Below are 115343 nucleotides of genomic sequence, written 5' to 3' on the forward strand. Positions count from 1 at the left end.
CCTGGTGGTCCTGAACGACGTGAACTCGGGCAACGTATGGCTGGTGAACCAGAACATGCAGCTGGTGAACAACTGGGACGACGTCATTCCACCCAAGAACGAATCCGACGAGCAGGACCAGGAATCGGCGGACAACAACACCATCAACGTCCTGCCGGACCGCACCAAACCCAACCGTCCCCCGGAAACCAAGCCCGACGCCGTCGGCGTGCGCCCCGGACGAACCACCATCCTCAGCGTCCTGGACAATGATTCCGACCCCGACGGCGACGTCCTCACCGCCGCCTTGGCGGATACCGGTCCCCAAACCGGAACGCTGGAAAACATCTACGGCGGCACCGCCTTCCAAATCTCCGTCCCGGCCGACGCCAAACCGGGGACCGAGACGTTCAGCTACAACGCCTCGGACGGGCGCGGCCTCTCCGCCGCCGGCCAGGTGACCCTCAGCGTGGCGGCTCCGGAGGAGAACAAACCGCCGCAGTTCAAGCGCGGCGACACCACCACCATGCTGGTGGAACAGGGCAAGACCGTCAGCCAGAACATCCTCACCGACTGGATCGACCCTGACGGCGATGACCTGGTCCTCCTCGACGCCAAGGCTGACAACGACCAGGACCAGGTGAAGGTCCGCCGCGACGGCCTGCTGACCTTCCAGGACTCCGGTGCAACGGCCGGCAAAAAGAACGTGGAAGTCACCATCTGGGACGGCCGCGCCACCGTCACCGGAAAAGTCGTGGTCAACGTCCAGCCGCCCGGAGCGTTGGCGCCGGTAGTCAACGCCGACCACGTCACCGCCGTGGTGGGCCAGGACCTGGTCATCTCGCCGTTGAAAAACGACGTGGACCCCAATGGAGGAGCCCTCCGCCTGGCCCAGGTGGAAGCCAACGGCCCCGCTGAACTGGGCCCTGTGACCGACGGCGGCACCTTTACGTTCCGCAGCACCACCCCCGGCCCCGTCTACCTGACGTACATTGCCAGCAACGGTCCGCAAAGCAGCCAGGGCCTGATCCGCGTTGACGTGGAATCCGGCGACGATACCGGCAACCCGGTTGCCGTCCACGACGTAGCACTGATGCCCACGGGCGGCAGCGTGCTGCTGGATCCGCTGGCCAACGACTCCGATCCTTCCGGCGGTGTGCTGGTCCTGCAGTCCGTGAAGCTGCCGGAAAATTCGACGGCGTCCGTCAGCGTGATCAACCACAGCGTCCTGCGCATCACCGACATCCTGGGAACCAGGGACCCGATTCTCTTCGAATACACGATGTCCAACGGGAAGAAGTCGGCCACCGGCAGCGTCTCCGTGGTGCCGGTCCCGGCGCCCGCCGTGGTGGAAGCACCCCAGCCGAAGCCGGACGAGGTGAACGTCCGCGTCAACGACGTCGTCACCATTCCGGTGCTGGACAACGACACCCACCCGCAGGGCCAGGAACTCACGGTCGATCCGGTCTTGCCCCAGGGCGTGGATCCTTTGGCCGGGAAAAGCTTCGTCTCGGAGAACACCCTTCGGTTCATCGCCGGCAGCCAGCCCAAGACAGTCCGTGCCATCTACAACGCCGTGGACCCGCAGGGCCAGAAGAGCGCCGCGGCGGTGACCATCCATATCCTGCCACTGGAAGGCGCCGAGAACTCGCGCCCGCAGCCGCGCAACCTCACTGCCCGGGTGGTGGCCGCCGGCACTGTCCGGATTCCCGTTCCGCTGGACGGCATTGACCCCGACGGCGACTCGGTGCAGCTGACCGGTATCGACAGCACTCCCGCCATGGGCACGGCGACCGTTGGCAGCAACTTCATCGACTTCACCGCTGCCGGTGACGGCGCCGGCACGGACACGTTCCGCTACAAAGTGGTGGACCGGCAGGGGGCCGTCAATACCGGAACAGTCACTGTCGGCATCGCGCCCCGCGGCGACATCAACCAGAAACCAACGCCTGTGGACGACGAAGTTCGGGTACGCCCGGGGCGCCAGATCGCCGTCGATGCCACCGGGAACGACACCGATCCCGACGGAGACCTGATCCGCATCCTCACGGACGGCATCGAAGCTGACGCTGCCCTCCAGGCAACCGTCAGCAGGACGAGCGGCCGGATTATCCTGCTGGCGCCGGGTGAAGCCGGAACCGTCAATGTGCGCTACACCGTCGCCGACGACAGGGACGCTTCCGCGCAGGCCGCCATTCGCGTCGTGGTGGACAACGAGGTACCCCTCAAGGCCCCCATCGCCCGCGATGACAGGGTGACGTCAGCCCAGACCATGGGGAAGACCGCCGTCGACGTCCCCGTCCTGAAAAACGACGAGGACCCCGACGGCGTGGGCGAGAACCTCAAGATCAGCACCGGGGCCACCACCGCCCGGCCCGGCGCTGAAGGCACCATGATCGTGGACCTCACCGAGCAGCCACAGCTCATTCCGTACACCGTGGAGGACGTGGACGGCCAGCAGTCGACGGCGGTCATCTGGGTACCGGGCCTCGGCCAGCAGCTTCCCACCCTGGCCAAGGACGAGGTCATCGAGGTTGTCGCCGGCCAGTCCGTGGACGTTGACCTCGGCGAATGGGTCAAGGTCCGGGAAGGCCGCTCCCCGCGCTTGACCCAGGCTGACCGGATTAAACTCATTGGTGCCGACGGCGGGGACCCGGTGACCGGTGACGGCACTGGCCTGAAGTACACGGCCGGCACGGACTACGTGGGCCCGGGTTCACTCACATTTGAGGTGACGGACGGAACCGGGCCCGATGATCCTGCCGGGCTGAAGTCCACGCTCAGCATCCGCACCAAGGTGCTGCCGGATCCCAACAAAAACAACCCGCCGGAGCTGCTGGGGGCCAGCGTGGATATCCCCAAGGGCGACTCCGCCAGCACGGACCTCGGGAAGCTGACCTCGGACCCGGACGGCGACGACGTCGAGAGGATGAAGTACGAACTGGTGGGCGGTTCGCCCGCCGGATTCAACGCCAGCGTCGACGGCAAAACCCTGAAGGTCTCGGCTGCCGATTCCAGCGGCACCGGAACCACCGCTGCCGTCCAGGTCAAGGCCAGGGACCCGCGCGGCCTCGAAGCCACCGCAACGTACCAGTTGGCGGTGACCGCTTCGAACCGGCCGAAGCCGGTGGCCAACGACGACCTGGAACCCAATGCGGCTGCGGGCAAGCCCGTGACGGTCAATGTCCTGGCCAACGACGCAAACCCGTTCCCGGAAACCGCGCTGAAGATCATCGCGGCCGGTGCCGAAACGGGCAGCGGCAACGTTGAGGTGAACGGTGATTCCGTGACAGTGACCCCCGCGCCCGGCTTCACGGGAACGATGGTGGTGTCCTACACGGTGTCCGACAAGACGGAGGACCCGTCCCGGCAGGCTACCGCCCGCGTCCGGCTCACGGTCAAGGACAAGCCGGAGGCCCCCGCCACCCCCCAGGCGCAGAGTGTGGGGGACAAGACGGCACTTCTCACCTGGTCCGCCCCGGCGGACCGTGGTTCGCCCATCACCAAGTACACCGTCTACGGCGAGGGCGGGTTCCAGCAGGACTGCCCGGCCAATACCTGCACCCTCAACGGCCTGGTGAACAACACCAAGTACCACTTCCAGGTGACGGCCACCAATGAGTTCGGCGAATCGGACCGTTCACCCGCCTCAGCAGAGGTGCGTCCGGACGTGAAGCCCGATACCCCGCTGGCCCCGTCGCTGAAGTTCGGGGACAAGGAACTGTCCGTCAACTGGACCGCACCGGCCAGCAAGGGATCACCCGTCAAGTCCTACGACCTGGAGATCTCTCCGCCGCCGGCCGGCCAAAACGCACAGATCCAGAACCTGACCGCTGTCAGCTACGTCTGGAAGGGCCTGCAGAACGGCGTCTCCTACAAAGTCCGGGTCCTGGCACGCAACGATGCCAAGGAGCCGTCCGAGTGGAGCCCGTACTCGGCTGCCGAAGTGCCGGCAGGCGTGCCGGCAACGCCTGCAGCCCCCGCGGCTTCCCAAGCGGGTTCCCTTGGTGCGCAAAGCCAGCTGAAGGTCACGTGGACGGCACCAAGCAACAACGGCGACGCCGTCTCGGCCTACACCCTCACCACCCTCCGCGGCGGCGCGGTGGTGTCCAGCCAGCAGGTGGCCGGCACCTCGCAGAACGTCACGGTGGACAACTCCGAGGCCAATTACACCTTCACGGTTTCCGCCACCAACAAGGCCGGAACCAGCGGGACCAGCGCGCAGTCAGCGGCCATCCGGGCCGTAGGCAAGCCCGGAACCGTGGCCGCTCCCACGGCATCACTGGTGGAAACAAGCGGCAATGGCGGCAAGATCGATGTGCGCTTCTCCCAGCTAACGGATGCGCAGCGGAACGGCTCCACCGCCGGGGAAGTCACCTACCGCTACAGCCTGACCTCAGGGGGTGGAACCGGCAGCATTCCTGCCGGTGGAGGTGTGGTGCCCGCCCAAAATGGAACGAATACAGCGGTTGTGGTCTGGGCGGTTTCTTCCCGCAGTTCTGCTGCAGGTGACGCAAGCGCTCCGTCCAACTCCGTCACTCCATATGGCCTCGCCTTCGCTCCCAATGTCACCGGCAGCAACAGCAGCGGCGTTGGAGACAAAACGGTCTCCTGGACCTGGAACCAGCCGGACGGAAACGGCCGCGCCGTAACGGGTTACCAGTACAGCCTGGACAACGGACCGTGGCAGGACACCCAGCAGCGTTCCTTCTCCAAGAGTGTCGGCTTCAGTGAGACCCACAAGCTTGAGGTTCGCGCCATCAGCGGCGGCCAGGCCGGTCGCATTGGCAGCGATACCTCCCGCAGCGGGGCAGAACCACCGCCCCCGGTCCCCACGTCCTGGACCATCACCGCCACACCGGTGCGCAGCTGCACCGAGCCGGGGTATGGCGTCGACAGCTTCCGGGCGGGAAACCCGTCGTCCTGCGTCGGCGGCGGCAAGTGGCTGCCGGAGAACACGCCATCGCAATCGGACTTCTACGTGGTCTGGTACAAGACGTCCGAGAACCCCTCGGGCATCTGGTACCACCTGACCACCGGCCCTGCCGCCGGTAACTATGTCCGGCACGACACCACCAACCGGGACGGCCAGGGTCCGCCCGCGGGCATGCCGCAACGCTAGGCCTACCGACCCCACTTCGAGCACCACCAAGACTGAAAAGGACTTACTCCATGACCATGACCACCGAGCAGGCCGAATGGTTTGCAGGAACCTTCGAGAAGCTTGTTGCCAACGTCGGCCAGGCCGTGCTGGGCAAGGAACACGTCATCCGGCTGACCTTCACCGCCATGCTTGCCGAGGGGCACGTCCTGTTCGAAGACGCCCCCGGCACCGGCAAGACCTCCCTGGCCCGGGCTCTGGCCGCCACGGTGCAGGGCTCCAACAACCGCATCCAGTTCACCCCGGACCTGCTGCCCTCGGATGTCACCGGCGTGACCATCTATGACCAGAAGACGCAGAAGTTCGAGTTCCACAAGGGCCCGATCTTCAACAACATTGTCCTGGCCGACGAAATCAACCGCGCGTCGCCCAAAACCCAGTCGGCACTGCTGGAGGTCATGGAGGAATCCCGGGTCACCGTTGACGGCGTCACCTACTCCGCCGGACGCCCGTTCATGGTGATGGCGACGCAGAACCCCATCGAACAGGCGGGCACCTACCGTTTGCCGGAAGCGCAGCTGGACCGCTTCCTGATCAAGACCTCCATCGGCTACCCGGACCACGCCTCCACCGTCCGGCTCCTGGGCGGATCCAACCTGAAGGACCGGTCCAAGGAGCTTTCGGCCGTCATCACCACCCAGGCAATCGCGGACATGGCGGACCTGGCCGCAACGGCGCACGTGGACACAGCGGTCCTCGAGTACATCTCCCGGCTCTGCGAAGAGACCCGCAGCGCGCCCGAAACCCGGCTTGGAGTCTCCGTGCGGGGCGCACTGGCCATGGTCCGGGCCGCGAAGGTGTGGGCAGCAGCCCAGGGACGCAACTTCGTCCTTCCCGACGACATCAAGGAACTTGCACCGGTGGTGTGGACCCACCGCTTTGTGATAGACCCCGAAGCCGAGTTCTCCGGAGCCACTGCAGAAGCCGTTTTGACCCGCATCCTGGCGGACGTCGCTGCTCCCCAGCAGCGGGCCAGCGCCTGACGCCGCACCCCACCGGCACAACCCAACCCAGCGCAACAACGAAGGCACACATATGTCCAGCGGCACCCCGTTGACCCGGATCGCGGAGCATCTCAAGCAACCCTTCCGCAGGAACGGCCGCCCCACGGCCCTGCACCCCTCGTCCGTCTGGGGCGAGGCCGGCACAACTGCAGGACTCGCCCTGGCACCGGCATGGCGTGCTGCCCGCGCGGCCTGGCTGAAGTACGCGTGGCCGGTACTTTCAGTGGTCAGTGTTCTGGGCTGGTCAGTCCTTGCCACCGCCGTCCTGCTCTGGACAGCCGGACAGGCTTACGGGTGGCAGGAAGCAAAAGCAGCAGCGGTTGCAGCCTTTGTGATGTTTGTGATCGCTGTGGGATTCATCCTCGGCCGTTCCACCTACGCCGTGGTCCTGGACCTCGCCCGGACCCGCGTTGCCGTGGGCGACAGCGCCGTGGGCAGCATCGCTGTTACCAACACCTCGAACCGCCCTCTGCTGCCGGCAGCGGTGGAGCTGCCGGTGGGCGGCGTCACTGCCGTCTTCCACCTGCCCCGCATGAAGCCGCAGCAGGTCCATGAGGACCTCTTCACCATCCCCACCGCACGCCGCGCCGTGATCGTTGTCGGGCCCGTGCGCTCGGTGCGGGCCGACCCGTTGCACCTCCTGCGCCGGCAGGTCCTGTGGACTGAACCGGAGGACCTCTTTGTCCACCCCCGGACCGTTGCCCTTGCCGGCTCCGCCGCCGGTTTCATCCGGGACCTGGAAGGCATGCCCACCACTGAACTATCCAGCGCCGATGTGTCCTTCCATGCGCTGCGGGACTATGTTCCCGGCGATGACAGGAGGCACATCCACTGGAAAACAACAGCACGGACCAACAAGCTGATGGTCCGCCAGTTCGAAGAGACCCGCCGCGCGCACCTTGCCGTCTCGCTATCCATTAACACTGACGAATATGCGTCGGAGGCGGAGTTCGAGATGGCCGTCTCCGCGGCTGCCTCCATTGGACGCCAGGCAATCCGCGAGCAGCGTGAACTGGACGTCCTCACCCAGAGAGGCCCGCTGCGTTGCGAAACCGGCCGGACCATGCTCGATGACATGACCAGGATCGTTGGAGCACCCATGCGCCGCACGGCCGTCGACCTAGCCAGGACGTTGGCTGACACCGTTCCCAACGCCTCGGTGGTCTTCTTTGTTGTTGGCAGCAACGTCACCGCCACCCAGCTCCGGTCCGCCGCCGCGTCCGTTCCGCCCGGGGTCCGCAGCCTCGCCGTCCGTGTCGAGGCCGGCGCGGCATCCAGCAGGGCCAACATCGCCGACCTGACAGTGCTCACCCTGGGCGACCTCGACGATCTCGGCATCGTCCTGCGGAAGGCGGCAGCATGACCTCGGCACCAGGCTTGCGCCCACGCACGCCGTCCGCGCGGCAGCCATCGCGCAACGCGCCGGAATCGGCTTTTGCAGACGGCCAGCCACTCTGGCATTTCCTGCTCGACGCCGGCGCCCTGACCGTGCTCCTGGGGCTGGGCCTGCTTGGGTTCGGGCTCAGCTTCGGCGGTGATCCCTACTACCTCCTGTCCGGATTCGGCGGCATCATCCTGGGCCTGGCCATCGGCGTCCTCAATGCCCACCTGCGCCTTGGGCTGCTTATCACCACCGCCCTTGTCCTCGGCGCCTACCTCGTCTTCGGGACGTTGCTGGCGGTGCCGGACTCGGCCATCGCCGGCTTTGTCCCCACCCTGGACTCGCTCCGAACCCTTCTTTTGGGCATCGTGTTCGCCTGGAAGGACATGCTGACTGTCGGCGTTCCGGTGGGGACAGCGGGTGGTGTCCTCATTGTCCCGTTCCTGGGTTCCCTGGTCGCCGGGCTCGTGGCGGCGGTCCTGACCTGGCGGGCCAGGAGCCCCTACCTCCCGCTGATCCCGGTACTGGTCCTCTTCGTGACGGGTATCGCCTTCAGCACGAACGCAGCCTTCCTCACCCTCGAACGCGGCATCGGCCTGACTGTCCTCGGAATCGCCTGGGCAACGTTCCGCCGGGATGCCCTGCGGAGAAACACGTCCGGGAAAGTCGCGGTCAACAACCCCCAGGCGGATTCCGCCACGCTCCGGCGGGCAAAAATCCGCAGGCTGGGAATGGCAGCCGGCGTCATCGCCGTCAGCGTGGCCGTCACCGCCCTTGCCGCCCCGCTTGTGACTGCCGGGGGAGACCGGAAAGTCCTCCGGAACGTGGTGGTCCCGCCCTTCGATCCCAAGGACTACATCACCCCCTTGGCGAGTTTCCGGACGTTCGTCAAGGACAAGAAGGATGACACCCTCTTTGTGGTCAAGGGGCTTCCGCGCGACGCCCGGGTAAGGCTGGGGGCCCTGGACGCCTTCAACGGCACCAACTACACCATGGACCCCAACGGCTCCGGCAACTTCAGCAAGGTGGGGGATACCCAGTCCATCAACACCCTCGCTGACACCTCCGCTGCGGTTCCCACCAACGAGTACTCCATTGGCATCACCATCGAGGACTACCAGGGCTTCTTCGTTCCCGGCGGCCGGAAGACCACAGGCCTCAGCTTTGACCGGAGCGGTTCCGCGGCAGCCCAGGGCCTGTACTTCAACTCCGGTACCGATACTGCCGTCACTACCAACGGCTTGTCCCGGGGCGATTCGTACAGCGTCCAAGTGTCCGATCCGGTCAAGCTCGAACACGGGCAGCTGACGCAGTACGACTTCGCGCCGGTGTCCCTTCCCGAGGCCGTTGAGGTTCCGCCGGTGGTGGGATCGCAGGCCAACGACCTGTCAGCAGATGCCCCCACCGCCATTGACCGCGTCCGCCAGATCGAAGCCCACTTCCAGAAGACGGGCGCCTTCAGCAACGGACTGGTCAGTGAAGGCCAGCTGCCCAGCGTCTCAGGCCACGGTTCGGCCCGGATCAGGAACCTGCTGACGGCAAAGCAGATGCTCGGCGACGATGAACAGTACTCCGTGGCGATGTCCCTGATGCTGCGCCACCTGGGCATTCCGTCCCGCGTGGTGATGGGCTTCTATCCGGATCCCACCAGCCCCGAAAACGGGGCGGGCGAGGTGAAGATCACCGGCAAGAACGTGCACGCCTGGGTGGAGGTTGCATTTGACCGGGTGGGCTGGGTCAGCTTCGACCCCACTCCGCCCATGGACAACGTCCCCATTCCGCCGGACCCGGAAAACAAGTCCAAGCCCAAGCCGCAGGTCCTGCAGCCGCCGCCACCGCCGCAGGAACCCGCTGACCTGCCGCCGGACTCCTCGCCCGATGCCTTGGACGCGGACCAAAAAAAGAACAACCCCTGGCTGTTCTGGGGAGCCCTGCTGGGCGCGCTGGGCATTGCCCTGATCCCGCTGTCGATCCTCGCCCTGCCGCTGTTGCTGATTGCCCTGATGAAATCACGACGACGGAAGGCCCGTTTCAGGGACGGCGACCCCGCGCAGCGGGTTGGCGGAGGCTGGAATGAGGTGGTGAGCCTTGCCACCGACATGGGAGCCGCCGTCGATACCCGTGCAACGCGCCGCGAAAGCGCCGAAGTGCTCGCCGAGGCATTCCCGTCCAGTGGCGGTACCACCACCATGCTCGCGCGGCGCGCCGACGCATCGATCTTTGGCGCCGGCCAGCCCAGCGAGGACGAGGTCCGCGAATACTGGACAATTGTTGACGGTTCGCTGCAAGAAATGGCGTCCGCCGTGGGGTTCTGGCGCCGGCAGCAGGCGAAGTTCTCTCCCCGCTCACTGCTCGCCGACGCCCGGTATGTCCTTAACCTCCGCGGGACCAGGCTGGCACTGCCGGTCCTGCCGTTGCTTAGGGGAACTGGCCGCCGTCGTCCTTTCGGCAGTGCCACAGGCGAAGTGCCAGCGCCGGAGGCCCCGACGCAAGAATCTAAAATGCAGGGACGCAGGACCCAGTGACGGACGTCACAGTGCGCTGCCCGCACTGCCGGCAACTGGTCCGCGCCGGAGCCGCTTTTTGCACTGCCTGCGGGGCGCCGCTGCCCAACCGGGCAGCGCGCAGCCTCGGCAGGGCTGAGCCGCTGCCGGACCCGCAAGCACCGCCTGCCGCCGCGCGCCCGTCCGGGATTCCCGGTACTATCCCGGTAGTGGAAATGCCCCGGGCGCTTCAGGCTGTGGGCATCGTGAATGCGGGCACGGGCCAGGGGAGCGCCGGCGGGTCCATCGTGCAGGTGGGATCCGGTCCAGGGGGAGGAACGGGAATGGCAGTCAATCTTCAGCTTGTTCCGGCGACGCCGGGCAAGCGGCTTGGCGCTGCCGTCATCGACTGGCTGCCGCCCCTGGCAGTGCTGGTAGTGACGTTTGCCCTTGGCTTCGCCGGAATAACGCGTACCCGAAGCGGCGGGTTCATCATCTACGACACCGCGTCCCTGGTGCTGTTCGGCAGCATTGGCCTGGGACTCACCCTTGTCTACCTGGTGGCTGTGATGGGCACGGAAGCCCGGACGGGCAAAACCCCCGGGAACCTGCTCATGGGGATCCGCAGCGCCGACAATGACGGCTACGCCCCAGGTGCCGGTGCCGTTTTCCTGCGTGGCTTGATAACGGGTGCAGGCATCATCCTGGCGCTGCTCGTCGCGGTCCTCGTGGTGGTCTTCACATGGTTCGAGGCGGCCCTGCTGATCCTCGCCCCGCTGGTGCTGGCGGGTGCGGTCTGGGCGGTGCTGGTGGTGGTTTCGAACACCTGGGACAAAAACGGCACATTGCGTGGGTGGCACGATGCCGCAGCCAAAACGCTGGCCTTTGACGTCAAGGCCGGGCGAAACCCGGTCACCACCGGCGGAATCCAGGGTCCCTACAGCTTTGCGCCCATGAATCTTCCGCCTGTGCAGCAGGTGTTATCGCCGGTGGCCGGTGCCAACGGGCCGAAGGTGATTGATGCCCAGCCGGCCCACACCCGTGTTCAGCACGTGCCGGTGTCCAGCCCTGCAGGAACTCCCCAGGCACCGCAGCCCCACGTCCCGCAGTTCCAGGTCCCGCAGTTCCAGGCCCCGCAGCAGCCCACTGGACTTCATGATTCCGCACCGCTGGCCCGGCACCACCATCCGGACGAGGACGTTGACCGCACCCAGGTCCGCCCGGGAGCGGCCGCCCCTGCGCCCGTAGCAGTTCTCCGTATCCGGCTGGACGACGGCCGCGACTTCCAGCTGGACCGCAGCGTGCTGGTCGGCCGGAACCCCGTGGGCCAGTCGGGCGAACAGCAGGCCCAGCTGCTCGCCGTCGACGACCCTGGCCGCTCCATTTCAAAGACCCACCTCCATCTGCTGACGGACGGAGCCGGTATCTGGGTGACGGACCGGAATTCGACCAACGGCAGCGCCGTGACCACCCCCGACGGACACCGCACGCCACTCCAGCCGGGAGTCCCCGCATTTGTGACCCCGGGATCCAGTGTCCATTTTGGGGACCGCACTTTTTACCTAGGACAGGCATGAACCAACAACCCGCAAGCGTTCCCTCCAGCGTCGAACCGGGGGCAGGGCCAAGCCTGAGCGTCGGTTACGGGACGGACCGGGGACTCCGCCGCGAGCTGAACGAGGATTCCTACATCGCCTCTGACCCTGTATTCGCCGTGGCGGACGGGATGGGCGGCCACGAAGCCGGCGAGATAGCCAGCGGAATGTGTGTCCGCGCCCTCGCCGCAATTCCCCAGCTCGCCACGGGCGAGCGGAGCGTCACGGCAGCCGTCCTTCAGGAGTACCTGGTCCGGGCGGACAGCTCCATCCGCGAGGCCACCGGTGCCCGGGCCGGCACCACCCTGGCCGGTGCAGTCATTGTGGAGCAGATGGGGATGCCCTACTGGCTGGTCATGAACATCGGGGACTCCCGGACCTACCGCCTGAGCCAAGGAAAGTTCGAACAGATCAGCGTGGACCACTCGGAGGTCCAGGAGCTTGTGGACGCCGGGGAGATTACTGCGGAGCAGGCTACCGTCCATCCGCGGCGGCATGTGGTGACGCGGGCGCTGGGTACCGGTGACGAGACGGAAGCGGACTACTGGCTTCTGCCGGTGGAGGAGGGGGACCGCATCCTCATCTGCTCCGACGGGCTGACCGGCGAGCTGACGGACGAGCATATCTTCCGGATCCTCAGCACCGTGGGCCATCCTCAGGACGCCGTGGATGAACTGATCCAGGCCTCCCTCCGCAGCGGCGGCAGGGACAACGTGACGGCGATCGTGGTGGACGCCCGGAACGTGCTGAACGACGCCGGTGTAGCCGCTACAGCCCCGCGCCCGGACGCAGCCGAGGACGAAGTGACGCTGCCCCGGTCGCAGCCGGCCCAGCAGGCGGCCCAATCACCAGCAGCCGCGCCACCACCAGTCCCGCCATCAGCGCAGCCCGCGCCGGATTCCGCCCCTGCCAGCGAAAGCGGGGACCCGGGCGATGGCAGCCACTAGTTACCTTCCCGGGACCTGGCTCGGTATTGTCCGCTCCCGCACCGCCGTCCTCCTGGGACCGGACACCCCGCCCGCCCTGGTTGCTGCACTCTGGGACCTGCTGGCAACCCGACCGGAGGTGCACGAGGTACTGCATGCAGTGACGAACAGCCGCGGGGGATCCCTGGCGAACATCCCTTCGTTCGGCCTTCTCGACTTCACCGGCCCCCTTCGCGTGTTCCTGCGCGGGGACCTGGACGTGACAGTGCACTCTCCCGACGGCGTGGTGGAGCTTAGCGGCCGGGACGTCACCACTTGGACCGAACGGCGCCTCGCGTTGCCCGGACTGTGCCATCTGACGATTCCGGCTGCCGGAGGCACCGCGCATGACGGCCTCCCGGAGCTGCCGCTGACCGAAGGGGTGGTACTGCTGCAGTCCCTGCTGCTTCCGGAAGAGCCCGGAACTCAAGGTGCCGCTGCCACCACCGGCGCCGTAGCGCTTGAAGCCGTAGCCGTTAAAGCCTCGGGCGACGATGTCTCGGTCCAGCCTGAGCAGGAACTCCAGCCTCAGCAGGAAGTCCAGCCTCAGCTGGAAGCCAGGATTCAACAGGAGCCCCAGCCGGCACCTGAACCTGCGGAACAAGGGGAAGCCGCAAATCTTCCAGAGCTAACCGTCGCACCCGAGCACGGCGCCTCGGCTGAGACGGTCTACGCGGTGATTGATGAGGATTTCGAGGAACCCGGGGCAGCCGATGGCGTGACGGCTTCCGCCGGCGCAGCATCCGACGGCGCCACAGGGTCGGACGGCACCGCATCCCACGGCGCCACAGGTTCGGAAGCCAAGGCAGTGCAGGAGGGCAGCTCTTCCGACGGTGTCACAGGGTCGGCCGGCACGGCCCCGGCCAGCGACGTGACCAGCTCCTACGACCACCTGTGGGAGCGGACCGTCATACGCCATATCGAAGATGCCGCGGTGCGCGAAGATCCTGACGCTGACTCTGGCGAGGAAGCCGTGGAGGAGGCGGCGCCACCGGCAGACGCCACTGACTCCGCGCCTTCCGGGCAGGGAAGCAACCCGCCGGAGGAGGGAGTGGACCAGGTGGCGGCGGCAGCCGGGGCCCCTGCCGCATCCGTTCCTGCCGCCGGCGAACACGGCAAACCTTCCCCGCCATCCCCTGCCGGTGGCCTTATCGATTCCGTGCCGTGGCGGACAGGCGGACCGGACAGCCAACCGGCACCGGCAGCAGCCCTGCCACCCCTTCCCGTATCGGCAGCGCCGTCACCTGTACCGGCAGTCCTGTCACCAGCACCGGCAGCGCCGTCACCAGAACCAGCAGCCCTGTCAGCAGCACCGGCAGCGCTGTCGCCGACGCTGGCTGCAGTCCCCGCGGTTGGTGAGAGAGGGTCCGCGAAACCAGCGCCGCAGGCCGTGATCGGCGACGACACAGATCACGACGGGCAGACGGTCATAAAAAGCCAACTGCCGGGAATGTCCTCCCGTCCTGCAGCGGCAGTGATTGATGCTTCCTCAGGGCCCCTGGTCCTCGCCCGGGTCTGCCCGCAGAACCACGCGAATCCACCCACCAGCGCCCACTGCGCCACCTGCGGCGCTGCACTGCTACCGGACGCCGTTCAGGTTGCGCGCCCCCGCCTGGGACGGATGCGCATCTCCACCGGAGAACTGGTGGACCTTGACCAGTCGCTGGTGATCGGCCGGCAGCCATCGGTTTCCCGCGTCCAGGGTGGGGTGATGCCCCGGCTGGTCCAGGTTGCCAGCCCCGGCGGAGACATTTCCCGCTCACACGTCGAAGTCCGGCTTGAAGGCTGGCACGTGATGCTCTGCGACCTGAAGGCCACCAATGGAACCGTCCTGGTCCGGGAAGGCCAGGCCCCGCGCCGCCTGGCCCAGAACGAGATGGCCATCCTGCTTGACGGCGATATCGCAGAACTGGGAGAGAACATCTCGCTGCGCTTTGAGGAGATTCCTTGAGTTCCAAACGGCCGCCTGCGCCGCCCCCCCACATTCCGGGATTCACGTATATCAGCCTGCTCGGGTCCGGCGGGTTCTCCGACGTCTACCTCTATGAGCAGGACAGGCCCCGGCGCAAGGTGGCCGTCAAAGTGCTGCTCTCGGACTTGAAAACCGAGGGCGCCCGCCGCCGCTTCGAGTCCGAAGCCAACCTGATGGCCCAGCTGTCCTCCCACCCCTACATCGTCACCATCTTTGAAGCTGAGGTGACCGACTCCGGGCATTCCTACCTGGCCATGGAGTACTGTTCCCGGCCCAGCCTGGACGTGCGGTACCGGCGGCAGCGGTTCAGTGTGGACGAAGTGCTGGCGGTCGGCATCCAGGTGGCGTCCGCCGTCGAAACAGCCCACCGCGCGGGTATCGCCCACCGCGACATCAAGCCCGCCAATATCCTGGTGACTGACTACAACCGTCCGGCCCTGACCGACTTTGGGATCTCCGGAACCCTCGCCGGCGACAGCGACGACGAGTCCGGGATGTCCATTCCCTGGTCCCCGCCGGAACAGTTCTCCGGCGGCAATGTGGACGGCGTCATGGTGGACGTGTGGGCCCTCGGCGCAACGCTGTACACCCTGCTGGCCGGCCGGTCGCCTTTTGTGATGCCGGGCGCGGACAACTCCCAGCGCGAGCTGATCAACCGGATCAGCAACATTCCGGTGCCGCAGCTGGGGCGGGCCGACGTCCCCGAATCGCTGGAACTGGCCCTGTCCACGGCCATGGCCAAGTCCCCTCAGTCCCGCTACTCGTCCGCGCACGCCTTCGCCTTGGCCCTGCAGCGCATCCAGGCTGAGCTCAACCTCTCGGTAACGCCCTTCGAAGTCCTCGAGGAGCCGCACCAGGAGGACAGCCACCCGGACGACGGCTTCGAGGAAACCCGCGTCCGGAGCATCGCGGCCATCGATCCTGAGGGGACGGGCAGTGCCCCCACCTTCCCGGCACGCACGTGGCCGGAAGCCCCGGCAGCGGAAGCCCCGCCGCCGCGGTTTACCCCGCCCGCCGCCCTGGCGCCCGTGGCTCCGTTTGTTCCCTCACCCCGGCCGCAGGAGGGGGCACAGTCCACAGTCCTGCGCGGTGCTTCCGGCAGCACCACGGCAGCCGCCCACGGGAAGGCTCCCGACGCCGGCCCCCTGGGCGGTGCTGACGTTGCAGACACCACCGTCCACCGCCCGGCACGCAGCGGGCAACCGGCAGAGGCTCCGGCTCCCGGCGCGGACCACGGAAAGCGCAACCTGTGGCTGGCCGCGGCCGGCGGAACCCTCTTGGCCCTCGCTGCGGTGGTGGGCATCGTGATGGCCAACGCCGCACCGGAGGAACCCAAGGCAGTTCAAAGCCAGGAAGCCAGCAGGCCGCCCGCCGATGCCCTGGACAACGGCACCGTACCGGACGTGGAAGGCCTCACCGGAACCGTGGGCGGCGACGGTGACGCCTCCTTCACCTGGGTTAACCCGCAGCCCAAAGAGGGCGACACCTACAAATGGCGGGTCTACACCATCGGCGGCGGCGGGGAATACCAGTCCGTCGCGCAGCCTTCCGTGCGGGTGAAAACCAATCCGTCGGGGGAGACCTGCGTCCAGGTGATGATCGTCCGCTCGGATGGGGCCTTCTCCCCGCTGGAAGCGGGCTCCATCGCCTGCACCGGCAGATGAGCCGCCGCCCTTCCGGGCAAACAGCAGAAGCGGGAACCAGCACAAACAGCAGCAGCACAATCAGCAGCAGCACAATCAGCAGCATGACGACGATACGCAAAGTTCTTGCCGACGAGGAGGCACGGAAAATGGGGGATCTGGCAATAGATTTCTGTGGTGAGTGGTACGAGCCATCGGACGAGGACGTCTTCAACATTGGCCGTGAAGGCGACCTTGAGGTGGACGACAACCCGTACCTGCACCGGCAGTTCCTGCAGGTGGCCCGCTACGACGGAATCTGGTGGCTCAGCAACGTGGGCAGCATGCTCTCGGCAACTGTGGCGGACGGTTCGGGCGGCATGCAGGCCTGGCTCTCGCCCGGTGCCCGGATCCCGCTGGTCTTCAGTCACACCAACATCATCTTCACGGCAGGGCCCACCACCTACGAATTCGCCGTGCACCTGAAAACGCCGTCCTTCCGCCAGGAGGCGCGGGACGAGGACAGCAACGGCGATACCACCATCGGTCCGGTGGTGTTCACCGACTCGCAAAAGGCGCTCATCGTAGCGCTCGCCGAACCCATGCTCCGTCGCGAAGGGACCGGGTTCAGCGCCATTCCATCCTCGGCCGCGGCCGCCAAGACGCTCGGCTGGGCGCTGACGCGCTTTAACCGCAAGCTCGACAATGTGTGCGACAAGCTGGACCGGGTGGGCGTCGCAGGCCTGCGGGGAGGCGGCGGGAAACTTGCCACCAACCGACGCGCCCGGCTCGTGGAACACGCCGTCACCTCGCACCTCGTCACGGCCGATGACCTGTACCTCCTCGAGAAGATGAGGGGCGTGGACGAAGGATGAGGATCCGGCTGACACTCCGCCGGGATCCGGCCGAGGCCAAGGACCTCGCCATCACCGTCGACGGCCTCGCGACTGTGGCCGATGTGGCAACAGTGCTTTGGGTGGCGGACCCTGCCCGCAAGGGAACACCGCCCCCGGAGAACCTCTCGCTGCGCATCGAAGCAGCGTTTGTGGGCGGCGGCATGCGCGGCAACATCCTCACCCGCGAGGAGAACCTCCTTGAATCCGGGCTGCGGCCCGGCTCCGTGGTGTCACTGGCGCAGGTCAGCGAGCGCTTCGGCGCTCCGGGGGCGAACCGCGGCCCGGCGGCCGCCACCCTTCGCGTCCTCTCAGGCCCCGACGTCGGCAGCGAATTTCCGCTGCCTTCCGGTACCAGCTACATCGGCCGGGACCGGGACGTGGACATCCGGCTGACGGATCCACTGACGTCCAAACGCCACGCCCGCATCACGGTAGGGGAGACCGTGGAAATCGTGGACACCAACTCGGCGAACGGGCTCCTGATGGATGGCCTTGCGGTGACGCGTGCCACGCTCAACTCCTCGGATACCGTGACCCTGGGCGACACCACCATCACTGTGGTTCCGCTGGGCCATAACCGGGCAGCAGCGCCGACGTCGCCCCTGGTGGACTTCAACCGGTCACCGCGCGTCGTTCCCCGGTTTGAGGAACCCAAACGCGTGCTGCCGGCCGGTCCGAAGCGTCCGGAAGACAACCCGTTCCCGTACATCATGATGATCGCTCCGCTGCTGATGGGCGCCGTGATCTTCGCCGTTACCAGCAACCCGCTCTCGGTGCTGTTCATGATGATGATGCCGCTGTTTGTCCTGGGCCACTATGTGGACCAGAAGATGCGGACCCGGCGCCAGCAGAAGGAACAGCTCAAGCACTTCCGCGCTTCCATGGCCGCATTCCGGGAGGACATCACCGAACTCCAGCACGTGGAACGCGCCGTCCGGCTGCAGGAAGCACCTTCCGTCAGCGACACCGTTGACGCCATTTACAAACTGGGTCCGCTGCTCTGGACCCACCGGCCCGAGCACCAGGGGTTCCTGGGCCTGCGTTTTGGCCTGGGTACTGCCCCCTCGCGCATCCACATGGAGGAACCGCCGAACAATGACACCGAGGCGGAGTACGCCCGCGAAATCCAGGACTGCCTCAGACAGTTCCGGGACATCGAGGGCGTTCCGGTGGTGTCCCAGTTCAGGACGGCCGGCTCGCTGGGCATCGCCGGTGCCCGCGGGCTGGTGGACGACGTGGCACGCGGCATGGTGCTCCAGCTTGCCGGCTTGCACTCGCCGGCCGAAGTGGTGCTCACGGCCATCACGTCCGCCCAGTCCCGGGAACGCTGGAACTGGCTGCAGTGGCTCCCGCACGTAGGTTCCGGGCACAGCCCCCTGTCCGGTGACCACCTTGCTGCCGGTTCTGCCGGCGGCGCATCCCTGGTGGCCCGGCTCGAGGACCTGGTGGAGGCCAGGGAGGCTGCCGCGAAACGGGCCGGTCCGGACCTTCGCCCGGGGCTGGACCCGGCCAAGCACGAGGTGGAGGAGCCAGTGGTTCCTGCGGTGCTCGTCATTGTGGAGGACGACGCCCCCGTGGACCGGGGGCGGCTCACCCGGCTTGCCGAACGCGGACCCGACGCCGGCGTCCACGTGCTCTGGGTTGCCACCAGCATCCAGGCACTGCCTGCTGCCTGCCGCGACTTCATGGCGGTGGACGGCGAGCACGGCACCACCACCGGGCAGGTGCGCCTTGGCCGTCACACCTATCCCGTCAGCTGCGAAAGCGTGGATGCGGAGCTTGCCGCCCAGCTGGCCCGGATGCTGACTCCGGTGGTGGACGTGGGCAAGCCCGTCACCGACGACTCCGACCTCCCGCGCGCCGTCTCCTATGCCACGCTGATCGGCAAGGACTTCCTGGACAACCCCCAGGCCATTGCCGAGCGCTGGACGGAAAACAACTCAGTGCACGCCAGCGCCGTGGCCAACCGCAAGGACAACGGCACGCTGCGGGCCCTGGTGGGCTCCAAGGGTATTGAGCCGCTCTACCTGGACCTGAAGAACGAAGGCCCGCACGCCCTGGTGGGCGGAACCACCGGCGCCGGCAAGTCCGAGTTCCTGCAGTCGTGGGTGATGGGCATGGCGGCCGCCTACAGCCCGGACAGGGTCAGTTTCCTGTTCGTTGACTATAAAGGCGGAGCGGCGTTCGCGGACTGCATCAACCTGCCCCACACCGTGGGGCTGGTAACGGACCTTTCGCCGCACCTGGTCCGCCGCGCCCTCACCTCGCTCCGCGCCGAACTCCATCACCGCGAGCAGCTGCTGAACCGCAAGAAGGCCAAGGACCTGCTGGCACTGCAGCGCGAGGCCGATCCGGAAGCCCCGCCGTACCTGATCATCATCGTGGACGAATTCGCGGCGCTCGCCAATGAGGTTCCGGAGTTCGTGGATGGCGTCGTGGATGTTGCAGCACGCGGGCGATCCCTGGGCCTGCACCTCATCCTGGCCACCCAGCGGCCGGCCGGTGTAATCAAGGACAGCCTGCGGGCCAACACCAACCTCCGGGTGGCGCTGCGGATGGCGGACGAGGACGACGCCACGGACATCCTCGGCGTCCCCGATGCGGCCTACTTCGACCCCTCCATTCCGGGCCGTGGCGCAGCGAAGACCGGACCCGGCCGGATCCAGGGCTTCCAGACCGGCTACGCCGGCGGCTGGACCACGGACAGGCCCCAGCGGCCCCAGATCGACGTCGTCGAAATGGCCTTCGGCTCCGGATCCAGCTGGGAGGCGCCCGCCCCCGAAAAGCCGGAAGTTGAGGCGCCGGCCGGCCCCAACGACATCGCCAGGATGACCGCCACCATCGTTCGTGCCGCCGATTCACTCGCCATCCGCCCGCCGCGCAAACCCTGGCTGGACGAGCTGGCCAAGACCTACGACTTCTCCAGGCTGCCCAACCCCCGCACGGACGAACAACTGCTTCTTGGGGTGGCAGATGACCCCGTCCGCCAGGACCAGCCCACCGTCTTCTACGAACCGGACAAAGACGGCAATATGGCCATCTACGGTACGGGCGGATCAGGCAAATCGGCAGCCCTCCGGGGTATTGCCATTGCCGCCGCGGTAACCCCCCGGGGCGGACCTGTCCACGTCTACGGGATCGACTGCGGATCCTCGGGGCTGCGGATGCTTGAGGAGCTGCCCCACGTTGGAGAGATCATCAGTGGCGACGACGTCGAACGCGTCGGGCGCCTGCTGCGCCTGCTGCAGGACATCGCCGAGCAGCGCTCGGCGGCCTTCGCAGAGGTGCGTGCGTCCACCATCGTGGAGTACCGGAAGCTTGCCAACAGGCCCGGGGAGAAGCGGATCTTTGTCCTGGTGGACGGGATGTCCGCCTTCCGGGACCTGTACGAACACAGCCGGCTGTCCGCACTGTGGGACATCTTCCTCCAGCTGGCCACGGACGGCCGGGCCCTGGGCATCCACCTGGTGGTCACGGGGGACAGGCCCAATGCGGTCCCTGCCTCCCTGCTGGCTTCCATCCAGCGCCGCCTGGTGCTGCGCCTGTCCTCGGAGGACGACTACATTTCCTTGGACGTCCCCCGGGATGTGCTTGGGGCCGGATCGCCGCCCGGCCGGGGCTTGCTGGACGGCCTGGAAGTCCAGCTCGCCGTCCTGGGCGGGAACTCCAACCTTGCCCTGCAGGCGCGGGAGGTGCACAAGCTCAGTGAAGCGATGCTGCGGCAGGGCCTGGATGCCGCTCCCGGCGTTGAGCGGTTGCCGGACCAGGTGGACCTGGACGTCCTTCCTGCAGGCGGTCCCGACGTGCCCGTCATTGGTGTGGACGACGAAACGCTCCAGCCGGCCGGGATCATGGCAAGGGGCCCGCTGCTCCTCGCCGGCCCACCCGGTGCAGGCCGGACCGTCGCACTCGTGACCCTCGCCTACGCCCTCCGCCGGTCCAACCCCGGGACGGAGCTTATCTACATCGGGGCCCGGCGGTCCGCCGTCGCCTCCTTGCCCATCTGGAACCGCTCGGTAGTGGGTGCCGACGACGTGGCTGAGGTGGTGGAAGACCTGGTGGAGCATTCCTCCGGGAACCCGGGCGCGCTGGGAATCTTCATCGAGGGGCTGACGGAGTTCACGGACACCCTGGCCGAATCCGGGGTGGGCCAATTGGTCACCGCATCCATCAAGGCCGACCAGTGGGTCGTCGGGGAATCCGAAACCTCCACCTGGTCCTCGGCCTGGTCTTTGGCGCAGCCCTTCAAATCGGGCCGCCGGGGACTGCTGCTGAACCCTGGCGATATCGAGGGCGACAGCCTTTTGAACACGTCCTTGGGCAGGGTCAGCCCGGATTTCATCCCCGGCCGGGGGTACGTGGTGGGCCGCGGAAAGGCGCGCAAAATCCAGGTGGCATTGCCGCCCGAAGACAGGGACTGACGCGCAGGCAACTGCAGGGCCGCGGGGCCGGAGGATTTGCGGCCCTGCAGCGCGGTGTAGAAGACTACCGGGAACACCAGAAAGCCGCGGTGGGGGGACTGCGCGCATCGAAAGGTAGCAATGACCCCGTCCGCACAGGTCCTCCGCATTGCCTCGGCGTCGGCATCAGCAACGGTTCTGGCGATCTCGGTGGGCCTCTTTCCAGGGGGCCCGGCAGCAGCTGATTCTCCGGATCCAACGCCTGCCGCCACACCATCTTCCACGCAGGCTCCCGCCGACTGCCAGCTGATTCTCTGCCTGCCTGTCCTCGGGGAAGATTCGACGCCCACGCAGACTGAGCGGCCGCGGAAGGCAAAGGAGCCGGCACCCCCGCCAGCTCAGCCCGCAGCCCCCGCACCGGCGGAGCAGCCTGCCGCGCCTGCTGCGCCTCCCGCAGTGGTTCCCGCTCCAGCCGCCCCTTCAGCTGCTCCGGCGCCGGAAGAGGCTGACCCGGCCCAGGCTGCCCCCGAAGACTCCACACCGAGCGCCGGCCCCTCGCCGTCGACCGGCCCCACCAGCGCCTCGAACTGGAACACCCCGGTCACGAAATCGGCCAAGGCGACGCAGGTGGCTGCCGTTTCCCCTGCGGACGGCCGGGGCCCGGGTGGTCCGGAACTCTTGCCAATCACGGCCGGCGTCTTGCTGGTGGGCGTGGCCAGCGCCGCCTTCACGTGGTGGGGCAGGCAGCGCGTCGGAGCGCACTGACCTGTCCAGGCATCGACGGCGTCCCCAATGCCAGGCAGCCCTGCTGCCAGCGTCAAGCTGCCGGGGTAGGGCAAGATAGGTCTGTGAGCACAGGACCAGGCCCCTTAAAACAGACCGCCACCCGGACCGCCGCCCCCGGCGAACCGGAAGCCATCCCCAGTGAGTCGGTCCGCGAGGAATACGAAAACCTCGTCGACCTCGTCCGGAAGTACCGGTTCGCGTATTACCAGGAGGACACACCCCTGGTCTCCGACGCCGAGTTCGACGAACTCTTCCGGCGGCTGGAGGAGATTGAGGCCCTACATCCGGAGCTGGTGTCCAACGACTCACCCACACAGGAAGTGGGAGGGGAAGTCTCCGCGGCCTTCGCCGCCGTGGAGCACCTGCAGCGGATGTACAGCCTCGAGGATGTCTTCTCCCTCGAGGAACTCGAGGCCTGGCTCACCAAAGCATCGGCCGGCATCGCCAAACTCGGCGACGGCTCGCAGCAGCCGGCGTGGCTGACCGAACTGAAGATCGACGGCCTCGCAGTCAACCTGCTGTACCGCGATGGCAAACTGGTGCGCGCCGCTACCCGTGGTGACGGCACCACCGGTGAGGACATCACCCACAACGTGCTTACCATCCAGGAGATCCCGCAGGAGTTGAGCGGGCAGGGGTTTCCTGCGGAGATGGAAATCAGGGGCGAGGTGTTTATCCCGTCGCAGGCGTTCGTTGAGTTCAATGAAGCCCTGATCGAAGCCGGCAAAGCGCCCCTGGCCAACCCCCGCAACGCCGCGGCCGGTTCACTCCGCCAGAAGGACCCGGCCGAGACGGCCAAGCGGCCCCTGAAGATGTTCGTTCACGGCATCGGTGCCCGTGAAGGACTCCAGGCGCGCAGCCAGTCCGAAACCTACGACTTACTGAGGGACTGGGGCCTGCCGGTCAGCCCCTATTCCGAAGTGCTGGGGAGCCTGGACGAGGTCCTTGGCTTCATCAAACGGTACGGGGACAAGCGCCACAAACTGCTGCACGAGATTGACGGCATCGTGGTCAAGGTTGATGATTTCGCCACCCAGCGTGCCCTCGGCAACACCACCCGCGTGCCCCGGTGGGCCGTCGCCTACAAATACCCGCCCGAGGAAGTCCACACCAAGCTCCTGGACATCCAGGTCAACGTGGGCCGCACCGGACGCGTCACGCCCTTCGGCATGATGGAGCCCGTCAAAGTCGCCGGCTCCACGGTGGAGATGGCCACCCTGCACAACCAGGACGTGGTTAAGGCCAAGGGCGTGAAAATCGGCGACGTCGTCGTACTGCGCAAGGCGGGCGATGTCATCCCGGAAATCGTGGGCCCGGTCCTGGCCCTGCGCGATCAGCAGGATCCTCCGGTCCGCGACTTCGTGATGCCCACCGAATGCCCTTCCTGCGGCACGCCCCTGGCCCCGGCCAAGGAGGGCGATGTGGACATCCGCTGCCCCAACTCAAAGTCCTGCCCTTCCCAACTGCGCGAGCGGGTGTTCCACCTCGCCGGCCGCGGTGCTTTCGACATTGAAGCCCTCGGCTGGGAAGCGGCCATCGCCCTGACCCAACCGGCGGAACCTGACGTGCCGCCGCTGACCACCGAGGCGGCACTGTTCGACCTCACCCCGGAGCTGCTGGCCGAGGTGAGGATCCAGCGTGAAAAGCGTTCCAAGGGTGTGGCCACCGGGGAATACGAGCTGGTGCCGTACTTCTACAGCAAGGGCACTGCGAAATCGCCGTCCAAGCCCACCGCCACCACGGAGAAGCTTTTCCGCGAACTCGAGAAGGCTAAAACCCAGCCCTTGTGGCGGGTGCTGGTGGCGCTGTCCATCCGCCACGTTGGGCCGCGTGCCTCCCGTGCGCTGGCCACGGCCTTCGGCACCATGGACGCGATCCGGAAGGCATCGGAGGAGGAATTGGCCCACGTGGACGGCGTGGGACCCACCATCGCCGCCGCGCTGAAGGAATGGTTCGCCGAGGACTGGCACCTGGAAATTATCGACCGGTGGGCCGCAGCCGGCGTCAGGATGGAAGACGAGCGGGACGAATCCGTGCCCCGCACGCTGGACGGACTAACAGTGGTGGTCACCGGCTCGCTGCCGAACTTCAGCCGGGACGAGGCGAAGGAAGCCATCCTCATCAGGGGCGGCAAGGCCTCAGGTTCCGTCTCCAGGAACACCAGCTACGTGGTGGCTGGCGAGAACGCCGGCACCAAACTGGACAAGGCAGAGCAGCTTGGCGTTCCAGTCCTGGACGAGGACGGCTTCCGGCTACTCCTGGCCGGCGGTCCGGCAGCACTGGGAGACACGGCAGCACTGGGAGACACGGCAGACGGAGCCGCGGCGGAGGCAACCCCGTGAGCGGCGGTAATCCTGGAAGCGGCGTTCAGGGAGCCGGTGCCCAGGTATCGCCCGCCGGGTTGCTGGAGGTAGCCAAACGGGCTGCCGCCGCCGGCGCCGGAGTCCTGGCCAGCCGCAGCGCCGAGGCACTTCAGGCCAGCAACAAGGGCGACGCCGGCGATTGGGTCACCGCTTTCGACGTCGCCGCAGAGCACGCGGTCCGGGACGTCATTTCCGCGTCCCGTCCCAACGACAGCATCACCGGTGAAGAGCACGGAACCACCAGGCCGGCGGCGGCCACGGGCTACCGCTGGTCCATCGACCCGCTGGACGGCACCACCAACTTCATCCGCAATATCGTCTACTACGGCACCTCGGTGGCAGTGGCCGATGCCGACGGCGTCTGGCTGGCCGGCGTCGTGAATGCCCCTGCGTTGGGGCGCGTGTACTACGCTGCCCGCGGCGAGGGTGCGTGGCTGGAGGAATACGGCGCCCTGACCCGGCTCCAGGGGCCGGTCCCCGGGCGCAAGGGCCAGATCCTCGCAACCGGGTTCAACTACGACCCGCAGGTCCGCTCGGAGCAGGCCGCCCAGTTCGCCGAACTGCTGGAGGGTTTTGCGGACGTCCGCAGGCTGGGGTCAGCCGCTTTGGACCTGTGCCTGGTGGCGGACGGCACCCACGACGCGTTCGGCGAGCGGGGGCTGAACGAGCACGATTTTGCAGCCGGGGCCCTGATCGCCGAGGAAGCCGGCTGCTGGGTCCGCCGCCCCCGGCTGACCAGTCCGCTCGACGGCGGGCCCAGCGACCAGGAACGCCTGGACGCCTGGACCTGCGCGGCGAGCCTGGAGTTGTCCGGCAAGTTCCCCCTCTGACAGCGGCATCTGCCGGTCCTGGCCCGCTTGCCGGGCCCGGCGTGATAGTTCAGTCACGGAAACCCCCGTTTTGCGCACTGCTACTGGCTGGTAGCACTACCATTGACGGGTGCATTCGCAGATAACTGTCCGTCCCGCCGTCGAAACCGATTTCGACGCCGTTGCCCGCATCACCAGGGATTCCTACCTGGCCGCCGGGTACTTTGACGACGCCGACCACCCCTACATGCGCAAAGTCCAGGACGTTGCACTGCGGGCAGGCCAGGCAACCGTGTGGGTGGCCGAACGGGCAGGGCAGGTGGTCGGGTCCGTCACGCTTGCTCGCGCCGGCGAGCCCTACGCGGACATCGCCCTGCACGATGAGCTGGAGTTCCGCATGCTGGTGGTGGACCCGGCCGTGCAGCGCAGCGGTGCCGGCAAGGCCATGATGGCGGCCATTCTTGAACACGCCAGGGAACTGGACGGGGTCAAGGGCGTGTCCCTGACTACCGGGAGCACCTGGGAAAGCGCCCGCGGCCTGTACAACAAAACCGGGTTCGCCAGGGTCCCGGAACGGGACTGGTTCGTGCCCGGCACTGACATAAAACTGCTGGTTTACCGGCTGGACCTGTAGCCGCCCTAAAGTGGTGCCGACTCACTCCAGCTTCGAAAGGCCCACCATGCGCAAAACCTTCGGCACCGGCTCCGTTTGGGAACAAACCCTCGGCTACTCCCGGGCGGTCCAGGTGGACAACACCCTCTACATTTCCGCCACCGCCGCAAGCGGCGAGGATGGCATCGTGGGCAATGACTTCTACACGCAGACCCAGTTCATCCTGCAGAAGCTCGGCAAGGTCCTCGCGGACGCCGGCTTCGGTTTCGAGGACGTGGTGCAGTCCAAGCTGTACCTGACGGACATCAGCCAGTGGGAAGAAGCGGGGCGGGCCCACGGCGAGGTGTTCGGCGACATCCGGCCCACCCTGTCCCTGGTCCATGTCCTTCCGTTCCTGGATCCGGAGATGCTGGTGGAAATCGAGCTCGTGGCGCAGAAGAGCGCCAGCTAGCTCTGTACCCTTCGGGTTACGGGACCACCGGCAGGCCGTAGCGGTGCTCCGGCCTGCCGGTGGTCCCGTAGCGAAGCTGGATATCCACTGCGCCGTCGTCGGCCAGCGAGGACAGGTACCGCTGCGCCGTGGCCCGGGAAACACCCACCCGGCCGGCCACTTCCGCCGCCGAATACTGCTCACCCGGCACCAGCGATTCAAGCACCGCTGCTTCCGTCGCCGAACGGGGCTTTGACGACGGCGTGACGTCGCCGGGGATCAGGGCGCGCTTGGCCCGCTCCACCGCATCCTGGTCCAGGGCGCCGGGCTGGCCCAGCAGGCGCCGGTAGCGTGCATAGGAGCGCAGCTGCTGAGAGAGTGACTCGGACGTGAACGGCTTCAGCAGGTAGCCCAGTGCGCCGCGGCGGAACGCCACCCGGATGGAGGCAGCGTCTGAGGCCGCGCTGAGGATCACGGTGTCCACATCCAGTTGCTGCAGCAGGTCCAAGCCGGAGGCGTCCGGGAGATAGACGTCCAGCAGCACCAGGTCCGGCCGTAGGCTGTGGATGGCCTGGAGCGCGAGCGACGCCGTTCCCACCGGTGCCAGCGCGAGGAAGCCCGCCACCGAATCCACATAGGCGGCGTGCAGCTTCGCGACGTGGAAGTCGTCATCCACGATCAGCACCCGAAAGTCCTCAGCCATCGTGGTCCTTTCCGGGCGCGTCCTTCAGCCCTGCGTCCGTCTGTTCTGCATTTCTGATTCCGGCTGTTGTGCCGGGGAGCGTGGCCATAAAGACGGCTCCAGGCCCGCCGCGGGTGCCCGGATCCAGCAGTTTAACGTCGCCGCCGCGTCGCCGGGCCAGCTGCCGCGCCAGCGCCAGCCCGAAGCCCTGGCCGCCGCCTGCACGGACGGGACCGGAAGCGGTGGTGAACCCCTCGGCGAAAACGGCTTCCGCATCCGTACCCTCGGCCAGCCCATCGCCAGAGTCCGCGACCACCACGTGGAGGGTGCCGCCGTCGTCGCCCGGGTCATCCATGACTTCCAGTTCAACCCAGCGCTCCGGAGCTGAGCCCGCAACGGCGGCGTTGACTGCGTTATCGATCAGGTTGCCCAGTACGGTGGTAACGTCCTGGGCGTCGGTGACCTGGCCGCGTACCAGGGTTTCCGGTCCGATGCGCAAGGCCACGCCCCGCTCGTCGGCCTCCACCCCCTTCGCGCCCACGAAGGCCTGGAGGTAAGGGTCCTGAAGCAGCTCGGCCTGGTCTACCGGGAACTTCAGCGGTCCCGTCGCCGCCAGCCGCGCAAGGTACTCGCGTGCCTGCTGGTGCTCTCCGATGCTCATGAACCCGGCGATGGTGTGCAGCTGGTTGGCGAACTCATGGCGCTGTGCCCGCAGCGCGGTGGACATGGTGCCCACGGCGTCCAGCTGCCGGGTGAGCTGCTGCAGTTCCGTCCGGTCGCGGAGCATCACCACCCAGCCCAGGTCCTCACGCCGGTGGAGTGCCTTGCGGGCGTTGGCCACCAATACCCGACCGCCGGCCACCAGTTCCAGGGCGGTATCTGCGGCGGGGCCGGGCCGGGTCAGGGACTTCAGCTGGTCCGGTACCGGCGCCTCCTCCCAGGCGGTTCCCGTCAGGTCCGGCAAATCCAGCAGCCGCTGCGCTGCGGCGTTGAACACACTGATCCGGCCGGCGGCCGAAACGCCGATCACGCCGTCGTCCACGCCTTGGAGAACTGCCACCTGGTCGTGGACCAGGCTGCTGATCTCCTCCGGTTCCAGGCCCAGGGTGAGGCGCTGGAGGCGGCGGCGCAGCAGGAAGGATCCCAGGACGCCGGCGATGAGGGCACCTGTGGCGGTGAGGGCAACCGGGCCGATGTCGCGCGCCACGCTCTGGCCTACTGTCTCCATGGAGTAGCCCACACTGACCTCGCCCACCACAGTGGTACTTCCCGGAGCGTAGACGGGCACCTTGGCCCCGGCCGACGGGCCGAGCGTCCCGGTGTTCCTGGTGGTGACCTCGCGGCCGGACAGGGCCTCGGACGGATCCGTACTCACCCGTTCGCCGAGCCGCTGCGGGTCCGGATGCGCCAGCCGAAGGCCCGTTTCGTCGGTGATGACCACAAACAGGGCGCCGGTCCGGGTCCGTGCTGCTTCGGCCGACGCCATCAGCGGCCCGGCGGCCAGTTCGGCAGCCGGGGGAGTGCCGGCCTGTTCACTGATGGCCAGCACGTCTGCCCGCACCGTGGGGTCCGAGGCCACCGTCCGCGCGAGCGTCAGCGCCTGGTTCTCCGCCTCGCTGCCCACCCTGTCATAGGTCAACCAGGCGTGGACGCCGGCGCTGAGCAGAACCACCAGGAGGACCACCGCAAGTTGGAGCAGGAGCGTCTGGGTGGAGAACCGCAGCGGCGCGCGGGGGCTGGAACGCTGCATGATCCTCCTTGATGCGGGTGGCCCGCCGGGGCCTGCGGGTGCTGTGAGCAGAATGAGCAAAATGCTCGCAATAAGCAGTATGCCAATCAATTGAGCCAAAGGCACGGCCGTGACGGCGGCCACTCTACAGTCTGTAGCACGCGTCACAACGCTGTGCCGCTGTTCACAAAGAAGGAGCCGGCCGTGCTGGTATTACTTGGATTCGCAATGATCGCGGTATTCATGGTGCTGATCATGACGAAGAAGTTGACGCCAGTGCTGGCGTTGATCATCGTCCCTACAGTTTTTGGTCTTTTCGCCGGTGCCGGCCTTGGCATTGGCGACATGGTGATGGACTCGATGAAGGCCATGACATCAACAGCAGCCCTGCTGATGTTCGCCATCATCTACTTCGGGCTGATGATCGACGTGGGGCTTTTTGACCCTCTGGTCCGGTTTATCCTCCGCAAGCTGGGCAACGACCCCGCCAAGGTAGTGCTGGGTACCGCCATCCTCGCGGCCGCCGTGTCCCTCGACGGCGACGGCTCCACAACGTTCATCCTCACCACCGCGGCCATGCTGCCCATCTACCTCCGGTTGAAGATGAGCCCCGTGGTCCTTACCTGCGTGGCCGGCCTGGCCAACGGCACCATGAACATCGTGCCGTGGGGCGGCCCCACCGCCCGCGCCGCCAGCGCCCTGAAAATCGACGTCAATGATGTCTTTGTTCCGATGCTTCCCTCCCTCCTCGCCGGCATCGCCGTCGTCCTGGCCTTCGCCTGGCTGCTTGGCCTGCAGGAGCGCAACCGCCTCCGCGCCACGGCCCCGGACATCTGGGAAGCGCCGTCTACGGCAGAGCCTTTTACCGCTGAAGGGTTCGACGGCGGCGCTTCCGCCGGCGGTGCGCGCAATGGTTTCCGCCGCGGTACCTCACCGGTTCCCGCAACCGGGGGTCCCGCCGTCGATGGTTCCTCCGTTGCCCTGCTTGAACGCACCGAGGACCTGGTGGACGACAGCGACACCGCCATGGCGGACACCGCCCTTGACCCGAACCGCAAGACCCTGCGCCCCAAGCTGCAGTGGTTCAACCTCGGCCTGACCATCGCCGTCATGGGCATGCTCATCGCCGACCTCGTGCCCCTGCCGTATGTCTTTATGGTGGGTTCGGCCATCGCCCTGCTGGTGAACTTCCCCAACGTCAAGGACCAGGCCACCCAGATCGTGGCCCACGCACCGTCGATCGTGGCCGTGGTCAGCATGGTCATGGCCGCGGCAGTCCTGACCGGCGTGCTCACCGGCACCGGCATGGTGGAAGCCATGTCCGCGTGGCTGGTGCAGATCATCCCCACGTCCATGGGACCGTTCCTGGCGGTCATCACCGGCGTCCTCAGCATCCCCATGACGTTCTTTATGAGCAATGATGCCTTCTACTTCGGCGTTCTCCCCGTCCTGAGCGAGACCGCCGGCCACTACGGCATCAGCGCCGCCGAGATGGCCCGCGCCTCCATCACCGGCCAGCCGTTCCACATGCAGAGCCCACTGGTTCCCGCAATCCTGCTCCTGGTGTCGCTTGCCAAGGTTGACCTCGGCGATCACCACAAGAAGGTGCTGTGGCGCAGCGCCGTGGTGTCCCTGGTCATGCTGGGAATTGGCATGCTGACCGGAGCCATCGGAATCGGTTAGTCTGTAGCTGCCGTGCTGCTGCCCCTCGTGGGCGCTGGCCGGTATGAAGGTGCCCGTCTGACGCCCGCTGGGGGCCGTCAGACGGGCATCATCGTTTCCCCACTAGAATGGATCGGAAATCAATTCAAACTTTGCAGGGGAGATCCATGGCTGCGATCAACCGTGACGACGTTGCGCATCTCGCGCGGCTCGCTCACATTGAGATGAGTGCCCAAGAGCTGGACAGGATGGCCGGAGAACTCGCGGTCATCGTTGATTCGGTCAAGTCCGTGAGCCAGGCTGCCGGTGACGACGTCCCGGCGACGTCCCACCCCATCCCGCTGAACAACGTGTTCCGCGAGGACGTTGTGGGCCACACCTTCACCGCGGAACAGGCGCTCTCCGGCGCACCGGACTCCGACGAAAACCGTTTCAAGGTCCCGGCAATCCTGGATGAGGCATAAGCATGACTGACAACAACGAACTCATCCGCCTCTCCGCCGCCCGGCTGGCAGAAAAGCTGGCCGCCGGAGAGGTCACCTCCGTCGAGGTCACCCAGGCGTACCTGGACCGGATCGCTGCTGTTGACGGCGGGGAACGCGGCGTGAACGCCTTCCTGCACGTCAACGCCGAGGAAGCGCTCGCCGTCGCGGCCGAGGTGGACGCCATCCGTGCTGCGGGCGGTGCGGAGGCTGAATCCCTCCATGTCCTCGCCGGCGTCCCCATCGCCGTCAAGGACCTCATCGTCACGGTGGGCCAGCCCACCACGGCAGGCTCCAAAATCCTCGAGGGCTGGCACAGCCCCTACGACGCCACTGTGGTGGAACGCCTCCGCGCCGCGAAGATGCCCATCCTGGGCAAGACCAACCTGGACGAGTTCGCCATGGGCTCCTCCACTGAACATTCCGCCTACGGGCCCACCCGCAATCCCTGGGACCTGGACCGGATCCCGGGCGGCTCCGGCGGTGGCTCCGCTGCCGCCGTCGCGGCTTTCGAAGCACCTCTCGCCCTTGGTACCGACACCGGCGGGTCCATCCGCCAGCCCGGGGCAGTCACCGGCACCGTGGGCGTGAAGCCGACCTACGGCAGCGTTTCCCGCTACGGCGCCATCGCCATGGCGTCCTCGCTGGACCAGATCGGCCCGGTTTCGCGGACGGTCCTGGACTCGGCCCTCCTGCACGAGGTCATCGGCGGGCACGATCCCCGCGACTCCACCTCCCTTCCGGACCCGCTGGCAGACCTCGTGGCCGCGGCCAAAACCGGCAGCGTCGAGGGCATGCGGATCGGCATCATCAAGGAACTCCACGGCGAGGGCTACCAGGCCGGCGTCGAAAACCGCTTCAATGACTCCCTGGAGCTCCTCAAGGAGGCCGGCGCGGAAATCGTTGAGGTCTCCTGCCCCAACTTCCAGTACGCCCTGGGCGCCTACTACCTGATCATGCCCTCCGAGGCGTCCTCCAACCTCGCCAAGTTCGACGGCGTCCGGTACGGCCTGCGCGTCCTGCCCGAGGACGGCCCCATGACCATCGAACGTGTCATGGGCGCCACCCGCGCGGCCGGCTTCGGCGACGAAGTCAAGCGCCGCATCATCCTGGGAACCTACGCGCTGTCCGCCGGCTACTACGACGCCTACTACGGTTCCGCGCAGAAGGTCCGCACCCTGGTGCAGCGCGACTTCGGTGCCGCCTTCACCGTGGCCGATGTGCTGATTTCACCCACCGCCCCCACCACGGCCTTCCGCCTTGGCGAGAAGCTGGACGACCCCCTGGCCATGTACCTCAACGACGTCGCCACCATCCCGGCCAACCTGGCCGGAGTCCCGGGCCTGTCCCTGCCCGGCGGCCTGGCGGACGAGGACGGGCTGCCCGTCGGCATCCAGCTGCTCGCCCCCGCACGGGAGGACGCACGCCTGTACCGGGTGGGCGCCGTCCTGGAGTCGCTGCTTGAGGCCAAGTGGGGCGGTCCGCTGCTGGCCCAGGCCCCGAAACTGGGCGAGCTCGTTGAAGCCAAGGAGGCAAAATAATGAACACTGACGCAATCCTGAGCTTCGAAGAGGCCATGGAGAAGTACGATCCCGTCCTGGGGTTCGAGGTCCACGTGGAGCTCAACACCAAGACCAAGATGTTCTCCTCCGCCCCCAACGTCTTCGGCGATGAGCCCAACACCAACGTCAATGAAGTTGACTTGGGCATGCCCGGCGTCCTGCCGGTGGTCAACAAGGCTGCGATCGAGTCCTCCATCAAGATTGGCCTTGCCCTCAACTGCAAGATCGCCGAGTCCTGCCGCTTCGCCCGGAAGAACTACTTCTACCCGGACACCCCCAAGAACTTCCAGACCTCGCAGTACGACGAACCCATTGCCTACGACGGCTACCTGGACATCGAACTCTCCGACGGCACCGTGTTCCGCGTGGAGATCGAGCGCGCCCACATGGAAGAGGACGCCGGCAAGCTGACCCACATGGGCGGCGCGACGGGCCGTATCCAGGGCGCCGACTTCTCGCTGGTGGATTACAACCGTGCCGGCGTGCCGCTGGTGGAAATCGTCACCAAGCCCATTGAGGGCGCCGGTTCGCGTGCTCCGGAACTCGCCAAGGCCTACGTGGCCGCGGTGCGCGAGATCGTGAAGAACCTGGGTGTGTCCGACGCGAAGATGGAACGCGGCAACGTCCGCTGCGACGCCAACGTCTCGCTGCGTCCCCACGGCCGTGAGCGTTTCGGCATCCGTTCCGAAACCAAGAACGTGAACTCGCTGCGCGCGGTGGAGCACGCCGTCCGTTACGAGATCCAGCGGCATGCCGCCGTGCTGGATGCCGGCGAGCCCGTTGTCCAGGAGACCCGCCACTGGCACGAGGACACCCGCACCACCACCTCCGGCCGGGCCAAGTCCGACGCCGACGACTACCGCTACTTCCCGGAACCTGACCTGGTTCCCGTGGTTCCGTCGCGGGAGTGGGTCGAGGAACTCCGGGCCACGCTGCCCGAGCCGCCAGCTGCCCGCCGCAAGCGCCTGCAGGCCGACTGGGGCTACTCAGACCTCGAATTCCGGGACGTCGTGAACGCCGGAGTGATGGACGAGATCGAGGAAACCATCGCCGCCGGTGCGTCCGCTTCGGTTGCCCGCAAGTGGTGGATGGGTGAGATCGTCGGCCGCGCCAAGAATGCCGACGTCGACCCGGGCCAGCTTGGTGTCCGGCCCGCCACCATCGTGGAACTGGCACGCATGGTGGAAGAAGGCAAGATCAACAACAAGATGGCTTCGGAGGTGCTGGACGGCGTCCTGGCCGGAGAGGGCAGCCCGGCGGAGATCGTGGAGAAGCGCGGCCTGGCCGTGGTTTCGGACGACGGTCCGTTGCTCGAAGCCATCGACGCCGCCCTGGCCGCGCAGCCGGATGTTGCGGACAAGATCCGTGGTGGCAAGGTCCAGGCCATCGGGGCCATCGTGGGCGGCGTGATGAAAGCAACCCGTGGCCAGGCTGACGCGGCCCGCGTCCGCGAGCTGATCCTGGACAAGCTGGGCGTCACCGTCTAGCCCCTCCTCCCCGTCTAGCCCCTCTTCCCTGGCCGGGCCGCAGTTAGCGCCGTGAATCCCGAATTCGCGCGTTAGCTGCGGCCCGGTTGTGGCTTAAGTAGTACTCACTTTCCACATGCCGCGGAGTACTCGTGTGCGGCGGTGCACGCCGGCCCTACACTGAAGCTCCAGGGCGCCGCTTTACGGGAAAACAGGCCCTGCCGTCGCTGTGGGAGGTATGGGTATGTCCGTCCGGGAACCGTTGAAATTCCGCAAGGCCGCGCTTGCAGGTGCGGTGGCACTCGCGCTGACGGGCACCGGCGTCGCCTTTGCCTGGGCCGCCGACCCGTCCCCGCCGTCGTCCTCGGCCCCTGGGAATTCGGATAAGGCCCAAGGGCACAACAAGCCGGAGAAGGCCCAGGGGTCCGACAAGCCGGACAAGGCCCAGCGCCCGCAGCACCTGCACGGGGAAAGCGTGGTTAAGAAGGCCGACGGAACGTTCGCGACAGAACTGGGCCAGCGCGGCACGGTGGAGGCCGTGAGCGGTACCTCCATCACCGTCAAGAGCGAGGACGGCTACTCGCAGGCCTACACCGTCAACGCCGAAACGAAAATTACGCAGGTGCCGCCGGCGGACAGCACCCCGGAAACTGCCGACGGCGGCAAGCGGCCCAAGCCGGCAGCGGGGTCTATCGAGGACATCGCCACCGGTGACATTGTCCGGATCTCTGGTGTGAAAAATGGGGACCAGGTCACGGCGGAGCGGATCTTTGAGGGCGGTGACCGCCCCGGACTGGGCCGTGGCAACGGCCACGGCAAGGGCCACTCAAAGTAGGTAGCGTCAAGTGTCGTTTTGGACGCTCAAAACGGCACTTAGTGCTACCCAGTCGGGTCAGCCCTGCTTCACCAGCCCCGCCATGATGCCCTGCAGTGCTTCGGCGACTGTCGTGACGGAACGGCGCTTCAGGTTCTCGGGCCGCGCCAACAAGTCAATCCGGCGGCGTGTGCTGATCCCCTCAAGGGGCCGCAGCACAATGTCAGGGTTGAGAACCGGTCCTGCGGTGTACCTGGGGAGCAGCCCCACTACTCCGCCCGCGGCCACCAGCGCCGCCACCGTGGAGTAGTCATTGATCCGGTGCACGATGTTCAGTTCGCGGCTGGAAACAGCGGCGACGGCGGACAACACATCCGCGGGGGAGTAACCGGTGTGGCTGGTCACCCACGCCTCGCCGCCGACGTCGTCCGCCGTCACGGCCGCTTTCCGGGCGAGGGGGTGGCCCGCAGGCAAGGCCACATCCAGCGGTTCGTGGGCCAGTGGAATTACCGTCACCCGCTCCGTGGGCCACCGCGGACTGTGGTCCATCCGGTGGGCAAGGACCAGGTCGTAGCGTGCCGTCAGGGCGGGGAAGTCCTGCTGGGCCACGTCCTCATCCGAGAGCTCGATCCGCGGCTGGTCCGGGGCGTCCAGGATTTTGGCCAGCGGTGCGAAAACCGCCTGGCCCGCGCTGTGGAACCCGCAAAGGGTTACCCGGCCCGCCGCGGAGCCGTGGTAATTGCCGATGGCATCACGGGCGTCCGCCATCGCGCTGACCACGGCGGCCCCGGCGTCGGCCAGGACCTGCCCCGCCTCTGTAAGCACGAGGTTGCGGCCCTCCTTGCGGGTGAGTGGAACATCGACTTTCCGCTGCAGCAGGGCCAGCTGCTGGGAGACGGCGGAGGGGGTAACCATCAGGGTATCCGCCACCGCCTTGACGCTTCCCAGGGCGCCCAGTTCGCGCAGGATTTCAAGCTGGTGTATCTCCACGGAACCAGTCTATCCGTTAGCTCTTCCTACATCGTCGATTGAGAACTTCGCTGTTGTGCTAAAGCTTTTTCCTCGCTGTAATGAGGAGGGCAAGACCTGCCAACGACGCACAAAGAGTGAGGAAGCCGATGAAGGCTTTGTACAAGGCCGGCCCACAGGCCGGCTTCGAGCTGGTGGACCGCCCGGACCCGGTAGCAGGGCCCGCGGACGTGAAAATCCGGGTTATGACCACCGGCATCTGCGGCACCGACCTCCACATCCAGTCCTGGGATTCCTGGGCGCAGGGGATCATCGAAGCTCCCCTCATCCCCGGCCATGAGTTCTACGGTGAAGTAGTCGAAGTCGGCGAGGACGTCCGTGACGTCAAAGTGGGCGACCGTGTCTCCGGCGAAGGCCACGTGGTCTGCGGAATTTGTCGTAACTGCCGCGCGGGCCGGCGCCAGATGTGCATCCACACCGTCAGTGTGGGCGTGCAGCGCGACGGCGCGTTCGCGGAGTACGTGGTGATCCCGGAAACCAACGTCTGGGTCCATCACGATCCTTCTGTTACTCCTGAGCTCGGCGCCATCTTCGATCCCTTCGGCAATGCCGTGCACACGGCCCTCAGTTTCCCGTTGGTGGGGGAGGACGTGCTCATTACCGGTGCTGGCCCCATCGGGCTGATGGCCATCGCCGTCGCCCGCCACGCCGGGGCCCGCAAGATCGCCATCACGGACGTCTCGCGGCCAAGGCTGGACCTGGCCCGGCAGCTTGGCGCAGACCTTGCCATTGATGTCTCCACCACCCGCGTGCGGGAAGCCCAGCGGGAGCTGGGGATGCGTGAAGGTTTCGACATCGGGATGGAAATGTCCGGCCACCCCACAGCCCTGCCGGAGATGATCGACAACATGAATCACGGCGGCCGGATCGCCATGCTGGGGCTGCCCAGCCAGGACATCACTATTGACTGGGGCAAAGTAGTGACCCACATGCTCACGCTCAAGGGCATCTACGGCCGGGAAATGTACGAGACCTGGTACGCGATGAGCGCCATGCTGTCGTCCAACCCCGTGCTGCACGCGGGCATCTCCGCCGTCGTCACCGATACGCTCCCTGCCGCCCAGTGGGAAAAAGGCTTCGACCTGGCCCGCAGCGGCGCAGGCGGAAAAGTTGTCCTCGACTGGACCCAACTCTAAGGAACACCATGTACACCTCGATCAAGGAACAGCTGGGCACCGAGCTGGAGGACATCCGTACTGCGGGGCTCTTCAAAACCGAGCGCAGCATCAACTCGCCCCAGTCCAGCCACATCACCGCCGGCCTCATCGGCCAGCAGGGTGCCACAGTGCTGAACTTCTGCGCCAACAACTACCTGGGCCTGGCGGACCATCCTGAAATCATCAGCGCAGCGAAGGGGGCCATGGACGAACGCGGCTTCGGCATGGCCAGCGTACGGTTCATCTGCGGCACCCAGGACCTGCACCTCGAGCTCGAAGCCCGCGTCTCACGGTTCCTCGGAACCGAGGACACCATCCTGTTCTCCAGCTGCTTCGACGCCAACGGCGGCGTCTTTGAATCCCTTTTCGGCCCGGAAGACGCCGTCATCTCCGACGCCCTGAACCACGCCTCCATCATTGACGGCATCCGCCTGTGCAAGGCACAGCGTTACCGGTACGCCAACCAGGATATGGCTGACCTCGAGGCCAAGCTCGTTGAAGCGAAGGGTGCCCGCCGCAAGATCATCGTCACTGACGGGGTCTTCTCCATGGACGGGTACCTGGCGCCGCTGGAGGCCATCTGCGACCTCGCCGAGAAGCATGACGCACTGGTCATGGTGGACGACTCCCACGCCGTCGGCTTCATGGGCGCAACCGGCGCAGGCACACCCGAGCATGCAGGCGTGTCGCAGCGGGTGGATATCTATACCGGGACCTTCGGCAAAGCACTGGGCGGGGCATCAGGGGGATATGTATCCGGCCGCGCAGAGGTGGTGGCCATGCTGCGGCAGAAGGCCCGTCCCTACCTCTTTTCCAACTCCCTGGCCCCGGCTATCGTCGCCGCCACCATCAAGGCACTGGACCTGGTGGAGAACTCGGCGGAGCTGCGGCGCACGCTTTTTGACAACGCCGCACTGTTCCGCCGCCGCATGACAGAGGAGGGGTTCGACCTCCTCCCCGGCGAGCATGCCATCGTCCCGGTGATGTTCGGCGACGCCGTCCTGGCCGCGAAGGTGGCTGACCGGATGCTGCAGCACGGCGTCTTCGTCACCGCTTTCAGCTTTCCCGTGGTTCCGCGCGGGGCGGCCAGGATCCGCGTGCAGCTTTCGGCTGCGCATTCGGCAGACGACGTCGAAGCCTGCGTGCGTGCCTTCGTGGCCAGCCGTGCCGAGGTGGCAGCGTGACGGAAGTCACCGCCCGCCCCTAACTCTGCAAGGATGGTGCCATGGCAGCACACTATGACGTCCTGATCGTCGGCGGCGGAATCGCCGGGCTTACCCTGGCCTCGGCGCTGGCGGGCACCTGCAGCGTGGCGTTGGTGGAGGCTGAGCAGGAGCTGGCGTACCACACCTCCTCCCGCTCAGCCCGCCAGCTCATCCCCAGCTACGGCCCGCCCGTGGTCCAGGAACTGACGGTCCGCACCCTGGAACTGATCGCAGCCCGTGATGCCGCGCTGCCCGAACCAGTGCTAACGCCCCGCAGCTTTATGCTGATCGGGACCGAGGAGGCGGTGGCAGCGGAAGCCAGCGGCCACATGCGTTCCATCACCCCTGCCGAGGCGCTGGAACTCTGCCCGGCACTGGTCCCGGAGTCGTTCACCGCCGCAGGGCTGGACACCGGATCCTTTGGCTGTAACGCACCCCTGCTGCTCGCGGACCACCGCCAGCGGGCGCTTGCAGCCGGGGTGGACATCATCACGGGCGCGCGGGTCCACTCTGCGCAGCGCCTTGGCTCCGGCTGGCAGGTGGGGGCAGGGATGGAGGCATTCGAAGCCAGCGTCCTGGTCAACGCGGCCGGCGCCTGGGCGGACGAGTTGGCTGTGATCAGCGGAGTGGAGAAGCTCGGGCTGCAGCCGTACCGGCGCACCGCGGCCATTGCCGCCGTCGAACGTCCCCTGCCGGCGCAAAGCCCCATGGTGGCCGCTGCTGACAACACGTTCTACTTCCGGCGCGAGGGTGACGACGTGCTGATCTCCCCGTCCGAATCGGTGCCGAGCGGTCCAGAGGATGCCAAGCCACGCCCGGGAGACGTGGAGCGCCTGGTGGCCCGGCTCAACCAGTGGACCACGCTGGGCATTACGGAAGTCCGCCGGGCATGGACCGGTTTGCGGACGGAAGCGGCCGACGGTGTCCCCGTGGCCGGCTTCGACGCCGAAGCCCCCGGCTTCTACTGGCTCGCCGGCCAGGGTGGCTACGGCTTCCAGACGTCGTCTGCCATGGCGGAGCTCGCCGCTGGGCAGATCCTCGGCGGTCTCGGATCCGCCGGCAGCGTTGCCCAGGCAGCTGACGATGGTCCGGCATCCCGGACAGCTGCGGCGCTTGCGGCCACCCGCTGGTCAGTCCGGCGTTGAAGAATGGTCGTATGAGTACGCTGATCACCAATATCGCCGAACTGATGACGCAGGACCTGGAGCGCCGGGTCCTGCGGGACGCCGCAGTGGTGGTGGAGGGCGAGCGGATTTCGTGGATCGGCGCCGCTGCGGATGCTCCCGCTGCCGATGACGCCGTGGACGCGGGCGGCCGAACCATGCTTCCGGGCTGGGTCGACTCCCATACCCACCTGCTGTTCGCCGGTGACCGGACGGCGGAGTTCGAGGCGCGGATGGCGGGGGAGTCGTACTCTGCCGGGGGCATCGCCGTCACCATGAACGCCACCCGTGCCACCTCCGATTTTGACCTCACCCGCCTCGCGCTGTCCCGCATTGACGAAGCCGTTTCGCAGGGAACCACTTACATCGAGACGAAGACGGGCTACGGCCTGGACGTTGAACATGAGACCCGTAGCGCGCGCATCGCCTCCACCGTGGCCGACCAGGTGACGTACCTCGGAGCGCACCTGGTCCCTGCCGGACAGGACGCGGACGAGTACACCGACCTCGTATGCGGCCCAATGCTCGCCGCCGTCCGGCCCTATGTGCAGTGGGCCGACGTATTTTGCGAGGAGGGGGCCTTCACCGCTGAACAATCGCGGCGGGTCCTGCTGGCCTGCCGCGACGCAGGCCTGGGCCTCCGCGTCCACGGAAACCAGCTGGGTGAAGGCCCGGGCGTGCAGCTCGCCGTCGAACTTGGAGCCGCGAGCGTGGACCACGTGAATTACCTCGCGGATAAGGATGTCGACGCCCTGGCCGGAACCTGGAGCGGGTGGGATGCCGCTTCCGGCACCGGTGTGACGGGCACCGTGGCAACCTGCCTGCCCGCCTGCGATCTTTCAACACGCCAGCCCCTTGCCCCCGCACGGGCGTTGCTTGACGCCGGCGTCCAGGTGGCGCTGGCCTCCAACTGCAACCCGGGCACGTCCTACACCAGCTCGATGGCGTATTGCGTCACCACCGCTGTGCTGCAGATGGGCCTCAGTGTCCATGAAGCTGTTCGGGCGGCGACGTACGGCGGCGCCCTTGCACTGCACAAGGCCAAGGGAAACGACGCCGACGGCGAACGCGCGGTGGGTTCAATTGCCGTCGGGCACCGGGCGGACCTTCACCTGCTCAATGCGCCGTCGGCTACCCACCTTGCTTACCGTCCGGGCATGCCCCTGACATACGCTGTTTGGCGGGCCGGTAGGAGGGCCAGGTAATCCAGCGGCAAACTGACGTTAGTTGATCATTAGGGTTCTGTTATGATCAGAAAGCGTCATCTTAGCCGATGGCGGGAGTAGCTGGAGGCCCTTGCATGACCCGCACTGACCGATTGACAGCCATACTCGATCTCCTGGCCAGGACCGGCCAGGTGGAGGTCGAAGAGATCGTCAGCACCCTCAACGTGTCCCCGGCGACCGCCCGGCGCGACCTGGACAGCCTGGCAAAGCGCCGGCTGCTCACCAGGACCCGGGGTGGTGCCACGACGGGTGCGTTAGCCTATGACCTGCCGGGCCGGTACAACCGCGACGACCACGCCGAGGCCAAGGAGCAGATTGCCCAGGCGGCCTCTGCGCTCATTGCTCCCGGCGCCGTGATCGGGCTTTGTGGTGGGACCACCAGCACCGCGCTGGCACAGATCCTGGCCACCCGCGAGGACCTCAACGCACCTTCCAACCAGCCCACCCTCACCGTGGTTACCAACGCCATCAACATCGCCGGCCAGTTGGCGGTGCGGCCCAACATCAAAGTCATGGTCACCGGCGGGATCCTCAATCCGCGGTCCTACGAACTGGTGGGGCCGTACACGGACATCATTATGCAGAAAGTGGTGCTGGACATCGCCTTCATCGGCGTCAACGGCATCGATCCCGAAGTTGGGCCAACCAATACGGGGGAGGGGGAGGCATCGGTGAACGCATTGCTCGCCAGCCGCGCGCGTGTCTCCTACGTGCTGGCTGACTCGTCCAAAGTTGGGGTGCGCGCCTTTGCCACAATGGACGGCTACAACTTCACCCGCTTGATCACGGATGCGGGAATCTCGGAGCCCGATAAGGCGGCGTTTGAGGCCAACGGCACGGAAGTGATCGTCGCCGCCGGCTGACGCGGGTTGCAGCCGGGATTGAAGCCATCCGGCGCGGAAGGCGCCCCTGCCGGCCGGACACCGCTGGGCAATCAGGCCGGATCCAGAAACTGCAGGCAAGATGGGTACATGCTGGTTCCCTCCCGCCGTCGCCTGCGGATAGAAGTCTGGATTGTCTTGGGCCTGTCCTTGGGCCAGTCCGCCGTGTACTCAGTGGTGCAGCTCCTGGACAAGATGACCCGCGCGCCGCTGGCGGAAGGCACCTCCACACTCAACCGGTCGCAGAGTACCCGCGAGTACTTCGACCTGACGTACCAACTGCTGGACATCATCTTTGCGCTGGTGCCGGTGCTGCTGGTGATTTACTTCCTCACTGACCAACGGCAGGCTTCCTCGGGCGACGGCAGCAACGCGGGTTCGGCTTTCCGCAAGCTCGGATTCAACTTCGAGCGGCCCGGGCGGGACATTCTTCAGGGATTGGGGCTGGCCGCGCTGATCGGCATTCCCTCGCTTGGCCTCTATGCCGCGGGCAGGGCTCTCGGAATCACGACGGCCATCATCCCGAGTGCACTGGACGCGTACTGGTGGACGGTCCCGGTACTGATCCTGTCCGCAATGCGCCATGCTGTGGTGGAGGAAGTCATCGTGGTGGGCTACCTGTTGAACCGCTTCGGGAAGTTCGGCTGGAGCATTCCGCTGTCCATCATGGTGAGTTCGCTGCTGCGCGGCACGTATCACCTGTACCAAGGGTTCGGTCCATTCATCGGCAACGTGGTGATGGGCATCGTTTTCGCGTGGCTGTACACCCGCACGCGGCGTGTGATGCCCCTGGTCATTGCCCATGCACTGCTGGACATTGTGGCGTTCGTTGGCTTCAGCCTGTTCGGCAAGGCAGTGGGGCTGGGGTAGGGCGGCCCAGCTGACGAGGCCGGCCTGATGCGGCCAGGCTGACGAGGCCAGCCTGATGTGGCCGGGCTGACGAGGCCGGCCTGATGCGGCCCGGCTGCTACAGGCGAGTGAAAGCAGTGCCACGGCCACAGCCAAGCTGACGCAGGAAGGGTTGGGTCGGCGGAAGTTCATCCCGTGTCAGAGCTCTTATCCGCCCGGCACCCTCTGCCCGGCATGTGCGATCTGCACGTCATCGGACAGCGGCCCTTGGAAGGAACCGTCTGGCGCAGGCTTTAAGCCTGAAGGGTTGTCGGGCGGTGGCCACAGCTCTGACGGGTCATCGGATGGGGGCCATAGTTCCAGGAGGTCATCAAAGGCGCGGATGCTCTCTGGCACGGCAGAATCTGGCCAGTGGGGTGGTTCCCAGTCGTGGTGTTCGGCTTTGTAGTGGCGGCCGGTGGGTGAGGTCCAGCCGGGTGGTTGGTTTGTGGTGGCTTGGGTGGGTGTCCAGCCGGGTGGTTGGTTTGTGGTGGCTTGGGTGGGTGTCCAGCCGGGTGGTTGGTTTGTGGTGGCTTGGGTGGGTGTCCAGCCGGTGGCATGTTTGAGGCGGTGATGTTTGGGGCAGAGTTGTGCCAGGTTGCTGATGCCCGTATGGCCGCCGTGTTGCCAGGCCTGAAGATGGTCTGCCTCGTTGTCCAGGGATGGGTTGTTGCAGCCGGGGAAAGTGCATTTGCCGTCCCTGAGCTGCAGTGCCTTTTTCATGGCTTTGGTAAGGCGGTAGCTGGTGCGGCCGATTTCCAGCGGCGCGCCGTCCCGCGGATCCACCAGCACCCGGTAGAACGAACCCGCACCATTTGCGGCCAGCTGCCGCGCCATCGACGGCGGGATGGGTCCGAACCCGTCGAGCTTCGAGGGTTCGTCGGTGAGGCCCAGCAGGGAGAACACGGGCACGGTGACCAGCACCTGCGCGCGGATCGACGATGACGGGCCGGCATTTGTTCCTGCCTCCGTGTCGGGACCGCCGTTGGTTGTTCCGCCGAGGAGCAGGTTGCCGTAGAGGTCCGCGCGCAGCTGGGTGAGGGTCCGGGCCTCTTCCGGGCCCTGTAGTCCCCTTGCGTCGGCAGTGAGCTTGTTCCAGCCCGCCAGCGCCTGGTCTGCGGGCAGGTAGGCGGAGAGCCAGGCCATTCCGTCCTGATCCGGCCGGTATTCCACCCGCCGGTCCGCCACGCCCTTGGCGTGGCGTTGTTCGATGGACTCGGCGTGGTGGCGTTCCCGCCAGGTCCGGGCCTTAATTTTGAACCGGTACGCCGGCATTTCCCCAATCGTGGCCGCGGCGGCCGGTCTCGGTGTGTCGGGGTCCAGGAAGTGGTCCTCCAAGGCGGCAGCCCCGGCCGGGTCAAGGCTGGCCGTTTCATCCACCATGACCAGTGCGTGCTGCCAGGAGATCGTCCCGCGTTGCAGGGCAGCCAGCGTCCGGGGCAAGGAAGTGGTCAGGGCGTAGGAAGCGGCCAGGAACGCACCGGCTGCTCGGGGACCAAGGACCAGGAGGGCGCCGATTTCCGCGGCCACAGCCATTTCCAGCGCCTGTTCCGGTGCGTCCCGCGGCGCGATGAACTGCGCGGTGTCTGCATAATTCGCGGCGGCCCGCGCCTTCAAACCCGCGAACCCAGCCTCCGCCACCCGCGCCCCGGCGAGGATGTCCAGGCAACCATGGGCAAGACCGGCCAACGGGTCAGCCTTCGAGAATGGCTCGAAACCCATCCCCTCCGCTTCGGCATTGAGCACAGCAAGAGCGGCATTGATGTGCTCAAACGCCTTCGCCACCGCCGCTTTCCCCATAGACCAATCATGACAAGCGGGTACGACATTCCGGAGAGCGCTGATGGAAATGGATTCGGCCGCCATCGGCAGGTGACGCCGTTGTCACAAGCTGATGGCGGCCGAAGCTTCGAAGGGCGCTTAGCCCCAAGCCGAGGCCCGGGCAGTCCTGCCCGGGACTATGAAGCAGGATTAGATGGTGACAGCTCCACTGGAGGTCTCGAACGTCACCGAAAGGATCCCGGGGGTCCCGTGCGGTGCCACCCACTCCACGGCAACATCTTCGAGCGGTTTCTCCACCGGCTCGCCCAGCCACTCGGTAACCCTTGCTGCCGAGCCTGCAATGGTCAGGCAGCTCATCTTAACGTTGCTCTCATAGGCGTTGGACGGGTGCAGCGACGGGTCGCCCTCCCACTTGAGCATGTACGGAACCTGCGGGTCGGCAATTAAGCCGAGGATACCGATCTGCTTCCAGACCAGTTCGCGGCCGTCAGGAAACTTGCGGTTTCCGTTGACCGCGGAGCGACCGAGCCGTTCTTCAAAGGGGACGAGGTCGTCAACCTCCACGCACCAGCCCATCCAACCGCCCCCGGCCGCAGACCGTGCACGCACTGCCTGCCCGAAAGGAGCCTTGTCGGAAGCGGGGTGGTCCAGGACCTCGACGACTTCGAGGTACTTGTGTCCCGCGAGCGGGATGATCATATTCCGGGTTCCGAACCGCGGGTGTACTCCGCCTTTCACTGCCTCAACGCCGAGGGCAGAGGAAATACGTTCGGTGGTGGCAGCCAGGCCATCGTGTTCACAGGCGTAAGAGACGTGATCCATGCGCATGGCAACATCTTGGCACTTTGTGATCGGGCTCTCAGCTAAGGTAAGCCTTACTGGGCTCTGTGGTGTCAGCCGTGCTCAAATTCGCACCCACAACAAGCCGACACTCAGAACCTTTCGGTCCGTATGCTCCCGTTAGACCAGTAGATGGTGCCGTTTTCGAAGCGCTGGGCGCGAGTGGACGTATTCAAGGAGTACTCGTCGGTGACCGGGCGTCCAATGAAGGAGTAGCCTCCCCTCCGCTCATATTCCCAGCGGATGGCTCCCTGCAACAGCCTGGTTCCATATTGAGGTGTGAAGTAAAAGGTTCCACCCTGGAAAGTCTGGACCGCACCGCCCTCAAGCCAGCGGTTCTCATCGGACACAGGGTAACCGGCGACTCCGGTCTGGCCGCCCTTATTCCACCAGGCCTCCCGGATTCCGGCGCCGATGTAGTGGAGGCCAATTTGCGGTGTGTAGTACATCGTTCCATTCGTGAAGTGCTGGGCTATTGCTCCGCCGCCCAGAGGCTCCTCGTCCCGGATGGGGTAGCCCGCGTCATGGCCGTTGTACCACTTCTGCACAATGGCACCCCATAGCGGGTGTGCCCCACCTGCCGGCGACCAGAAAATAATCCCATGTTGGAACTGTTGCTGCGCCCCGCCTTGGACCGTTTGTTCCTGACTGGTGGCCGCGCCCAGCTGCGACGCCGGTCCACCCATTGAGTTGTATTTGGCCCCGATCGCGCCCCCCACCGAAAAGTTGTTGGCTGAAGCTGATGCGGTGTGCAGCAGACGGTTCGGCGTTCCACTTCCAGTTCCTGCAATGATTCCTCCGATCGCGGACGAGACGAGCCGATCGGTCACTTGCGTGGGTGTTAAAAGAGGATTGCCGGATAAGAGGAGGGCGGCAGCACCAGCCACGTGCGGAGTAGCCATGGACGTTCCACCGAGTGACGCCGTGGCCGTCGTGGAAGTGTGCCAGGCGGAGCGGATGCCTACACCCGGCGCGTAGAGGTCCACGCATTTGCCGAAATTTGAGAAGGAGGCCTGCCTGTCGAAGGAATCACTTGCCGCTACTGTGACGGCGGAGGGCGTACGGGCTGGAGAAGCCGTGCAAGCGTCAACGGCGTTGTTCCCGGCTGAAACAATGGCCGGAAGGCCGTTGGTGATGATGGCCTGGACTGCTGCATCGAGCACGCTGCTGGTGGGTCCGCCGATACTCAGGTTGACTACGGCCGGGGTGCCAGGTCGGTGCTGACCGGCAACCCAGTCGAGCCCTGCGATGATGTCCGAGTAGACGCCGGAGCCATCACATTCGAGTGCCCGCACCGGAATAAGGGTGGCGGATTTGGCCACGCCATGGACGGCGCCGCCGATGATTCCTGCCACGTGCGTGCCGTGGCCGTTGCAGTCGCTTGATCCCAGGCCGTCAGCCTTTGCTGTCCATCCAGCGCTGACCCGGCCGCCGAAATCGGTATGAGAAGCGAGGATCCCGGTGTCCACAACGTATACGTTGACACCCTGGCCGGAGGCGGCAGGTGTGTACGAGCCGGAGAGCGGCAGTGCCTGTTGATCGATCCGGTCGAGGCCCCACGGCGCGTTGCGCTGCACCTCGGATACTGTGACAGCGTGGTCCGGCTCCACCGTTGCGGCCCGGCCCGAGCGGAGCAGGGCGGCAGCCTGCCCCGGGCTGGCTTCGATAGCAGCGCCCTTCACTGCCTTGGTAAAAGTTCTGTTGACGCCAATTCCCTGGGCGCGGAGGGCCGTCACCTCCGCCGCGACGTCCTTGCCCGGAGCGAATTGGACAAGGTAGCGGCCACTTTCACCCGCAGCAGCGGAAGGAGCGGCGTGCGCTGCGGACGCCAGCCAGGGACCGGCTGCCACCGCGCCTGAGCAGAGGGCGACGGCGGAGAGCAGGACGGTGCGACGTGCCAGGCGAGAGAATTGGGGCAACTGAATGTGGTCCTTTGGTGTGGAAGAAGAAAGGCGAGGTGACGTGTTCCCGGCTCAAATCTAACGGGGGATTGGCGGCAAACGGTCAACCTTCGCTCAATCCTGCGCATCTTCTGCGGAACCTTGGGAAATCAACATGTGGCGCCTCCTGGCTCCACCCCGTCAGGAAGTGTCGTCCAGCAACAGGGCGGGAAGTCACACCCGGTCACACTCGTGGCGGCGGGCACGTGGAGTTCCTAGACTGGGCCCAGGTTATGAGCGCCAGCGCCAAGCCCCGGCTCGCTGGCCGGCAACCCTCCATCCGCGGTGGGGTGCCCCGGGTGAGGACCTGGCTGTCCGGCAATGGCCGGATGGCAAGCGCGGCCCGCGGTGCTTCGAGCATGCCGGGCCCATGTCAAAGGAGCCTTAAATGTCCAACGGATGGTCTTTCGAAACCCGCCAGATCCACGCAGGACAAGAGCCGGACGCTGCCACGGGTGCCCGTGCCCTCCCCATTTACCAAACCACGTCCTTTGTTTTCCCCAGCGCTGAAAGCGCCGCGAACCGTTTCGCGCTTGCCGAGCTGGCGCCCATCTATACCAGGATCGGCAATCCCACGCAGGAAGCCGTGGAACAGCGGATCGCCAGCCTTGAAGGCGGCCTGGGAGCCCTGCTGCTCAGTTCCGGCCAGGCCGCTGAAACTTTTGCGGTGCTGAATATTGCCGAGTCGGGGGACCACATCGTGGCCAGTCCGAGCCTTTACGGCGGCACCTACAACCTCTTCGCCCACACCCTTAAGAAGTTTGGCATCTCCGTCACGTTTGTGGCGGACCCGGACAACCTGGACCAGTGGCGCGCTGCAGTGCAGCCCAACACCAAGCTGTTCTTCGGCGAGGTTGTCTCCAATCCGCGGCAGGACGTCCTGGACATCGAGGGGGTGTCCCAGGTTGCGCACGAGGCCGGAGTGCCCCTGATTGTGGACAACACCCTGTCCACCCCATACCTGATCCGCCCGCTGGAATGGGGTGCGGACGTTGTGGTGCACTCAGCCACCAAATACCTGGGTGGCCATGGTTCCGCCATCGCCGGCGTCATCGTGGACTCCGGAAAATTCGACTTCGGCAAGGACCCTGCGAAATTCCCCGGCTTCAACACCCCGGACCCCACCTACAACGGGTTGGTGTATGCCCGCGACCTCGGCGCCGACGGTGCCCTGGGTGCCAACCTGTCCTACATTTTGAAAGCCCGGGTGCAGCTGCTGCGCGACCTTGGCTCGGCAGTGTCGCCCTTCAACGCCTTCCTGATCGCCCAGGGACTGGAGACGCTGAGCCTGAGGGTGGAACGTCACGTCGCCAATGCCTTGGACGTTGCCCAATGGCTGGAATCGCGTGACGACGTCGAATCCGTCGCCTACGCCGGGCTGCCGTCCAGCCCCTGGTACGAGCGCGGACGCAAGTACGGACCCAAGGGTACCGGCGCGATCGTGTCGTTCAACCTCGCTGGCGGCGCGGAGGCGGGCAAGCGCTTTGTGGACGCCTTGGAGCTGCACTCCCATGTGGCAAACATCGGTGACGTCCGTTCCCTGGTGATCCATCCGGCGTCGACCACCCACAGCCAGCTCTCGCCGGAGCAGCAGGTGGTTGCCGGCGTGAATCCCGGCCTGGTGCGGCTGTCAGTGGGGATCGAGCACATCGATGACATCCTGGCGGACCTCCAGGCTGGCTTCCGGGCGGCCAAGGAGGCCACTGGCGCCTAGCCGTACCCAGGGCACCAGCGCGGCGGCGGGCCGGGGAAGTCACAACCAGTCACACTCTTGGCGGCAGGCAGGGCCTGTTTCGTACACTCGAACCAGGTCATGAGTGCCAGTGACAGCCCCGGCTTGCTGGCCGGCAACCCTCCTTCCGCGGTGGGGTGCCCCGGGTGAAGACCTGGCCTGCCGGTCATTCGACGGCGGGCAAGCGCGTAGAAGAGGTCTTGCCATGACGGTTACCGTCACCCGTACCACCGTCCCCGAACACGGGATTGTCCGCTATGCCTCCATCGGGGGACTGAAGCTGGAAGCCGGCGGATACCTGCCGGACGTCACCCTGGCCTACGAAACCTGGGGCACACTCAATGAGGACGGCAGCAACGCCGTCCTCATTGAACACGCTCTGACCGGCAGCACCCACGTAACCCGCGGCGACACAGAAGAACCCGGCTGGTGGGAACAACTCGCCGGGCCGGGCGCGCCGGTGGACACCAACCGTTTTTTCGTGGTGTCCATCAACATAGTGGGCGGCTGCTATGGGTCCACGGGGCCGTCGTCGCTTGCTCCGGACGGAACGCCCTGGGGCTCGCGTTTTCCGCTGGTGACCCTGCGGGACAGCACTGTGGCGGAGGCCCGGCTGGCCGACCAGTTGGGGATCGAGAGCTGGTTTGCCGTGCTGGGCGGCTCAATGGGCGGGGCGCGGGCGCTGGAATGGGCTGTCACGTATCCGGAGCGGGTGCGGCGCTGTGCTGTGATTGCCGTGGGCGCCGCGAGTACCGCCGAGCAGATCGCCTTTGCCCAGGCGCAGACCCTCGCCATCCGGCAGGACGCCAACTTCAACGGCGGTGACTACTACAACGGACCCGCTCCCGAGGAAGGCCTGGCCCTGGCCCGGCGCATCGCCCACATCACCTACCGCTCCCCGGTGGAGCTGGACGGACGGTTCGGACGCGCGCCGCAGGCGCCCGAATCGCCGCTTCAGGGCGAGCAGCTGGCAGCCCGCGGGCGCTACCAGGTGGAGAGCTACCTGGATCATCAGGGCACCAAACTGGTCCAGCGCTTCGACGCCAACAGCTACATCGCGATCACAGAGGCGCTGATGAGCCACGACATCTGCCGGGGACGGGGGTCGCTCGCCCAGACCCTGTCCAGTGTCAGTGCGCGCTTTTTTGTCGCCGCCGTGGACTCGGACCGGCTCTACTTTCCGTCCCAGTCACGGGAGCTGGCGCGGGCGCTTCCCGGAAAGGTGGACGTCCACCTCATCGAGGCGCCTATCGGGCACGACGGGTTCCTCACCGAGATCGGCCAGCTGGGATCGCAGCTCCGGCAACACCTTTCGGCATAACGCCACAACCAAAAGCCAGAATATGTGCATAAATGCAGATGGGCTCTGCATGATTCGCCGTTGAGCTGGGCGTGGAGGCAGACCATACTCAATGGGACCCGGCGGTTCGTGGCCAAAATCACGTGTATCCGCCACAGCCTGTCCCAGTGGTGTCGAAGACGACGCCGAAGGAGTTCATAAATGAGTACGGAAAGCTCCGCCGCACGGCGGCCAGAGGAAACCGACGTTAAGGCCTCAGGCCTGAAGAAAGTCGTTACGGCCTCCATGGCCGGCACCGTTGTTGAGTGGTACGAGTTTTTCCTCTATGCCTCCGCCGCCACCCTGGTGTTCGGCAAAATGTTCTTCCCCAATTCAGGGACCGAACTGGACGGCATCATCGCCGCCTTCGTCACCTACGCCGTAGGCTTCGTGGCCCGCCCCATCGGCGGCATCGTCTTTGGCCACTTCGGCGACAAGTTCGGCCGCAAGCAGTTGCTGCAGCTGAGCATCATCCTGGTGGGCGTAGCCACCTTCCTGATGGGCTGCCTGCCTACCTTCGCCCAGATCGGCTACTGGGCTCCGGCCCTCCTGGTGTTCCTGCGCTTCGTGCAGGGCTTCGCCGTCGGCGGTGAATGGGGCGGCGCCGTGCTGCTGGTTGCCGAGCACAGCCCCAACAAGTCCCGCGGGTTCTGGTCCAGCTGGCCACAGTCGGCGGTACCGATGGGCAACCTCCTGGCCACCGGCGTGTTGTTCACCCTTTCGGCCACGCTCTCCCAGGAAGCATTCCTCGGCTGGGGCTGGCGAGTCGCCTTCTGGCTCTCCGCCGTCATCGTGATCGTTGGCTACTACATCCGCACCAAAGTCCAGGATGCACCGATCTTCATTGAAGCCCGCAAGGAAGTCACGGTGGAGAAGAAGGGCTACGGTGTTGCCGAAGTCTTCCGCCGCTACCCGCGCGGTGTCTTTACCGCCATGGGCCTGCGTTTTGCCGAGAACATCCTGTACTACCTGGTGGTGACGTTCTCCATCACCTACCTGAAGATCGTCGTCCAGACCGACACCTCCCGCATCCTCCTGCTCCTGCTCGTGGCGCACTTCATCCACTTCTGCGCCGTCCCGCTCGTCGGCAAGATGTCGGACGCATTCGGCCGGCGGCCGGTCTACATGGCAGGCGCCATCCTCGGTGGCACCTGGGGCTTCTTCGCCTTTCCCATGATGGACACCGGCAACGACATCGTCATCCTGGCCGCCATCACCATCGGCCTGCTGTTCCACGCGCTGATGTACGCGGGCCAGCCGTCCATCATGGCCGAGATGTTCCCCACCCGGATGCGGTACTCCGGCGTTTCCCTGGGCTATCAGGTGACCTCCATCGTCGCCGGTTCACTGGCACCGATCATCGCCACGTCGCTGCTCAATAGCTTCAAGTCCTCCACTCCGGTGGCGCTGTACCTGCTGGGAGCCTGCATCGTGACCGCCATCGCCGTGTTCTTCCTCAAGGAGACCCGCGGCATCTCGCTCCACGACGTGGACGCAGCCGACGCCCAGGGCACCGCGGACTTGCTCGCTTCCGGCAAGAAATAGTCACTGTCACCACCAGAGCCAAAAAGCACCAACTGCCCGGACCCGCGACCCCGCAGGCCCGGGCAGTTGGGCGTCATTGCCTTCGACGAAGTCAGGATCTCCCATGAAAGCAGCCGTCCTTTACTCCACCGTCCCGTCCGGCACCAGCTACACCGAAGCGCATCCCCTTCGGGTCGAGGAGCTTGACCGGCCGGAACCCCGCGCAGGTGAGTTGGGCATCACCATCACCTACTCGAGCCTGTGCCACTCGGACCTGTCCGTGGTGGACGGCTCCCGCGTCAGGCCCCTTCCCATGGCACTGGGACATGAGGCTGTTGGGCGGGTTGCCGCGGTGGGTGAAGGTGTTACGGACGTTTCCCCCGGGGACCATGTGGTCCTCGTCTTCGTCCCCAGCTGTGGAGACTGCCGGGCGTGCCGGGCGGGCCGTCCGGCTCTCTGCCACCGCGCAGCGGAAGTCAACGGGTCGGGGGACTTGCTGCATGGTGAGGCCCTGCTGCGGACGCCCGCAGGGGAGCGCATTAACCACCATCTCGGGGTTTCGGCCTTCGCCGATTACGCGGTGGTGGCCAGGGAATCGGTGGTGGTCATCGACGACGACGTCCCCGACACTGTTGCGGCAATGTTCGGTTGCGCCGTGCTCACCGGGATGGGAGCTGTCCTCAACACGGCGGCCGTCCAGCAAGGCCAGTCCGTCGCTGTCTTCGGACTCGGCGCCGTGGGGCTTTCGGCCGTCATGGCCGCGGCGCTCGCTGGTGCCTCCTCCGTGATTGCCATCGATCCGAACGCCGGCAAGCACGGCCTCGCCCGGAAGTGCGGGGCAACCGCCGTGGGGACACCGGACGAGGCTCCCCGCCTGATCCAGGAGGCCTCCGGTGACGGCGTGGACACCGCCATCGAAGCTGTGGGGTCAGCCCGGGTCATCGCATCGTGCCTCGAGCACGTGACGCGTGGCGGCGCCGTGGTCTCTGTGGGGCTGCCGCACCCGACGGCTGAACTGACGGTGCCCGCGCTCCAGTTCGCCGGGGCGGGCAAACGGCTGCTGGGCTCGTATATGGGCGACGCCGTTCCGGGCCGGGACATCCCCCTGTACCTTGGGTACTGGCGGGAGGGCAGGCTTCCCGTTGAGCTGCTGCACACCGACACCCGGCCCCTTGATGAGATCAACGAAGGCCTCGATGCGCTGGCCGCAGGGCAAGTTGTGAGACGGCTCTTCCAAGCCTGAAGAAACGGCACCTGACGGGCAAAATCTAGGCAGCCAGCAAGTCCTGGCGTTCGGCAACTTCTTCCTTCAGCGCAGCGATCACGGCCTGCACCCGGGCGGACCGCAGCGATTCGGGCCGGGCCACGGCCCAGATGGGCACCTGGCGCTGGAACGCGTCGGGGAGCACCGGAACGAACTCCGGATTCCGCGCCACCATAAAGTTTGGAAGCAAACCGATGCCCGCGCCGCGGCGCACCGCCTCCACCTGGGCAAAGATACTCGTCGCCTGGAAGCTGGACTTCGGCATGGGCAGCTGCGAGGACCGGTGGCCCAGTTCGGCAACCTGGAGTGCCGACTCAACGTAAGAGACGAAGCCGTGCTGTCCCACGCCGTCGGGCGTTTCCGGCAGGCCCCGCTTGGCGGCGTAGGCCGGGCTGGCGTATAGCCGGAGGAAGTAGTTGGTCAGGAAGATGGCCTGCGCGTTGCTCACGTCAGTGCGGCCCACCACCACTTCCAGGTCCACGCCCGAGCGGTTCTGGCTGACCTTGCGCGTGGCACTGAGCATCTCCACATTCAGCATGGGGTGCCGCTGCTGGAGGCGGACGAGTGCAGGGGTAACGAATTCGGCGCCGAAACCGTCGGAGGTGCTGAGGCGCACCATTCCGGACAGAGCGTCCCGGTCCTGGCCCGTAACGGCAGCCAATGACCCCAGTGTTTCTTCGATCGTTTCCGCCGCGGCCACGGCCGAAGCCCCCAGCTCCGTCAGTTCCCAGCCGTGCGGGCTGCGCTCCAGGGTGCGCCCGCCGAGTTGCTTGTCGAGGGCGAGGATCCGGCGGGAAATGGTGGTGTGGGTGGTGCCCATCGTTTCCGCGACGGCGTTGAAGCGCCCAAGGCGGGCCACCGTGAGCAAAATCAGCAAGTCGTCCGGACTCGGAAGCTGCGCCACCCGGTGCCCTTTCCTTCGTGTGCATCAGTGCACATGCCATCTGTAATTTTTCCCCTTGATTGCACTCTAGCAGGGTGTGATGGTGGACACAGACCTTCCGGCTGCCCTCGCCGGAGGCACAGCAAAGGAGCTTAGGCCATGGCGGTAGTCGGTTGGATTGGTTTGGGAAACATGGGGGGTTCCATGTCGGGAAACCTCGCAAAGGCGGGTCACGACGTTCGGGGATTCGACCTCAACCCGGCTGCTCTCGCCGCTGCGGAGGCGGGCGGGGTGAAGCCGGTTGGGAGCATCGCCGAGGCAGTGGCGGACGCCGACGTCGTCTTCACCATGCTCCCCAAGGGCGAGCATGCCAAGGCTGTCTACCTGGGCACGGACGGGGTGCTGGCGCATGCGGATGCGCGCACACTCCTGGTCGATTCCTCCACGATCGATATCGCCGCCGCCAGAGAATTGCACGACGCCGCTGCTGCCGCCGGCTTCCGCTTCGTTGACGCCCCTGTCTCGGGCGGGATGAGCGGTGCCAAGGCAGGAACGCTCACGTTTATGGTGGGCGGTGAGGCGGATGCTGTGGCCGACGCCACGCGGTACATCGAGCCGATGGCAGCCAACATCATCCCAACCGGCGGAGCCACCACCGGCCAGGCAGCCAAAATCTGCAACAACCTGATGCTCCTGATTAACCTGGCCTCCACTGCCGAGGGCGCCGTGCTGGCGGACCGGCTGGGCCTGGACAAGAAGGTGTTCTGGGACATCGCCTCCGTCTCATCCGGCGACAGCTGGGCCCTGCGCACCTGGTACCCCGTTCCCGGCGTGGTCCCCACCGCTGCATCCAACAATGACTTCGCGCCCACGTTTACCGCTGAGCTGGCGAACAAGGACATCGGCCTGGCCATCAGTGCTGCCGAGGACACCGGCACGCCGCTCGAAATCGGCAAGCACGTTCAGCAGCTGTACCAGCGCCTCATCGATGCGGGCGAGTCCGGCAAGGACTGCTCCATGATCATCAAGCTCGCCGACGGTTCCCTGGATTCAGCAAAGTAGAAGAGAGACCTCCATGCAAACCATTCCGCATTACATCAACGGCAGCCGCGTTGCCGATGCCGAGCGCTTCGGCCCCGTCTACAACCCTGCTACCGGAGAGCAGGAAAAGCAGGTGGCACTGGCTTCCGCTGCCCGGGTGGAAGAAGCCATTGCCGCCGCCTCGGCTGCGCTGCCAGCCTGGCGGGCAACGAGCCTGGCCAAACGGACCAATATCTTCTTCCGCGTCCGCGAAATCCTGACCCAGCGCAAGTCCGAGCTGGCCGCCATCCTGACCAGTGAACACGGCAAAGTACTCTCCGATGCCGAAGGGGAAATTTCCCGCGGGCTCGAGAACATTGAGTTCGCCACGGGGCTGTCCCACATGCTCAAGGGGGAACGCTCCGAGCAGGTTTCCAGCGGCGTGGACGTCCACTCCGTCCGGCAGCCCGTGGGCGTCGTGGCCTGCATCACCCCGTTCAACTTCCCGGCCATGGTGCCGCTCTGGATGATCGGCAGCGCCCTGGCATGCGGGAACACCGTGCTCCTGAAGCCCAGTGAAAAGGATCCATCCTCCGCCGTATTCATCGCGGAAGTCTTCGCCGAAGCGGGACTGCCGGCCGGTGTGCTGAACGTGGTGCAGGGCGACAAAGAGGCGGTGGACGTCCTGCTCGAACATCCGTACGTCAAAGCCGTCAGCTTCGTGGGCTCAACGCCCATCGCGCAATCGATTTACAAGCGTGCTGCGGACCACGGCAAGCGGGTCCAGGCCCTGGGCGGGGCCAAGAACCACATGGTGGTCCTGCCGGACGCGGACCTGGACATGGCGGCCGACGCCGCAATTTCGGCTGCCTACGGCTCGGCAGGCGAGCGCTGCATGGCGGTCAGCGTTCTCGTCGCCGTCGGCGCCATCGCCGACGACCTCGTGGCGGCCATCCAGAGCCGGATGGCTACCCTGACCATCGGCCCAGGCACCGACCCGGCATCGCAGATGGGCCCGCTGATCACCGCCGAACACCGGGAGAGGGTGGCCTCCTACGTGGCAGGTGCCGAAAACGAGGGCGCCACGGTGGTTGTTGATGGCCGCTCGCAGCAGTTCGATTCAGGCGGGTTCTTCATCGGAGTCAGCCTGGTGGACCACGTTAAGCCGGGCATGAAGGTGTACGACGACGAAATCTTTGGCCCCGTCCTGTCCGTGGTCCGGGTGGATACCTACAGCGATGCGGTCCGCCTGGTCAACGACAACGAGTTCGGCAACGGGGTTGCCATCTTCACCCGCGACGGCGGCGCCGCCCGCCAATTTGAGTTCGACGTGGAGGCAGGGATGGTGGGCGTCAACGTGCCCATCCCGGTGCCGGTGGGGACTTTCTCCTTCGGCGGCTGGAAGAACTCCCTGTTTGGCGACACACACATGTACGGGCCGGACAGCATCCGGTTCTACACCAGGGGCAAAGTGGTCACCACGCGCTGGCCGGACCCCGCGACGTCCGTCATCGACCTGGGTTTTCCGCAGGTGGACTGACGCAGGTGGACTGACTCAGGTCAGCCGTTCATGATCTCGCCGCGGCGGGTCATGTACTCCTCCACGGAAAGTTCCCCGTTGCTGTACTTCTCATCCAGTTCGGCGAGCTTGCGGGCGCGGTAGCCCTGCGGGGCCGACGGCGGCGGGGGAGTGGCAGGTGCCGCGGGCTGCTGCTGGGCCTGGGGTTGCCCCTGCCGGGGTTGTTCCGGCTGGGGCTGCCCGTACGGCGGAAACTGCTGGTCCATGGGCGGAACCGGCTGGATGGGCGGCAGCGGCTGGGGCCGGTCGAGTTCGCGGAATCCGCCGCTGAAATAGTCCTGCTGGGTGTAACCGTCCCGGGGCTGTTTGCTCTGCGGACCGGCCGAACCGGGGAACTGGCCGCTGCCCGGGAACTGCTCGGGGTAGCGCCCGGTAAAGCTTTGCTCGTGGTTCCTGCGGGCGACAGACTTCCGGTACATCCGCATGGCCATCGGGATCAGGAATGACAAAATGATGATCCAGAAAAACAAGTTGCTCACGGTGCCGTGCCTCTCATGTGTGTCCTTCCAGCTTAGCCCCGTAGTTCACGCGGACGGCCGGGAGCCCCATGAATGCGCCGTACCGGTCCACTGCTTCCTGCACTGCGGCTGCCAGCTGGGAACCTGGCCGGTCGTCGGATTTGGAGAGCCGGATATCCAGCTCACACCGCCCGGGAAGCAGCGTATGCCGCCAGGAGCCGGCCATCCGCCCGTCCAGCAGCACCACGTGCATCGGTTGTCCTTCGAAAGGAAATGCGGGAGCTCCGCCGCCCATGTAATGCCGCGTGGCGGAATAGCCCATGATGTATTCGTCGTAGCACTGGACCAGGTCTATCCGTGGACCCTGGACGGTAGCCCGGCCGGCCTGCGTCCCCGGATCGGGCTGATCGGCAGCGGAGTAATGCTCGACGCCGTCAATCACGGTGGCGGTCAGCGCATTGGGCCGTGCATCCCTGGCCACCTGTAGCCCCTTCCGGACGTCCGCCATGGTCAGCTTTGACCAGTCGGCGCAGTCCCTGATGGTGGCGGGGCCGCGGCTGGAGAAATAGCGGAAGGCCAGTTCACTCAGCGCCTCCTCGCGGGTCGGCGCCGGTTGCCTGCCGGCCGGAACCCGCTCATCAAAGAGGGCATAAGTCTGCTTCAGGGCACCGCCGGGGCTCCGAACCGGCGTGCCGCTGACCAGGAGTCCGCTGACTTCGGCGTGCATGATCAGGTAGGCAAGCCTCAGGCCTTTCGCCGGAAACCCCGCGTCCTGCAGTTTTGCGGCGAGTTGCTCGCGCGTGAGGTGGTTGCCGCCCGCCAGAGCCCCGGCCAGCACCTCCCCGGCCCGGGCGGCAGTTGCTGCATCGATTCCGGTGAGACGGTACGTCGCCGCGTTGGCCTGGTGGAGCCGTGGAGCAGAGACGGCTGACAGCCAGCGGAGGTCGTCCCGGTGGACGAAATGCCAAGTGGGGCGAAGGATATGAGTGCGCAGGATCCGGCCATCGGCCACTGCGCTCTCGATGTCCGCGGCTGTCACCGGCGGATCAACACTGCGTGATACACGCTGGGCGAGGCTCCACCTGGCGTAGGGAAATTCCTGTGCCTGCACGGCCAGCAGGTTGCGCAGGGCGGCCTCCGGCGAGGGGGCACCTGGTTCCCGGAGCAGCTGGGAGGAAAGCCGGTGCCGCACTACCGCGTCCGGTTCCATGTTCATCGCCAGCTAGTCCTTGCCCGCATCAGGCTGCCCCGCACCAGGCGGCCCGCCGCCTGCCCGGAAGCATCGCCCGGAATCATGGCCTGGTGCTAGCGCCGGGCAGGCTCAGCAGTCCCCAGCGGACCCTCGCCGGATCCCAGCGGGACGCCCGGCCCAAAGATGGGACCCGGCGTCGGACGCTTTGCGGTGATCCCGTCCCCCGAGGACTGGTGGCGCAGCCTGCGCAGTACCCACGGCACAAAGTACTCGCGGGCCCACACCAGGTCCCCAGAGCGCGCCTCGCGCCAGGTGCGGGGCGGCAGCGGTTTGGGCTGCAGCGGCTCCAGCGTGTGCTCCACGTTCAGCGAGTCCAGCACCATGGCCGCGATCGTATGGTGGCCAAGGGGGGAGAAGTGCAGCCGGTCCCGGTCCCACATCTGCGGGTCGCTGAGTTGCCGCAGCGACCACATGTCGGCGATAACGGCATCATGCCGGGCAGCCACGGTACGCAGGTTTTCGTTGTAGATGGCCACCTTGCTGCGGATCCTGCCCAGCACCGAGGAGCCGGTGTCCGGTCCGTTGAAGAGGACCACCGTTGCGCCGCCCATGGCCAGGATCTGCACCACCGAGTCGAGCTTTTCAGCCAGGGCGTCAGGGTCGCCGCCCGGGCGCAGCAGGTCATTGCCGCCGGCCGAGAGGGTGACGAGGTCCGGCTTCAACGACAGGCAGGGGGCGAGCTGCTGGTCCACAATCTGCTGCAGCAACCTGCCGCGCACGGCCAGGTTCGCGTAGGCGAAGTCGGGCTGCGTACGGCCCAGTTCCTCCGCCACCCGGTCCGCCCAGCCGCGGTAGCCGCCGGGGCGCGAGGGCTCGGGGTCGCCAATGCCCTCCGTAAAGGAATCGCCCATTGCCACGTAGCGGGTCCAGGGGTGGGATCCGGCGCGGGCAGTGGGGGATTGAATGGCGCTTGTGTCAGTCACGGTCCTATCCTGCCTTCCGCTTCACTGGCTACGCGAACGTAGGTTGTTACCTTTCGGTAGCTGTAACAATGGAAACCATGACTGAAGCCGAAGTATTTCCTGCCCCTGTTGTTCTGTGGTCGCATCAGGAGGACCAGCGCGACGGCAAGCCGCTGCTGGTACTGCTGCACGGCTACGGCGCCAACGAACAGGACCTGCTCAGTCTGGCTGACCTGCTGCCCGGTGACTTCGCCGTCGCCTCTATCCGGGCTCCCATCGCGATGGGCCCGGGTTTCACCTGGTTCCCGTTGACGGCGTCCATTGACTACTCGCTGGAGCGGGTTAAGGCGGCGTCGTCCTTTGTGCTGGACTGGATCGACACCATCAAGGTGGGGCATCCTTCGGTTTCCCTGCTCGGCTTCTCAATGGGAATGGCCATGGCCACTACGCTCCTGCGGCAGCGGCCCACCGACTTCGCGGCCGTCGTCGGGCTCTCAGGCTTTGTGGTGGACGCAGGCGACGACCCCAGCTTCAGGGACTCCGAACTGGACGGCACCATTCCCATGTTCTGGGGCCGGGACCAGCAGGACCCAGTGATCACCCCGGACAAGGTCGATTACACAATGGGCTGGGTCCGCAAGCACGTCAAACTCACCAAGGTCCTGTACACGGGCATGTGGCACGGGATCAACCAGCAGGAGATCGGCCACGTAGGTGAATTCCTCACGCACGAAGTCCTCAAAAAGTAAGCGGACGACGACGGGTGCGGGCGAGGCAGGTTAACCTGCCTCGGGTGCCACCACCCGGACCGTTTGCCCGTTGACCGTGACGGTATCGCCATTGTGCAGCTGGCGGCCGCGGCGGTCGTCGATCTCCCCGTTGACCTTGACGAGCCCGTTCTTGATGAGGTCCGCCGCCTCAACGCCGTCTTCCACCAGGCTGGCGAGCTTGAGCAGCTGGCCAAGGCGGATCATGCTGTCGCGGATGGGGATGTCTTCAACACGGTTGCTCATGAAGCAATAATGCCTGACGTAAGGTGGATTCAGTGACCTCCACCCATCGCCTGCCGCTGCTTGCAGGCCTTCCCCTGGCGGTGGGCGCAGGCCTGGCTATTCCCCTGCAGGGCCGGATTAACGGTGCCCTGGGCGCCCGGTTGAACGACGGCATCGCCGCTTCCGTGGTGAGCTTCAGCACAGGGCTCGTGGTGATGATCCTGATCTCGCTGCTCCTGCCGCGCGGCCGCGCCGGCCTGGCCAGCATCCTGCCGGCCGTCCGCAGCCGGGCCTTCCCCCGGATCTACGTCCTCGCCGGCGGCATTGGGGCGCTGTTCGTCTTTGCGCAGTCCTTTACGGTGGGCATCCTCGGCGTGGCCCTCTTCACCGTTGCCACAGTCACCGGGCAGACCGTCAGCGGGCTGCTCGTGGATCGGCTGGGGATTGGGCCGGCGGGCCGGAAGCCAGTCACCGGGATCCGGATCGTCGGCTGCCTGCTCACCATTGCCGCCGTCGCCTGGGCCGTGTCCCCGCGGTTCGCCGCGGGCGCCGGGCCCGGAACAGGGTCCGACGGCGGGCCGGCGGACCTGCTGCTGCCGCTCCTGCTCCCCGTCGCTGCCGGGTTCCTGATGAGCTTCCAGCAGGCCATGAACGGAACAGCCACCGTTCACTACGGCACACCGATCGCCGCCACCCTGGTCAATTTCGTGGCCGGTTCGGTGGTTCTCTGGACGGCGTACGCCATCAAGCTGGCCGTGGTTGGCGCAGGCAACCCGCTGCCGGGGGAGTGGTGGTACTACGTTGGCGGCCCGATGGGATGTGTGTTCATCGGTCTGGGCGCGCTGCTGGTCCGCAGCCTGGGCGTCCTGGTCACGGGCCTGGGCATGATCGCCGGGCAGCTGCTCGGCTCGCTTGCCCTGGACGTGATCCTGCCGGCGCCGGGGACCGTGGTTGCCCCGGCCACAGTGCTCGGCACCATCCTGACGCTGGCCGCCATCATCCTGGCAACCCTGCCCTGGCCGCGGGGCGCGCTCCGCAGGTAGGCACCGGTAGGCTAGGACACGCAGCTTTTTCGCATCTTTCCTTCATCCGCCCCCGCGGCAGCCAGCGGTCATGTGCCCCCGGCTTGCCCGGGGCCTGAAAACCGCGGACCGCACCCAGCGGCCCTGTAGAAATTGGAGTTACCCCATGGCAGCAAAATCCGTTCTCGACCAGGTCATTTCCCTCTCCAAGCGGAGGGGCTTTGTGTTCCAGGCCGGTGAGATCTACGGAGGTTCGCGCTCTGCCTGGGACTACGGGCCCCTCGGCGCCGAGCTGAAGGAAAACATTAAGCGCCAGTGGTGGCAGTCCATGGTCCGCGGCCGCGAGGACGTGGTGGGCCTGGACTCCTCCGTTATTCTGCCCCGCCAGGTGTGGGAAGCCTCCGGCCACGTTGAGGTCTTCTCCGACCCGCTGGTGGAATGCCTTTCCTGCCACAAGCGCTACCGCGCGGACCACCTCGAGGAAGAGTACGAGGAAAAGAAGGGCCGCCCCGCCGAGAACGGCCTGAAGGACATCGCCTGCGCCAACTGCGGTACCCGCGGTGAATGGACCGAGCCGCAGGAATTCAGCGGCCTCCTCAAGACCTTCCTGGGCCCGGTGGCCAGCGAGGAAGGCATGCACTACCTGCGCCCGGAAACGGCCCAGGGCATCTTCGTGAACTTCAACAACGTCCTCACCACCTCGCGCAAGAAGCCGCCGTTCGGCATCGGCCAGATCGGCAAGTCCTTCCGCAACGAGATCACGCCCGGCAACTTCATTTTCCGCACCCGCGAGTTCGAGCAGATGGAAATGGAGTTCTTCGTCGAGCCCGGCACGGATGAGGAATGGCACCAGTACTGGATGAAGGAGCGCATGTCCTGGTACACCGGCCTGGGCATCCGCGAGGAAAACCTGCGCTTCTTCGAGCACCCGCAGGAAAAGCTAAGCCACTACTCCAAGGGCACCACGGACATCGAGTACCGCTTTGGCTTCCAGGGTTCGGAATGGGGCGAGCTGGAAGGCATCGCCAACCGCACCGACTTCGACCTCTCCACCCACGCCAAGGCCTCCGGCCAGGACCTGAGCTACTTCAACCAGGCCACGAACGAGCGCTACACCCCCTACGTCATTGAGCCCGCCGCCGGCCTTACCCGCTCCTTCATGGCGTTCCTGGTGGACGCTTACACCGAGGACGAGGCCCCCAACGCCAAGGGCGGCGTGGACGTCCGCACCGTCCTGAAGCTGGATCCGCGCCTGGCCCCGGTCAAGGCCGCCGTGCTGCCGCTGAGCCGCAACGAGGACCTGTCACCGAAGGCCAAGGACCTCGGCGCGCAGCTGCGAAAGAACTGGAACATCGACTTCGACGATGCCGGCGCCATTGGCCGCCGCTACCGCCGCCAGGACGAAATCGGTACCCCGTTCTGCATCACCGTGGACTTCGACACCCTTGAGGACCAGGCCGTGACAATCCGCGAGCGGGACACCATGAGCCAGGAACGCGTTTCCCTGGACAAGGTGGAGGGCTACCTGGCCGCACGCCTGATCGGCGCCTAGCAGTGGCCATCGAATACCGCGAATGGCGCGAAGGTGACGACCTGGCCCTACTGGAGATCTGGGGCGACCCCGAAACGTACCAGGCCAGGCAGTTCCGCGGTGCGCTGGCGCTCTCATCGGACGGGGGCAGCGGCACGCCATGGCGGCGCTGCATCGTGGCCGAGGACGTGGAGGACGGCGTCGGAATCCCGGTCGCGGCGGGCGTCGTCTACGAGGCGTCCCTGCACCCGGAACGGCTGTGGACCTACATCGAGGTGGCGCGGGACCACCGGCGCTCCGGCATCGGCGCGACGCTCCTGACCATGCTGCGCCGGGAAGCGGAGCAGTCGGCGTCGGGCGTGTCCAGGCTCCGCGCGAAGGTGGAGCCGGGCACCCCGGGTGCCGCCTTCGCCGAGCACTTCGGCCTTTCGCCCATCCAGCGCTCCCGGCTGGTGGTAGTTGAACCGGGCGCCCTCCGGCTTCCGGTGTTCCCGGCGGATAACGACGGCGGCGGGCCTGCCAACGACGAAAACGCAGGCTCCGACGTCGTGATGGACCTGGCCACCGGCTCAGTGGAACTCACGGACGTTGTGGGCCGCTACTACACGGCGATCCACGGGTGGGATTCCCCGGGCGTACTGTCCGTGGGCCAGGTGCAAAGACTGTTCCTGGACGACCTCACCGGCGCCCATGGCGCCATCGTGCTGCGCGCCCGGCCCGAATCCGCTTTTGGTGCCGGGGTGGCCCCAAGCAAGAAGGGCCGGATCCGTGCCTTTGCGGTCAGCTACGCGGCGCCGGCAAACCCTGACGCGGCACCAAACCAGGAGGATGCCGGGCCGGAAACGCCCACGGACGTCTTCGTCGGCCACGAGCCCGCCCTCGCCCCGGACGACGCCGCGGAGGCAGTCCGGGACATGCTCGCCCTGATTGCGTACCAGCACCCGGTGATGCTGGAACTGGACGATTCGATGACGGCCCTCCGCGCCGCCGTCGAACCCCTGCTGGCAGGCGGCAAGGCCCGCCTCGCCGGACCGGAAACCCTGGTCGTCTCGGACTAGGCAGTGCCCAAGTGACCCGCAGTTAACCTCACCAGTACGCGGGGACGGTAGCTGCGGGTCACCTGCGTGCGTCAGCTTCGCTTGGGCGGCCAGGGGAGGAAGCTGCTGGTCGCCTCGACATACTCGCGGTACCCAGGCCGCCCGGACATCGCCTGCTCCGCCAGCGGCTTGCCCGTCTTCGCCGCCAACGTCCAGACCATCAATGCGGGCGAGAGGACGGTGAGGATCCCTGGCCATGAGTCGGCGGCGATCAGGAACAAGCCCGTCCATACGGCGGCGTCGCCGAAGTAGTTGGGGTGCCGGGTCAGGCGCCACAGGCCGGTGTCCAGGACAGTTCCGCGCCGGCGCGGGTCCCGTTTGAACTGCTGCAGTTGCCAGTCGCCCACCGTTTCAAAAAAGAACCCGGTGAGCCAGAGCAGGACGCCCAGGACGGCAAGCCAGCCCAAACCGCCCGTGGCGAACATACCAACCTGGACCGGCAGGGAAACGAAGAACATCACCAACCCCTGCGGCAGGTAGACCCGCCGCAGCGCATATATATCCCTGCTGCCGGGAGCAGCGCTTAGCAAGGCCTGGTATCGCGGGTCCTCGTGGCCGTCGCGGGCGCGCCAGCCGATATGGGCGCCCAGCCTCAACGCCCACACTGCGGTCAGCAGCAGGAGCAGCAGGGCCCTGGCGTCATCGCCTTCCCCGGCGGAAAGGAACCAGGACACCGCGGCAACCGCCACGAATCCGGGACCCCAGGCCACGTCCATCACCGAGTGCCGCCCCTGCCGGACTGCCACGGCGTACGTTACCGTGAGGACCGCGACGACGGTCAGCGCAGTCCACGGCAGGGCGGCGGCAAAGTCCCCCCAAGGGAAAGGACTCACAGGGTCACCTGAACCGACGATGCCGGCAGCAGCTGCTCAAACCCCCGTGGCAGTGGGACCGCAGCCCCGGTTGATTCACCGAAGGCTTTCAGGACAAACCCGGTGGAGAGTGTGTGCCACAGCCGGATCTTGCGGAACATAAAATGCCCGGCGCCTTTCAGGGCGACGTACTGCATGGATTCAGCATCGCCAGCGGCGCGCCGGGAAAACGCGAGCGACGCCGACGGGCTGGTCCACCTGTCGATGGTGCCGTGGACTACCAGCACCTTCCGCCCGGCCACTGCAGAAACCGGAGTCCCGGGGCTGAGCCAAGGCGCCAGGGCCACAACTGCTTCCACCCGCGGGTGGTCGGCAGCGCAGACCGCGGTCAGCCCGCCCATCGAATGGCCTACCAGAAACACGGGAACGCCGGGATGCTGGCTGCTGATCTGCTGCAAGGCCCAGCGCGCGTCCTGCAGCGGCGTCATGTCAGCCCCGTTCCAGCCGCGCACGCTGTTGCGCAAGGACCAAACCGCAAGGCCATGCTTTCTGCCGGCCCGGTGCAGGTGCCGTGCGAAGGGGACCATCCTGGCTGGGCTTAGGTGGCGGGCCTCCACCGGCTCGCGGCTGTGCGATTTTCCGCCGTGCAGCACCAGGGCAACCCCGAGGGTGGGCCCGGACGACGGGAGCACGCTGAGGACGGCCTGGGGGGCCGTTTCGGCGGGCATTCGTGCTGTGTCAGAACTGTGATTCTCCTCGGTGTTGCCGTTGGCCATGCCACGTTCCTCCCGGTTCTGGCGGTCCATTTATCAACCCTATGGTGCCGGACGTAGAGTTCAACGTATGAGGTTCTACTGCTGATGGGGTCCGGTCACTCCCACGCTTCTACAGGTCATTCGGAGCCGACGCCCCAAGCGATGGCCGCGCGCCGGAAGGCAAACCGCATCCTCGCGGCGGTGCTGATTCCACTGACCCTCCTGACCCTGGCCGGCATGGCAATGCTGTGGCCCTCCGGGAGCAAGGAGGGAGTCTCCTTGGCCAACCCGTACTCGGCTGCGCCCGGTGTCACGTTCGACACCGGCACCATCCAAAGCGTGGTCACCGAAAACTGCATGCAGGGTGTGGCCCAGCAAGGCCAGCAGTCTCCGGCCGAACAGAGCCAAAGCCAGCAGGGCCAAACCCAGCAGGGATCAGACTGCACGTTCGCCTTCACGGAACCGGATCAGGGCGGAAGCCCCGTCAAGGTGGTCATCAACCCGGACGTCGCGAAGTCGCACGGGGTCAAGCCCGGCGACCAGATCCGCTACCTTAACCTGTCCAACGCCCAGGGCGCTTCAGCGTCCCAAGGTTCGCCGGCCTTTATTTTTGTTGACTTCGTCCGAACCCTGCCCATAGTCCTGCTCGCACTTGTCTATGCTGCGGTGGTCATCGCGGTGGCCCGCTGGCGGGGCCTGCGGGCACTGATCGGACTCGTGGGCGCCTACTTCGTGCTGGCCAGCTTTATGCTTCCCGGCCTGGTGGAGGGGAAGCCGCCGCTGCTGCTGGCCCTGGTGGGATCCACGGTGATTATGATCGGGGTCCTGTACTTCGCCCACGGTTTCTCGGCCCGGACCTCCACCGCCCTCCTGGGCACCATGTTCGGGCTGGGGATCACGGCGCTCCTGGCCGCCTGGGCCACCGGCGCCGCAAACCTCGCGGGGGTGGGCAACCACGAAGCGACCACCCTGGTGAACACCTCGGCCAACATCTCCATCTCGGGCGTGATCCTGTGCGGGCTCATCATCTCCGGGCTCGGTGTGCTCAACGATGTGACCATCACGCAGTCCTCCGCCGTCTGGGAGCTGTACGAGCTGGCGCCCGGAAGCAGCGCCCGGAAGCTGTTCACTTCAGCAATGCGCATCGGGCGCGACCACATCGCCTCCACTGTCTACACCATCGCCTTCGCCTACGCCGGCGCGGCCCTGCCGATCCTTATCATCGTGATGCTCTACGACCGCCCGCTCGCTGACACACTCACCAGCGCGGAGCTGTCGGAAGAGGTCATCAGGACCTTGGTCGGTTCCATCGGCCTGGTCCTGGCGATCCCGGTCACCACCCTGATTGCGGTGCTGGTAGTTAAGGCGACCGGTTCACGGGGAGGGGAGCTTCCGGGGTCCGGGGCCAGCGGAACAGACACAGCAGGAACGGACACAGCAGGAACGGACACAGCAGGAACAGACGCAGCGGGAACAGACGACAGCGCCAGTGCGGCCAGCGCTGTACGTTCGGCCGGTGCTGTACGTTCGGGCAGTGCCGCCGCACATCCCGCCGTCAACCCGGACGATGTCAACGATACGGGGACGCTCGCCGCGGCGGCCCTGCAGACAAGGCGGGGCCGCAGGGCGGCGGAGCGCGACTGACGGCACCGGCTGCCCGGGGACGGGCCGGAACTGCTGAAATTCCCGATTTGCCCGGCTTTGCAACAATGGATAGGTGACTGTTGCAGCAACTACTCCCGCACCCAGGCTGGAACTCCCGCCCCTGAAGCTGGGCCCCATCACCGTGGACACCCCGGTGATCCTGGCGCCCATGGCCGGCATCACCAACTCGGCTTTTCGCAGGCTCTGCCGCGAATACGGCGGCGGCATGTACGTGGCGGAGATGGTCACCTCCCGCGCATTGGTGGAGCGGACGCCCGAATCCCTGCGGATTATTTCGCACGACGACGACGAGAAGGTGCGTTCCGTCCAGCTGTACGGTGTGGACCCGGTGACGGTGGGCCAGGCCGTGCGTATGCTGGTGGAGGAAGACCGGGCGGACCACATCGACCTGAACTTCGGCTGCCCCGTTCCCAAGGTGACCCGGCGCGGCGGCGGCTCGGCCCTGCCCTGGAAGATTGACCTCTTCACCTCGATCGTGCAGACCGCCGTCAAGGAAGCCTCCAAGGGCAATGTCCCGCTGACCATCAAGATGCGCAAGGGCATCGACGAGGACCACCTCACGTACCTCGACGCCGGCCGGATCGCACGCGATTCCGGCGTTGCCGCCGTCGCCCTCCACGGCAGGACGGCAGCGCAGTTCTACTCCGGACAGGCCGACTGGTCCGCGATCGCGCGCCTTCGCGAGGCGCTGCCCGACATTCCGGTGCTCGGCAACGGCGACATCTGGTCCGCCGAAGACGCGGTGCGGATGGTGCGCGAAACAGGTGTTGACGGCGTGGTGGTGGGCCGCGGCTGCCAGGGCCGGCCCTGGCTGTTCGGCGACCTGCAGGCCGCGTTCGAAGGCAGCGACACGCGCTTCCGCCCAAACCTGCGCCAGGTGGCGGAGGGGGTGTACCGCCACGCCGAGCTCATGGTGGAAACCTTCGGCGACGAGGGCAAGGCGTTGCGCGAGATCCGCAAACACATCGCCTGGTACTTCAAGGGCTACGTGGTGGGCGGCGAACTGCGGACCCGGCTGGCGCTGGTGACCAGCCTCCAGGTGCTGCGGGACACCCTGGCCGAACTTGACCTCGACTCGCCATACCCGGGAGGTGACGCCGAAGGTCCCCGCGGCCGCGCAGGATCGCCAAAGAAGCCGGCCCTGCCCAAGGACTGGCTGGAATCCCGGGCGCTGAACGCGGACCAGTCGAGGGACATCTCCGCTGCGGAACTGGACGTCTCCGGTGGCTGAGACCAGGACCAGCGCACCGGTGCTGCCGGGCTACGACAGCCATGATTCTGCCCGCTGGGTGGAGGAACCGCCCAAAAGCGTTTACCGTTCCGACTTTGAGCGTGACCGCGCGCGGGTGCTGCATTCTTCTGCCCTCCGCAGGCTGGGCGCCAAGACACAGGTGGTGGCGCCGGACACCGACGACTTCGTTCGGACGCGCCTCACCCACAGCCTCGAGGTGGCCCAAGTGGGCCGCGAGCTGGGCCGCGCCCTCGGTTGCGACCCGGACGTGGTGGACACGGCCTGCCTGAGCCACGACCTGGGCCACCCGCCGTTCGGCCATAACGGGGAATCCGCCTTGAACGAGGTGGCGCATGCCATCGGCGGCTTCGAAGGCAACGCCCAGACCCTCCGGTTGCTGACGCGCCTGGAACCCAAGGTGCTGACGGCAGACGATCAGCCGGCCGGGCTGAATCTCACCAGGGCCAGCCTTGACGCCGCAGCGAAGTACCCCTGGTCCGCGCTGGAAGCCCCGGTGATCCACGGGCAGCGCACCAGCAAGTTCGGCGCCTATGAGGACGACCTGCCCATCTTCAACTGGATCCGGGAAGGTGCCCCCGAACGCCGGTCCTGCCTGGAGGCCCAGGTGATGGACCTCGCCGACGACATTTCCTATTCGGTCCACGACGTCGAGGACGCGATCGTCGCCGGGCACTTCCAGCTCCGTTGGATGGATAACCCGGACCACCGTGCCCGGGTAGTGGGGTACGCCAAGCAGTGGTACCTGCCGCACAATGATCCCGCCGCCATCGATGCTGCCCTGGCGCGGCTGGAGGCCACGGACGTGTGGGTGCGCGAAGCGGACGGGAGCCGCAAGTCCATGGCGGCCCTGAAGAACATGACCAGCCAGTTGATCGGCCGGTTCTGCCAGAGCGCCCTGGAAACCACCCGTGCCGTTTACGGTCCGGAGAACCTCACCCGGTACAACGCCCAGCTTATGGTGCCGGACGAGACCGTTATGGAGATCGCCGTCATGAAGGGCCTGGCCACCACCTTTGTGATGACCACCGAGCACCGCCAGCCCATCTACGAACGCCAGCGCGAAGTACTGCACGCCCTGGTCACAGCGCTGAGCGCCACCGGCGACCGGCACCTTGAGCCGATGTTCGCGGCTGACTGGCGGGACGCGCCCGACGACGGCGCTCGCCTTCGCGTAGTGATCGACCAGGTGGCGTCACTCACTGACGGCTCGGCGCTGGCCATGTACGAACGGCTGGTGGGAAGCCTTCCGTCGCTGTGGTGAGGTGCGCAACAGGGCGCCGGTCGCCGTCGTACCCCGGGGCTAGGATGGCTCTGTGCCTGGGCTGATCAAACGTGAAGATATCGACGAAGTACGCCAGCGCACGGACATTAAGGAAGTAGTTGACGGCTACGTCACGCTCAAGGGCGCCGGGCTGGGCACCTTCAAGGGCCTCTGCCCGTTCCATGACGAGCGCTCGCCGTCCTTTACTGTCCGGCCCCAGGTGGGCCGCTACCACTGCTTCGGCTGCGGCGAGGACGGCGACGTCATTGCCTTCGTCCAGAAGCAGGACCACAGCTCCTTCCAGGAGGCCGTGGAAAAACTGGCTTCCCGGATTGGCTATGAGCTCCGGTACGAGGACGGCGGGACCGGTCCCAGCCGGGAAGAAGTGGGGCGGCGGCAGCGGCTGCTGGATGCCCACAAAATCGCCGACGAATTTTTCCAGGCGCAGCTTCTGACACCCGGCGCCGCGGAGGCCCGGACCTTCCTGCACGGCCGCGGGTTCGACCGTGCTGCCGCTGAACAGTTCGGCGTGGGTTACGCGCCGCAAGGCTGGGATGCGCTGCTCAAGCACCTCCGTGGCCGGGGCTTCACGGACGCCGAGCTGAAGCTCACCGGCATGTTTTCTGAAGGAAACCGGGGTATTTATGACCGGTTCCGTGGCCGCCTGATCTGGCCCATCCGGGACATCGCGGGGGACACCATTGGTTTCGGTGCCCGCAAGCTCTACGAGGACGACCAGGGCCCCAAGTACCTGAACACGCCCGAGACCACCTTGTACAAGAAATCCCAGGTGCTGTACGGGATTGACCTCGCGAAGCGCAACATCGCCAAGGACCGGCAGCTGGTGGTGGTGGAGGGCTACACGGACGTTATGGCCTGCCACCTGGCTGGGATTCCGACGGCGGTGGCCACCTGCGGCACCGCGTTCGGCACCGAGCACATCAAGATTGCCCGCAGGCTGCTTTCGGATGACGGCACCGGGGGAGAGGTGATCTTCACCTTCGACGGCGACGCCGCCGGCCAGAAGGCAGCCCTGCGCGCCTTTGAAGAGGACCAGCGCTTCACCGCGCAGACATTTGTGGCCGTGGAGCCCTCGGGGGCCGATCCATGCGACCTGCGCCAAAGCAAGGGTGATGAGGCAGTACATGCGCTGGTGCAGTCCCGGCGTCCGCTGTTTGAATTTGCCATCCGCACCACGCTGAAGCAGTTCAACCTGGACACTGTGGAAGGCCGCGTGCAGGGACTGAAGGCTTCAGTTCCGGTGGTCGCCGCCATCCGGGACGCTTCCACCCGCACTGGCTACTGCCAGGCGCTCACGGGCTGGCTGGGAATGCCGGACCCCAACGAGGTGCTGCGCCTGGTCACGGCAGAAGTCAAGAACGCAGCGAAGCGTGGCGACCAGGGCGGGCCTCCCGCCCCCGGTCCCCGGACTCCCTCAGGCGCCGCCCAACCGGGCGGCCCCGGGGTAGCTGCCGGGCCGCCGTCGGGCGCTGTCCCGTCCTTCCACCGCCCGGACCCGCGCGATCCGGTGGCTTCCATGGAGCGGCAGGCGCTGGAGGTTGCGCTGCAGGAGCCGGCTCTGCTTGCCGGCGGAATCTGGGAACGCTTCGCCGCGGCCCGTTTCGCTACCCCGGCCTTCCAGGCGGTCCATGACGCCATGCGGGCCACCGACCCTGCCCTCACCGCTGACCCCGTGCGCTGGGTGGAGCACGTGATGCACGAGGTCCCCGAGCCGCTGCGGCCGCTGGTCTCTGAACTGGCCGTGGTGCCGTTGCCTGCCAGCACGGAGGAAGCAGTGCAGAAATACTGCCGGGACATCCTGTCGCGGCTTTTCGAGCTCCAGATCACCCGGGTCAAGGCCGAGAAGATGGGCCAGCTCCAACGGCTGGATCCGGCCGCAGATCCGGAAACGTACCAGCGGCTCAACCGAGAGCTCATGATGCTGGAAATGGAACGCCGTGCCCTGCGCTCTGATGCCTAGGCCGCACCCCTGCTGTTCCCGATTTCGCTTCCAGCAAGGGTGTTTGCTAGGCTAATACCCGCTTCATTCCTCCTTAGCTCAATTGGCAGAGCATTCGACTGTTAATCGAAGGGTTGCTGGTTCAAGTCCAGCAGGAGGAGCGCGCAATCCCCGTTCCGGGCCTCCGGAACGGGGATTTTTTTGCCCTCGAAACCGTAAATCTGCCCGCAAAACAGCCGATTTCACTTTGGTGCGAATCCTTTGCTAATGTCATACCTGCTTCATTCCTCCTTAGCTCAATTGGCAGAGCATTCGACTGTTAATCGAAGGGTTGCTGGTTCAAGTCCAGCAGGAGGAGCCAACAGAAAAATCCCTGTTCCTCCACCGGAGGGACGGGGATTTTTCTTTACCTAGACGAAGTCCATTTCCACCTGAAGGAACCGCTCGGCCTCGGCGATCGCGGCGAGGAACGCCTCCTTTTCGGTGGGCGACTTCCGCGGCTGGCGCGGGTTCCACTCATGGGGCGCGGAATGGACGCGGACGAAGCCGGTGTCCGGCGGCGCGTAGAAGATGCCGAAGCGCTGCACAGGCCATTCCGGGGAGGTTTCAGGAGCCACCAGCAGGGCCGCTGCGAAGGCGGGGTTGTACCACTGGGCGATGGGCCGGCGGCGGTCCTCAGTAAAGAGTCCTGCCGCGTAGAGGGCTGCGGACTGCTCGCCGCTCTGGGCACACAACCGGTCCCACCACAGTGGCAGTATGCCGGTATCGCACCGTTGCCACGTGGCCGGAAGTGGCGGATGATCCTGCCAGCTGGGCACGGACACCATTTTATCCCGTGACAGGTCCACAGCGGCAGACGCCGGGGCCATGGCTCAGGCGTGCGGGGAGCACCGTGCGGGAAGCGCCGTGGCGGCCCGGGCGGGAGGAATCAGGGCCGGTTCCACGGCCCGGGGTTGACGCGGTACAGCAAAGCAGATCCCGCCACCATGCCCAGTACAATTCCCATCGCCGGGCTGCCCAGGGCACGGCCCGCGAAATAACCGGCGACGGCGCCCAGCACCGCCCCCAGGAAAAGTCCCCGGCGGTTCCGGTGCGGCTTGCGCCCTGCACTCTGCTTCATGGCGTCAGTGGATCGATGGCACGGTGCGCGGCCGGACCACAAGCCACAGGGCCGCGATGGCGAGCAGGATGCAGGCTCCCTGGACGGCGCCCATGGGAGCGGCACTGGTGATGCCCAGCCAGCCAACGACAGGGGAGATGAGCCCGGCCATCATGAAGGTTGAGAAACCGAGCAGGGAGGCGGCAGTGCCGGCCTGGGCGGAATGCCCGGCGAGTGCCAGCACCTGCACGCAGGGGAACATAAAGCCGGTGCCCATGATGTAGAACCACAGCGGCACCAACACGCCCCAGAGCCCGAATCCCAGCTGGTCGAACACCACGATCAGCATGGCCATAACGAACATCCAGGCCGTGGCGCCCGCCACGATCCATTGTGGCGGTACCCGCCGGATGAGGCGCGAGCTCGTCTGGATGCCTGCAACGATGCCCAGTGAATTGATGCCGAAGAGCAGGCCGTACTCCTGGGCTGAAAAACCGAAAACGTCCTGGAACAGGAAGGGTGATGCCGAAAGGTACGTGAACAGGCCGCCGAAATTCAGGCCGGCCACCATGAGCAGCCCAACAAAGATCCTGTCGCTGAAGAGGATCCGGTAGCGCTGGCGCGCCGTCAATCCGCTCTGCTGGCGCTTTTCCGGTGGCAGCGTCTCGCGCACCAGGAACAGGGCGGCCACGATGACCAAAGTGCCGTAGGCGGCGAGGAACACAAAGATCCCCGGCCACGGCATCACCAGGAGCAGCTGTGAGCCGATGACGGGGGCAAGGATCGGTGCCAGCCCGCTGACCAGGGACATGCGGGAAAACATCTTGACCAAGGCATAGCCGGAAAACAGGTCCCGCACCATAGCCATGGCCACGACGCCTCCGCCGGCGGCGCCCACGCCCATGAGGACGCGGAAAATGCCCAAGGTGGTGATGTCCGGGGACAGGGCGGCGCCGAGCGACGCTGCAATGTGGAGGGCGGTGGCCAGGATCAGCGGGTTCCTGCGGCCGAACTTGTCGCTGAATGGGCCTACCACCAACTGGCCAATGGCAAAGCCCACGGTGGTCCCGGCCAAGGTCAGCTGGACCTGGGCCTCGGTTACGCCCAGGCTCGCTTCCAGCGCGGGAAAGGCAGGAAGGTAGAGGTCGATCGTGAACGGACCCAAGGCCGTCAGGGCGCCGAGAAGGAGGATGTACAGGAGTTTCCGTCGGCGGCTCAACAGATCGCCCGGATTGCTGGGGATGGTCACGGATATCAATCCTAGGCCGGGGCAGGCAGGAATTCTGCAGCGTTGTAGGCCGCGCCGTCCGGTAAGCCCGGAGGTTCGCCCTTAACCTGAATGATAGTTTTGGTGCCGGGGACTGTGCAGCTGCACGTCCCGCAGCACATGGAAGCCGAATCGACCATGAAACAGTAAGGCGGAACCGATGAGCGGACGTCACAGCGGGCGGACCAGCCAGGGATTGCGTATCGCTGCGCTGCCCAGGACGCTTAAACTCCTTTTCCGGTTGGCGCCCCGCCAGCTGAACGACGAAGTCGCTTTCGCGAAAATAGAGCTCAAGCGCAAGGGCATCCAGGTCGGGGTTGCCGCAGCTTTCCTCGCCGTGGCCCTGGTCTTCCTCCTCTTCCTTGTGGTCGGACTCATTGTTGCCGCCATCATGGGCCTGGCCACCATCATGCCCGCGTGGCTGGCCGCCCTCCTGGTATCCGCAGCATTCCTGCTGGTAGCACTCATCGGCGGACTGATTGGCATGCGCAAGTTCAAGAAGGCCATGCCCCTGCTGCCCGAGGAAACCATCCGGGGCATTAAGCACGACATCGGTATCGCGAAGGAGGGTTCGGCCTTCAACCCCGCAATCCTCGATCCGCAGAGCCCCGAAGCCAAAGCTGCCAAAGCGGCCAAGGCGGAGGCCGCCGCGAAAGCCAAGGCGGAAAAGGAAGCAAAGGCGGTGGAGCACAACCAGGAATTCCCGCAGGCATCCGAGCCGGAACTCGCCCGCCGCCTGAACCAGCGCCGCCACCACCTCACCGAGGTCCGCGATGAACTCGGCGAAGAGCTCGACGTCAAAACCCAGGCGCAGTTCCTGCTGGCTGCCGCTCAGGGCAAACTCCGCCAGGGCCAGGTTCTCGCGGTCCGGGGCAAGGATCTTGCCGGGCACCGGCTGGCAGCTCTGTCGGAGTCCTCAGGAGGCCTGGGCGGCCGGTGGAAACCACTGGCTGTCCTCGCGGCCGCCGGTACCGTGTTCGTAGTCCTGGTCCGCAAGCTCCTTCGGACCTACTAGCAGCGGCCTTTTCGACGGCGCAGGCGCCGGGCAGCGCGTTGCAGGGGCACAGGCAGAAATCATGAGTCCGCGCCCGAAGGGCAGCAGGAAGGAAAGGGGGACGGCGTGAAGTTTATCGGTGCCGGCTCCCGTCCCGGACGCCCCCAGGTGGATCACGACCGCGTATTCACCATCCCCAACCTTCTGACAGTCGTGCGGTTCATGGGGGTGCCGCTCTTTGTCTGGCTGGTCCTGGCCCAAAAGGAATACGGCGCCGGTGTGGTGGTGCTCGCCGTGATGGCAAGCACCGACTGGATTGATGGTTACGTCGCCCGGCGCTTCGATCAGGCCTCCAAGCTCGGCAGGGTCCTCGATCCCATTGCCGACCGGCTGGCGCTGATCGCCGTCGCCGTCACCCTGGTGATTGCCGGAGTCGTGCATTGGTTGTACCTGGCCGCGCTGGTGATTCCGGACGCCGTGCTGCTGGTCCTCACCCTGTCCTTCTTCGGCGGCCATCCGGACCTTCCCGTCAGCGTAGTGGGCAAGGTGCGCACCGGGCTGCTGCTCCTGGGCACGCCGATGCTGGTCCTGTCCCGGCTGGACACCCCATTTTCGGATGAGTTGTTCGTCGCCGCGTGGATAGTGCTGGGCCTTGGCCTGATCGGCCACTGGATCGCCGCCTACAACTATTTCTGGGCCATCCTGCGCAAAGGCAGGATGCAGCAGCATCACGACGGCGGGACCGCCTGATGGTGTGGGTGGCCGTTGTGCTTGCGCTGCTTGGAGCCTTCTGCCTTGCCCTTGGAGCCCAGCGCCAGGGAAGCGCCGTCAAAGCCGACACCGGCGGCCTGGCACTTAGCTCGAATGGCTTCCTCCGCCTCCTTCGGAACCCGCGCTGGGTCTTCGGCCTCCTGCTGCTGTGTGCGGGCATGGCCATGAACGCGGTGGCCCTCGTGTCCGCCCCGCTCACCGTAGTCCAGCCAATCGGCGCCATCGCGCTCGTCATCACAACCGTCATCAACGCCAAGGACCAGGACCTCACCATCAACCGGGCAACCGTGGTGGCCATCGCCGCGTGTGTGACGGGCTCTGCGCTCTTTGTCCTCCTGGCCGTCAACGTCACCCAGGAAAACCACCATGTAAGCCTCGAGGCCGAACTCACCATTGTGCTGCTGCTCGCCCTCGCTGTCGGACTCTTCGGCACGTTGGCCGTAATGTTCAAGCACCGGATCAACGCTTTCGTCTACATCCTGGGCGCCGGCGTCCTCTTCGGATTCGTGGCCGTCCTCACCCGGATCATCGGCAAGCACCTGCTCGACCCCAACGGGCTGTTCCTGCTGAACGTGCAGTGGTACTCCGTGGTGGCCCTTATTGCTGCGGGTGGGCTGGGGTCATGGTTTGTCCAAAACGCCTACTCCGCGGGACCGCCGGACCTGGTGATCGCAGGACTCACGGTGATCGATCCCCTTGTGGGGATAGCCATCGGCATTGTCATCCTCGGCGAACTCCGCCCCGATGTCCACGCCGTCATGGCCATTGCGATGGGAACGGCGGCATCCCTTGCTATCGTGGGAGTCATAGCCCTGTCCCGGCACCACCCCGAGGTCACCAAGCGCAAAAAAGACGCTCGGAAGGCCGCGGGCAGGCCGTCCCACTAGTCCCTTCGCCAGCAACTACACGAAGCCCCGGCGCCATGCCAGCGGCCAACCGTGCTGTCAGTGCAACTGTCCGCACCGTGACCATCAGGAGTTCTCCACGTGACCACGCCCGCAGACCAGCAACCTCTGACCATCCTGATCGCCGCGGACACCTACCCGCCCCACATCAACGGGGCCGCGCAGTTCGGCTACCGCCTGGCCAAGGGAATGACGGGCCGGGGCCACAACGTGCACGTGCTGGCCTGCCGTGCGGACAACGGGAAGAGCTTCACCGAGTTCCGGTCAGAGGCCACCGTGCACCGCCTCCGCTCGCACGCCGCCCCCACCCATGAGTACTTCCGCCTGTGCTTCCCGTGGGAAATCAAGAAGGAGATCAGCCTCCTTTTTGACCGGGTCAAGCCCGACGTCGTCCACATCCAAAGCCACTACATGATCGGCGAGCATGTCCTGTACGAGGCCGCCAAGCGGGGCATCCGGATCGTCGCCACGAACCACTTCATGCCGGAGAACCTCAACCCGTTCCTGCCGTTTCCGCAGTGGTTCAAAAACATCATCGGACGGATCTCCTGGAAGGACATGGGCAAAGTCATGGGGCGGGCTGACGTAGTCACCACGCCCACCCCGCTCGCGGCCAAGGCCATGCACCAGCACGCCTTCCTCCGCAAGGTCCTCCCGCTCTCCAACGGCATCGATTCGGCCGCCTACGAACTCCAGCCCGGCGAGCACATCGAACCGCACCCCCACCCCACCGTCGTGTTTGCCGGCCGCCTCGCCGAGGAAAAGCATGTGGATGTGCTGATCCAGGCCATCAGCAAAACACCGCCCGAGCTGAACGTGCACCTTGAAATCGTGGGCGGCGGCGAGGTCCGTTCTTCCCTCGAAAACCTCGTCCAGCGCCTCGGGCTGGGGGACAGGGTGAAGTTCCTGGGCCTGATCAGCGACGAGGACCTGAGGAAGACGTATATTAGGGCCGACCTCTTCTGCATGCCCGGGACTGCAGAGCTGCAGTCCCTGGTAACCCTGGAGGCGATGTCCGCCTCGACGCCGGTTGTGCTGGCGGACGCCATGGCATTGCCGCACCTGGTGCGCGACGGCGAGAACGGGTACCTGTTCACCCCGAACGACAGCGATGACCTCGCCAAAAAGATCACCATGATTCTTGAGCTGCCGGCCGACCAGCGCGCCGCCATGGGCCAGGTCAGTCGGCAGATGGTGGAACCCCACAGCATCGAGGGGACCCTGCAGACCTTCGAGGACCTGTACCGGGGCGCGCGCTTCGAGGACAAAGTGGTCTGAACGCTTTCCGGGATTTGCTAGAGTAATTCTGCCCTGCAGGCACATCCCCTTCGCGGAGACCAGCAAGGGCATAGGGGGCTATAGCTCAGCTGGTTAGAGCGCGGGACTCATAATCCTAAGGTCCTCGGTTCAAGTCCGAGTAGCCCTACCTCGAAAGAGCCCTCCTTCACTTGTAAAGAAGGGAAGGAGGGCTCTTTTGCCCTTGGACGCTAAGAACGGCAAACAGCGCTTCGGTTGGAATACTGCCTCGCGCTTCCTGAGACTGCCTGTAGCTGCATAAGACTGCCTGTATAAGTCAGCACCGGCACGACGCCCACTCTCACGGCTGGTCGGTTAGTCTTTTGCGATGGCTGACATGGAGTTTAAAAAGCGGTTGGACCAGGTTGAGGCGTTGTACAACGAGCTCCAAGAGTTGCGGCAGCGCGGCACGGCTGCAGGCAAGGAGGAGGTCGTCCTGGCTGAGATGCGCCTGGATAACGCATGGCGGGAGTTGTATGAGTTCATGGAACTACCTCTGTCGCCTGACGCCCGAATCGGTGATGGTGCCGAGTAGTTCCAAGGCCCCCTGACCTTGGTTATGGTGGCCTGATGACTGTAACTAATGAAGTAGTGCCGAAGCGCTCGAGGTTCCTGACGGTTGAGCAGGTAGCCGAGGAGTTGGCTATACGTGAGCCGACTGTCCGCCAACTGTTGACGGCGGGTGAGTTGCGGGGGTTGCAGATCGGCGTCCACCGTACCTGGCGCGTAGCTGCCAGGGATCTGGAGGACTACATCGAGCAGGCATACCGGGTCACTGCTGAGCGGATAGCGGCCGGGGAAGCAGCCGATGATGGGTCTTAGCGCGACGTTGGCCGGTCGTTAACTTTCTGGGCGTATCGGGCCACCGCCCCTCGTCGGGCAGCTCCTGCCGAGCCAAAGAGGCAGGGGGCGGGCATGTGCCGTTGCCCTTGTGGGCAAACCACTTCCCAGCGACGCCAAGAAGGACAGCGACGTGTTTCCGCTTGGGGCATTTGAGCGCGAGCAGGTTCTTGTTTCCTAAGCCTCCGATCTGAGGTATGTTACTGAGCAGTAACATACGGTGCTCCTTCCGGAGAGCCCCGATCACCGCTGATCACCTGCGAGGTAACCATGTCCACTCCTGCCGCCGACCTCAACAACCTTCCCTACGCCGATGGCGACTTCTATTCCTTCGTGCAGTTGCTGAGCGGAAAGGAGCAGGACCGGCTGGCAGAGGTCCGGGATTTCCTGGCCCGCGAGGTCCGTCCCATCGCTGTTGACTTCTGGAACCGCGGCGAATTTCCCATGGACCTGATTCCGAAGCTGGCGGACATCGACCTGGTCAGTCCGGTGCGCAGGCAGGGCCACTCCAACCTGTTTGCGGGCCTGATGCACGCCGAGGTGACGCGCGCTGATGCGTCCATCTCCACCTTCATGGGCGTCCACGACGGTCTCTTCACCGGTTCCATCGAAGCGCTGGCCTCCCAGGAGCAGAAGGACGCGTGGCTGCCGGACATCTACGCGCTCAAGAAGATCGGCGCCTTTGGCCTGACCGAGCCCCTCGGAGGCTCCGACGTGGCCGGCGGAACACGGACTACGGCACGCCGCGAAGGTGAAACGTGGATCCTGAACGGCGCCAAGCGCTGGATTGGGAACGCCACCTTCTCGGACTGGGTAGTCATCTATGCGCGGGACCTGGACGATAACAAGGTCAAGGGCTTCCTGGTAGAGACCACGCTGGAGGGTTTCAGTGCGGAGAAGATCGAGAACAAAATTGCACTCCGCACCGTCCAAAACGCCGATATCACGCTGGACAATGTGGTGGTGCCTGACTTCTGCAAGCTCGCCCACGCCAACAGTTTCCGGGACGTCAACAAAGTCCTGAAAGTCACGCGCCTCGGTGTCGCCTGGCAGGCCGTGGGGCAGCAGCTGGCCGCCTTCGATGTAGCCCGGCGCTATGCCGTCGAGCGTCACCAGTTCGGCCGGCCGCTGGCCTCCTTCCAGCTCGTCCAAAGCCAGCTGGTGCAGATCCTGGGCAACGCCGTCAGTTCCATGGGCATGATGGTGAGGTTGTCCCAGCTGGAGGACGCCGGCACGGCCAAGGACGAGCAGTCCGCCCTGGCGAAAGCCTTCACCACCGCAAGGATGCGTGAAAGCGTGGCTATCGGCCGGAACCTCCTGGGCGGCAACGGCATCGTGACCGACTTCGAAATGGCCAAGATCTTCGCCGACGCCGAAGCCATTTATTCCTATGAGGGGACGCACGAAATCAACACCCTGGTGACCGGCCGGGCGATCACCGGTATCTCCGCCATCGTCTGAGGCGCCTCCATCCGGTCCCGCCTGCACTGTCCGGGCCCTATGGCGGCGCTCCGAGCGGCAGCAGGATGGATGGCCGCAGGTCCATCACAAACTGCAGCGGATTCACGTAGTCCTCGCCGCGCCGAACGCCCCAGTGAACGCACGAAGCGGCAGGGCAATGGCCGGGGAGGACCGTGCCGATCGTCTGGCCCGCGCCCACCGCGCTGCCGGCCGCGAGGCTGCTCTCTACCGGTTCAAAGCTGCTGCGAAGGCCGTTGCCATGGTCGATGGTAATGACCGGCCGGTCCACCACAACTCCCACGAAGCTCACGGTGCCCGCCGCCGGCGAGGTGACCTGGACGCCGTCGGACGCTGTTCCCAGGTCCACGCCGCGGTGGCCGCTGAGCCATGGCTTGGGCGGCGGGTCGAAGTCCCGCACAATGGGCGGGCGGGGGGAGAACGGCCACTGCCAGGAGGGTGCCGCCTCCGTGCGCGTGGGTACCGGAGCGAAGGCCAGCGTCTCCCCGGTGGGGGTAAGCGAAGCGGGCAGCAGGAGCAGGGCTGCAAGCAGTGCCGGTGGTGTCATATGCCCAGCCTGCGCCGGTTCGAAAAGGGCCGGCAGGGGCAGGTTGGCCTATGTGGATAAGGCTGCCGGCCGGCGTCGTTGCTGTCCTCCGGGTGCGGGCGCCTGTAGTACACTTGATGGAGCAGTTTGCTGCGCCCTCAACGCTTTCCGTCCGGCGGCTATCCCAACGGTTTTTCCAACGGTATACGCCCCTGTCCTGGTTTGCGTCGGCACGTCTCATTCAGGAGTGTGGGGGAGCGGCAGCTGACTACGCGCATCCAGCCCTCCAGTGGAGGATCATGCTTCTTGCGGTCAGCGCCCCCGGGTGCTGATGAGAAGCGCGATGGATGCCAGGAGCACGGCCCGCCCGGGCCACGCTAATCAACCGTCAACTATTGGCAGGGTAAGAAGCCTTGGGGCTTTCTCATGAATGACCTGCCGGAAGGAGCGTCGGCATGCCCGTCGTAACTATGCGCCAGCTGCTTGACAGCGGCGTCCACTTTGGACACCAGACCCGCCGTTGGAACCCGAAGATGAAGCGCTTCATCTTCACCGAGCGCAACGGCATCTACATCATCGACCTTCAGCAGTCGCTGTCCTACATCGACCGCGCCTACGAGTTCGTGAAGGCCACCGTTGCACACGGTGGCACCGTCCTCTTCGTCGGCACCAAGAAGCAGGCCCAGGAAGCGATTGCCGAGCAGGCAACCCGCGTCGGCCAGCCCTACGTGAACCAGCGTTGGCTCGGCGGTATGCTGACCAACTTCCAGACGGTCGCCAAGCGCATCCAGCGCATGAAGGAACTCGAAGAGATCGACTTCGACGACGTCGCCGGCTCCGCGTACACCAAGAAGGAGCTCCTGCTCCTCAAGCGTGAACTCACCAAGCTCGAGTCCAACCTCGGCGGTATCCGCAACCTCACCAAGGCACCCTCCGTGCTGTGGATCGTGGACACCAAGAAGGAGCACCTCGCCGTTGACGAGGCCAAGAAGCTGAACATCCCCGTTGTGGCCATCCTGGACACCAACTGCGATCCGGACGAGGTCGACTTCCCGATCCCGGGCAACGATGACGCCATCCGCTCCGTGAACCTCCTGACCCGCGTTGTTGCCGACGCCGTTGCCGAAGGCCTCATCGCCCGCAACAACCGCGCCACCGGCACCACCGAAGCTCCGGAAGAGCCGCTGGCCGAGTGGGAGCGCGAGCTCCTCGAAGGCAGCAAGGCTGAAGAAGCTGCTGCTCCCGCTGCTCCCGCCGAGGAAGCTGAAGCACCGGCTGCTGCCGAGGCAGCTGCTCCAGCAGAAGACGCTGCTCCGGCTGAAGACGCCAAGTAACACAAGTAAATCCGGATTCTCCGGCGCCGCCTGCGGTGCCGGAGCTGCTGACAGGATGGCGGCCCACCACGTGGGCTGCTGTCCTGTCGGTCCGTACACCACAACAAATTTCTAGACAGAGGGGTTCACATGGCGAACTACACTGCCGCGGACATCAAGGCCCTGCGCGAGCGCACCGGCGCCGGCATGATGGATGTCAAGAAGGCTCTTGACGAAGCCAACGGTGACGCCGAGAAGGCCATCGAAATCATCCGCATCAAGGGCCTCAAGGGTGCTACCAAGCGCGAGGGCCGCTCCACCGCTGAAGGCCTGGTGGCCGCAAAGGTCAGCAACGGCGTCGGCGTTATGATCGAGGTCAACTGCGAGACCGACTTCGTGGCCAAGGCTGACAAGTTCATCCAGCTGGCTGACAAGGTCCTGGCCGTTGCCGTTGAGTCCGGCGCAGCCGACCTCGAGACCCTGCTCGCCACCGAAGTTGACGGCAAGCCGCTCTCCGAGGTCGTCGTCGAAGAAGGCGCTGTCCTGGGTGAGAAGGTTGTTGTACGCCGCATCTCCCGCGTCGAGGGCGCAACGGTTGACGCTTACCTGCACAAGACCTCCAAGGACCTCCCGGCCCAGGTTGGCGTGCTGTTCGCCGTTGACGGTGAAGGCGAAACCGCTGCCACTGCCGCCCACGATGTTGCAGTCCACATTGCTGCCATGGCGCCGAACTACCTGACCCGCGACGACGTTCCGTCGGAGCTGGTTGAGTCCGAGCGCCGCATCGCCGAAGAGACCGCCAAGGCCGAGGGCAAGCCCGAAGCCGCACTCACCGAGATCGTCGAAGGTCGCGTGACCGGCTTCTACAAGGGTGAGGTCCTGGTTGACCAGGCATTCGCGAAGGACGCCAAGAAGTCCGTGGCACAGGTCCTCGAAGAGGCCGGTGTCAAGGGAACTGCGTTCACGCGTTTCCGCGTCGGCTCCTAGTCGAAACTGCAAGGGGGTGGCCACTTCGGTGGCCGCCCCTTTTGCATGCACGGGGCCGGTTCCGGGCATTGGCCCCAGCAGGATAACCTTTTTTCAGACTCACCAACGGGAAGGCATCATGGAAGCCGTCAACACTGTAATCCAGCCAGAGAAAAGTCGACGCCGGGTCCTCCTGAAGCTTTCCGGCGAGGTCTTCGGCGGCGGGAAGCTTGGTGTCGACCCGGAAACTGTCCGCGATGTCGCCAAGCAGATCGCGGCCGCCGTCCCCCAGGTGGAAGTGGCGATCGTGGTTGGCGGCGGCAATTTCTTCCGCGGGGCAGAACTCTCCCAGAGCGGCATGGACCGCTCAAGGGCCGACTACATGGGCATGCTCGGAACGGTGATGAACTGCCTGGCCCTGCAGGACTTCCTGGAGCAGGCCGGCGTCGAAACCCGCGTCCAGAGCGCCATCACCATGGGGCAGGTAGCCGAAGCCTACATTCCCCGCCGCGCCATCCGGCACATGGAAAAGGGCCGCGTGGTCATCTTCGGCGCCGGGGCCGGCCTGCCGTACTTCTCCACCGACACCGTTGCCGCCCAGCGTGCACTCGAAGTCCATGCCGACGTCGTCCTGATGGCCAAGAGCGGTGTGGACGCCGTCTACACGGCAGATCCGAAGAAGGACCCCTCCGCCGAGCGGCTCGAAACCCTCAGCTATGACGATGCCCTCCGCCGCGACATCCGCGTGATGGACCAGACGGCGATGACCATGTGCAAGGACAATAATCTCTCGATGGTGGTCTTTGGCATGGAGGGTGAAGGCAACGTTACCCGGGCCATCCTGGGCGAAAAGCTGGGCACCCTGGTTACCGCCTAGCTACGGCTAGGATGTTTTCAGGACAGTTCCGCCCCTGCCTTTCGGGACCAGGGGCGGAAGCAGCAACAGAGAACCACGTTTGTGCATGGACCCGGCGTCCCGGACTGCACCAGAATCGTCAGGAGAGACCGTGATCGAAGAAACCTTGCTCGAAGCCGAAGAAAAGATGGACAAGGCCGTTGAGGTAGCCAAGGAAGACTTCGCTGCCGTCCGTACCGGCCGCGCAAACCCGGGACTCTACAACAAGGTCCTGGTGGAATACTACGGTTCCCCGACCCCGCTGCAGCAGCTCGCGTCCTTCGCCATCCCGGACGCCCGCACCATCCTCATCACCCCGTTCGACAAGACCGCCCTGCGCGACATTGAACGGGCGCTCAGCGACTCCGAAGTCGGCGCCAACCCGTCCAACGACGGCAACGTCATCCGGATCACCATTCCCGAGCTGACGAAGGAACGCCGCAAGGAGTACGTCAAGATCGTCAAGACCAAGGGTGAGGACGCCAAGGTCTCCATCCGCAACATCCGCCGGAAGGCCAAGGAAACCCTGGACAAGCTGGTCAAGGACGGCGAGGCCGGCGAGGATGAGGGCACCCGCGCCGAAAAGGAACTGGACGGCCTCACCAAGGCGCACGTGGACGGCATCGACGAGCTGCTCAAGCGCAAGGAAGCAGAGCTGCTCGAAGTCTGATGGGCCAGGCAGAGCAGGCCCCGGCACAACGGGCGCGCAAACGGGGGAAGCAGCCCAGGACCAACCCCACGCCGAAGGCCGGCCGGAACCTTCCGGCCGCGGTGGTGGTGGGTCTGGCCATGCTCTTCGCAGTGCTCGGCGGACTGCTGTTCCTCCCGCTCGGATTTGTTGCGGTCACCACTTCGTTCGCTGTTTTTGGGGTGTGGGAAATTTACCGCGCCCTGGAGGCGAACGGCACCAGGATGCCCATTGTTCCGGTCATGACCGGAACAGTGGCCATGCCATTTGCCGCCTACCTCGGCGGGATCGAAAGCCTGCTCTTTGCGATGCTGCTCAGTTCGGTGGCAGTGCTGTTGTGGCGTTCCATCGAAAGCGCTGCGGGCTCGGCCAACAGCATCTTCGCAGGTGTCTTCACGTTGGGCTGGGTGCCGTTCTTCATCAGCTTCGCGGCGCTCCCGCTGCACGCTTCGGGCGGCGCTACTCCGTTGGGCCTTTGGCCGGGAGGAACAATTCCTGACGGAGCATGGCAGGTGGCGGTGATGCTGCTGCTGGTGGTGTCCAACGACACCTTCGGGTACCTGGTGGGCGCCTCCCTGGGCAAGCATCCGATGGCGCCCAAGATCAGCCCAAAGAAATCCTGGGAAGGATTTGCCGGTTCCATCGGCGGCGCGATCCTGATCGGCATCCTTGCGAGCCTCTTTGTGCTGGACAAGCCCTGGTGGGTGGGCGTGGTTTTGGCGGTGGGGTTGGTGGCGGCTTCCACGGCAGGTGACCTGGCCGAGTCGATGGTGAAACGCGAACTGGGCGTCAAGGACATGAGCAGCATCCTGCCGGGACATGGCGGCGTGATGGACCGGCTGGACTCCATCGTTTTTGCAGCCCCGGCAGCCTTTGTCCTGTATGGGCTCGTTTCCGGGGCCTGACACACAACCCCCGCCGGGCCCAGGCGCCAATAGACTGGTGCAGAGTAACGGCTTGAAGAGCATCGAAGGAATCAAAAGTGGCATTGGACATTCATCGGCAAATCCCTGCGTCCTTTGAGCGCGTGCAGCGCAGCGATTACGGCTATAACGCCAAGCAGGTGGACGAGTTCCTGCAGCGGGCGCGGGTGTCACTTGAAACCCCGGAGGCTGCGGCGCAGCCTGTCACCAGTGCCGTTGTCAGGGCAGTTTCCTTCGACCCCGTTAAAGGCGGTTACTCCGCTGCCGTCGTGGACGCAGCACTGGACCGCCTCGAAGACGCCTTCGCCCGCCGCGAGCGGGACGAGCTGATCGCTGCCCACGGTGAGGAAGCCTGGCTGCGGGAGATTGGGAACCTGTCCGGCATCCTCCGCGGCCGGCTGCACCGCCCGGACGGCGACCGCTTCCGCCGTCCGGCGAAGAAGAAAGTGCGGAGCTACAACACGGCCGACGTCGACCGGCTGTGCCACGAACTCATCGCCTATCTCGAACAGGACAAGCCGCTCAGCGTCGACAACATCCGCCGCGCAGTTTTCCGTCCCGCCGTTGGCCGGGAGGGGTACGAGGAAACCCAGGTGGACGCCTTCCTGGACCGTGTGGTTGAGCTGATGGCAGCCATCGACTGACCCGTCTTCAGGCTCCCACCGGCGGTGTCGGGGGAGAACTATCGCGGGGTCATCTTTCGGTGGCGAGTGGCCGTTCCGGAGTGTGGAGGCGGGTCATCACCCGGGGCATGGTCTTCGGGACCCGCTGAACGGTGGCGCGGGAAACCAGGACCATCACTGCGAAGGCCGCCGGCACTGTCCATGCTGCAGGCTGGGCCAGCCAGGGCGCGAGGTTGTTGGCGCCCGCTACGGAGCCCGCAATCATCGCGCCGCCGCAGAGAACGCCGCCCGTCACCATCCCGGCGATGGCGCCGGCGTCTGTCAGTCCCCGCCACCAGATGCCGAGCAGCAGCACCGGGCAGACAGTGGACGCGGTGAACGCGAAAACCAAACCCACACTTCCGGCCAGGGCCAGCGAATCCGTCATGAGGGCGAACCCCAGGGGCACCACGATGGAGATCACCGCCGCCAGCCGGAAGCCGCCAACCCCGGCGCCCAGGACGTCCTGGCTGATGACGCCGGCAAGGGATACCACCAAGCCGGACGTGGTGGAGAGGAAAGCGGCAAAGGCGCCCGCCACCACACAGGCTGACAGCAGATCGCCGGCGGCACCGCCCACCAGTTCGCCGGGGAGCAGCAGCACCATGGCATCGGCCTGGTTGGCGCGGGCGAGTCCGGGCGCAAACATCCTGCCCACAAGTCCATAGGCCGTAGGAAACAGGTAGAACACGGACAGCAGGCCCAGGACAATCAGCGTTGTCCGTCGGGCAGACTGCCCGTCCGGGTTGGTGTAGAAGCGGACCAGCACGTGGGGCAGCCCGAGGGTGCCGAAGAGCAGGGCCACCAGCAACGACACGTTCTGGTACAGCCCGGCGGGGGCAAGATTCGTGGGGTTCACGGCAGGCGGAGACAGGGCAGGAGTCCCGTTTCCAGCCAGCATAAAGATGATGAACAGGATGGGAACCGCCAAGGCCGTGAGCTTGAGCCAGTACTGGAAAGCCTGGACAAAGGTGATCGAACGCATGCCGCCGGCAACCACCGTCAGGCACACAACAATCACCACAGCCACCGATCCCACCCAGGACGGCAACCCGGTGGTGATCCGGATGGTCAAAGCAGCGCCGTGGAGCTGCGGCACAATGTACAGCCAGCCCACCAACACCACCACCAGGCTGGTGACCTTCCGGACAGCCCGGGAATCCAGCCTGGCCTCAGTAAAGTCGGGAATTGTGTACGCACCGGAGCGCCGCAGCGGGGCCGCAACAAAGAGCAACAGCATCAGGTAGCCGGCGGTGTAGCCCACCGGAAACCACAGGGCGTCCGTCCCGGACAACAGGATGAGGCCGGCAACCCCGAGGAAGCTTGCCGCAGAGAGGTACTCGCCGCCGATGGCCGAGGCATTCCACCAGGGCCGGACAGTCCGGGAAGCAACATAGAAATCGCCCGTGGTCCGCGAGATCCGCAGGCCATAGAAGCCGATGACCGCGGTGGCCACGGACACCACTGCGAGCGCGGCTACGGCCACGCCTGGATTCATGGTTCCGTCACTGGTCCTTAGCCAGGTCCCGGTACCGCGCCTCATTGCGGGTGGCAGTCCGGACGTACAGCCAGGCACTCAGCCCGATCAGCGGGTAAATGCCTGCCCCCAGGAGAATCCAGTCGAAGGGGATACCCGCTATACGCGTCTCCGTCAGGCCGGGAACCACGGCCAGCAGCAGCGGAAATGCGCCAAGGATCAGCAGGAAACCGCCGGCGACTACCAGGGCCAGCCGCAGCTGGGAACGGATCAGGGACCGGACGAAGACCTGTCCCACCTCGGAGTCCTGCGCCGCTTCGCGGCTGTCCCTCGGAGGAAGCGCCGCGGAGCGCGGTGCAGTGACGCGAACCCTCGTCATGCGTGCGGCCTGATCCGGGTGGCGCCCAGCTTCTCCCGCACCGTTGGAAGGTGGCGCCGGCTGATGGGAAGGCCGGCACCTGCAACGGTGACACTGGGCCCGTCCGCAGCCAGCTTCATGGACGTCACATGCTTCAGGGCAACGAGGTAGGAGCGGTGCGTCCGGATGAACCCGGCGTCCGCCCACTGCTGCTCGAGGTCGGCCAGGGGCACCCTGATCAGGTAGCTCGCATCGGCGGTGTGCAGCCTTGCGTAGTCGCCTTGGGCCTGGACGTATGTGACGTCGTCACGCCTGATCATCCTGGTGGTACCGCCTTGGTCGACGGTGATCATCTCAGGCGCCGTACCGCCGTCGCGCAGTTCGCTGATCCGTCCCACCGATCGTGCAAGCCGTTCGGCCCGGACCGGCTTGAGCAGGTAGTCCACGGCGGCGAGTTCGAAGGCCTTCAGCGCGTGGTCCTCGTCCGCGGTTACAAAGACCACTGCAGGGGGATTCCTGCTGGCGGAGATGGCGCGCGCAATATCCAGCCCGGACACCGCCGGCATATGGATGTCCAGGAATACGGCGTCCACCGGACCGGCTGCCAAAGCCCGGAGGGCCTCGCTGCCGGAGGTGGCGCGGAGGACGGTGCCGATGCGGTCGTCCCGCCCCAGGAGGAAAGCCAGTTCCTCAACGGCGGGCAGCTCATCGTCAACGACGAGGACGTTAATCATGTTCCTAGGTTAGCTTCCGCCGCCCGCAGCCGGATCAGGGCGAGCTCCAGGGCGCTCATCGGTTCCGCACGTCAGGCATCGTTGCCCGGCTGTGACTTCGGGACGCGCATTTTTATCAGCGTTCCCTCCCCGGGGGCGGTGTCTATGACCAGGCCATGGTCATTGCCGTAGACCTGGCGGAGGCGGGCGTCCACGTTCCGCAGGCCCACGTGCTCGCCGTCGGTGTGGCCGGCCAGTACGGACTGCAGCTGGGCCGGGTCCATGCCCACGCCGTCGTCTTCAATGGTCACTTCGGCGAAGGCGCCGGCGTCGTTCGCGCTGATGCTGATGTGCCCAGGCCCTTCCTTGGCCTCCAGCCCGTGCCGGACGGCATTTTCCACCAGCGGCTGCAGGCTGAGGAAGGGGATGACGGTGCTGAGCACCTCCGGCGCCACCCGCAGGCTGACCTGGACGCGCTCACCGAACCGGGCGCGTTCCAGGAGGAGGTAGCGGTCGATGCACCGAAGCTCCTCGGCGAGGGTGGTGAAGTCGCCGTGCCGGCGGAAGGAGTAGCGGGTGAAATCGGCGAACTCCACCACCAGTTCCCGGGCGCGGGCGGGATCGGTGTTGATGAAGGAGGCAATCGCGTTGAGCGAGTTGTAGATGAAGTGCGGGCTGATCTGGGCGCGGAGTGCCCGTACTTCCGCCTCCATCAGCAGGGTCCGGGATGCGTCCAGCTCCGCGAGCTCCACCTGCACGGCCACCCAGTCGGCCACCTCGCCGGTGGCCCGGACCAGTCCCGCACCCGCCGACGGCGCGAAGGCAGCGACGGCGCCCACGACCCGCGTCCCGGCCCGCACCGGGGCGATCACCGCGGCGAGAGGGCCGCCGGTACCGTCCCGTGGAGCGCCGCCTGGCCCCGTGGGGCGCCCTGCTGGAAGCACCGCAGTCCGCCCGCCCGCCAGCACCCCTTCGGCCAGGCGCATCAACTCGGGCTTCAGCTCCTCTCCCGCGCCATCCCAGGCAAGAACTCCGGTGGTGTCGGTGATGGCGAATGCCTCGCAGGCCAGCAGCGTGCGCAGCTGGCGGCTGGCTTTAGCCGCGCCTGCGGGATTGAGGCCGCGCCGGAGATGCTGTCCGGCCTGGGACGCGGCGTGCAGGGTGTGGTAAGTGGCGCGTTCGGCGTCTGTGCCGAGGTCCCTGAAGGAGCGCAGCACCTTGAGCCCCAGACCGACGACGACGGCGACGGCCATGGCGATCACGGCAACAGCCGCGGCGGTCAGGAGGGGGGAGTCCGGCATGGTGCCCAGCGTAGCTGCGGGTGCCGTTTGTCGCAGCATCCCGACCGTTGAGCGACCGCCCACCGGTAGGCTCTGGAATTTGGTGCCCGGCAGAAAGCAGAGTGATTGCAGTCACATTTGCGGTACCCCTTTTACCGGGCACGCCGTTGGGTGTGTTCAGGCAAGTCTCAACGAGGAGGAACGATGGGTAACGATGCCCATACTCCGGACGCAGCGGCGTCCGTGGACTTTGAACAGGTCCAGTCGACCCAGCAGTTCCAGGAACTGCGCAAGCGTCACCGCAGCTTTGTCTTCCCCATGGCAGTCGCATTCCTGCTGTGGTACTTCGCTTACGTCCTGCTGGCGGACTACGCCGTGGGCTTTATGTCCACCAAGGTCTGGGGCAACATCAACGTTGGCCTGATCCTGGGCCTGCTCCAGTTCGTCTCGACGTTTGCAATCACCAGCTGGTACGTCAGCTACTCCAACCGGCGGCTGGATCCCATCGCCGCTGAAATCCGCGACGAGATCGAAGGGCACGAATTTGATAAGGACGGCAACCGAGTGGGCGGGGTAAACAAATGATCGGGATCGCCACAGCGGTGGACGTCGCCGCACTCAAGGACAGCACCCTGCTGAACATGGGCATTTTCGGCCTGTTCGTCGCCGTGACCATGGTGATTGTTTTCCGCGCCAGCCGGAACAACAAAACCGCAGCTGACTATTACGCGGCCGGCCGCTCCTTCACCGGCTCGCAGAACGGAACCGCCATCGCGGGGGACTACCTCTCGGCCGCCTCGTTCCTGGGTATCACCGGCGCCATCGCCGTCAACGGCTACGACGGTTTTATGTACTCCATCGGCTTCCTGGTGGCCTGGCTCGTCGCGCTGCTGCTCGTTGCCGAACTTCTCCGTAATACGGGCAAGTTCACCATGGCGGATGTGCTGTCCTTCCGCCTCCAGCAGCGGCCCGTCCGCATCGCGGCCGCCATCTCCACCCTCGCCGTCTGCTTCTTCTACCTCCTGGCGCAGATGGCCGGCGCCGGAAGCCTGGTCTCGCTGCTGCTGGGCATCAGCGACTGGGGCGGCCAGGCGTTGGTGATTATCGTCGTCGGCGGCCTGATGATCATGTACGTCCTGATCGGCGGCATGAAGGGCACCACCTGGGTGCAGATCATCAAGGCAGTCCTGCTCATCGCCGGAGCCGCCGTTATGACCCTCTGGGTCCTGGCGATCTACGGCTTCAACCTCTCCAGCCTGCTCGGCGCGGCAGTGGAAACGGCCAACAACCCGGCCGTCCTCAACCCGGGCCTGCAGTACGGCAAGACGGACACCTCCAAGCTCGACTTTATGTCCCTGGGCCTCGCGCTGGTCCTGGGCACCGCCGCCCTGCCGCACGTCCTGATGCGCTTCTACACCGTCCCCACGGCCAAGGAAGCCCGCAAGTCCGTGGTGTGGGCCATCTGGCTGATCGGCCTCTTCTACCTCTTCACGCTGGTGCTCGGCTACGGTGCAGCCGCACTCGTCGGCCCCGAAACCATCCGGAGCGCACCCGGCGGCGTGAATGCCGCAGCCCCGCTGCTGGCCTTCTACCTGGGCGGTCCGCTGCTGCTGGGCTTCATCTCGGCCGTGGCCTTCGCCACCATCCTCGCCGTCGTGGCGGGCCTGACCATCACCGCGGCCGCGTCCTTTGCCCACGACATCTATGCAAGTGTCATTTCCAAAGGCAAGGCCGACGCCGACACCGAAGTCAAGGTGGCCCGGCGCACCGTGGTGGTCATCGGCATCCTGGCCATCCTGGGCGGGATCCTCGCCAACGGGCAGAACGTGGCGTTCCTCGTAGCGCTCGCATTCGCCGTCGCCGCCTCCGCCAACCTGCCCACCATCGTCTACTCCCTGTTCTGGCGGAAGTTCACCACGCAGGGCGCCGTCTGGAGCATGTACGGCGGACTCGGCGCCGCGATTGTCCTGATCATCTTCTCGCCGGTTGTCTCCGGCGGCGCAACCTCGATGATCAAGGACGCCAACTTCGCGCTGTTCCCGCTGAGCAACCCCGGCATCGTGTCCATTCCGCTGGCGTTCTTCCTGGGCTGGCTCGGAACCGTCCTGGACAAGAAGCACGAAGATCCCGCCAAGCAGGCCGAAATGGAAGTCCGGTCCCTCACGGGAGTCGGGGCAGAGAAGGCAGTGAACCACTAGACCCCCGCGGTCCAGTCACCTGCCACTACAGAAAGAGCCTCGGCGTTGCGGCGCCGGGGCTCTTTTGTGTCTGCGTGGTCTGATGGAACGGCGTGCCGAACCTGCCTGAGGAAGCTAGGCCTTGGGCCGCAGCTTGATGTTGGTCATCTTGAGGTCGTCCGTGCCTTCAAAGCGGTACGCCAGATCCACTTCCTTGCCTTCGCAGCTGATAACACCCGCCACGTCCGCGGTCTTGACTCCGTTTTCTGTGCTCACCTGGAGGTCGTTGTAGGACGGCTTGCACTGGTCGTTCATCTCCAGCGTTCCCACTCCAGTAATAAACGCTTCCTTGGACAGCTGTTCCTTCAGGGCGGGGTCGAGGTACTCATCGTAGGCCTGCGAGCTCTGGCCGCTGATGACCAGCCTGGTAAAACTGTCAGCAAGGCCCCTGGCCTGGTTGGTGGCGCTGCCCACCACGGTGACCAGGATGATGATGCCCAGGACCACCAGGAGCAGGACGCCGCCGATGCCCGCCAGGATGATCCAGAGTTTCCGGCGGCTTTTCACTGGCGGCTGCTGGCCGGGCAGCCCGAATGGGCCGGGTTCCGGGTACGAGCCGGCAGGAGCCTGGTAAGCCGGCACGCTCTGGCCAGGCAGCTGCTGCGGGGGCAGGGGCGGCTGCTGCGGCGCATCCAGGTGCTGCCCCTGCTGGTACGGTTCCTGAGGATTGCTCAAAAATGGAGCCTTTCCGGCGTCGTGCTGGACGCCGCCTGGTTGCGGGGCCCTCCGAACCCCGTGAATAACTTGCAACAGCCTATAGCCCGCACCGCCGCCGTCGTACTTTCATGGCGGCTGCCGGCACGCTTAGGTGCCCTGCGGGCCCCGGTCCAGCAGGGGCTGCACCCGGAAGGGAATGAGTTCACCCATCGCCAGGGCGGTGTCGGTCCGGTCCACGCCGTCGCAGGCGAGGATTTTCCCGTTAATGCGAAAGAGGTCTTCGGCATCCAGGGCCACCACCCTGAGCAGCAGGTCGGCGGAGCCCGTGAGCCCGTAGCCTTCGAGGATTTCCGGGACGTCCGCCAAGTCCGCAGCCAGCCGGGAAAGCTTTTGCTGCTGAACATGGACGGAAATGAATGCCATCAACGGATACCCGAGCGCAGCCGGATTGATCCTGCGTTCGAAGGAAAGAAAGACGTGCTTTTTCTCCAGCTGGGCCATCCGCGCCTGCACTGTATTCCTGGAGAGGCCAAGCTTCTGGGCCAGCGCCACCACCGTTCGCCGGGGGTCCTGCGCCAAGGCGGACAGAAGGCGGGTGTCAGTGCCATCCAAAGCTTGCATAATGCGCAACGGTAGCACCGTCATGAGCCGTCCGACAGAGCATTGTGCTCAGTGATCGCCGTGGTGGTTGTACCCAATGAGCATTGTGAGTATGGTCACAGTATCCGGAGCAACGGCGCCCGGGAGGCCGGCGGCCAGCGGGATCACAAGTCCCGGAACCGCTGGTCAACGACGTAAGAAGGTGCGGCTATCGTGTCTACAGACGAAACGGGCCAGGACGGCACAGGTGCCCCTAATACAGGTGCCCATAGGGCTGCCAAGGCGGACATCCACGGACAGGGCAAAGGCCTCGTCCAGCTGATTACTCCGTCGGGGGAACGGGTGAGCCACCCCGAATTCGACCCCTGGGTACAGGACATCACGGACGAGCAGCTGTGCGCGCTGTTCGAGGACATGACCGTCATCCGGCGTATCGACGTCGAAGCCACGGCCCTGCAGAGGCAGGGTGAGCTCGCATTGTGGCCGCCCCTGCTGGGGCAGGAAGCAGCCCAGGTCGGCTCCGGCCGGTCCCTCCGTACCGACGACTTTGTGTTCTCAAGCTACCGCGAGAACGGTGTTGCGTACTGCAGGGGAGTGGACCTGACGGACATCGTCCGGGTGTGGCGCGGGAACGCCTCCTCCGGTTGGGACCCGTACTCCATCAATATGGCCACGCCACAAATCATTATCGGAGCCCAGACCCTGCACGCCACCGGTTATGCCATGGGCATTCAAAACGACGGCGCCGATTCCGTGGCGGTGACGTACTTCGGCGACGGAGCCACCAGCGAGGGTGATGTCAACGAGGCAATGGTCTTTGCCGCAAGCTTCCAGGTGCCGGTGGTGTTCTTCTGCACCAACAACCACTGGGCCATTTCCGAACCGGTGCGGCTTCAATCGCACATCCAACTGGCGGACAGGGCGGCCGGGTTCGGCATCCCGAGCCTACGGGTGGACGGCAACGACGTCCTGGCCGTGATGGCCGCAACGAGGGTGGCCCTGGACCGGGCCCGGCGCGGCGGGGGTCCCACGTTTATCGAGGCCGTCAGTTACCGGATGGGTCCGCACACCACGGCTGATGACCCCACACGTTACAGGGACGCCAACGAACTGGAGGACTGGGCAGCGAAGGACCCGATCAGCCGGGTGGAGGCACTCCTGGACCGCAAGGGGCTGCTGACGGCAGCGCTGAAACAACAGGTCAAGGACAAGGCCGACGCCGTAGCCCGGGACATGCGCACGGGCTGCACCACCATGCCGGAGCCGCAGCCGATGGACGTCTTCAAACACGTCTACAGCACCCCCAACTCGTGGCTGGACCGGCAGCAGGACCATTACGCCCGTTACCTGGCCTCCTTCGGTGATCCCGCGGAAGCCGTATCAGAAGAAGGTGCACGCTGATGACCCAGATGACCTTTTCCCGCGCAATAAACGCCGGCCTGCGCAAATCCCTGGAGAACGATCCCAAGGTAGTCCTCCTGGGCGAGGACATCGGTGCACTGGGTGGCGTCTTCAGGATTACGGACGGCCTTCAGAAGGACTTTGGCAAGCACCGGGTGGTGGACACACCCCTGGCAGAGTCAGCAATCGTGGGGACGGCCGTGGGACTGGCTTACCGCGGCTACCGGCCCGTTGTGGAGATCCAGTTCGACGGTTTTATCTACCCGGCGTTCGACCAGATCGTCAGCCAGGTGGCCAAGCTCCACTACCGGACACGCGGGGCGGTGAAAATGCCCATCACCATCCGGGTCCCGTTCGGCGGCGGCATCGGTTCACCTGAACACCATTCGGAATCCCCGGAAGCCTACTTCACCCACACCTCCGGCCTGCGCGTGGTGACAGTCTCAAACCCGCAGGACGCCCACACCGTGATCCAGCAGGCCATTTCCTGCGACGATCCTGTCCTGTACTTCGAGCCTAAGCGCCGCTATCACGACAAGGGCGAGGTGGACGAGTCCCTCGATCCGCTCTCCGCAGTGCCCATGGACCAGGCGAGGGTTCTGGCCAAAGGCACCGATGTCACTTTGGTGGCTTACGGCCCCCTGGTCAAGACCGCCCGGGACGCCGCCTTGGCAGCCGAAGACGAGGGGATTTCCATCGAGGTCATCGACCTGCGCTCGCTGGCACCAGTGGACTACGAGACCGTCGTGGCCTCGGTCCGCAAGACCGGCCGCCTGGTGGTGACGCACGAGGCCGGCCAGTCCGGAGGAATCGGCGCGGAGGTGGCGGCCAGCATCACCGAGCGGTGCTTCTACTACCTTGAGGCGGCCCCTGTCCGGGTGACCGGCTTCGACATCCCGTATCCGTACTCCAAGCTTGAAATGCACCACCTGCCGGGCCTGGACCGCATCCTTGACGGCGTGGACCGTGCCCTCGGCCGGCCGAACTCCCTCAGCGGGCTGGAAGGATGAGCGCCACCATGATCAAGGAATTCCGGCTCCCGGACCTGGGCGAAGGGCTTACTGAATCGGAAATCCTCAGCTGGAAGGTTGGGGTAGGGGATACCGTCAGCCTCAACCAGGTGATCGCCGAGGTGGAAACCGCCAAGGCCGTGGTGGAGCTCCCGTCCCCTTTCGCAGGGGTCATCCGGGAACTCCACGAACAGCCCGGCACCATCGTGGAGGTGGGCAAGCCCATCGTTTCGTTCGAAGTATCGGACGACGCCGCGACCCCCTCGCCAGGGCCCGGCGCCCCTGCTTCGTCCCCGTCAGCCCCGGCGCCGGGACCGGGGGCGCAGGCGGCGCAGGAAGCCAAGAGGCAACCTAACCTGGTGGGGTACGGCGCCGTCGTCGAAAGTTCCGCCCGGCCGGCGCGGCGCCTCCGCAACCTCCGTGCGGTGGTTGACTCCCGTGCACCCCGTTTCCCGGTGGCTGAGCCCGTCGAAACGAAGCCTGTCGAGACCAAGCCCGTCGAGGCCCGGACCCCGGGGGTCGAGCCTGCCGAAACGCGCCCGCGGTCCACTCCGCCCGTGCGTAAGCTCGCCAAGGACCTGGGTGTAGATCTGGCCCTGGTGGCAGGGACGGGGCCGGAGGGCCTGATCACCCGTGAGGACGTCCAACACTTTCTCGATGGCCGTTCCGGCGGCGCAGCACCTGAAGCAGCGCCGGCCGGGGTTCAGGCCCGTCAGGGGGAGCGGGAAACCCGGATGCCCATCAAGGGCGTGCGGAAGTTCACGGCGGCCGCCATGGTGGCGAGCGCCTTCACAGCACCGCATGTCACCGAGTTCCTGACCGTGGATGTCACTCCGGCCATGGAGCTGCTGGCCAAGCTGAAGGGCAACCGCGAATTCAGCGGGCACAAGCTGACCCCGCTCACCTTGGCGGCAAAAGCTGTGCTCATCGCCCTGCGGCGGAACCCGGCCCTCAACTCGCGCTGGGACGAGGTGAACCAGGAAATCGTGACGTTCAACTACGTGAACCTGGGCATCGCCACTGCAACACCACGGGGACTGACCGTTCCCAACATCAAGGACGCAGACTCGCTGTCCCTGCTGCAGCTCGCCGAGGCGCTGGCCGAACTCACCGAGACAGCCCGCTCCGGCAAGACCACGCCGGCCGACCTGTCCGGGGGAACCATCTCGATCACCAACATCGGCGTCTTCGGGATCGATGCCGGCACCCCCATCCTCAACCCGGGGGAGGCCGCGATCCTTGCGCTGGGGGCCGTGCGGAACATGCCGTGGGAGTACCAGGGCGAGGTAGCCCTGCGCCAGGTGCTCACGCTGAGCCTGTCCTTTGACCATCGCCTGGTTGACGGGGAGCAGGGGTCACGCTTCCTTGCGGACGTGGGCGCCATCCTCGCGGAACCCGGTATGGTCCTCACAATGGTCTAACCCAGGGAGTTTTTGTCCAGGTATGCAGGGTTCCGAACGGTTTCATACCTGCATATCTGGACAAAAACCCGAGCACTAGGGGGAGGCTTCAGGGGCGTCCACCAGCAGCGCGGCCAGGGCCATGCTCTCGAGCAGGGGACGGGCGGATTGAGCGGCCATCTTCCGGCCGTGGCTGCGCACCGAGTGGGGTGTCGAATTAATGAGCCCGAACGTGGCATGTGCGCGCATCCGGAGCTCCGTGATCTCCGTGTCCGGATGCAGCCTTGCAAGGACATCCACCCAGGCCTCGACATAACTCAGCTGCAGGGTCCGCACAGCCGCCTGGTCCGCTTCGGACAGGTTGTTGAAATCCCGGTCCTGTACCCGGATAACGTCAGGCTTGCCCAGGGCGAAGTCCACCTGGAACTCCACCAGGCAACGCAGGGCGGATGCAGGATCGGGATTGCGGGCCACCACCTCGCGGCCGCCGTCGAGGAGTTCCTGGCTTACGGTCACCAGGAGGTCGGCGAGGACCGCCTGCTTCCCGGGAAAATGACGGTAGACAGCCGGGCCGCTTACTCCTGCCGCCGCTCCGAGGTCCTCGAGGGACACGCGGTTGAACCCGTTGACGGCGAAGAGCGAAGCCGCGGCAGACAGCAGGGCCTGCCGCCGGTTCTCCTTCGCCTGGCCTCGTTGGGTTGATGAGCTGCGCTGGGTTGAAGAACCGCCTTGGGTTGAAGAACCGCCTTGGGTTGATGAGCTGCGCTGGGAGGCCGGGACCCGGGGCGCAGGGGGAGCGGGTTCCGCCGCGGTGGCGTGCTCAAGCGGGGAGCCGCGCCCGGCCGCCCGCGTGGCGTTAGTGCTGGCCACAATTCCTCCTCGCACCCGCAGACCTAGCCAGGGCGGTATGTGTTGGACTTCACAGTTAATACAGACTAACCTGAATTTCAGTTATTGGGCGCTAACCGAGTTGGCTTTTGGCGGCTCGGATCGGAACAGGAACGGACCGTCAATGGAGACCCTTGCCACCCGGCTCGACGCTACAGCCGAGGCTTTTGCCTCGAACCGTACCGCCCAGCTGTCGCTCGCCGACGAGCTGCGGAAAAGGCTGGCCGACGCCGCGCTGGGCGGACCGGAAAAATCAAGGGAACGCCACATGGCCAGGGGCAAACTCCTTCCCCGAGAGCGCATTGACCAGCTGCTGGATGACGGCAGCCCGTTCCTTGAGATTGCACCGCTGGCCGCCAATGGCATGTACAACGACGAAGCACCCGGCGCCGGCGTCATTGCCGGGATCGGGCTGGTTCACGGCCGCCACGTGCTGGTGATCTCCAACGACGCCACGGTCAAGGGCGGAACGTACTATCCGATGACAGTGAAGAAGCACCTGCGGGCCCAGGAGGTTGCCCTTGAGAACCGGCTGCCCTGTATCTACCTGGTGGACTCCGGCGGAGCATTCCTGCCCAAGCAGGATGAGGTCTTTCCGGACAGGGACCACTTCGGCCGAATCTTCTATAACCAGGCCAGGCTCTCAGCCGCCAAGATCCCCCAGATCGCCTCGGTTATGGGGTCCTGTACCGCGGGTGGCGCTTATGTTCCGGCCATGAGCGATGAAACCGTTATCGTCCGGAACCAGGGAACGATCTTCCTTGGCGGGCCGCCGCTCGTGAAGGCCGCGATCGGAGAGATCGTCAGCCCGGAAGAGCTCGGTGGCGGGGAGGTGCACTCAAGGATCTCCGGCGTGACCGACCACCTCGCCGAAAATGACGAACATGCCCTGCAGATCATCCGGGACATCGTGGCTACGCTGCCACCCCCGGCGCCGCCGGCATGGGAGGTGGAACCCGCCGTCGAACCGGCCGCAGACCCGGCGGAGGTCTACGGTGCGGTACCCACTGATGTCAATGCCCCCTACGACGTCCACGAAGTGATCGCCAGGCTGGTGGACGGCAGCCGGTTCCACGAATTCAAAAAGGAGTACGGCACCACCCTGGTGACGGGCTTCGCCAGGCTGCACGGGCACCCGGTAGGCATCGTGGCCAACAACGGTGTGCTGTTCATCGAGTCTTCCCTCAAAGGGGCCCACTTCATCGAGCTCTGCGACCAGCGCGGCATTCCGCTGGTATTCCTGCAGAACATCTCCGGGTTCATGGTGGGCAGGGACTCGGAGCAGGGCGGCATCGCCAAGAACGGCGCGAAAATGGTCACCGCAGTGGCCACGGCGCGGGTACCAAAGCTGACAGTGGTGATCGGCGGCTCCTTCGGCGCCGGCAACTATTCCATGTGCGGCCGCGCCTATTCGCCGCGGTTCCTGTGGATGTGGCCGGCCGCCCGGATTTCGGTGATGGGCGGCAACCAGGCCTCCAGCGTCCTTGCCACGGTGAAGCGTGACCAGTACGAGGCAGCCGGGCAGGAGTGGTCAGCCGAGGACGAGGAAGCCTTCAAGGCGCCCATCCGGCGGCAGTACGAGGACCAGGGCAGCCCCTACTACTCCACGGCCAGGCTGTGGGACGACGGCGTGATCGATCCCGTCGACACCCGCACTGTCCTTGGCCTGGCGCTGGACGTGGTGTCCCGCACGCCGCTGCCGGAAACCTCCTTCGGCCTCTTCAGGATGTGAGCCCCCCAATGACCCTTCCCCTATCGCCCGCCACCCGGCAGGAGACGGCTGCCGCCGCAGCCCCAGGGCACCAGCCCCTGTTCAGCACAGTCCTGGTGGCCAACCGCGGTGAGATCGCCTGCCGCGTCATCCGCACCCTCCGCGCCCTCGGCATCCGCTCCGTCGCCGTTTACAGCGATGCCGACGCCGGCGCCCGGCACGTGCGCGAAGCAGACACAGCAGTGCGCATCGGCCCCGCCGCTGCTACGGAGAGCTACCTCAAGATTGAGGCCATCCTTGAGGCGTGCCGCAAGACCGGAGCCGAAGCCGTGCACCCGGGCTACGGCTTCCTGAGCGAAAACGTGGACTTTGCCCGTGCCCTGGACCAGGCGGGCGTCACATTCATCGGCCCCGGAGTAGAGGCCCTGGACATGATGGGGGACAAGATCCGGTCCAAGAACCACGTGGCCGGTTACGGCGTCCCCGTGGTGCCCGGGGTAGCGCAACCGGGAATGAGCGACGGGCAGCTGGTACAAGCCGCCGCCGCCGTTGGCTTTCCGCTCCTGATCAAACCTTCCGCGGGTGGCGGCGGCAAGGGCATGCATGTGGTGGAAAGGCCGGAGGACCTCGAGGCTACGCTGGCCACGGCCCGGCGGGTGGCGGCGAGCGCCTTCGGCGACGACACACTGTTCCTGGAACGCCTGGTGTCCACCCCGCGGCACATCGAGGTGCAGGTGCTTGCGGACAACCACGGCAACGTCATCCACCTCGGCGAGCGTGAATGCTCGCTGCAGCGGCGCCACCAAAAGGTCATCGAAGAGGCACCATCGCCGCTGCTCGAATCACTGGCGGAGGGTGGTGCGATCCGCGCCCGCATCGGCGAGGCCGCCTGTAACGCCGCCCGCAGCGTGAATTACAGCGGCGCCGGAACAGTGGAGTTCCTCGTCTCCGATGATTCGCCGGAGGAGTTCTACTTCATGGAGATGAACACCAGGCTGCAGGTGGAGCACCCCGTGACGGAAATGGTGACCGGCATCGACCTCGTCGAATGGCAGGTGCGGATCGCCGCCGGCGAGGAACTCACCGTCCGGCAGGCCGACGTCGAACTTACGGGCCATGCCGTGGAGGCGCGGGTCTATGCCGAGGTGCCCGAAAAGAACTTCCTTCCGTCCACGGGGACAGTGCTCCTGCTGGACGAACTGCCCGGCCGGCCCGCCGTGCCGGGCACGCCGGCACGGTCGTTGGTATCCGCCGCCCACGGGACAGTGCGGGTGGACTCGTCCCTGGTGGAAGGGCTGGAGCTCTCGTCCAGCTACGACCCCATGATGTCCAAGGTCATCGCCTGGGGAGAGGACCGCGCGGCTGCCCTGGCTACCCTCGACGGCGCGCTCGCCGGGTATACGGCGCTGGGACTGGAAACCAACGTGGAGTATTTGCGGCTGCTGATCAACGATCCCGACGTCCGCGCCGGCCGGCTCGATACCGGCCTGATCGAACGCACTCTTCCGGATCTTGCGTTCCGCCAGGTCGCCGAGGCTGAACTGGTGGCGGCAGCACTCTTCAGTCTTTCCGCGGAGGAACAGACCAACACACCCCTGCCGACCGGACCCTGGCACGCGCGCAATGGCTGGCGGCTGGGAGCAGCGGCACCCCGCCGCATCAATGTGGGGACTCCCGACGGCGGGGTGGCATCGGTGCGCATCAGCGGCTCCGCGGCTGGCGGCACTGCCTCCGACGGAACGTTCCTTGTGGCCGTAGACAAGGGCCCCTCGCGTCCGGCGCGGCTCGAGTTCCTGTCCCGCCGGCAGGCTGTGCTGACCCTCGACGGCCGGGCCACGACGTACGCCATCGCACCGGTGTTCCGCGGCCCGGTGGTCCCGACGCGTGATTCCCCGGTCGTTGGGGTACCTGCCGAACTGTTCCTGGGCAATGAGGGCTGGTCCTGCCGGCTCGAGGTATTGAACCGGGAGGCGCGGCTTGAGCGGGTCCTTGCAGCCATCCACCGGGAGGAGGACGCCGCGGATCCGGCGGTGCGCTCGCCGATGCCGGGAACGGTGGTATCCGTTCCGGTCAGCGACGGTGACACTGTCACGGCCGGGCAGGTGCTGGTTTCGGTGGAGGCGATGAAGATGGAGCACCAGTTGCCGGCCCCCCTGGACGGGACGGTCCACCTCAACGCCCGGCCGGGAGACCTGGTGAAAGTCGGCCAGGTCCTGGCCACGATTCATCCGCATCCCACCAATGTTTCCAACGACAGTCCGCCCCGAACCGCCGCCCACAGTGGCGGCGGCCCCGACGGCAGCGTCAACACTGCAAGCACCGATTCACCCCAGGGCAAAGGAGCCTAGACATGGCAGGTTTTGAACTCAGCGAGGAATACCAGGACCTCAGCGACACCGTGCGGGACTTCGCGGACAACGTCGTCGCCCCGGTCTCGGCCAAGCACGACGAGGAGCACAGCTTCCCGTACGAGGTAGTGAAGCAGATGGCGGAGATGGGGCTGTTTGGCCTGCCCTTCCCCGAGGAGTTCGGCGGGATGGGCGGCGACTACTTCGCCCTTGCCCTCGCACTGGAGCAGCTGGGCCGGGTGGACCAGTCCGTTGCGATCACCCTGGAGGCGGGTGTCTCCCTGGGCGCCATGCCGGTCTACCGCTTCGGCACCGAGGAGCAGAAGCAGGAGTGGTTGCCCATGCTGGCAACCGGCGAGGCGCTCGCCGGCTTCGGCTTGACGGAGCCGGAAGCAGGATCGGACGCGGGCGGCACCAAGACCCACGCCCGGCGTGAGGGTGGGAACTGGGTGGTCAACGGCAACAAGGAGTTCATCACCAACTCCGGTACGGACATCACCCGACTGGTCACCGTCACCGCCGTCACCGGCCAGAAGGAACGCGCGGACGGCAGCGTCCAGAAGGACATCTCCACCATCCTGGTGCCCACGGACACCCCCGGCTTCAAGGCGGAAAAGCCCTACAACAAGGTGGGCTGGAACGCGTCGGATACCCACCCGCTGACGCTGAAGGACGTGCGCGTCCCGGAAGCAAACCTGTTGGGAGCGGAGGGCCGCGGCTACGCCAACTTCCTGTCCATTCTGGATGAGGGCCGCATCGCCATCGCAGCGCTGGCCACCGGTGCGGCCCAGGGCTGCGTGGACCTATCGGTCAAATACGCCAAGGAACGCAGCGCCTTCGGAAACCAGATCGGCAAGTACCAGGCGATCTCCTTCAAGATTGCGCGGATGGAAGCCCGGGCCCATACCGCCCGCCTGGCCTACTACGATGCGGCCTCCCGCATGCTCGCCGGAAGGCCGTTCAAGACCCAGGCGGCCATCGCTAAGATGGTCGCAGGCGAGGCGGCCATGGACAATGCGCGGGATGCCACCCAGGTGTTCGGCGGCTATGGCTTCATCAACGAGTTCACCGTGGCGCGCCACTACCGCGACTCCAAGATCCTTGAAGTGGGGGAGGGCACCACGGAGGTCCAGCTGATGCTTATCGCCCGCGAACTGGGTCTGTAGTATCTGGGACAGTAGCCGCCTGAAAGGATCACCGATGATTGACAAGGTTGTTGCCACCGCCGAGGAAGCAGTGGCGGACATCCCGGACGGCGCCTCCCTCGCCGTGGGCGGTTTCGGTCTGTGCGGCATTCCGGTGTCCCTCATTGACGCCCTGCACCGGGCCGGCACTTCGGAGCTGGAAACTGTGAGCAACAACTGCGGCGTGGACGACTGGGGCCTGGGCATTCTGCTCCGCGATGGGCGGATCAGGCGCACCATCAGCTCTTATGTTGGCGAAAACAAGGAGTTCGCCCGCCAGTACCTGGCCGGTGAGCTCGAGGTAGTCCTCACGCCGCAGGGAACCCTGGCCGAGAAACTCCGGGCAGGCGGCGCCGGCATCCCGGCCTTTTATACCAAAGCCGGCGTCGGCACCCAGGTGTCCGAAGGCGGCCTGCCCCAGAAGTACGACGCCGAGGGCGGCATCGCCGTCGCGTCCGCCCCGAAGGAGGTGCGCTCCTTTGCCGGGGTTGACTACGTGCTCGAGGAGGCTTTGACTCCGGACTTCGGGCTGGTCCACGCGTGGAAGGGCGATCGCCACGGAAACCTCGTCTTCCATGCCACCGCGATGAACTTCAACCCGCTGTGCGCCATGGCCGGACGGATCACCATCGCCGAAGTGGAGGAACTCGTGGAGCCGGGCGAGCTGGACCCGGAACACATCCATACCCCTGGAATCTTCGTCCAGCGGGTGGTACTGGCCCCCAACGGGGAGAAACGCATTGAGAAACGGACGGTGGCGCTGGTCCGCTCCGGACAGGAAGCGCCCGGACATCTTCCCGGCAACCAGCAGGCAGGAGCATAGCCATGGATCCCAACAGCCCCTACGCTCCCCGCCCGGAAGGCGTCCGGCCCGAGTACCGCCGCGCAGCCCAGCAGCACGGGGTATCCGCGGACGGCGCCGGCCCCAAGGGCTGGACCAGGAATGAGCTCGCCGCCCGCGTTGCGCAGGAGCTCAGCAACGGCCAGTACGTCAACCTGGGAATCGGCATGCCAACCCTTATTCCCAACTACATCCCCGAGGGTGTCGAAGTGGTGCTCCACTCGGAAAACGGGATCCTCGGCGTCGGCCCTTATCCGGCGGAGGATGCTGTTGATCCTGACCTGATCAACGCAGGCAAGGAAACTGTCACGGTCAACAAGGGTGCCGCATTCTTCGACTCTGCTTCCTCCTTCGGGATGATCCGGGGCGGCCATGTGGACGTCGCCGTCCTGGGTGCCATGGAAGTGGCCGCCAACGGTGACCTCGCCAACTGGATGATCCCGGGCAAGATGGTCAAGGGCATGGGCGGTGCCATGGACCTGGTGTTCGGTGCCAAGAAGGTCATCGTGATGATGGAGCACGTGGACCGCAACGGCAACCCGAAGATCGTCCAGCAGTGCTCCCTGCCGCTGACCGGCAAGGGCTGCGTGGATCGCATCATCACGGACCTGGCCGTCATCGACGTCGTAGCCGATGATTCCGGGTCACGGCTGGTGCTGCGGGAGCTGGCGCCGAACGTTTCGGTCGAGGACGTGGCGGCCGCCACCGGCGCGGAGCTTTTTGAGGAAGACCGGGAACTGACTGTATGACCGGGAACCACGGGGTTTCGGCAGGCTCAAGCATGGGTTCAACGAGTGGAGAGCAGCGCGTTGTCGAGCAGCGCGGACTGTACTTCGATGAGCTGGAGGAGGGTGTGCTGTATGCCCACCGTCCCGGCCGCACCGTCACGGAAGCGGACAACGTCCTGTTCACCACCCTCACCATGAACACCCAGGCCCTGCACCTCGACGCTGCCTGGAGTGCCGGGCAGCCCTTTGGCCAGCGGCTGGTGAACTCCATGTTCACCTTGGCCACCATGGTGGGCCAATCCGTTTCCCAGCTCACCCAGGGCACCATCATCGCCCAACTGGGCCTGACCGACGTCTCCTTTCCGCACCCCCTGTACCACGGCGACACCCTCTACACGGAGACGGTCATCAGCGGGAAGCGGCTCTCAAGCTCCCGGCCGGGCCAGGGAATCGTGACGATGGAGCACACGGGCCGTAACCAGGACGGCACGGTTGTGGCGGTCGCGAAGCGCAGCTGCCTGATGTGGACGCGGGAGGCGCACACGCTGCAGCCGGGCGCGGGAGAAGGGACAATACCGGTATGACCTTTGTGATGGGCCCTGCCCTGCTTTTTTGCCCTGCGGACCGGCCGGAGCGGTACCAGAAGGCAGCCACCCGCGCCGACGCCGTCATCCTGGACCTTGAGGACGCCGTGGCGCCCGCCGACAAACAGCGCGCCCGCGGTGCCATCCTCGCCCAGGTGGGGACCACGGGTGAGGAGCCTGAACTGGACCCCAGCAGGACCATCATTCGGGTCAACCCCGCCGGGACCGACGAATTCGAAAAGGACCTCCACTGCCTGGTTCACACCCCGTACAAGACGGTGATGCTCGCGAAAGCCGAGAGTGCGGAGCAGCTGGAGGCCCTGTCCGGCTACCAGGTGATCGCACTGTGTGAAACGGCAATGGGCGTCCTCAACGCCCCCTCCATCGCCGCCGCCCCCAATGTTGTGGCCCTGATGTGGGGAGCCGAGGACCTGCTGGCTTCACTGGGCGGGACCTCCAGCAGGAACGACGACGGCGCCTACCGGGCCGCGGCGCTCCACGCCCGGTCCTCCGTCCTCCTGGCCGCGCGTGCCTTCGGCAAGGAAGCGGTGGACGCCGTCTATACCAACATTCCTGACCTGACGGGCCTGGCAGCGGAAGCGGCGGACGCCGTCGCGTCCGGCTTCAGCTCCAAAGCCTGCATCCATCCCAGCCAGGCAGCAGTAGTGCGGGGTGCCTATGCGCCGTCGGAAGCGGAAGCCTCGGCGGCAGCAGAGCTGCTGCAGGCCGCCGCGGCGGCGGGGCAGGGCGTCTTCCAGCACAAGGGGCAGATGATTGACGGTCCCATCCTCAAGCACGCCGAGGCCGTCATCCGGCGCGCAGGCGACCACGTCTAGCCTTTCCGCCCGCTGGACCGCCGTAGCGAGACAGGCGGAATCGGTTCGTGGAGCAGCGTCCGCACCCAGCGGTCCCCGGTCTCCCGGAACTCCTGGCGCGTCGCAAACCGGTAGAGGTAGCTGCGCACCCGCACCCAATGCGGCGGCGCGCCGTCGAAAGGGTCATGGCGGAGGAGCCGCAGAATCTGGCGGTCCGCCTCCAGCAGTTTGCCGAGGAAGGCGTAAAACCACTCTTCGTGGACGGTCCGCAGCGGCAGGAACCACATCAGCCAGTCCAGCCGGAGATGATAGGGCGCCCACTGGCGCGGCATCCGGCGGAGGTCGCCGGGCTTGCCCTTGAAACCGTACTCCCGCCACTCGGAGGAGCTGTCCGGATCGTCGTCGAGCGTCCCTTCCACCACGATCTCGATGCGCTTCTTGGTCACTGAACCGAACGCGCCATAAGTGTTGACCAGCTGCCAGCGGTTGAAGCTGGCGTTCATCAGCTGCCGGCGGGAGAACAGGTTGCGCAATGGCCAGTAACTCAGGACAACCAGCAGCAGGGTGACTGCCAAGGTAATGACCAGCCACCACAGGGGAGTCTCCCTTTCCACGCCGGCCCCGCCGTGCCAGTCCAGCGGGATCGCCGGCAGGACGGCGTGCGCCACCGGGTCGCTGACTGCTGCGAACGCCAGCACAATGGCAATCCAGTTCAGCCAGGCGAAGTTGCCGCTGGCCACAAGCCACAACTGCGTCAGGATGACGATCGACGCTGCCACGCTTGCAACGGGCTGGGGGGCGAACAGGAAGAAGGGCACCACCAGCTGGGCGAAGTGGTTGCCGAGCACTTCCACCTTATGAAGGGGTTTGGGCAGCAGGTGCGCCTGCCGGCTCAGGGGTCCCGGCATGGGCTGTGTCTCGTGGTGGTAGTAGAGAGCCGTCAGGTCGCGCCACTCCCGGCCGCCGCGGATCTTGATCATTCCGGCGCCGAATTCCAGCCGGAACACCAGCCACACGATCAGGATCAGGATGGTGCGCGGAGGGTCGGTCTGGTCTGAACCGAGGAAGGCAACCGTGAAGCCTGCCTCAAGGAGCAGCATCTCCCAGCCGAAGCCGTAGAACGTCTGGCCGACGTTCACGATGGACATGTACAGCAGCCACAGGCTGAGGAAGGCAATCAGCGGAACCCACGGTGGCCCCTGCTGGGGGATGCCGGCCACAAGCAGGGCCGAGACCAGCAGTCCTGCCGCGCAGACCCAGCGCAGCAACCGGTCTGAATACCGCCACCGGAAAAGGGTGGGCCGGCGCAGACGGCTGAAGCCGGAAAGATACTCCGGCACCGGCAGGAGTCCGCGCTCACCCAGCAACGCGGGGAACTGGTTCAGTGAGGACAGGAACGCAACGAGAAACAGTGCCGCCACGCCTCGCTGCAGCACCTGCCGGGCGAACTCGTAGTCCGGCGCGTCAAACCAGGAGAGCCAGTCCACGCAGTCCACGTTACGCCCGCCGTTGGCGCGGCTGCCACTAGGATCGAGGGATGTTTGTCCTGGTGCTGATCGCCGTTGTGGCAGGTGCGTTGGCCCAGCGGATCGCAGGCCTCGGCTTCGGCCTTCTGGTTTCCCCCGTGCTGGTGGTGCTGCTGGGCCCGTTCGACGGCGTGATGATCATCAACCTCTGCGGTGCCACCTCATCCCTCCTGATCCTTTCCAGGGTCTGGAGGCATGTAGCCTGGCGGAAGTACTTCGGGCTGGCGCTCGCGGCGTTGGCCGGTGTGCTGCCCGGTGCCTGGCTGGCGAGCAACGTGCCGGAAGCCCCGCTGGAGATCTGCATCGGCGTCCTGCTCATCATCGCCCTGCTGGCGTCCCAGCGGTTGACCAGGAGTTCGTGGCGGGCCAGCGGGCCGGTTCCGATGGTGTCCCTGGGATTTTCCAGCGGCCTGATGAACGCCGCCGCGGGAGTTGGCGGTCCAGCCATCACGGCCTATGCCATCGCCACCCGGTGGGAGCAGAAAAGCTTCAGCGCCACTCTTCAGCCGTACTTCATCACCACTGGGTTTACCTCCCTCATCAGTAAGTACGTACTGTCAGGCGGGCATGTGCCCGGCCTGGAGGGCTGGCAGTGGCTGGCCATTCTTGGGGCCATGATCACTGGAATCGTGGGCGGCGACCTGTTGTCCGGCCGGATGCATCCGGCTTCGGCCCGGCGCATCGTTACCGCCATCGCCTACCTTGGTGCGGTGGCAACCCTGGCCAAGGGCCTGGTGGAACTGGCAGCTGCCTGATCGACCGCAGGTTCCGGCCGCATGCCCGGGGCAGTTGGGTGCGCGATACTTAAGCAATGCAGCCACGCAAGATCGCCCTCCTCGGCTCCACCGGCTCCATCGGCACCCAGGCAATTGACGTCGTCGACGGCGCCCCGCACCTTTTCGAGGTGGTGGCGCTCAGCGCCGGGGGAAGCAACCCGGAGCTCCTCGCCCGCCAGGCCGTGCACACCGGGGCAGCGGTTGTTGGCATTGCCGCCGGGGACCCGCGCCGCCTGGAAGTGTTGATCGATGATGTTGCCGCCGCAGCCGGCAAGCAGGGCTACCGGCCGGAGATCATCGCCGGACCGCACGCGTCCGCCCGCATCGCCGAGGTCGAAGCTGACGTGGTGCTCAACGGAATCACAGGTTCAATCGGCCTCGCACCCACGCTGGCTGCCCTCAAGTCAGGCGCCACCCTGGCCCTGGCCAACAAGGAATCCCTTATTGTGGGCGGCTCCCTGGTGAAGGCGGCAGCCCGGGAAGGCCAGATCGTCCCGGTGGACTCTGAACACTCGGCCATCGCCCAGTGCCTGCGTTCGGGGTCAGCGGCCGAGGTGGAAAAACTTATCCTCACCGCCTCGGGCGGGCCTTTCCGCGGCAGGACCCGCGAGGAACTCCACGATGTTACTCCGCAGGAGGCGCTGGCCCACCCTACCTGGGACATGGGCGTCATGGTGACCACCAACTCGGCCACCCTTGTGAACAAGGGACTGGAAGTCATCGAGGCGCACCTGCTGTTCGACGTGCCGCTGGACCGGATCGACGTCGTGGTCCATCCCCAGTCCGTGGTGCACTCCATGGTCCAGTTCGTCGATGGGTCCATCATTGCGCAGGCATCCCCGCCGGACATGCGCCTGCCCATCGCACTGGGGATGGGCTGGCCTGACAGGGTGCCCAAGGCCGCCGCTGCCTGCGATTGGACCCAGGCGGCCACCTGGACTTTTGAGCCGCTGGATGTAACGTCCTTCCCGGCCGTTGATCTTGCCAAGGACGCCGCCAAACAAGGCAGCACGTTCCCCGCCGTGTTCAACGCCGCCAACGAGGAAGCCGTGACGGCCTTCCATGCCGGCCGGATCAGGTTCACCGACATCGTGGACACGGTCGCCGCAGTTCTCAGCGAACATCCAGGCTCTTCCGGGCTGACAGTGGAATCCGTACTGGATGCTGAAAGCTGGGCACGCGCGCGCGCCAATGAACGTTTAGCAGTCAGCAGCCTCTAGGAAGCAGCAAGCACCCCCATGACCCCCGTTCTCCTCTTTGTCCTCGGTGTCGTCTTTGTGGCAATCGGCATCGCTGCCTCCATAGCGCTCCACGAAGTGGGCCACCTCCTGCCCGCCAAGCTCTTCAAGGTCCGCGTCACCAAGTACATGATCGGCTTCGGCCCCACACTCTGGTCACGGCGGAAAGGCGAGACCGAGTACGGTGTGAAAGCCATCCCGCTGGGTGGCTACGTATCCATGATCGGGATGTACCCGCCCAACAAGGAGGACGGATCGGTCCGCCCCTCCAGCACCGGTATGTTCCAGACCCTGGCCACGGAAGCACGGTCCATGGCCCACGAAGAGGTGGGCCCAGGCGATGAGAACCGCGTGTTCTATCGGCTTCCGGTCTGGAAAAAGATCATCGTTATGCTGGGCGGGCCAGCCATGAACATGTTCCTGGGCGTCGTGCTGACGGCTGTCCTGCTGATGGGCTTTGGCATGGCCACGGCCACCACCACCATCTCCGACGTCTCCAAGTGCCAGGTGGTGGCCGGCGAAACAGTGGATCCGGATTCAGCCGACTGCCAGCTCACGCCCGCCGCGGCGGCCGGCCTCAAACCTAACGACACCGTCACCTCCTTCGACGGGAAAGCCGTGACCAGCTGGGAGCAGCTCACGGAGTGGATCCGGACTTCTGCCGGCCGCGAGGTCGCCATCACCGTGGAGCGGGACGGCGCCCCGGTATCCACCACGGTTACTCCCGTGCTGTCGGCCCGTCCCATCATCGGGGCGGACGGGCGGCAGGCAACAGATGACGCCGGCACCCTCCTCTACCAGGACGTCGGCTTCCTGGGCATTGGTGCGCAGACGGAACTGGTGCCCCAGCCGGCGTCGTCCGTTCTGCCCATGGCCGGCGAGAACATCCGGCAGGTGGCAGGAGTGGTGTTCAACCTGCCGGCACGCGTGGTGGGCGTGGCGAAAGCCGCCTTCAGTGAGGAGCCACGCGATCCCAATGGCCCCATCAGCGTGGTGGGTGTGGGCCGGGTGGCAGGAGAAGTGGCCGCGATGGAGGAAATTCCCGTCCAATCGCGCGTAGCCACGCTGTTTGGGCTCCTTGCCGGGCTGAACTTCGCCCTTGCGGTCTTCAACCTGATCCCGCTGTTGCCGCTGGACGGCGGCCATGTTGCGGGTGCCCTCTACGAAGGCGCCCGGCGCCAGCTGGCCAGACTGTTCGGCAAGCCGGACCCGGGAGCCTTCGACATCGCCAAGCTGCTCCCGGTGACCTACGTGGTGGCAGCCCTGCTGATGGGCATGAGCGCGCTCCTCATCTACGCCGACATCGTGAAGCCGGTGAATCTCTTCGGCTGACCTTTCGGGTTTGTCAGGGCGGGCCACATGGAGCAGGCCACACCCTCCCCGCTCAACGCGGCGGAAGTTGGGATTCGGCGACGCCCTCTTAGCCATTTATGGCTGATATTTGATAATCAGCTGTTTATGGTTGATGATCTTCGATCAGCTGTCTAGGGTTGTGGCATGTATGTACTTACCATCGACCAGCGGGGCAGCTCCTCCGACGTGGACCGGGTCCCTGAGCTAATCTCAGCGTTGCGGGGACTCACCCCGGCGCCATTTGAACGCTCCGTTGGCGACGAGCTCCAGGGCGTAGTGGAGCATGCCGCGGAGGTGGTGGACATCGCCCTGCACGCGCTCCGGAGCGGGAATTGGTATGTGGGAATTGGCATCGGTACCGTGCAGCTGGCTCCGGGGGGGAGCCCCAGGGAAGGGTCCGGAAGCGGCTTCATAGCGGCGCGCAAAGCCGTGGAACTTGCCAAGAGCGCGGCCGGCCAGGTTCCGCTGTCAGTGGTGTCAGGCACCATGGGCCGTGGCAGGGAAGTCCCGCCCCAAGCCAGGGAAGGTGCCGTATCCAGTGCAAATGCCCAGGCAGTGCTTCGCCTCATCGGGAGGCTGGTACAGCAACGCACCCAGGCGCAGTGGCGGGTGGTGGACCGGTTGCGTGCATCCCAGGGCGGCGAGGGCAGGCACGGCAGCCAGAAGCTCGTTGCCCACGAACTGGGAATTACGGAGCAGTCGGTGAGCCGGGCAGTCCTTCGGTCCGGCTGGCAGGAAGAATGGGCAGCCAGGCCGGCAGCCGCAATGCTCCTGGACTACGCCCGTTCCCAGATTGTCCGTTCCGAAAATGAAGGAGTCAGGTGACCGCGCTTTGGATCGCTGCCGCCCTGCTTGTGGCGGGCTTCGCCGGTTGGCCGGTGACCGCCCTTGTGTTCCGTCTCGCCCGCACCATCGACGACAAAGCAGATGCTGCCAAGGCTGCGGAAGAAGCCAGGAGAGCAGCCGAGGACCCCTCCGCTGACGTCACTGTTGACGGGCCCCACGCCGAAACCCAGAACGTGGACGGTGAGCTGACCGCGGCGGCGGACGCGCCGTCGTCGGCTGATTCCGCTTCACTCCCGGCTCCCACCCAGCGCATCCTGCGTGGCGGGGCCATCATTGGCGTCCTGGAACGGCTCGGCGTGTGCCTGGCCATCCTCACCGGCCAGCCGGTGGCCATCGCCTACATCGTTGCCATCAAGGGCCTGGGCAGGTTCGCGGAGCTGAAGGAAACCCCCGTGGCAGCCGAAAGGTTCATCATCGGAACCTTGACCTCCATGCTGTGGGCGGCCGGAACGGCAGCAGTGGTCAAAGTACTGTTCCTCTCGTAGGAACAGGTGGGGCGGGCCCTGCCGCCCCACCAAAACAGCTGCCAGGCCTGCCCGGATGGGTGCAAGGGCAGGCAGGGCGATAGGGTAGCGGTATGACTGTTTTTGCCGTTGAGTACGTTTACGCCGCCGATTCCACCGAAGCCCGCAACGAGGCCCGGCCAGCGCACCGCGAATGGCTCGCGGGCCTTGCACAGGACGGTGCCGTCCTGGCCAGCGGACCATACGGTGACGGTGCCGGAGCGCTGCTGATCTTCAAGACAGCAGACGAGGCCGCCCTCAACTCGATCCTCAAGCAGGATCCCTTTGCCGCCGCCGGAGTCATCGCCGGGACCCGCATCACGGAGTGGTCACCCATCATCGGCGTGCTCGCCGGCCTCACCGCGTAGCCTCTTCAACACACTTTCAACTCTAGGAGTCCACGTGACCTCGGTCAGCCTGGGAATGCCGTCAGCACCGCCGCCCGTCCTCGCCCCCCGCCGCAAGACCCGCCAGATCAAGGTTGGTTCCGTGGGGGTGGGCTCAGACTTCCCCATCAGCGTGCAGTCCATGACCACCACGCCCACCACGGACATCAACGCCACGCTGCAGCAGATCGCTGAACTCACTGCCTCCGGCTGCGATATTGTGCGCGTCGCCTGCCCCTCGGCGGATGACGCCGAAGCCTTGCCGATTATCGCCAAAAAGTCCCAGATCCCGGTCATCGCGGACATCCACTTCCAGCCCAAGTACGTCTTTGCGGCCATCGAAGCCGGTTGCGCCGCAGTGCGCGTGAACCCGGGCAACATCCGGAAGTTCGACGACCAGGTCAAGGAAATCGCGGCTGCCGCCAGGGACCACGGAACCTCAATCCGCATCGGCGTGAACGCAGGCTCGCTGGAGCCCGGCATCCTAAAGAAGTACGGCAAGGCAACGCCGGAAGCGCTGGTGGAGTCCGCTGTCTGGGAGGCTTCCCTGTTTGAGGAGCACGGCTTCCACGACTTCAAGATTTCCGTCAAGCACAACGACCCCGTGATTATGGTGGCCGCGTACGAGATGCTGGCAGAAAAAGGCGACTGGCCGCTGCACCTCGGCGTGACCGAGGCCGGCCCGGCCTTCCAGGGAACCATCAAGTCCGCCACCGCCTTCGGTGCCCTCCTGTCCCGGGGTATCGGCGACACCATCCGCGTTTCCCTCTCGGCCCCGCCGGTAGAGGAAATCAAGGTGGGCAACCAGATTCTCCAGTCCCTGAACCTGCGCCCCCGCAAGCTTGAAATTGTCTCCTGCCCGTCCTGCGGCCGTGCCCAGGTGGACGTTTACACCCTCGCCGAACAGGTGACTGCAGGCCTGGAAGGAATGGAGATTCCGCTGCGCGTGGCAGTCATGGGCTGCGTGGTGAACGGCCCGGGCGAGGCCCGCGAGGCGGATCTTGGCGTTGCTTCCGGCAACGGCAAGGGCCAGATCTTTGTGAAGGGTGAAGTCATCAAGACTGTCCCTGAGAGTCAAATTGTTGAGACACTGATCGAAGAGGCCATGCGTATCGCGGAAGAGATGGGGGAGGCCGATGGCGAAGATGCTGTCAAGGGTAGCCCCGTGGTTAGCGTCTCGTAAGGACGTCCCCGACCCGCCGGGGATTTTCGTCCGCACCCTGGACGGGACGGATACGGACGCGCTGAGGCTGCTTGCACAGCGCGATCCGGTAACAAACGTCTTCATCCTCGCTCATCTGCGGGCTGTCGGCACCGCCGCGCCTACCAGTGGCGGGGCCGGCGTCATCGGAGTGTTCGACGACGGCATCCTGGTGGGTGCGTGCTGGGCGGGAGCCAACCTGGTGCCGGTCCAGCTTGATCCTGCATTGGCCGGTGCAGTTGCGGAAGCGGCCAACGCCTCCGGACGGCGTTATGCCTCCGCGTTCGGACCGGCCCCGGCGGTGTTGGCACTTCACGCGGAGTTGGTGGAGCTGGGCCATCGGGCGCACGAAGTACGGGACGAGCAACCACTCATGACCATCGAGGGCCCGCCGCTGGTCGCCTCCAACCCGGGTCTGGAACCGGGAAACCTCGCCGACTTTGACCGCATCCTTCCAGCCTGCGCCGCCATGTTCGAAGAGGAAGTGGGCTATTCCCCCTTCCTGGGTGGGCGGGAGTTCTATAGCCGGCGCGTGGAAGGACTGATTCGCCAAGGCCATTCCCTGGCGCACGTGAACAAAACCGGCGACGTTGTGTTCAAGGCGGAACTGGGCGCCGTCACGTCCGAGGTCACCCAGGTCCAGGGCGTCTGGATGAACCCGCTCTATCGCGGGCAGGGCCTCAGTTCCGGATACATGGCCGCAGTAGTGGAGCAGGCCAGAAAGATCGCACCCATCACCAGCCTCTACGTCAACGGTTTCAACGTGCGGGCGCGGGCAACGTACGAGCGGGTTGGTTTCCGGCAGGTTGGAACGTTCGCTACGGTGCTGTTCTAGGGCGCAGGATGTCCGTAATCAAGACCTCTCTCTCTGAAACTACTTGTCAACTGTGGTTGTCATCACTTAGGTTCGATCTAGCTGCGCTGGAGTGGCGTGGGCGGTCTCACCAGTCCTCACCAGTACTTAGGCGATAACGGCGTTGAGCCACGCCCGGATGCGATGACCAGCCCTCTGGGGGGCCAGGGGCTTTGTATTCCCGGGCGTGGCTCTACTGCGCTTGCCGGTAGATTAGTACCCAGACGAAATGCCCGGCCTGCTGTTGCTCCAGCACTTCCCCAGAAACGGATACCCCCCGTGGTTACAAGACTGTCCCAGCTATTCCTGCGCACCCTGCGTGAAGATCCCGTCGACGCCGAGGTGGCGAGCCACCGCCTGCTGGTACGGGCCGGCTACATCCGCCGCGCAGCCCCTGGCATTTACACCTGGCTGCCGCTGGGGCTGAGCGTCCTGCGCAAGGTTGAAGCCATCATCCGGGAGGAAATGGCGAACATCGGGGCGCAGGAAGTCCACTTCCCGGCACTCCTGCCGCGTGAGCCCTACGAGGCCACCAACC

General features: G+C 65.8%; 99 protein-coding genes, 3 tRNA genes and 2 riboswitches (1 of these 104 running past the window's edge). Of the genes, 77 read left to right on the forward strand and 25 right to left on the reverse strand.

The features are described 5' to 3' along the window. The 15 genes from AC5RV1_RS07220 to AC5RV1_RS07290 all read left to right on the forward strand — a co-directional run. Nucleotides 1–5101 (forward strand): Ig-like domain-containing protein (locus AC5RV1_RS07220; RefSeq protein WP_493994036.1); only part of this gene is annotated, 5101 nt, incomplete at its 5' end. Between the two features lie 50 nt (nt 5102–5151). Further along, nucleotides 5152–6123, forward strand: coding sequence for an AAA family ATPase (locus AC5RV1_RS07225; RefSeq protein WP_493994037.1), 972 nt, complete (start codon nt 5152–5154; stop codon nt 6121–6123). Nucleotides 6124–6175: 52 nt separating this feature from the next. Further along, complete coding sequence (locus AC5RV1_RS07230; RefSeq protein WP_493994038.1) at nt 6176–7507, forward strand: DUF58 domain-containing protein; 1332 nt, start codon at nt 6176–6178, stop codon at nt 7505–7507. Then, a complete protein-coding gene (locus AC5RV1_RS07235) occupies nt 7504–10050 on the forward strand; it encodes a transglutaminase TgpA family protein (RefSeq protein ID WP_493994039.1) in 2547 nt (848 codons plus the stop codon). Before AC5RV1_RS07230 ends, AC5RV1_RS07235 begins: the two co-directional genes overlap by 4 nt. Beyond that, nucleotides 10047–11585 (forward strand): RDD family protein, encoded by a 1539-nt coding sequence (locus AC5RV1_RS07240; RefSeq protein WP_493994040.1) that lies wholly within the window; start codon nt 10047–10049, stop codon nt 11583–11585. The genes AC5RV1_RS07235 and AC5RV1_RS07240 overlap by 4 nt, the downstream gene beginning before the upstream one ends. Continuing rightward, entirely contained in the window at nt 11582–12550 is a 969-nt protein-coding gene (locus tag AC5RV1_RS07245) for a PP2C family protein-serine/threonine phosphatase (RefSeq protein ID WP_493947359.1), read from the forward strand. The genes AC5RV1_RS07240 and AC5RV1_RS07245 overlap by 4 nt, the downstream gene beginning before the upstream one ends. Beyond that, nucleotides 12537–14519: an FHA domain-containing protein gene (locus tag AC5RV1_RS07250; protein WP_493994041.1), complete on the forward strand. Its 1983-nt coding sequence runs from the start codon at nt 12537–12539 to the stop codon at nt 14517–14519. The genes AC5RV1_RS07245 and AC5RV1_RS07250 overlap by 14 nt, the downstream gene beginning before the upstream one ends. After that, nucleotides 14516–16204 carry a serine/threonine-protein kinase gene (locus AC5RV1_RS07255; protein WP_493994042.1) on the forward strand — a complete coding sequence of 563 codons (1689 nt, stop codon included), beginning with the start codon at nt 14516–14518 and terminating at the stop codon, nt 16202–16204. The genes AC5RV1_RS07250 and AC5RV1_RS07255 overlap by 4 nt, the downstream gene beginning before the upstream one ends. 128 nt (nt 16205–16332) lie before the next feature. Further along, nucleotides 16333–17037, forward strand: a complete 705-nt coding sequence (locus AC5RV1_RS07260; protein WP_493947698.1) for a hypothetical protein — start codon at nt 16333–16335, stop codon at nt 17035–17037. Next, entirely contained in the window at nt 17034–21479 is a 4446-nt protein-coding gene (locus tag AC5RV1_RS07265) for a type VII secretion EssC family protein (RefSeq protein WP_493994043.1), read from the forward strand. The genes AC5RV1_RS07260 and AC5RV1_RS07265 overlap by 4 nt, the downstream gene beginning before the upstream one ends. A gap of 120 nt (nt 21480–21599) precedes the next feature. Then, nucleotides 21600–22223 carry a hypothetical protein gene (locus tag AC5RV1_RS07270; RefSeq protein ID WP_493994044.1) on the forward strand — a complete coding sequence of 208 codons (624 nt, stop codon included), beginning with the start codon at nt 21600–21602 and terminating at the stop codon, nt 22221–22223. An 83-nt stretch (nt 22224–22306) separates the two neighbouring features. Next, on the forward strand, nt 22307–24586 hold the full coding sequence (gene ligA, locus AC5RV1_RS07275; RefSeq protein WP_493994045.1) for an NAD-dependent DNA ligase LigA: 2280 nt from the start codon (nt 22307–22309) through the stop codon (nt 24584–24586). Then, nucleotides 24583–25437: an inositol monophosphatase family protein gene (locus AC5RV1_RS07280; RefSeq protein ID WP_493994046.1), complete on the forward strand. Its 855-nt coding sequence runs from the start codon at nt 24583–24585 to the stop codon at nt 25435–25437. The genes ligA and AC5RV1_RS07280 overlap by 4 nt, the downstream gene beginning before the upstream one ends. 109 nt (nt 25438–25546) lie before the next feature. Next, the gene (locus AC5RV1_RS07285; RefSeq protein WP_493947352.1) at nt 25547–26050 is read left to right on the forward strand and encodes a GNAT family N-acetyltransferase; all 504 of its coding nucleotides are present in this window, start codon (nt 25547–25549) and stop codon (nt 26048–26050) included. 46 nt (nt 26051–26096) lie between these two features. Next, nucleotides 26097–26480, forward strand: a complete 384-nt coding sequence (locus tag AC5RV1_RS07290) for a RidA family protein (protein ID WP_493947351.1) — start codon at nt 26097–26099, stop codon at nt 26478–26480. A 16-nt stretch (nt 26481–26496) separates the two neighbouring features. On the opposite strand, the gene AC5RV1_RS07295 is transcribed toward AC5RV1_RS07290, so the two are convergent. Further along, complete coding sequence (locus tag AC5RV1_RS07295; protein WP_493947350.1) at nt 26497–27162, reverse strand: response regulator; 666 nt, start codon at nt 27160–27162, stop codon at nt 26497–26499. After that, nucleotides 27155–28891, reverse strand: a complete 1737-nt coding sequence (locus AC5RV1_RS07300; protein WP_493994047.1) for a sensor histidine kinase — start codon at nt 28889–28891, stop codon at nt 27155–27157. The genes AC5RV1_RS07295 and AC5RV1_RS07300 overlap by 8 nt, the downstream gene beginning before the upstream one ends. A 183-nt stretch (nt 28892–29074) precedes the next feature. On the opposite strand from AC5RV1_RS07300, the gene AC5RV1_RS07305 reads away from it, so the two are divergent. From AC5RV1_RS07305 to AC5RV1_RS07325, 5 genes are all read left to right on the forward strand, one after another. Next, nucleotides 29075–30553 carry a CitMHS family transporter gene (locus tag AC5RV1_RS07305; protein ID WP_493994048.1) on the forward strand — a complete coding sequence of 493 codons (1479 nt, stop codon included), beginning with the start codon at nt 29075–29077 and terminating at the stop codon, nt 30551–30553. Between the two features lie 146 nt (nt 30554–30699). Then, nucleotides 30700–30996 (forward strand): Asp-tRNA(Asn)/Glu-tRNA(Gln) amidotransferase subunit GatC, encoded by a 297-nt coding sequence (gatC, locus tag AC5RV1_RS07310; RefSeq protein WP_163164358.1) that lies wholly within the window; start codon nt 30700–30702, stop codon nt 30994–30996. 2 nt (nt 30997–30998) lie between these two features. Beyond that, nucleotides 30999–32555, forward strand: coding sequence for an Asp-tRNA(Asn)/Glu-tRNA(Gln) amidotransferase subunit GatA (gene gatA / locus AC5RV1_RS07315; protein WP_493994049.1), 1557 nt, complete (start codon nt 30999–31001; stop codon nt 32553–32555). Next, a complete protein-coding gene (gatB, locus tag AC5RV1_RS07320; protein ID WP_493994050.1) occupies nt 32555–34063 on the forward strand; it encodes an Asp-tRNA(Asn)/Glu-tRNA(Gln) amidotransferase subunit GatB in 1509 nt (502 codons plus the stop codon). The genes gatA and gatB overlap by 1 nt, the downstream gene beginning before the upstream one ends. A gap of 223 nt (nt 34064–34286) precedes the next feature. After that, the gene (locus AC5RV1_RS07325; protein WP_493994051.1) at nt 34287–34877 is read left to right on the forward strand and encodes a DUF5666 domain-containing protein; all 591 of its coding nucleotides are present in this window, start codon (nt 34287–34289) and stop codon (nt 34875–34877) included. A 57-nt stretch (nt 34878–34934) separates the two neighbouring features. On the opposite strand, the gene AC5RV1_RS07330 is transcribed toward AC5RV1_RS07325, so the two are convergent. Continuing rightward, a complete protein-coding gene (locus AC5RV1_RS07330; RefSeq protein WP_493994052.1) occupies nt 34935–35846 on the reverse strand; it encodes a LysR family transcriptional regulator in 912 nt (303 codons plus the stop codon). A 128-nt stretch (nt 35847–35974) separates the two neighbouring features. Here AC5RV1_RS07330 and tdh point away from each other — a divergent pair, with 128 nt between their 5' ends. The 6 genes from tdh (at nt 35975) to AC5RV1_RS07360 (ending at nt 42387) form a co-directional block, all read left to right on the forward strand. Continuing rightward, a complete protein-coding gene (tdh, locus tag AC5RV1_RS07335) occupies nt 35975–37021 on the forward strand; it encodes an L-threonine 3-dehydrogenase (protein ID WP_493994053.1) in 1047 nt (348 codons plus the stop codon). Nucleotides 37022–37029: 8 nt separating this feature from the next. Continuing rightward, nucleotides 37030–38226: a glycine C-acetyltransferase gene (locus AC5RV1_RS07340; RefSeq protein WP_493947342.1), complete on the forward strand. Its 1197-nt coding sequence runs from the start codon at nt 37030–37032 to the stop codon at nt 38224–38226. A gap of 41 nt (nt 38227–38267) precedes the next feature. Further along, a complete protein-coding gene (locus AC5RV1_RS07345) occupies nt 38268–39392 on the forward strand; it encodes an NAD(P)/FAD-dependent oxidoreductase (protein ID WP_493994054.1) in 1125 nt (374 codons plus the stop codon). Between the two features lie 11 nt (nt 39393–39403). Beyond that, the gene (gene hutI, locus AC5RV1_RS07350) at nt 39404–40615 is read left to right on the forward strand and encodes an imidazolonepropionase (protein ID WP_493994055.1); all 1212 of its coding nucleotides are present in this window, start codon (nt 39404–39406) and stop codon (nt 40613–40615) included. Nucleotides 40616–40710: 95 nt separating this feature from the next. Next, nucleotides 40711–41499 (forward strand): DeoR/GlpR family DNA-binding transcription regulator, encoded by a 789-nt coding sequence (locus tag AC5RV1_RS07355; protein ID WP_493994056.1) that lies wholly within the window; start codon nt 40711–40713, stop codon nt 41497–41499. A 108-nt stretch (nt 41500–41607) separates the two neighbouring features. Continuing rightward, complete coding sequence (locus AC5RV1_RS07360) at nt 41608–42387, forward strand: CPBP family intramembrane glutamic endopeptidase (RefSeq protein WP_493994057.1); 780 nt, start codon at nt 41608–41610, stop codon at nt 42385–42387. Between the two features lie 186 nt (nt 42388–42573). Here AC5RV1_RS07360 and AC5RV1_RS07365 read toward each other — a convergent pair whose 3' ends face one another. From AC5RV1_RS07365 to AC5RV1_RS07375, 3 genes are all read right to left on the reverse strand, one after another. Continuing rightward, nucleotides 42574–44205 (reverse strand): HNH endonuclease signature motif containing protein, encoded by a 1632-nt coding sequence (locus AC5RV1_RS07365; protein WP_493994058.1) that lies wholly within the window; start codon nt 44203–44205, stop codon nt 42574–42576. Nucleotides 44206–44376: 171 nt separating this feature from the next. Further along, nucleotides 44377–45015 (reverse strand): VOC family protein, encoded by a 639-nt coding sequence (locus AC5RV1_RS07370; protein ID WP_461174410.1) that lies wholly within the window; start codon nt 45013–45015, stop codon nt 44377–44379. Between the two features lie 104 nt (nt 45016–45119). Then, a complete protein-coding gene (locus tag AC5RV1_RS07375; RefSeq protein WP_493994059.1) occupies nt 45120–46946 on the reverse strand; it encodes a S8 family serine peptidase in 1827 nt (608 codons plus the stop codon). 250 nt (nt 46947–47196) lie between these two features. Then, a riboswitch (SAM riboswitch) is annotated at nt 47197–47312 on the forward strand. Between the two features lie 43 nt (nt 47313–47355). Here AC5RV1_RS07375 and AC5RV1_RS07380 point away from each other — a divergent pair. From AC5RV1_RS07380 to AC5RV1_RS07395, 4 genes are all read left to right on the forward strand, one after another. After that, on the forward strand, nt 47356–48681 hold the full coding sequence (locus AC5RV1_RS07380; protein ID WP_493994060.1) for a bifunctional o-acetylhomoserine/o-acetylserine sulfhydrylase: 1326 nt from the start codon (nt 47356–47358) through the stop codon (nt 48679–48681). 95 nt (nt 48682–48776) lie between these two features. After that, nucleotides 48777–48892: riboswitch (SAM riboswitch) on the forward strand. Nucleotides 48893–48904: 12 nt separating this feature from the next. Beyond that, nucleotides 48905–50020, forward strand: a complete 1116-nt coding sequence (metX, locus tag AC5RV1_RS07385; protein ID WP_493994061.1) for a homoserine O-acetyltransferase MetX — start codon at nt 48905–48907, stop codon at nt 50018–50020. A 180-nt stretch (nt 50021–50200) separates the two neighbouring features. After that, nucleotides 50201–51583: an MFS transporter gene (locus AC5RV1_RS07390; protein ID WP_493947333.1), complete on the forward strand. Its 1383-nt coding sequence runs from the start codon at nt 50201–50203 to the stop codon at nt 51581–51583. Nucleotides 51584–51686: 103 nt separating this feature from the next. Continuing rightward, a complete protein-coding gene (locus tag AC5RV1_RS07395) occupies nt 51687–52805 on the forward strand; it encodes a zinc-binding dehydrogenase (RefSeq protein ID WP_493994062.1) in 1119 nt (372 codons plus the stop codon). A gap of 25 nt (nt 52806–52830) precedes the next feature. Here the strand turns inward: AC5RV1_RS07395 and AC5RV1_RS07400 are convergent, their stop codons facing one another. Further along, nucleotides 52831–53730: a LysR family transcriptional regulator gene (locus tag AC5RV1_RS07400; protein ID WP_493994063.1), complete on the reverse strand. Its 900-nt coding sequence runs from the start codon at nt 53728–53730 to the stop codon at nt 52831–52833. A gap of 138 nt (nt 53731–53868) precedes the next feature. Between AC5RV1_RS07400 and mmsB the strand changes: the two genes are divergently transcribed. Continuing rightward, on the forward strand, nt 53869–54771 hold the full coding sequence (gene mmsB, locus AC5RV1_RS07405) for a 3-hydroxyisobutyrate dehydrogenase (RefSeq protein ID WP_493994064.1): 903 nt from the start codon (nt 53869–53871) through the stop codon (nt 54769–54771). Between the two features lie 13 nt (nt 54772–54784). Continuing rightward, entirely contained in the window at nt 54785–56269 is a 1485-nt protein-coding gene (locus AC5RV1_RS07410; protein ID WP_493994065.1) for a CoA-acylating methylmalonate-semialdehyde dehydrogenase, read from the forward strand. 20 nt (nt 56270–56289) lie between these two features. Here the strand turns inward: AC5RV1_RS07410 and AC5RV1_RS07415 are convergent, their stop codons facing one another. The 3 genes from AC5RV1_RS07415 to AC5RV1_RS07425 form a co-directional block, all read right to left on the reverse strand. Beyond that, nucleotides 56290–56787: a hypothetical protein gene (locus tag AC5RV1_RS07415; protein WP_493994066.1), complete on the reverse strand. Its 498-nt coding sequence runs from the start codon at nt 56785–56787 to the stop codon at nt 56290–56292. 13 nt (nt 56788–56800) lie between these two features. After that, complete coding sequence (locus tag AC5RV1_RS07420) at nt 56801–57982, reverse strand: winged helix DNA-binding domain-containing protein (protein WP_493994067.1); 1182 nt, start codon at nt 57980–57982, stop codon at nt 56801–56803. A gap of 89 nt (nt 57983–58071) precedes the next feature. Next, the gene (locus AC5RV1_RS07425; protein WP_493947326.1) at nt 58072–58941 is read right to left on the reverse strand and encodes an SGNH/GDSL hydrolase family protein; all 870 of its coding nucleotides are present in this window, start codon (nt 58939–58941) and stop codon (nt 58072–58074) included. Nucleotides 58942–59018: 77 nt separating this feature from the next. On the opposite strand from AC5RV1_RS07425, the gene AC5RV1_RS07430 reads away from it, so the two are divergent. Then, nucleotides 59019–59669 (forward strand): alpha/beta hydrolase, encoded by a 651-nt coding sequence (locus AC5RV1_RS07430; protein ID WP_493994068.1) that lies wholly within the window; start codon nt 59019–59021, stop codon nt 59667–59669. Nucleotides 59670–59699: 30 nt separating this feature from the next. On the opposite strand, the gene AC5RV1_RS07435 is transcribed toward AC5RV1_RS07430, so the two are convergent. Further along, complete coding sequence (locus tag AC5RV1_RS07435) at nt 59700–59933, reverse strand: RNA-binding S4 domain-containing protein (protein WP_493994069.1); 234 nt, start codon at nt 59931–59933, stop codon at nt 59700–59702. A gap of 32 nt (nt 59934–59965) precedes the next feature. On the opposite strand from AC5RV1_RS07435, the gene AC5RV1_RS07440 reads away from it, so the two are divergent. From AC5RV1_RS07440 to AC5RV1_RS07450, 3 genes are all read left to right on the forward strand, one after another. Continuing rightward, a complete protein-coding gene (locus AC5RV1_RS07440; protein WP_493947323.1) occupies nt 59966–60955 on the forward strand; it encodes a DMT family transporter in 990 nt (329 codons plus the stop codon). A gap of 145 nt (nt 60956–61100) precedes the next feature. Then, the gene (locus AC5RV1_RS07445) at nt 61101–62486 is read left to right on the forward strand and encodes a glycine--tRNA ligase (RefSeq protein WP_493947322.1); all 1386 of its coding nucleotides are present in this window, start codon (nt 61101–61103) and stop codon (nt 62484–62486) included. Between the two features lie 2 nt (nt 62487–62488). Continuing rightward, nucleotides 62489–63523, forward strand: a complete 1035-nt coding sequence (locus tag AC5RV1_RS07450) for a GNAT family N-acetyltransferase (RefSeq protein ID WP_493994070.1) — start codon at nt 62489–62491, stop codon at nt 63521–63523. A gap of 71 nt (nt 63524–63594) precedes the next feature. On the opposite strand, the gene AC5RV1_RS07455 is transcribed toward AC5RV1_RS07450, so the two are convergent. Beyond that, complete coding sequence (locus tag AC5RV1_RS07455) at nt 63595–64395, reverse strand: DUF1295 domain-containing protein (RefSeq protein WP_493994071.1); 801 nt, start codon at nt 64393–64395, stop codon at nt 63595–63597. After that, nucleotides 64392–65102 (reverse strand): alpha/beta hydrolase, encoded by a 711-nt coding sequence (locus AC5RV1_RS07460; protein ID WP_493947697.1) that lies wholly within the window; start codon nt 65100–65102, stop codon nt 64392–64394. The genes AC5RV1_RS07455 and AC5RV1_RS07460 overlap by 4 nt, the downstream gene beginning before the upstream one ends. A 189-nt stretch (nt 65103–65291) precedes the next feature. Between AC5RV1_RS07460 and AC5RV1_RS07465 the strand changes: the two genes are divergently transcribed. From AC5RV1_RS07465 to AC5RV1_RS07490, 6 genes are all read left to right on the forward strand, one after another. Next, nucleotides 65292–66773 carry a YibE/F family protein gene (locus AC5RV1_RS07465; protein WP_493994072.1) on the forward strand — a complete coding sequence of 494 codons (1482 nt, stop codon included), beginning with the start codon at nt 65292–65294 and terminating at the stop codon, nt 66771–66773. Nucleotides 66774–66846: 73 nt separating this feature from the next. Further along, on the forward strand, nt 66847–68025 hold the full coding sequence (gene dusB / locus AC5RV1_RS07470; protein WP_493947318.1) for a tRNA dihydrouridine synthase DusB: 1179 nt from the start codon (nt 66847–66849) through the stop codon (nt 68023–68025). After that, nucleotides 68018–69307, forward strand: coding sequence for a deoxyguanosinetriphosphate triphosphohydrolase (locus tag AC5RV1_RS07475; protein WP_493947317.1), 1290 nt, complete (start codon nt 68018–68020; stop codon nt 69305–69307). Before dusB ends, AC5RV1_RS07475 begins: the two co-directional genes overlap by 8 nt. Nucleotides 69308–69359: 52 nt before the next feature. Then, nucleotides 69360–71288 (forward strand): DNA primase, encoded by a 1929-nt coding sequence (dnaG, locus tag AC5RV1_RS07480; protein ID WP_493994073.1) that lies wholly within the window; start codon nt 69360–69362, stop codon nt 71286–71288. Between the two features lie 67 nt (nt 71289–71355). Continuing rightward, nucleotides 71356–71428: transfer RNA gene (locus tag AC5RV1_RS07485), tRNA-Asn, on the forward strand. 124 nt (nt 71429–71552) lie between these two features. Next, nucleotides 71553–71628: transfer RNA gene (locus AC5RV1_RS07490), tRNA-Asn, on the forward strand. 49 nt (nt 71629–71677) lie between these two features. Here AC5RV1_RS07490 and AC5RV1_RS07495 read toward each other — a convergent pair. The 3 genes from AC5RV1_RS07495 to AC5RV1_RS07505 all read right to left on the reverse strand — a co-directional run bounded on the left by AC5RV1_RS07495 (nt 71678) and on the right by AC5RV1_RS07505 (nt 73615). Continuing rightward, nucleotides 71678–72085: a hypothetical protein gene (locus AC5RV1_RS07495; RefSeq protein WP_493994074.1), complete on the reverse strand. Its 408-nt coding sequence runs from the start codon at nt 72083–72085 to the stop codon at nt 71678–71680. A gap of 110 nt (nt 72086–72195) precedes the next feature. Next, a complete protein-coding gene (locus AC5RV1_RS07500) occupies nt 72196–72387 on the reverse strand; it encodes a hypothetical protein (RefSeq protein ID WP_493994075.1) in 192 nt (63 codons plus the stop codon). A 4-nt stretch (nt 72388–72391) separates the two neighbouring features. Further along, nucleotides 72392–73615: a multidrug effflux MFS transporter gene (locus AC5RV1_RS07505; protein ID WP_493947313.1), complete on the reverse strand. Its 1224-nt coding sequence runs from the start codon at nt 73613–73615 to the stop codon at nt 72392–72394. Nucleotides 73616–73793: 178 nt separating this feature from the next. On the opposite strand from AC5RV1_RS07505, the gene AC5RV1_RS07510 reads away from it, so the two are divergent. The 8 genes from AC5RV1_RS07510 to AC5RV1_RS07545 all read left to right on the forward strand — a co-directional run bounded on the left by AC5RV1_RS07510 (nt 73794) and on the right by AC5RV1_RS07545 (nt 79900). After that, the gene (locus tag AC5RV1_RS07510) at nt 73794–74648 is read left to right on the forward strand and encodes a phage holin family protein (protein ID WP_493994076.1); all 855 of its coding nucleotides are present in this window, start codon (nt 73794–73796) and stop codon (nt 74646–74648) included. A gap of 105 nt (nt 74649–74753) precedes the next feature. Then, a complete protein-coding gene (locus AC5RV1_RS07515; protein ID WP_493947311.1) occupies nt 74754–75377 on the forward strand; it encodes a CDP-alcohol phosphatidyltransferase family protein in 624 nt (207 codons plus the stop codon). Next, entirely contained in the window at nt 75377–76285 is a 909-nt protein-coding gene (locus AC5RV1_RS07520; protein WP_493947310.1) for a DMT family transporter, read from the forward strand. Before AC5RV1_RS07515 ends, AC5RV1_RS07520 begins: the two co-directional genes overlap by 1 nt. 99 nt (nt 76286–76384) lie before the next feature. Continuing rightward, on the forward strand, nt 76385–77581 hold the full coding sequence (locus AC5RV1_RS07525) for a glycosyltransferase (RefSeq protein WP_493994077.1): 1197 nt from the start codon (nt 76385–76387) through the stop codon (nt 77579–77581). A gap of 74 nt (nt 77582–77655) precedes the next feature. Further along, nucleotides 77656–77729 (forward strand) — tRNA-Ile (locus AC5RV1_RS07530). Between the two features lie 198 nt (nt 77730–77927). Next, nucleotides 77928–78134, forward strand: a complete 207-nt coding sequence (locus AC5RV1_RS07535) for a hypothetical protein (RefSeq protein ID WP_493947308.1) — start codon at nt 77928–77930, stop codon at nt 78132–78134. A 35-nt stretch (nt 78135–78169) separates the two neighbouring features. Then, nucleotides 78170–78421, forward strand: a complete 252-nt coding sequence (locus tag AC5RV1_RS07540) for a helix-turn-helix domain-containing protein (RefSeq protein WP_493994078.1) — start codon at nt 78170–78172, stop codon at nt 78419–78421. Nucleotides 78422–78709: 288 nt separating this feature from the next. Further along, the gene (locus AC5RV1_RS07545) at nt 78710–79900 is read left to right on the forward strand and encodes an acyl-CoA dehydrogenase family protein (RefSeq protein ID WP_493994079.1); all 1191 of its coding nucleotides are present in this window, start codon (nt 78710–78712) and stop codon (nt 79898–79900) included. 37 nt (nt 79901–79937) lie between these two features. Here AC5RV1_RS07545 and AC5RV1_RS07550 read toward each other — a convergent pair whose 3' ends face one another. After that, on the reverse strand, nt 79938–80465 hold the full coding sequence (locus AC5RV1_RS07550; protein ID WP_493994080.1) for a M23 family metallopeptidase: 528 nt from the start codon (nt 80463–80465) through the stop codon (nt 79938–79940). A 434-nt stretch (nt 80466–80899) separates the two neighbouring features. Here AC5RV1_RS07550 and rpsB point away from each other — a divergent pair, with 434 nt between their 5' ends. The 6 genes from rpsB to AC5RV1_RS07580 all read left to right on the forward strand — a co-directional run bounded on the left by rpsB (nt 80900) and on the right by AC5RV1_RS07580 (nt 85873). Beyond that, nucleotides 80900–81778: a 30S ribosomal protein S2 gene (gene rpsB, locus AC5RV1_RS07555; protein WP_493947304.1), complete on the forward strand. Its 879-nt coding sequence runs from the start codon at nt 80900–80902 to the stop codon at nt 81776–81778. Between the two features lie 129 nt (nt 81779–81907). Next, on the forward strand, nt 81908–82744 hold the full coding sequence (gene tsf, locus AC5RV1_RS07560) for a translation elongation factor Ts (RefSeq protein ID WP_493994081.1): 837 nt from the start codon (nt 81908–81910) through the stop codon (nt 82742–82744). 118 nt (nt 82745–82862) lie between these two features. Then, a complete protein-coding gene (pyrH, locus tag AC5RV1_RS07565) occupies nt 82863–83600 on the forward strand; it encodes a UMP kinase (RefSeq protein ID WP_163164408.1) in 738 nt (245 codons plus the stop codon). Nucleotides 83601–83730: 130 nt separating this feature from the next. After that, the gene (gene frr, locus AC5RV1_RS07570) at nt 83731–84288 is read left to right on the forward strand and encodes a ribosome recycling factor (protein ID WP_163164410.1); all 558 of its coding nucleotides are present in this window, start codon (nt 83731–83733) and stop codon (nt 84286–84288) included. Continuing rightward, on the forward strand, nt 84288–85211 hold the full coding sequence (locus AC5RV1_RS07575) for a phosphatidate cytidylyltransferase (RefSeq protein ID WP_493994082.1): 924 nt from the start codon (nt 84288–84290) through the stop codon (nt 85209–85211). Before frr ends, AC5RV1_RS07575 begins: the two co-directional genes overlap by 1 nt. A gap of 77 nt (nt 85212–85288) precedes the next feature. Next, nucleotides 85289–85873 (forward strand): DivIVA domain-containing protein, encoded by a 585-nt coding sequence (locus AC5RV1_RS07580; protein ID WP_493994083.1) that lies wholly within the window; start codon nt 85289–85291, stop codon nt 85871–85873. Between the two features lie 49 nt (nt 85874–85922). On the opposite strand, the gene AC5RV1_RS07585 is transcribed toward AC5RV1_RS07580, so the two are convergent. The 4 genes from AC5RV1_RS07585 to AC5RV1_RS07600 form a co-directional block, all read right to left on the reverse strand. Then, nucleotides 85923–87389 carry a sodium/solute symporter gene (locus AC5RV1_RS07585; protein WP_493947300.1) on the reverse strand — a complete coding sequence of 489 codons (1467 nt, stop codon included), beginning with the start codon at nt 87387–87389 and terminating at the stop codon, nt 85923–85925. A 7-nt stretch (nt 87390–87396) separates the two neighbouring features. After that, on the reverse strand, nt 87397–87747 hold the full coding sequence (locus AC5RV1_RS07590; RefSeq protein WP_163164418.1) for a DUF485 domain-containing protein: 351 nt from the start codon (nt 87745–87747) through the stop codon (nt 87397–87399). Beyond that, on the reverse strand, nt 87744–88460 hold the full coding sequence (locus AC5RV1_RS07595) for a LytR/AlgR family response regulator transcription factor (RefSeq protein WP_163164420.1): 717 nt from the start codon (nt 88458–88460) through the stop codon (nt 87744–87746). Before AC5RV1_RS07595 ends, AC5RV1_RS07590 begins: the two co-directional genes overlap by 4 nt. A 71-nt stretch (nt 88461–88531) precedes the next feature. Beyond that, on the reverse strand, nt 88532–89740 hold the full coding sequence (locus tag AC5RV1_RS07600) for a sensor histidine kinase (protein ID WP_493947299.1): 1209 nt from the start codon (nt 89738–89740) through the stop codon (nt 88532–88534). Between the two features lie 183 nt (nt 89741–89923). Here AC5RV1_RS07600 and AC5RV1_RS07605 point away from each other — a divergent pair, with 183 nt between their 5' ends. Both AC5RV1_RS07605 and AC5RV1_RS07610 read left to right on the forward strand, forming a co-directional pair. Further along, complete coding sequence (locus AC5RV1_RS07605) at nt 89924–90304, forward strand: DUF485 domain-containing protein (protein ID WP_163164424.1); 381 nt, start codon at nt 89924–89926, stop codon at nt 90302–90304. After that, the gene (locus tag AC5RV1_RS07610) at nt 90301–91917 is read left to right on the forward strand and encodes a monocarboxylic acid transporter (RefSeq protein WP_493947298.1); all 1617 of its coding nucleotides are present in this window, start codon (nt 90301–90303) and stop codon (nt 91915–91917) included. Before AC5RV1_RS07605 ends, AC5RV1_RS07610 begins: the two co-directional genes overlap by 4 nt. A gap of 114 nt (nt 91918–92031) precedes the next feature. Here AC5RV1_RS07610 and AC5RV1_RS07615 read toward each other — a convergent pair whose 3' ends face one another. Together AC5RV1_RS07615 and AC5RV1_RS07620 are read right to left on the reverse strand one after the other, a co-directional pair. Next, a complete protein-coding gene (locus AC5RV1_RS07615) occupies nt 92032–92631 on the reverse strand; it encodes a hypothetical protein (protein WP_493994084.1) in 600 nt (199 codons plus the stop codon). 129 nt (nt 92632–92760) lie between these two features. Continuing rightward, entirely contained in the window at nt 92761–93234 is a 474-nt protein-coding gene (locus tag AC5RV1_RS07620) for an Lrp/AsnC family transcriptional regulator (RefSeq protein ID WP_493947296.1), read from the reverse strand. 192 nt (nt 93235–93426) lie between these two features. Here AC5RV1_RS07620 and pdhA point away from each other — a divergent pair, with 192 nt between their 5' ends. The 3 genes from pdhA to AC5RV1_RS07635 are packed head-to-tail and all read left to right on the forward strand — an operon-like array spanning nt 93427 to nt 97045. After that, nucleotides 93427–94614: a pyruvate dehydrogenase (acetyl-transferring) E1 component subunit alpha gene (gene pdhA / locus AC5RV1_RS07625; RefSeq protein ID WP_493994085.1), complete on the forward strand. Its 1188-nt coding sequence runs from the start codon at nt 93427–93429 to the stop codon at nt 94612–94614. Beyond that, a complete protein-coding gene (locus tag AC5RV1_RS07630; RefSeq protein WP_493994086.1) occupies nt 94614–95624 on the forward strand; it encodes an alpha-ketoacid dehydrogenase subunit beta in 1011 nt (336 codons plus the stop codon). Before pdhA ends, AC5RV1_RS07630 begins: the two co-directional genes overlap by 1 nt. Then, nucleotides 95621–97045: a dihydrolipoamide acetyltransferase family protein gene (locus AC5RV1_RS07635; RefSeq protein ID WP_493994087.1), complete on the forward strand. Its 1425-nt coding sequence runs from the start codon at nt 95621–95623 to the stop codon at nt 97043–97045. Before AC5RV1_RS07630 ends, AC5RV1_RS07635 begins: the two co-directional genes overlap by 4 nt. Before the next feature lie 75 nt (nt 97046–97120). Here the strand turns inward: AC5RV1_RS07635 and AC5RV1_RS07640 are convergent, their stop codons facing one another. After that, nucleotides 97121–97894 (reverse strand): SACE_7040 family transcriptional regulator, encoded by a 774-nt coding sequence (locus AC5RV1_RS07640; protein ID WP_493994088.1) that lies wholly within the window; start codon nt 97892–97894, stop codon nt 97121–97123. Between the two features lie 142 nt (nt 97895–98036). On the opposite strand from AC5RV1_RS07640, the gene AC5RV1_RS07645 reads away from it, so the two are divergent. From AC5RV1_RS07645 to AC5RV1_RS07675, 7 genes are read left to right on the forward strand one after another with little or no spacing between them, the layout of a single operon-like run. Further along, nucleotides 98037–99644: a carboxyl transferase domain-containing protein gene (locus AC5RV1_RS07645; protein ID WP_493994089.1), complete on the forward strand. Its 1608-nt coding sequence runs from the start codon at nt 98037–98039 to the stop codon at nt 99642–99644. Between the two features lie 8 nt (nt 99645–99652). Next, complete coding sequence (locus AC5RV1_RS07650) at nt 99653–101971, forward strand: acetyl/propionyl/methylcrotonyl-CoA carboxylase subunit alpha (protein WP_493994090.1); 2319 nt, start codon at nt 99653–99655, stop codon at nt 101969–101971. 2 nt (nt 101972–101973) lie between these two features. Then, the gene (locus AC5RV1_RS07655) at nt 101974–103137 is read left to right on the forward strand and encodes an acyl-CoA dehydrogenase family protein (protein ID WP_493994091.1); all 1164 of its coding nucleotides are present in this window, start codon (nt 101974–101976) and stop codon (nt 103135–103137) included. A 34-nt stretch (nt 103138–103171) separates the two neighbouring features. After that, nucleotides 103172–103978, forward strand: a complete 807-nt coding sequence (locus tag AC5RV1_RS07660) for a CoA transferase subunit A (RefSeq protein ID WP_493947289.1) — start codon at nt 103172–103174, stop codon at nt 103976–103978. Between the two features lie 2 nt (nt 103979–103980). Next, nucleotides 103981–104745 (forward strand): CoA transferase subunit B, encoded by a 765-nt coding sequence (locus AC5RV1_RS07665; protein ID WP_493947288.1) that lies wholly within the window; start codon nt 103981–103983, stop codon nt 104743–104745. Nucleotides 104746–104777: 32 nt separating this feature from the next. Continuing rightward, the gene (locus tag AC5RV1_RS07670) at nt 104778–105308 is read left to right on the forward strand and encodes a MaoC family dehydratase (protein WP_493947287.1); all 531 of its coding nucleotides are present in this window, start codon (nt 104778–104780) and stop codon (nt 105306–105308) included. Continuing rightward, nucleotides 105305–106144 carry an HpcH/HpaI aldolase/citrate lyase family protein gene (locus AC5RV1_RS07675; RefSeq protein WP_493994092.1) on the forward strand — a complete coding sequence of 280 codons (840 nt, stop codon included), beginning with the start codon at nt 105305–105307 and terminating at the stop codon, nt 106142–106144. The genes AC5RV1_RS07670 and AC5RV1_RS07675 overlap by 4 nt, the downstream gene beginning before the upstream one ends. Here AC5RV1_RS07675 and AC5RV1_RS07680 read toward each other — a convergent pair. Beyond that, nucleotides 106141–107610 (reverse strand): lipase maturation factor family protein, encoded by a 1470-nt coding sequence (locus AC5RV1_RS07680; RefSeq protein WP_493994093.1) that lies wholly within the window; start codon nt 107608–107610, stop codon nt 106141–106143. The genes AC5RV1_RS07675 and AC5RV1_RS07680 overlap by 4 nt on opposite strands. A gap of 50 nt (nt 107611–107660) precedes the next feature. Between AC5RV1_RS07680 and AC5RV1_RS07685 the strand changes: the two genes are divergently transcribed. The 9 genes from AC5RV1_RS07685 to AC5RV1_RS07725 all read left to right on the forward strand — a co-directional run. Further along, nucleotides 107661–108404 carry a TSUP family transporter gene (locus tag AC5RV1_RS07685; RefSeq protein ID WP_493994094.1) on the forward strand — a complete coding sequence of 248 codons (744 nt, stop codon included), beginning with the start codon at nt 107661–107663 and terminating at the stop codon, nt 108402–108404. Between the two features lie 56 nt (nt 108405–108460). Continuing rightward, complete coding sequence (dxr, locus tag AC5RV1_RS07690) at nt 108461–109645, forward strand: 1-deoxy-D-xylulose-5-phosphate reductoisomerase (protein ID WP_493994095.1); 1185 nt, start codon at nt 108461–108463, stop codon at nt 109643–109645. Nucleotides 109646–109663: 18 nt separating this feature from the next. After that, the gene (locus AC5RV1_RS07695; protein ID WP_493994096.1) at nt 109664–110995 is read left to right on the forward strand and encodes a M50 family metallopeptidase; all 1332 of its coding nucleotides are present in this window, start codon (nt 109664–109666) and stop codon (nt 110993–110995) included. Nucleotides 110996–111160: 165 nt separating this feature from the next. Continuing rightward, on the forward strand, nt 111161–111841 hold the full coding sequence (locus AC5RV1_RS07700) for a MarR family transcriptional regulator (RefSeq protein WP_493994097.1): 681 nt from the start codon (nt 111161–111163) through the stop codon (nt 111839–111841). After that, nucleotides 111838–112347, forward strand: a complete 510-nt coding sequence (locus AC5RV1_RS07705; protein WP_493994098.1) for a hypothetical protein — start codon at nt 111838–111840, stop codon at nt 112345–112347. Before AC5RV1_RS07700 ends, AC5RV1_RS07705 begins: the two co-directional genes overlap by 4 nt. A gap of 92 nt (nt 112348–112439) precedes the next feature. Further along, nucleotides 112440–112733: a YciI family protein gene (locus AC5RV1_RS07710; protein ID WP_461174468.1), complete on the forward strand. Its 294-nt coding sequence runs from the start codon at nt 112440–112442 to the stop codon at nt 112731–112733. A 34-nt stretch (nt 112734–112767) separates the two neighbouring features. Next, nucleotides 112768–113934 carry a flavodoxin-dependent (E)-4-hydroxy-3-methylbut-2-enyl-diphosphate synthase gene (ispG, locus tag AC5RV1_RS07715; protein WP_104042819.1) on the forward strand — a complete coding sequence of 389 codons (1167 nt, stop codon included), beginning with the start codon at nt 112768–112770 and terminating at the stop codon, nt 113932–113934. Next, nucleotides 113897–114787, forward strand: coding sequence for a GNAT family N-acetyltransferase (locus tag AC5RV1_RS07720; RefSeq protein WP_493947694.1), 891 nt, complete (start codon nt 113897–113899; stop codon nt 114785–114787). The genes ispG and AC5RV1_RS07720 overlap by 38 nt, the downstream gene beginning before the upstream one ends. Before the next feature lie 297 nt (nt 114788–115084). After that, nucleotides 115085–115343, forward strand: the beginning of a protein-coding gene (locus AC5RV1_RS07725; RefSeq protein WP_493994099.1) for a proline--tRNA ligase. The gene runs 1553 nt beyond the window's last position; the window shows 259 of its 1812 coding nt (coding positions 1–259); the start codon lies at nt 115085–115087; its stop codon lies beyond the right edge, outside the window.

This window comes from Arthrobacter sp. Hb9-2 (assembly GCF_059091165.1).

What these genes read in the sequence shown, in the direction of transcription:
- AC5RV1_RS07225 (WP_493994037.1), top strand. Translation starts at nt 5,152, where the DNA reads ATGACCATGACCACCGAGCAGGCCGAATGGTTTGCAGGAACCTTCGAG.
- AC5RV1_RS07230 (WP_493994038.1), top strand. Translation starts at nt 6,176, where the DNA reads ATGTCCAGCGGCACCCCGTTGACCCGGATCGCGGAGCATCTCAAGCAA.
- AC5RV1_RS07235 (WP_493994039.1), top strand. Translation starts at nt 7,504, where the DNA reads ATGACCTCGGCACCAGGCTTGCGCCCACGCACGCCGTCCGCGCGGCAG.
- AC5RV1_RS07245 (WP_493947359.1), top strand. Translation starts at nt 11,582, where the DNA reads ATGAACCAACAACCCGCAAGCGTTCCCTCCAGCGTCGAACCGGGGGCA.
- AC5RV1_RS07250 (WP_493994041.1), top strand. Translation starts at nt 12,537, where the DNA reads ATGGCAGCCACTAGTTACCTTCCCGGGACCTGGCTCGGTATTGTCCGC.
- AC5RV1_RS07260 (WP_493947698.1), top strand. Translation starts at nt 16,333, where the DNA reads ATGGGGGATCTGGCAATAGATTTCTGTGGTGAGTGGTACGAGCCATCG.
- AC5RV1_RS07265 (WP_493994043.1), top strand. Translation starts at nt 17,034, where the DNA reads ATGAGGATCCGGCTGACACTCCGCCGGGATCCGGCCGAGGCCAAGGAC.
- AC5RV1_RS07270 (WP_493994044.1), top strand. Translation starts at nt 21,600, where the DNA reads ATGACCCCGTCCGCACAGGTCCTCCGCATTGCCTCGGCGTCGGCATCA.
- AC5RV1_RS07290 (WP_493947351.1), top strand. Translation starts at nt 26,097, where the DNA reads ATGCGCAAAACCTTCGGCACCGGCTCCGTTTGGGAACAAACCCTCGGC.
- AC5RV1_RS07295 (WP_493947350.1), bottom strand. Translation starts at nt 27,162, where the DNA reads ATGGCTGAGGACTTTCGGGTGCTGATCGTGGATGACGACTTCCACGTC.
- AC5RV1_RS07300 (WP_493994047.1), bottom strand. Translation starts at nt 28,891, where the DNA reads ATGCAGCGTTCCAGCCCCCGCGCGCCGCTGCGGTTCTCCACCCAGACG.
- gatC (WP_163164358.1), top strand. Translation starts at nt 30,700, where the DNA reads ATGGCTGCGATCAACCGTGACGACGTTGCGCATCTCGCGCGGCTCGCT.
- gatA (WP_493994049.1), top strand. Translation starts at nt 30,999, where the DNA reads ATGACTGACAACAACGAACTCATCCGCCTCTCCGCCGCCCGGCTGGCA.
- gatB (WP_493994050.1), top strand. Translation starts at nt 32,555, where the DNA reads ATGAACACTGACGCAATCCTGAGCTTCGAAGAGGCCATGGAGAAGTAC.
- AC5RV1_RS07325 (WP_493994051.1), top strand. Translation starts at nt 34,287, where the DNA reads ATGTCCGTCCGGGAACCGTTGAAATTCCGCAAGGCCGCGCTTGCAGGT.
- tdh (WP_493994053.1), top strand. Translation starts at nt 35,975, where the DNA reads ATGAAGGCTTTGTACAAGGCCGGCCCACAGGCCGGCTTCGAGCTGGTG.
- AC5RV1_RS07340 (WP_493947342.1), top strand. Translation starts at nt 37,030, where the DNA reads ATGTACACCTCGATCAAGGAACAGCTGGGCACCGAGCTGGAGGACATC.
- AC5RV1_RS07345 (WP_493994054.1), top strand. Translation starts at nt 38,268, where the DNA reads ATGGCAGCACACTATGACGTCCTGATCGTCGGCGGCGGAATCGCCGGG.
- hutI (WP_493994055.1), top strand. Translation starts at nt 39,404, where the DNA reads ATGAGTACGCTGATCACCAATATCGCCGAACTGATGACGCAGGACCTG.
- AC5RV1_RS07355 (WP_493994056.1), top strand. Translation starts at nt 40,711, where the DNA reads ATGACCCGCACTGACCGATTGACAGCCATACTCGATCTCCTGGCCAGG.
- AC5RV1_RS07360 (WP_493994057.1), top strand. Translation starts at nt 41,608, where the DNA reads ATGCTGGTTCCCTCCCGCCGTCGCCTGCGGATAGAAGTCTGGATTGTC.
- AC5RV1_RS07365 (WP_493994058.1), bottom strand. Translation starts at nt 44,205, where the DNA reads ATGGGGAAAGCGGCGGTGGCGAAGGCGTTTGAGCACATCAATGCCGCT.
- AC5RV1_RS07370 (WP_461174410.1), bottom strand. Translation starts at nt 45,015, where the DNA reads ATGCGCATGGATCACGTCTCTTACGCCTGTGAACACGATGGCCTGGCT.
- AC5RV1_RS07380 (WP_493994060.1), top strand. Translation starts at nt 47,356, where the DNA reads ATGTCCAACGGATGGTCTTTCGAAACCCGCCAGATCCACGCAGGACAA.
- metX (WP_493994061.1), top strand. Translation starts at nt 48,905, where the DNA reads ATGACGGTTACCGTCACCCGTACCACCGTCCCCGAACACGGGATTGTC.
- AC5RV1_RS07390 (WP_493947333.1), top strand. Translation starts at nt 50,201, where the DNA reads ATGAGTACGGAAAGCTCCGCCGCACGGCGGCCAGAGGAAACCGACGTT.
- AC5RV1_RS07395 (WP_493994062.1), top strand. Translation starts at nt 51,687, where the DNA reads ATGAAAGCAGCCGTCCTTTACTCCACCGTCCCGTCCGGCACCAGCTAC.
- mmsB (WP_493994064.1), top strand. Translation starts at nt 53,869, where the DNA reads ATGGCGGTAGTCGGTTGGATTGGTTTGGGAAACATGGGGGGTTCCATG.
- AC5RV1_RS07410 (WP_493994065.1), top strand. Translation starts at nt 54,785, where the DNA reads ATGCAAACCATTCCGCATTACATCAACGGCAGCCGCGTTGCCGATGCC.
- AC5RV1_RS07420 (WP_493994067.1), bottom strand. Translation starts at nt 57,982, where the DNA reads ATGAACATGGAACCGGACGCGGTAGTGCGGCACCGGCTTTCCTCCCAG.
- AC5RV1_RS07430 (WP_493994068.1), top strand. Translation starts at nt 59,019, where the DNA reads ATGACTGAAGCCGAAGTATTTCCTGCCCCTGTTGTTCTGTGGTCGCAT.
- AC5RV1_RS07435 (WP_493994069.1), bottom strand. Translation starts at nt 59,933, where the DNA reads ATGAGCAACCGTGTTGAAGACATCCCCATCCGCGACAGCATGATCCGC.
- AC5RV1_RS07445 (WP_493947322.1), top strand. Translation starts at nt 61,101, where the DNA reads ATGGCAGCAAAATCCGTTCTCGACCAGGTCATTTCCCTCTCCAAGCGG.
- AC5RV1_RS07460 (WP_493947697.1), bottom strand. Translation starts at nt 65,102, where the DNA reads ATGCCCGCCGAAACGGCCCCCCAGGCCGTCCTCAGCGTGCTCCCGTCG.
- AC5RV1_RS07465 (WP_493994072.1), top strand. Translation starts at nt 65,292, where the DNA reads ATGGCCGCGCGCCGGAAGGCAAACCGCATCCTCGCGGCGGTGCTGATT.
- AC5RV1_RS07500 (WP_493994075.1), bottom strand. Translation starts at nt 72,387, where the DNA reads ATGAAGCAGAGTGCAGGGCGCAAGCCGCACCGGAACCGCCGGGGACTT.
- AC5RV1_RS07510 (WP_493994076.1), top strand. Translation starts at nt 73,794, where the DNA reads ATGAGCGGACGTCACAGCGGGCGGACCAGCCAGGGATTGCGTATCGCT.
- AC5RV1_RS07520 (WP_493947310.1), top strand. Translation starts at nt 75,377, where the DNA reads ATGGTGTGGGTGGCCGTTGTGCTTGCGCTGCTTGGAGCCTTCTGCCTT.
- AC5RV1_RS07535 (WP_493947308.1), top strand. Translation starts at nt 77,928, where the DNA reads ATGGCTGACATGGAGTTTAAAAAGCGGTTGGACCAGGTTGAGGCGTTG.
- AC5RV1_RS07540 (WP_493994078.1), top strand. Translation starts at nt 78,170, where the DNA reads ATGACTGTAACTAATGAAGTAGTGCCGAAGCGCTCGAGGTTCCTGACG.
- AC5RV1_RS07545 (WP_493994079.1), top strand. Translation starts at nt 78,710, where the DNA reads ATGTCCACTCCTGCCGCCGACCTCAACAACCTTCCCTACGCCGATGGC.
- AC5RV1_RS07550 (WP_493994080.1), bottom strand. Translation starts at nt 80,465, where the DNA reads ATGACACCACCGGCACTGCTTGCAGCCCTGCTCCTGCTGCCCGCTTCG.
- rpsB (WP_493947304.1), top strand. Translation starts at nt 80,900, where the DNA reads ATGCCCGTCGTAACTATGCGCCAGCTGCTTGACAGCGGCGTCCACTTT.
- tsf (WP_493994081.1), top strand. Translation starts at nt 81,908, where the DNA reads ATGGCGAACTACACTGCCGCGGACATCAAGGCCCTGCGCGAGCGCACC.
- pyrH (WP_163164408.1), top strand. Translation starts at nt 82,863, where the DNA reads ATGGAAGCCGTCAACACTGTAATCCAGCCAGAGAAAAGTCGACGCCGG.
- AC5RV1_RS07575 (WP_493994082.1), top strand. Translation starts at nt 84,288, where the DNA reads ATGGGCCAGGCAGAGCAGGCCCCGGCACAACGGGCGCGCAAACGGGGG.
- AC5RV1_RS07585 (WP_493947300.1), bottom strand. Translation starts at nt 87,389, where the DNA reads ATGAATCCAGGCGTGGCCGTAGCCGCGCTCGCAGTGGTGTCCGTGGCC.
- AC5RV1_RS07590 (WP_163164418.1), bottom strand. Translation starts at nt 87,747, where the DNA reads ATGACGAGGGTTCGCGTCACTGCACCGCGCTCCGCGGCGCTTCCTCCG.
- AC5RV1_RS07595 (WP_163164420.1), bottom strand. Translation starts at nt 88,460, where the DNA reads ATGATTAACGTCCTCGTCGTTGACGATGAGCTGCCCGCCGTTGAGGAA.
- AC5RV1_RS07600 (WP_493947299.1), bottom strand. Translation starts at nt 89,740, where the DNA reads ATGCCGGACTCCCCCCTCCTGACCGCCGCGGCTGTTGCCGTGATCGCC.
- AC5RV1_RS07605 (WP_163164424.1), top strand. Translation starts at nt 89,924, where the DNA reads ATGGGTAACGATGCCCATACTCCGGACGCAGCGGCGTCCGTGGACTTT.
- AC5RV1_RS07610 (WP_493947298.1), top strand. Translation starts at nt 90,301, where the DNA reads ATGATCGGGATCGCCACAGCGGTGGACGTCGCCGCACTCAAGGACAGC.
- AC5RV1_RS07620 (WP_493947296.1), bottom strand. Translation starts at nt 93,234, where the DNA reads ATGCAAGCTTTGGATGGCACTGACACCCGCCTTCTGTCCGCCTTGGCG.
- AC5RV1_RS07630 (WP_493994086.1), top strand. Translation starts at nt 94,614, where the DNA reads ATGACCCAGATGACCTTTTCCCGCGCAATAAACGCCGGCCTGCGCAAA.
- AC5RV1_RS07635 (WP_493994087.1), top strand. Translation starts at nt 95,621, where the DNA reads ATGAGCGCCACCATGATCAAGGAATTCCGGCTCCCGGACCTGGGCGAA.
- AC5RV1_RS07645 (WP_493994089.1), top strand. Translation starts at nt 98,037, where the DNA reads ATGGAGACCCTTGCCACCCGGCTCGACGCTACAGCCGAGGCTTTTGCC.
- AC5RV1_RS07650 (WP_493994090.1), top strand. Translation starts at nt 99,653, where the DNA reads ATGACCCTTCCCCTATCGCCCGCCACCCGGCAGGAGACGGCTGCCGCC.
- AC5RV1_RS07655 (WP_493994091.1), top strand. Translation starts at nt 101,974, where the DNA reads ATGGCAGGTTTTGAACTCAGCGAGGAATACCAGGACCTCAGCGACACC.
- AC5RV1_RS07660 (WP_493947289.1), top strand. Translation starts at nt 103,172, where the DNA reads ATGATTGACAAGGTTGTTGCCACCGCCGAGGAAGCAGTGGCGGACATC.
- AC5RV1_RS07665 (WP_493947288.1), top strand. Translation starts at nt 103,981, where the DNA reads ATGGATCCCAACAGCCCCTACGCTCCCCGCCCGGAAGGCGTCCGGCCC.
- AC5RV1_RS07670 (WP_493947287.1), top strand. Translation starts at nt 104,778, where the DNA reads ATGGGTTCAACGAGTGGAGAGCAGCGCGTTGTCGAGCAGCGCGGACTG.
- AC5RV1_RS07675 (WP_493994092.1), top strand. Translation starts at nt 105,305, where the DNA reads ATGACCTTTGTGATGGGCCCTGCCCTGCTTTTTTGCCCTGCGGACCGG.
- AC5RV1_RS07685 (WP_493994094.1), top strand. Translation starts at nt 107,661, where the DNA reads ATGTTTGTCCTGGTGCTGATCGCCGTTGTGGCAGGTGCGTTGGCCCAG.
- dxr (WP_493994095.1), top strand. Translation starts at nt 108,461, where the DNA reads ATGCAGCCACGCAAGATCGCCCTCCTCGGCTCCACCGGCTCCATCGGC.
- AC5RV1_RS07695 (WP_493994096.1), top strand. Translation starts at nt 109,664, where the DNA reads ATGACCCCCGTTCTCCTCTTTGTCCTCGGTGTCGTCTTTGTGGCAATC.
- AC5RV1_RS07700 (WP_493994097.1), top strand. Translation starts at nt 111,161, where the DNA reads ATGTATGTACTTACCATCGACCAGCGGGGCAGCTCCTCCGACGTGGAC.
- AC5RV1_RS07710 (WP_461174468.1), top strand. Translation starts at nt 112,440, where the DNA reads ATGACTGTTTTTGCCGTTGAGTACGTTTACGCCGCCGATTCCACCGAA.
- AC5RV1_RS07720 (WP_493947694.1), top strand. Translation starts at nt 113,897, where the DNA reads ATGCTGTCAAGGGTAGCCCCGTGGTTAGCGTCTCGTAAGGACGTCCCC.